This window comes from Spiroplasma endosymbiont of Cantharis nigra, from assembly GCF_964019925.1.
Lineage (GTDB): Bacteria > Bacillota_I > Bacilli_A > Mycoplasmatales > Mycoplasmataceae > Spiroplasma_A.
In genome coordinates, this window is sequence record NZ_OZ026470.1 from 576,716 (window position 1) to 692,058 (window position 115,343).

91 protein-coding genes, 1 tRNA gene and 1 pseudogene (1 of these 93 cut by a window edge) are annotated in these 115,343 nt (G+C 24.8%); 14 read left to right on the top strand and 79 right to left on the bottom strand.

The window, feature by feature from the left end:
* Positions 1 to 685: 685 nt before the first annotated feature.
* On the bottom strand, positions 686 to 1,522 hold the full coding sequence (locus tag AACL04_RS02455; protein WP_339031103.1) for a hypothetical protein: 837 nt from the start codon (positions 1,520 to 1,522) through the stop codon (positions 686 to 688).
* A gap of 802 nt (positions 1,523 to 2,324) precedes the next feature.
* Here AACL04_RS02455 and AACL04_RS02460 point away from each other — a divergent pair.
* Positions 2,325 to 2,474 (top strand): hypothetical protein, encoded by a 150-nt coding sequence (locus AACL04_RS02460; RefSeq protein ID WP_339031105.1) that lies wholly within the window; start codon positions 2,325 to 2,327, stop codon positions 2,472 to 2,474.
* On the top strand, positions 2,458 to 2,841 hold the full coding sequence (locus AACL04_RS02465; RefSeq protein WP_339031107.1) for a hypothetical protein: 384 nt from the start codon (positions 2,458 to 2,460) through the stop codon (positions 2,839 to 2,841). Before AACL04_RS02460 ends, AACL04_RS02465 begins: the two co-directional genes overlap by 17 nt.
* A 160-nt stretch (positions 2,842 to 3,001) precedes the next feature.
* Here AACL04_RS02465 and AACL04_RS02470 read toward each other — a convergent pair whose 3' ends face one another.
* Together AACL04_RS02470 and AACL04_RS02475 are read right to left on the bottom strand one after the other, a co-directional pair.
* Positions 3,002 to 4,855 carry an ATP-binding protein gene (locus tag AACL04_RS02470; RefSeq protein WP_339031109.1) on the bottom strand — a complete coding sequence of 618 codons (1,854 nt, stop codon included), beginning with the start codon at positions 4,853 to 4,855 and terminating at the stop codon, positions 3,002 to 3,004.
* Complete coding sequence (locus AACL04_RS02475) at positions 4,845 to 5,867, bottom strand: SIR2 family protein (protein WP_339031111.1); 1,023 nt, start codon at positions 5,865 to 5,867, stop codon at positions 4,845 to 4,847. The genes AACL04_RS02470 and AACL04_RS02475 overlap by 11 nt, the downstream gene beginning before the upstream one ends.
* Positions 5,868 to 6,045: 178 nt before the next feature.
* On the opposite strand from AACL04_RS02475, the pseudogene AACL04_RS05530 reads away from it, so the two are divergent.
* Positions 6,046 to 6,306 (top strand): annotated as a pseudogene (locus AACL04_RS05530) (ISNCY family transposase); the annotation flags it as partial.
* A gap of 768 nt (positions 6,307 to 7,074) precedes the next feature.
* Here the strand turns inward: AACL04_RS05530 and AACL04_RS02480 are convergent.
* Both AACL04_RS02480 and AACL04_RS02485 read right to left on the bottom strand, forming a co-directional pair.
* A complete protein-coding gene (locus tag AACL04_RS02480; protein ID WP_339031112.1) occupies positions 7,075 to 8,190 on the bottom strand; it encodes a hypothetical protein in 1,116 nt (371 codons plus the stop codon).
* A gap of 2 nt (positions 8,191 to 8,192) precedes the next feature.
* Positions 8,193 to 9,359: a hypothetical protein gene (locus AACL04_RS02485; RefSeq protein WP_339031113.1), complete on the bottom strand. Its 1,167-nt coding sequence runs from the start codon at positions 9,357 to 9,359 to the stop codon at positions 8,193 to 8,195.
* Positions 9,360 to 10,525: 1,166 nt separating this feature from the next.
* Here AACL04_RS02485 and AACL04_RS02490 point away from each other — a divergent pair.
* Positions 10,526 to 10,669: a hypothetical protein gene (locus tag AACL04_RS02490; protein WP_339031115.1), complete on the top strand. Its 144-nt coding sequence runs from the start codon at positions 10,526 to 10,528 to the stop codon at positions 10,667 to 10,669.
* Positions 10,670 to 10,697: 28 nt separating this feature from the next.
* Here the strand turns inward: AACL04_RS02490 and AACL04_RS02495 are convergent, their stop codons facing one another.
* The 6 genes from AACL04_RS02495 to AACL04_RS02520 all read right to left on the bottom strand — a co-directional run bounded on the left by AACL04_RS02495 (position 10,698) and on the right by AACL04_RS02520 (position 18,351).
* Complete coding sequence (locus tag AACL04_RS02495) at positions 10,698 to 10,925, bottom strand: hypothetical protein (protein ID WP_339031117.1); 228 nt, start codon at positions 10,923 to 10,925, stop codon at positions 10,698 to 10,700.
* A gap of 831 nt (positions 10,926 to 11,756) precedes the next feature.
* On the bottom strand, positions 11,757 to 14,558 hold the full coding sequence (locus AACL04_RS02500; RefSeq protein ID WP_339031119.1) for a glycosyl hydrolase family 18 protein: 2,802 nt from the start codon (positions 14,556 to 14,558) through the stop codon (positions 11,757 to 11,759).
* 385 nt (positions 14,559 to 14,943) lie between these two features.
* Positions 14,944 to 15,123 (bottom strand): hypothetical protein, encoded by a 180-nt coding sequence (locus AACL04_RS02505; RefSeq protein ID WP_339031120.1) that lies wholly within the window; start codon positions 15,121 to 15,123, stop codon positions 14,944 to 14,946.
* A 129-nt stretch (positions 15,124 to 15,252) separates the two neighbouring features.
* Positions 15,253 to 15,753 carry a lipoprotein gene (locus AACL04_RS02510; protein ID WP_339031121.1) on the bottom strand — a complete coding sequence of 167 codons (501 nt, stop codon included), beginning with the start codon at positions 15,751 to 15,753 and terminating at the stop codon, positions 15,253 to 15,255.
* Between the two features lie 165 nt (positions 15,754 to 15,918).
* Entirely contained in the window at positions 15,919 to 17,490 is a 1,572-nt protein-coding gene (locus AACL04_RS02515) for a hypothetical protein (protein WP_339031123.1), read from the bottom strand.
* A 150-nt stretch (positions 17,491 to 17,640) separates the two neighbouring features.
* Positions 17,641 to 18,351: a hypothetical protein gene (locus AACL04_RS02520; protein WP_339031125.1), complete on the bottom strand. Its 711-nt coding sequence runs from the start codon at positions 18,349 to 18,351 to the stop codon at positions 17,641 to 17,643.
* Positions 18,352 to 18,421: 70 nt separating this feature from the next.
* Between AACL04_RS02520 and AACL04_RS02525 the strand changes: the two genes are divergently transcribed.
* Entirely contained in the window at positions 18,422 to 19,117 is a 696-nt protein-coding gene (locus AACL04_RS02525; RefSeq protein WP_339031127.1) for a hypothetical protein, read from the top strand.
* A 19-nt stretch (positions 19,118 to 19,136) separates the two neighbouring features.
* On the opposite strand, the gene AACL04_RS02530 is transcribed toward AACL04_RS02525, so the two are convergent.
* The 18 genes from AACL04_RS02530 to AACL04_RS02615 form a co-directional block, all read right to left on the bottom strand.
* The gene (locus tag AACL04_RS02530; protein WP_339031129.1) at positions 19,137 to 20,936 is read right to left on the bottom strand and encodes a M3 family metallopeptidase; all 1,800 of its coding nucleotides are present in this window, start codon (positions 20,934 to 20,936) and stop codon (positions 19,137 to 19,139) included.
* Between the two features lie 231 nt (positions 20,937 to 21,167).
* The gene (locus tag AACL04_RS02535; RefSeq protein WP_339031131.1) at positions 21,168 to 22,907 is read right to left on the bottom strand and encodes a glycosyl hydrolase family 18 protein; all 1,740 of its coding nucleotides are present in this window, start codon (positions 22,905 to 22,907) and stop codon (positions 21,168 to 21,170) included.
* A gap of 191 nt (positions 22,908 to 23,098) precedes the next feature.
* Entirely contained in the window at positions 23,099 to 23,419 is a 321-nt protein-coding gene (locus tag AACL04_RS02540) for a hypothetical protein (protein WP_339031133.1), read from the bottom strand.
* Entirely contained in the window at positions 23,419 to 23,757 is a 339-nt protein-coding gene (locus tag AACL04_RS02545; protein ID WP_339031135.1) for a hypothetical protein, read from the bottom strand. Before AACL04_RS02545 ends, AACL04_RS02540 begins: the two co-directional genes overlap by 1 nt.
* A 291-nt stretch (positions 23,758 to 24,048) precedes the next feature.
* The gene (locus tag AACL04_RS02550) at positions 24,049 to 24,201 is read right to left on the bottom strand and encodes a hypothetical protein (protein WP_339031137.1); all 153 of its coding nucleotides are present in this window, start codon (positions 24,199 to 24,201) and stop codon (positions 24,049 to 24,051) included.
* A gap of 68 nt (positions 24,202 to 24,269) precedes the next feature.
* A complete protein-coding gene (locus AACL04_RS02555) occupies positions 24,270 to 24,407 on the bottom strand; it encodes a hypothetical protein (protein ID WP_339031139.1) in 138 nt (45 codons plus the stop codon).
* Positions 24,408 to 24,551: 144 nt separating this feature from the next.
* A complete protein-coding gene (locus AACL04_RS02560; RefSeq protein ID WP_339031141.1) occupies positions 24,552 to 25,439 on the bottom strand; it encodes a hypothetical protein in 888 nt (295 codons plus the stop codon).
* A 294-nt stretch (positions 25,440 to 25,733) separates the two neighbouring features.
* Entirely contained in the window at positions 25,734 to 26,612 is an 879-nt protein-coding gene (locus tag AACL04_RS02565) for an IS3 family transposase (protein WP_339031143.1), read from the bottom strand.
* A gap of 47 nt (positions 26,613 to 26,659) precedes the next feature.
* Positions 26,660 to 26,923, bottom strand: coding sequence for a hypothetical protein (locus AACL04_RS02570; protein WP_339031144.1), 264 nt, complete (start codon positions 26,921 to 26,923; stop codon positions 26,660 to 26,662).
* 179 nt (positions 26,924 to 27,102) lie between these two features.
* Complete coding sequence (locus tag AACL04_RS02575) at positions 27,103 to 27,354, bottom strand: hypothetical protein (protein WP_339031145.1); 252 nt, start codon at positions 27,352 to 27,354, stop codon at positions 27,103 to 27,105.
* A 203-nt stretch (positions 27,355 to 27,557) separates the two neighbouring features.
* Positions 27,558 to 28,181: a hypothetical protein gene (locus tag AACL04_RS02580; RefSeq protein WP_339031146.1), complete on the bottom strand. Its 624-nt coding sequence runs from the start codon at positions 28,179 to 28,181 to the stop codon at positions 27,558 to 27,560.
* A gap of 91 nt (positions 28,182 to 28,272) precedes the next feature.
* Entirely contained in the window at positions 28,273 to 29,034 is a 762-nt protein-coding gene (locus AACL04_RS02585; RefSeq protein ID WP_339031147.1) for a Pr6Pr family membrane protein, read from the bottom strand.
* An 86-nt stretch (positions 29,035 to 29,120) separates the two neighbouring features.
* The gene (aspS, locus tag AACL04_RS02590) at positions 29,121 to 30,839 is read right to left on the bottom strand and encodes an aspartate--tRNA ligase (protein WP_339031149.1); all 1,719 of its coding nucleotides are present in this window, start codon (positions 30,837 to 30,839) and stop codon (positions 29,121 to 29,123) included.
* Positions 30,840 to 30,844: 5 nt separating this feature from the next.
* Positions 30,845 to 32,080 (bottom strand): histidine--tRNA ligase, encoded by a 1,236-nt coding sequence (gene hisS, locus AACL04_RS02595; protein ID WP_339031151.1) that lies wholly within the window; start codon positions 32,078 to 32,080, stop codon positions 30,845 to 30,847.
* Between the two features lie 91 nt (positions 32,081 to 32,171).
* Entirely contained in the window at positions 32,172 to 34,466 is a 2,295-nt protein-coding gene (locus AACL04_RS02600; RefSeq protein ID WP_339031153.1) for a fructose-specific PTS transporter subunit EIIC, read from the bottom strand.
* Positions 34,467 to 34,475: 9 nt separating this feature from the next.
* A complete protein-coding gene (locus AACL04_RS02605) occupies positions 34,476 to 35,417 on the bottom strand; it encodes a 1-phosphofructokinase family hexose kinase (RefSeq protein WP_339031155.1) in 942 nt (313 codons plus the stop codon).
* 2 nt (positions 35,418 to 35,419) lie between these two features.
* Positions 35,420 to 36,124 carry a DeoR/GlpR family DNA-binding transcription regulator gene (locus AACL04_RS02610; RefSeq protein ID WP_339031157.1) on the bottom strand — a complete coding sequence of 235 codons (705 nt, stop codon included), beginning with the start codon at positions 36,122 to 36,124 and terminating at the stop codon, positions 35,420 to 35,422.
* Positions 36,125 to 36,216: 92 nt separating this feature from the next.
* Complete coding sequence (locus AACL04_RS02615; protein ID WP_339031159.1) at positions 36,217 to 37,032, bottom strand: hypothetical protein; 816 nt, start codon at positions 37,030 to 37,032, stop codon at positions 36,217 to 36,219.
* 166 nt (positions 37,033 to 37,198) lie between these two features.
* On the opposite strand from AACL04_RS02615, the gene AACL04_RS02620 reads away from it, so the two are divergent.
* Positions 37,199 to 37,546, top strand: coding sequence for a hypothetical protein (locus AACL04_RS02620; RefSeq protein ID WP_339029627.1), 348 nt, complete (start codon positions 37,199 to 37,201; stop codon positions 37,544 to 37,546).
* A 187-nt stretch (positions 37,547 to 37,733) separates the two neighbouring features.
* Positions 37,734 to 38,450: an IS3 family transposase gene (locus tag AACL04_RS02625; RefSeq protein ID WP_339031171.1), complete on the top strand. Its 717-nt coding sequence runs from the start codon at positions 37,734 to 37,736 to the stop codon at positions 38,448 to 38,450.
* Between the two features lie 219 nt (positions 38,451 to 38,669).
* On the opposite strand, the gene AACL04_RS02630 is transcribed toward AACL04_RS02625, so the two are convergent.
* The 16 genes from AACL04_RS02630 to rdgB form a co-directional block, all read right to left on the bottom strand.
* Positions 38,670 to 40,991 carry a RelA/SpoT family protein gene (locus AACL04_RS02630; protein WP_339031161.1) on the bottom strand — a complete coding sequence of 774 codons (2,322 nt, stop codon included), beginning with the start codon at positions 40,989 to 40,991 and terminating at the stop codon, positions 38,670 to 38,672.
* 131 nt (positions 40,992 to 41,122) lie between these two features.
* Positions 41,123 to 41,635, bottom strand: a complete 513-nt coding sequence (locus tag AACL04_RS02635; RefSeq protein ID WP_339031163.1) for an adenine phosphoribosyltransferase — start codon at positions 41,633 to 41,635, stop codon at positions 41,123 to 41,125.
* A gap of 13 nt (positions 41,636 to 41,648) precedes the next feature.
* A complete protein-coding gene (locus tag AACL04_RS02640; RefSeq protein ID WP_339031165.1) occupies positions 41,649 to 45,413 on the bottom strand; it encodes a protein translocase SecDF, variant type in 3,765 nt (1,254 codons plus the stop codon).
* Between the two features lie 8 nt (positions 45,414 to 45,421).
* Positions 45,422 to 45,850, bottom strand: a complete 429-nt coding sequence (locus AACL04_RS02645; protein WP_339029316.1) for a post-transcriptional regulator — start codon at positions 45,848 to 45,850, stop codon at positions 45,422 to 45,424.
* Positions 45,774 to 47,489: a YitT family ABC transporter gene (locus AACL04_RS02650; RefSeq protein WP_339029318.1), complete on the bottom strand. Its 1,716-nt coding sequence runs from the start codon at positions 47,487 to 47,489 to the stop codon at positions 45,774 to 45,776. The genes AACL04_RS02645 and AACL04_RS02650 overlap by 77 nt, the downstream gene beginning before the upstream one ends.
* 48 nt (positions 47,490 to 47,537) lie before the next feature.
* The gene (locus tag AACL04_RS02655) at positions 47,538 to 47,972 is read right to left on the bottom strand and encodes a hypothetical protein (RefSeq protein ID WP_339029320.1); all 435 of its coding nucleotides are present in this window, start codon (positions 47,970 to 47,972) and stop codon (positions 47,538 to 47,540) included.
* Positions 47,973 to 48,072: 100 nt separating this feature from the next.
* Complete coding sequence (fib, locus tag AACL04_RS02660; protein WP_339029321.1) at positions 48,073 to 49,608, bottom strand: cytoskeletal motor fibril protein Fib; 1,536 nt, start codon at positions 49,606 to 49,608, stop codon at positions 48,073 to 48,075.
* Between the two features lie 110 nt (positions 49,609 to 49,718).
* The gene (locus tag AACL04_RS02665; protein ID WP_339029323.1) at positions 49,719 to 51,722 is read right to left on the bottom strand and encodes a lipoprotein; all 2,004 of its coding nucleotides are present in this window, start codon (positions 51,720 to 51,722) and stop codon (positions 49,719 to 49,721) included.
* A 2-nt stretch (positions 51,723 to 51,724) separates the two neighbouring features.
* Entirely contained in the window at positions 51,725 to 53,029 is a 1,305-nt protein-coding gene (locus tag AACL04_RS02670) for an SGNH/GDSL hydrolase family protein (RefSeq protein ID WP_339029324.1), read from the bottom strand.
* A 23-nt stretch (positions 53,030 to 53,052) separates the two neighbouring features.
* On the bottom strand, positions 53,053 to 53,949 hold the full coding sequence (locus AACL04_RS02675) for a hypothetical protein (RefSeq protein WP_339029326.1): 897 nt from the start codon (positions 53,947 to 53,949) through the stop codon (positions 53,053 to 53,055).
* Positions 53,950 to 54,058: 109 nt separating this feature from the next.
* Positions 54,059 to 54,421 carry a PCC domain-containing protein gene (locus tag AACL04_RS02680; protein ID WP_339029328.1) on the bottom strand — a complete coding sequence of 121 codons (363 nt, stop codon included), beginning with the start codon at positions 54,419 to 54,421 and terminating at the stop codon, positions 54,059 to 54,061.
* 14 nt (positions 54,422 to 54,435) lie between these two features.
* Positions 54,436 to 56,103 (bottom strand): hypothetical protein, encoded by a 1,668-nt coding sequence (locus AACL04_RS02685; protein WP_339029330.1) that lies wholly within the window; start codon positions 56,101 to 56,103, stop codon positions 54,436 to 54,438.
* A gap of 18 nt (positions 56,104 to 56,121) precedes the next feature.
* A complete protein-coding gene (locus AACL04_RS02690; protein WP_339029332.1) occupies positions 56,122 to 57,687 on the bottom strand; it encodes an AAA family ATPase in 1,566 nt (521 codons plus the stop codon).
* Between the two features lie 63 nt (positions 57,688 to 57,750).
* On the bottom strand, positions 57,751 to 59,118 hold the full coding sequence (locus AACL04_RS02695; RefSeq protein ID WP_339029333.1) for a DEAD/DEAH box helicase: 1,368 nt from the start codon (positions 59,116 to 59,118) through the stop codon (positions 57,751 to 57,753).
* A gap of 39 nt (positions 59,119 to 59,157) precedes the next feature.
* Positions 59,158 to 59,676, bottom strand: a complete 519-nt coding sequence (locus tag AACL04_RS02700) for a tRNA (cytidine(34)-2'-O)-methyltransferase (protein WP_339029334.1) — start codon at positions 59,674 to 59,676, stop codon at positions 59,158 to 59,160.
* A 13-nt stretch (positions 59,677 to 59,689) separates the two neighbouring features.
* Positions 59,690 to 60,295 carry an RdgB/HAM1 family non-canonical purine NTP pyrophosphatase gene (rdgB, locus tag AACL04_RS02705; protein WP_339029335.1) on the bottom strand — a complete coding sequence of 202 codons (606 nt, stop codon included), beginning with the start codon at positions 60,293 to 60,295 and terminating at the stop codon, positions 59,690 to 59,692.
* Positions 60,296 to 60,359: 64 nt separating this feature from the next.
* Here rdgB and AACL04_RS02710 point away from each other — a divergent pair, with 64 nt between their 5' ends.
* Positions 60,360 to 61,151 (top strand): phosphotransferase family protein, encoded by a 792-nt coding sequence (locus AACL04_RS02710; RefSeq protein ID WP_339029336.1) that lies wholly within the window; start codon positions 60,360 to 60,362, stop codon positions 61,149 to 61,151.
* On the opposite strand, the gene AACL04_RS02715 is transcribed toward AACL04_RS02710, so the two are convergent.
* From AACL04_RS02715 to truB, 8 genes are all read right to left on the bottom strand, one after another.
* Positions 61,148 to 61,855 (bottom strand): DxFTY motif-containing membrane protein, encoded by a 708-nt coding sequence (locus AACL04_RS02715; protein ID WP_339029337.1) that lies wholly within the window; start codon positions 61,853 to 61,855, stop codon positions 61,148 to 61,150. The genes AACL04_RS02710 and AACL04_RS02715 overlap by 4 nt on opposite strands.
* Positions 61,856 to 61,927: 72 nt before the next feature.
* Positions 61,928 to 62,001 (bottom strand) — tRNA-Gly (locus tag AACL04_RS02720).
* 86 nt (positions 62,002 to 62,087) lie between these two features.
* Positions 62,088 to 62,840 (bottom strand): hypothetical protein, encoded by a 753-nt coding sequence (locus tag AACL04_RS02725; RefSeq protein ID WP_339029338.1) that lies wholly within the window; start codon positions 62,838 to 62,840, stop codon positions 62,088 to 62,090.
* Between the two features lie 35 nt (positions 62,841 to 62,875).
* Positions 62,876 to 63,796, bottom strand: coding sequence for a tRNA (adenosine(37)-N6)-dimethylallyltransferase MiaA (gene miaA / locus AACL04_RS02730; protein ID WP_339029340.1), 921 nt, complete (start codon positions 63,794 to 63,796; stop codon positions 62,876 to 62,878).
* Positions 63,797 to 63,991: 195 nt separating this feature from the next.
* On the bottom strand, positions 63,992 to 64,669 hold the full coding sequence (locus AACL04_RS02735; protein WP_339029342.1) for a hypothetical protein: 678 nt from the start codon (positions 64,667 to 64,669) through the stop codon (positions 63,992 to 63,994).
* 147 nt (positions 64,670 to 64,816) lie between these two features.
* The gene (gene rpsO, locus AACL04_RS02740) at positions 64,817 to 65,083 is read right to left on the bottom strand and encodes a 30S ribosomal protein S15 (RefSeq protein WP_339029344.1); all 267 of its coding nucleotides are present in this window, start codon (positions 65,081 to 65,083) and stop codon (positions 64,817 to 64,819) included.
* Between the two features lie 120 nt (positions 65,084 to 65,203).
* Complete coding sequence (locus AACL04_RS02745) at positions 65,204 to 65,941, bottom strand: hypothetical protein (RefSeq protein ID WP_339029346.1); 738 nt, start codon at positions 65,939 to 65,941, stop codon at positions 65,204 to 65,206.
* Positions 65,934 to 66,854 carry a tRNA pseudouridine(55) synthase TruB gene (gene truB / locus AACL04_RS02750; protein WP_339029348.1) on the bottom strand — a complete coding sequence of 307 codons (921 nt, stop codon included), beginning with the start codon at positions 66,852 to 66,854 and terminating at the stop codon, positions 65,934 to 65,936. The genes AACL04_RS02745 and truB overlap by 8 nt, the downstream gene beginning before the upstream one ends.
* Before the next feature lie 117 nt (positions 66,855 to 66,971).
* Between truB and AACL04_RS02755 the strand changes: the two genes are divergently transcribed.
* Positions 66,972 to 67,502 carry a hypothetical protein gene (locus AACL04_RS02755; RefSeq protein WP_339029349.1) on the top strand — a complete coding sequence of 177 codons (531 nt, stop codon included), beginning with the start codon at positions 66,972 to 66,974 and terminating at the stop codon, positions 67,500 to 67,502.
* A 113-nt stretch (positions 67,503 to 67,615) separates the two neighbouring features.
* On the opposite strand, the gene AACL04_RS02760 is transcribed toward AACL04_RS02755, so the two are convergent.
* The 5 genes from AACL04_RS02760 to AACL04_RS02780 form a co-directional block, all read right to left on the bottom strand.
* Positions 67,616 to 70,588, bottom strand: coding sequence for a lipoprotein (locus AACL04_RS02760; RefSeq protein WP_339029351.1), 2,973 nt, complete (start codon positions 70,586 to 70,588; stop codon positions 67,616 to 67,618).
* A 167-nt stretch (positions 70,589 to 70,755) separates the two neighbouring features.
* Positions 70,756 to 73,743 carry a lipoprotein gene (locus tag AACL04_RS02765; protein ID WP_339029353.1) on the bottom strand — a complete coding sequence of 996 codons (2,988 nt, stop codon included), beginning with the start codon at positions 73,741 to 73,743 and terminating at the stop codon, positions 70,756 to 70,758.
* Positions 73,744 to 73,863: 120 nt separating this feature from the next.
* On the bottom strand, positions 73,864 to 75,198 hold the full coding sequence (locus AACL04_RS02770; protein ID WP_339029355.1) for a hypothetical protein: 1,335 nt from the start codon (positions 75,196 to 75,198) through the stop codon (positions 73,864 to 73,866).
* 1 nt (position 75,199) lies between these two features.
* A complete protein-coding gene (locus tag AACL04_RS02775) occupies positions 75,200 to 76,381 on the bottom strand; it encodes a hypothetical protein (RefSeq protein ID WP_339029357.1) in 1,182 nt (393 codons plus the stop codon).
* 2 nt (positions 76,382 to 76,383) lie between these two features.
* Positions 76,384 to 77,100: an RsmE family RNA methyltransferase gene (locus AACL04_RS02780; RefSeq protein WP_339029359.1), complete on the bottom strand. Its 717-nt coding sequence runs from the start codon at positions 77,098 to 77,100 to the stop codon at positions 76,384 to 76,386.
* A gap of 97 nt (positions 77,101 to 77,197) precedes the next feature.
* On the opposite strand from AACL04_RS02780, the gene AACL04_RS02785 reads away from it, so the two are divergent.
* A complete protein-coding gene (locus tag AACL04_RS02785; RefSeq protein ID WP_339029361.1) occupies positions 77,198 to 77,872 on the top strand; it encodes a hypothetical protein in 675 nt (224 codons plus the stop codon).
* 33 nt (positions 77,873 to 77,905) lie between these two features.
* Here the strand turns inward: AACL04_RS02785 and rbfA are convergent, their stop codons facing one another.
* Genes rbfA through nusA form a run of 5 tightly spaced genes read right to left on the bottom strand, consistent with a single transcriptional unit; the run spans position 77,906 to position 82,062 of the window.
* Positions 77,906 to 78,250, bottom strand: coding sequence for a 30S ribosome-binding factor RbfA (rbfA, locus tag AACL04_RS02790; protein WP_339029362.1), 345 nt, complete (start codon positions 78,248 to 78,250; stop codon positions 77,906 to 77,908).
* A gap of 2 nt (positions 78,251 to 78,252) precedes the next feature.
* On the bottom strand, positions 78,253 to 80,118 hold the full coding sequence (gene infB / locus AACL04_RS02795) for a translation initiation factor IF-2 (RefSeq protein ID WP_339029364.1): 1,866 nt from the start codon (positions 80,116 to 80,118) through the stop codon (positions 78,253 to 78,255).
* Between the two features lie 16 nt (positions 80,119 to 80,134).
* Complete coding sequence (locus AACL04_RS02800; protein ID WP_339029366.1) at positions 80,135 to 80,443, bottom strand: 50S ribosomal protein L7; 309 nt, start codon at positions 80,441 to 80,443, stop codon at positions 80,135 to 80,137.
* A complete protein-coding gene (rnpM, locus tag AACL04_RS02805) occupies positions 80,434 to 80,703 on the bottom strand; it encodes an RNase P modulator RnpM (protein WP_339029367.1) in 270 nt (89 codons plus the stop codon). Before rnpM ends, AACL04_RS02800 begins: the two co-directional genes overlap by 10 nt.
* Before the next feature lie 9 nt (positions 80,704 to 80,712).
* Positions 80,713 to 82,062 carry a transcription termination factor NusA gene (gene nusA, locus AACL04_RS02810; RefSeq protein ID WP_339029368.1) on the bottom strand — a complete coding sequence of 450 codons (1,350 nt, stop codon included), beginning with the start codon at positions 82,060 to 82,062 and terminating at the stop codon, positions 80,713 to 80,715.
* A gap of 231 nt (positions 82,063 to 82,293) precedes the next feature.
* Here nusA and AACL04_RS02815 point away from each other — a divergent pair, with 231 nt between their 5' ends.
* Positions 82,294 to 82,848, top strand: coding sequence for a DNA-3-methyladenine glycosylase I (locus AACL04_RS02815; protein ID WP_339029370.1), 555 nt, complete (start codon positions 82,294 to 82,296; stop codon positions 82,846 to 82,848).
* A gap of 10 nt (positions 82,849 to 82,858) precedes the next feature.
* Here the strand turns inward: AACL04_RS02815 and AACL04_RS02820 are convergent, their stop codons facing one another.
* From AACL04_RS02820 to AACL04_RS02845, 6 genes are all read right to left on the bottom strand, one after another.
* Positions 82,859 to 85,576 carry a DEAD/DEAH box helicase family protein gene (locus tag AACL04_RS02820; RefSeq protein WP_339029372.1) on the bottom strand — a complete coding sequence of 906 codons (2,718 nt, stop codon included), beginning with the start codon at positions 85,574 to 85,576 and terminating at the stop codon, positions 82,859 to 82,861.
* Positions 85,577 to 85,692: 116 nt separating this feature from the next.
* Positions 85,693 to 86,619, bottom strand: coding sequence for an ABC transporter ATP-binding protein (locus AACL04_RS02825; protein WP_339029373.1), 927 nt, complete (start codon positions 86,617 to 86,619; stop codon positions 85,693 to 85,695).
* A gap of 9 nt (positions 86,620 to 86,628) precedes the next feature.
* Positions 86,629 to 88,074, bottom strand: coding sequence for a hypothetical protein (locus AACL04_RS02830; RefSeq protein WP_339029374.1), 1,446 nt, complete (start codon positions 88,072 to 88,074; stop codon positions 86,629 to 86,631).
* 324 nt (positions 88,075 to 88,398) lie between these two features.
* The gene (locus AACL04_RS02835) at positions 88,399 to 90,309 is read right to left on the bottom strand and encodes a lipoprotein (protein ID WP_339029375.1); all 1,911 of its coding nucleotides are present in this window, start codon (positions 90,307 to 90,309) and stop codon (positions 88,399 to 88,401) included.
* Between the two features lie 147 nt (positions 90,310 to 90,456).
* A complete protein-coding gene (locus AACL04_RS02840) occupies positions 90,457 to 91,437 on the bottom strand; it encodes an acyltransferase family protein (protein WP_339029376.1) in 981 nt (326 codons plus the stop codon).
* 65 nt (positions 91,438 to 91,502) lie between these two features.
* A complete protein-coding gene (locus AACL04_RS02845) occupies positions 91,503 to 92,078 on the bottom strand; it encodes a DJ-1 family glyoxalase III (RefSeq protein WP_339029378.1) in 576 nt (191 codons plus the stop codon).
* Positions 92,079 to 92,146: 68 nt separating this feature from the next.
* Here AACL04_RS02845 and AACL04_RS02850 point away from each other — a divergent pair, with 68 nt between their 5' ends.
* Positions 92,147 to 92,569: a hypothetical protein gene (locus AACL04_RS02850; protein WP_339029380.1), complete on the top strand. Its 423-nt coding sequence runs from the start codon at positions 92,147 to 92,149 to the stop codon at positions 92,567 to 92,569.
* A gap of 35 nt (positions 92,570 to 92,604) precedes the next feature.
* On the opposite strand, the gene AACL04_RS02855 is transcribed toward AACL04_RS02850, so the two are convergent.
* Complete coding sequence (locus AACL04_RS02855; protein WP_339029382.1) at positions 92,605 to 93,123, bottom strand: hypothetical protein; 519 nt, start codon at positions 93,121 to 93,123, stop codon at positions 92,605 to 92,607.
* Between the two features lie 71 nt (positions 93,124 to 93,194).
* A complete protein-coding gene (locus AACL04_RS02860) occupies positions 93,195 to 98,417 on the bottom strand; it encodes an ABC transporter permease (RefSeq protein WP_339029383.1) in 5,223 nt (1,740 codons plus the stop codon).
* Positions 98,418 to 98,519: 102 nt separating this feature from the next.
* Here AACL04_RS02860 and AACL04_RS02865 point away from each other — a divergent pair, with 102 nt between their 5' ends.
* Together AACL04_RS02865 and AACL04_RS02870 are read left to right on the top strand one after the other, a co-directional pair.
* The gene (locus AACL04_RS02865; RefSeq protein WP_339029385.1) at positions 98,520 to 100,976 is read left to right on the top strand and encodes a hypothetical protein; all 2,457 of its coding nucleotides are present in this window, start codon (positions 98,520 to 98,522) and stop codon (positions 100,974 to 100,976) included.
* Between the two features lie 88 nt (positions 100,977 to 101,064).
* A complete protein-coding gene (locus AACL04_RS02870) occupies positions 101,065 to 103,506 on the top strand; it encodes a hypothetical protein (protein WP_339029386.1) in 2,442 nt (813 codons plus the stop codon).
* A 31-nt stretch (positions 103,507 to 103,537) separates the two neighbouring features.
* On the opposite strand, the gene AACL04_RS02875 is transcribed toward AACL04_RS02870, so the two are convergent.
* From AACL04_RS02875 to AACL04_RS02910, 8 genes are all read right to left on the bottom strand, one after another.
* Positions 103,538 to 104,317 (bottom strand): hypothetical protein, encoded by a 780-nt coding sequence (locus AACL04_RS02875; protein ID WP_339029387.1) that lies wholly within the window; start codon positions 104,315 to 104,317, stop codon positions 103,538 to 103,540.
* Positions 104,318 to 104,342: 25 nt separating this feature from the next.
* Complete coding sequence (locus AACL04_RS02880; RefSeq protein WP_339029388.1) at positions 104,343 to 105,593, bottom strand: replication-associated recombination protein A; 1,251 nt, start codon at positions 105,591 to 105,593, stop codon at positions 104,343 to 104,345.
* 56 nt (positions 105,594 to 105,649) lie between these two features.
* The gene (locus tag AACL04_RS02885) at positions 105,650 to 107,515 is read right to left on the bottom strand and encodes an ABC transporter ATP-binding protein (protein WP_339029390.1); all 1,866 of its coding nucleotides are present in this window, start codon (positions 107,513 to 107,515) and stop codon (positions 105,650 to 105,652) included.
* An 82-nt stretch (positions 107,516 to 107,597) separates the two neighbouring features.
* The gene (gene lon, locus AACL04_RS02890; RefSeq protein ID WP_339029391.1) at positions 107,598 to 109,973 is read right to left on the bottom strand and encodes an endopeptidase La; all 2,376 of its coding nucleotides are present in this window, start codon (positions 109,971 to 109,973) and stop codon (positions 107,598 to 107,600) included.
* Positions 109,974 to 110,072: 99 nt separating this feature from the next.
* Positions 110,073 to 111,362: a trigger factor gene (gene tig / locus AACL04_RS02895; RefSeq protein WP_339029392.1), complete on the bottom strand. Its 1,290-nt coding sequence runs from the start codon at positions 111,360 to 111,362 to the stop codon at positions 110,073 to 110,075.
* 55 nt (positions 111,363 to 111,417) lie between these two features.
* The gene (locus AACL04_RS02900; protein WP_339029393.1) at positions 111,418 to 112,044 is read right to left on the bottom strand and encodes a hypothetical protein; all 627 of its coding nucleotides are present in this window, start codon (positions 112,042 to 112,044) and stop codon (positions 111,418 to 111,420) included.
* A gap of 113 nt (positions 112,045 to 112,157) precedes the next feature.
* Complete coding sequence (locus tag AACL04_RS02905) at positions 112,158 to 113,855, bottom strand: hypothetical protein (protein ID WP_339029395.1); 1,698 nt, start codon at positions 113,853 to 113,855, stop codon at positions 112,158 to 112,160.
* 239 nt (positions 113,856 to 114,094) lie between these two features.
* Positions 114,095 to 115,343, bottom strand: the 3' portion of a protein-coding gene (locus AACL04_RS02910; RefSeq protein ID WP_339029396.1) for a hypothetical protein. It continues 653 nt past the right edge of the window; only the last 1,249 of its 1,902 coding nucleotides appear in the window; its start codon lies beyond the right edge, outside the window — the gene reads right to left on this strand; its stop codon occupies positions 114,095 to 114,097.

A 115,343-nucleotide genomic window follows, 5' to 3' on the forward strand; every position in this document is an offset into this window, starting at 1 on the left:
CATTTTTACTATTCTATTTAAAAAAAAAAAAAAAAGCAAAGCAAATTACAACACTTAAAAATGTTTTATTAACTTTAAAACATTTTTAAGTGTTGTAATTATTTTAAGATATAAAAAATTTTCTCAACAAATAAAGGCTATATTAATGCAAAAACTGAGATAATTTTAATGACTTTACTATATTTTTAACTAATTAGTTTAAAAATATAGTAATTTAAAAGTCAATAATACTTAAATTTAGAATAATAACTAGAGTAAATAAATTATTTTGACTTATTCTGTTAGAAATAATTATACTAACTATTATCGCTTGTAATTTCAAATAATCTAGACTGTGTTTTAATTGAAGCCTGTACTCAATTCAAAATATATAAAAAAGTTTTATTTTAAATGCACTTACTGTTTTTTATATGAAATATTTATATCCTTCCCTTTCACTTAAAGATTATCTTTTATCTCTAAATTAAAATTCTCATTTTATCATCCATTTTTTTGTTGAACAATTTAGGTAATAACAAAAAAAATTTATAGTAGTTTAATATCTTTTTTTAAATACTTAGTCAAGTTAAGATAAATCTTTTAGTAAATTTACTAAAAAAAGAAATCGCTTCAAATCTTATTACTGACTTAAATATAATTAAATAAAAAAAATTTATCTTATAAAAAGATAAATTTAAAAGTAAAACTAGGCAAATTCAGACACTCAAGCATATATTACAAAAATAGCTCCAACTGCTGCAAATGCTGCTGGAACAGCTCATGATGAAGCTGTTACTGTAGTTTCTGTAATAATTAATACTGGATAAACAATTTCTTTAAATGCTGACGCAATAGTTCTAATATTAAGAGCTCATGCTACAGAACTAAGTAAATTTGGATCTAAATTATGTTTTTGTCTATAAAATCCAATTGATGCTGAAGCCACTCCAAGTGAAGCACTTGTAGCTGAGGCTGCAACTGCTCAAGGAATACTAATTCCAAATCACCAAGCTGCTGCTCAAAATCCTGCTGCAGCAATACCTGCTACAACTGCTAATGAAGATAAAGTATTTTGTGCTATTGCAAGATCTCTTGAGAATTTAGTTAATGAAGCTTTAGCTTCTTCCAGACTTTCAATATTTTTTGATTTTGAAAAATAATTAAAAGAATTGTAAGAAACATTATTTACTTTATCACTATTTCTTAAATTATTAATTTCAGAACCATATGTATTTTCATATTTTTTTGTCATTTCTGATAAACTAATATTAATTTCTTCAAGAGATAAGTTATTACTTTTTACATCATCATAATATTTTAAAGATTCCTCACGCGCCTTTAATATCATGTCCTTGTTTTCACTTGATTCATCCAATATTCCATCAAACATTGTTAATAAGCTTTCTTCCATTTTATTTCAATTAATTTCATTACCACTTATTTCAAGATTTGAATTATTTCTATATTGATTAGCTAAAACAACTGAATTTATTCCTGTTACTCCCAATGTTAAAGCTGATACCATACTAATTAATTTTTTCATTTTTTGTATCCTTTCTTATATTTAAAACAAAAATTTACTTATTCATATCCCTCTTTTCTATACTTGGAATTATTATAAAAAAAATTTACTTATTATTTTAAATAAATAATAAGTAAATAAGTGTTTATATAAATAAAATAAAAATTATAAATTTTATTAAAAGAGTAAAATTATTTACTAAAAGCCATAATTACTTAGTAATAAATACAGCAAAATAATAAAATAAGTTCTAAATATAAAATTGATTTTATACACTTTTATATTTATAAAATAAATTTATTTTTATAAGAATCTAATTGTGTCTTACATATAAAAACTTTTATCAAAGTTATTTAAATATTAAATGAAATATTTTTAAATAAATAAGTAGAAAGTCAAGCAAATGTAAGCAATAACCCATTCATTAATATTGTTGATATACAATAGAGAATAATATTTATATCTTTTAAAGCTGGTGTCTCTATAAATATTTTAATGTTTTCACCATTTTCCATAGTTTCATAAACTAAAAAACTAACTGGTTCTTTGTCAAAATCAGGAGGTAAAACATTAGAAATAAAAACTTGTAAACCAATGTAGTTAATAATTATTTTTTTAGAGCTTTACTTTCTGAAGCTGAGATTAGAGCAATTAATTCTAATAAACCTATTAAAATAAAGTAAGTTAAGATTAACGAACCTACAATATTAAATGCATAGTTCTTTCTATTAAAAGTAAGGCCACAATAAAAAATATAGATGCTAACATTAATAAAAAGAAATAAGTTTGTAATCCTCCTAAAATTATATTAGATAGAGCATCATTGGAAGCATGTCCAAATGAAGCAATAGAGATAAGAATTATAAATGCTGGTAAGTATAAAAATGTTGTGATTAACATTAAAGATAAATACTTAGCTAATACTATTTGTGCTTTAGAAATGGGTTGAGTTAACATTGGAATCAGTAACTAGAAAATTTGATCAAGATGAAGAAATTGTATTCTCTTATCGAAGTGAAATAATTATTAATAATGATCATAATATTAATTTTAAAGAAATTAAGCGAGTTATATATAAGGGCTTTACTCCAATTTACTTTAAGCCAAAGTTAAAAGTAATGGTTATGGAAACAAAAAATAAAAAATGTTATGCATTAATTGGAAATGACTTTTACAGTCTTATTCAAGTTAAGGATGAACATTTACATGGAAATATGAAACATTATCTAATAAGAAATTTGAAACTACTAAAATACCAAAAATTAATTATACTTGGAAAGCAACTAGCTGATATTTTTTTGATAGAAAAAGAAAAAATACAAGATATATTTATTAGATAAATCTTGTATTTCAGAACATAATCACTTATTATCTACATCTTTTTTATTTATTTCATTAATTATAAATTTCACTTATATTAAAAAATCTTTGCTTTTTCATTGTCCATCTCTTTAAGAATATTTTTTCGCTCACAATTTTTTATTAAATTTATTTTTATTTTTATTCTCATAAATCCGTTAATTTTACATCATCACTCATAGGTCTATTTTGATCTTCCTTTTTGACTTTTATAAAAATAGGAATTTGCATTGATTTTCCAGTAATAACAGCCTCACCTTGTCCTAAAATTGGAATCATTTTATAGGCATTTTTATCTAGTGTTGGCATCGTATTTTCTAATGACATTAAATCTTTTTCATTAACTAATCTATGAATAAAATAATTATGAACCTGAGATAAAATTGTAGGTGAAATATCATAAGGTCTTTGACTTGATAATGTCAAATAAAAACCAAATTTTCTTCCTTCTTTAATTATTTCTTCAAAAACTGAAAGACGATAATCTTGTCATTCATCATTTTTAGTTTTATTAACTGAACTTAAAATATTATGTGCCTCATCAATTATCAAATGCTTTGTTATATTAACTTTTTTGCCAGCCACTTCATTTTTTTGTTCATCATAAATCATTTTTGATAAAAGCATAGGAATTAACTTTTTTACTTCTTGATTTGTATCTACTAGAGAAATAATATTAAATGTTTTGTAAAAAGTTGATATATCATCAACTATTTCCACTACTTTCTCTAAACTTTCAAGTGATGAATTGATTCTATTAAATAAGGGATTTATATGTTCTAAATTAGTAGACTTTCAAGCAGATTTATATATTTTTTGAAAGCTTAAATAAAATTTTAATTTTTCTATAGGAGTTGCTTTATCTAAATAGCATTTCAATTTTTCACTAATTTCATTCAATTTTAGATAATTTTCATGATTTTGATCTAATTCTGTTTTATTGTTTATATATGATGGTTTTGTTTCTTCTCCATAATAGTAACCTTTAGAATAGGAGTTATATTTCAGTTTCTCTAAATTAGATAAAATTTCTAAATATTCATAATCTATGTAATTTTTACAAACTTCAATTCAAGATTCCTTTGCATCTGAAACTGCATCATCTCCTGTTACTAAAATTTTTTTTATTATACCTACAACAAGTTTAGAACATTTAGTGGGGTCACTCAACTCTTTTTTATTTCAAGTTGAAATTGCATTTTTCAGAAATGGCATTTGAGTTGCTGGTGTTGCTCCAAATAGAATAGATAAAATTTCAGAATCAAATAGATAATCCTTTTTTATATAAATTTTCTTTGCTTTTTTTAATTTTGTAGATAAGTTAAAAACTATTTTATTTTTATTTTTAATTCCAAATAAATTATTTGAGATATACTCTCCATTAAAATCAATTAAAAAAAACTTTGATTTTCTAGAAATATACTTTGGATAATATTTTGATTTAAATAATTCTAAATATAATTTATGAAGTGTATTTGATTTACCACTTCCTGTATTACCAAAAATACCTATATGTGAGGCAAAAAAACTGTTAATTGCAATATTTATAGGTTTACCTTCAATAATTGATTCTCCTATACAAATTGTAGATTCACCTTTTTCAATTTCATAAATAATATCAATTTCATCTTGAGTTGTGATTGTTATCTCATTCCCGATCATTGGAACATACTTACTTGTTACATGAAATTTTCCATTTTCAATAACGCCCTTTGTTTTTAAATAAATAATTCTATTTATTGAATTATTACGAAATCTATTATCAAACTCTTTATTTTTTAAAGTATTATAGTCATCTATTATTTCTTCACTAGAAATAGTTGTAATTATTTTAATATTGTTTTGATTTACAGTTAAAAAAGAACCAACTCTTGGGCCATTAAGTATTTCTCCATTTCAAATATATTTAACATCGTTGCTAAAATTATATACTCCAATTTTTGAAATATCACCATTAACTGAAATTATTACTCCTACTTTTTTATTATTTATCATAATTATCACTCTCTAAATTTATAATAGATAATACTTCTGCTAAATTTGCTAAAGTAAATAATTTTTGATTTGATGAATTGAATATATCCGATGAAGTAAATATTTTTAGATTCTTAGGTAAATTATTTTCTAGCATTTGAAGATTTAAAAGTATTTTTCTCTTATCATCTTTATTATAGCAAAAAATATAAATTTGAAGCTCCCTATTTTGAATTGCTCTTTTTAACATTTTTTTTATATGTTTATCTTGGAATGAAAAACCTAAAACAAAAAGAACTGATTGTGATTTATCAAGTTCATATTGAAATACTCTTAACATTTCATGAAAATGATTATTTAAAAATACTTCTTGACTTTCTAATTTGTTTGGTTTAACAACTACACCTTTAGAAAAATTATCAATAATATTTAATTTTATTTGAATTTCCTCTTCCTCTTTTATACATACTTTTTCTCAATTTATTGAACCGTGTGGTTTTATTAAATTTATAACTGGAATTTCATTAATATAATTATCGTTTAATCCTTTAAAACCAGTAACACGATTAAAATTACCACTATCTAATTTTCTTATAAAATAGCCATTTGCTCCATCATTGAAAATAAAATTAGAGTTATATAAATGATTGTCAATAACTTTTTCTATAAAAATATCATAATTTGTAGTAAAGATATTAACAGATCTTGGAGTTTCTCTTGAGTTTGAATTTTCCAATATTTTAATAATGTTTGAAATAAAATGGTTATAATTATTAAATGTTAATTCTACATTTTTTTCTAAAAAATTACATTTCATAATTTTATCACTAACTTCTTTGACATTTAATATAATTTCTTCAAAATTTTTTTCCTGATTAACTTCATTTTGATTTAGACATTGTATTGCTGGCATCGAAGCACCTGCTCCTAACAAAAAATTAATTCTTTTTGAAAATATTAAATCTTTTAAATTTTCAACTACCCCTTTATATTTACTCATATTTTCTAAATTATTTTTTTTAGACTTTGACATTCTTTTGCTCCTTATAATTTTTAAAATTTATATTTAAATTATAACAAAAAAACACCTTTAAGAATGTTTAAAATTCTGTATTTTTACAACTTGGATATTATGAACAACATTTAAATTTTTTTACTTTTTGTTAACTCTCTCTAGAGTATAAACTATTTAATATTTTGAGCACTTTAGTAAGGGCTATACTCCAATTTACTTTAAACCAAAATTAAAAGTAATGATTATGGAAACAATAAATAAAAAACATTATGCATTAATTGGAAATGACATTTACAATCTTATTCAAGTTTAATATGAACGCCTACATGGAAATGTTAAAACACTATCTAATAAAGAATTTGAAACTACTAAAGTACCCAAAATTGACTCTCCTTGGAAAGCAACTAACTGATATTTTTTTGATAGAAAAAGAAAAAATACAAGATCTATTTATTAGATAAATCTTGTATTTTGGGACATAATCGCTTATTATCTACAAAAAAAATATTTTGAACATTTAATATTTTATCAGGTTTCTTATTTTTTTGTAAATATAACATAGTTAAGTATTTACTATTTTTATTTGCCTCAATAATAGGTATTTGTGGAATAACTCCAAGTCAATATTCATAATTGAGTTGAATAAATTTTACAATTTTTAAAAGCTGTGTTTTTTTATCATTCTTTTCTAAATTAATATACGTGGTTTTAAATCTAATGTTGATACAACATTAATTGATAAACTAATACTAGAAGATTTAGTTAATAGTTTATTCATATTTATTTCCTTTCTTGTATAACTTTTCTATACATAAATATTTTAATTACATTAAAGAGAAAAAAATGAAATATTTTTGCAATTAGTTTAATTTTTTTTAAAACTATCCATTAATTATTGATATAAAATTTGTTTGATAGATTAAATTAGATAGTACTTTAAGAATTTGAATATTATTATCTTGACAAAATTTAATCAAAAGTATCTTGTTTATAATTTAGTAAATAATATTCTATAGTTATTTATAATTAACAATTCAATATCTTTTATACTTTTATTTTTTAAAGTTAATTATATTTTTTAACTAAAAATATTTATAATGGCCTTAAAGGTAATTTAAAAATAAAATTAAAAAAACACCATGTCTAATATGGTGTTTTAAGAATAATCACTTATAAATATTTACTATTCCCATGTGTCTCATCAATTACAGTTCAAATATATTTATTAAAAACTATAGAGATAAAAATCCTCAGCCACTTTCGTAAAGCTTCCAAAATAAAATTTATAACTAAATTCTGTAATTGTAGGATCTAATATTCCTAAAAAATCAGAATTCAGTTTTACATTAATATAAATTTCAAGCTCCGGACTTTCAGGTTTCCCAACAAGATTAATTAATTTATTTTTGTAGTCTTCAAATTGACCACAATAATGAAGTAGATCGACTTCATTATTTGCAGGTCTAGTTATCTCACAAAAACCTACTTTTGGATTTTTCTCATGAAAATTTTTAAAATTATATTTACTATCATAAGGTGTAATATCTATAAAATTATTACTCATCTTTTTATAAATAAAGCTATCCGTTTTTTTCATATCTCAGTATCAATTACCAAAAATGTCTTCCATTTTTGTAATAAAATTTAATTGACCTTGTAGAAAATAATTTTCAGGTTGTAGTCCCTCAAAATTAGGTATTGCATATTTATCATCACCTCTAAGAACATAATCTACTTTTGGTTGATTAATTAAATTATGATCTATTCAAAGCTTAAAAATAGTCTTTTTATCAATTCAATAATTTTTAATAGGATAAACAATCTCTTTGCTATAGGTAAATACATCACTTTCCTTAGAAGAAATTGTTACAGAAAAATTTCCTATTTGATAATCTCCTATTTTTAATTTATTCTCATCCAAACTGTAAATATTATCAGAAGAGCATTCATTTCCTTCAATTGTTAAACAATTATAATTTTTTTCTCTTTTGGCTACTTTCAAAATAATATCATCTTCTCTATATTTAATATTTCTTAAAGAAGCAAACTTATTTTTTTGAAAAAAATAATCAAATTTTTCAATTAAAAATTCTACTCCATCAAAATTTTGTAAGTGATTTTTAATAGCATAAAAATCTATTTTGGGATTAGTATCATCTCCACTTGATTCAATCAAATAATTTTCAAAATCCCTAATTGTGTCAATGTATACTTGTTTTACCACTTTTGAAGGAATAGCAATAAAATCAGGTTCTCTAATAAATTCTGGAGTACAGCTTATAGCAAAAGTGCTTGGAATAATTGTTGCTAACAATGAAGAATAAATAGTTAGTTTCTTCATAATTAACTGAATTTAATGTCTGATATTGACATACTTGCTTCTGCTCTTGCTCAATAAGCATTTCAAGCTGAAGCTCAAACCCAAGTGTTTACAGATAATCTTATTTCAAATTTAAAATCATTTAATCATTTAGTGGTCAATGTACCAAAAGCTTTTTCTTGATTTACATTTTTATAAGTTAAATCAAAAGCATTAATTGTTGTATTTTCATTAACATTAATTCTTTGATATTTTGGCTTAATATGATTAGTATCTTTGTATTGTTCATTTTTTGGATTTGGTTCATTTTTATTTACAGTATAATTGAATCTTCCCATTCCCTGAGTATAGTAATTTGTATTTAAACTATAATCCATATATTTATAAGAACTTAAAAATTTACTTTTACCTAAATCAATGTCTATTACTACTGCACTAGTTTTAAAATCAGATTGTTCTGAATTATATGCATCAGATCTAGCAGATTCTGTTGCAACATTTGCAATTCCTGAGAAAACATCTTCAAAAGTTATAATTACAGAGCCATTGTATTTTCCATATTTAGTTGCTCTAGCTACTGCATTTTTATAAGTTATTGTTTCAATAAAAAAGTCATTGCTCTCTAAGCCATAACCTTCATTCTTTGTTAAAACAATTGCTTCTAAAACTTGTTTATTTAATTTTTTAACTTCACCCATGTGAGTAATTTTAATTGCTTCACTTAGAATAGGTTTTACAACAGTATTTTCATTTATTAAAGAAATATCTTTAATGTTCAGTATTCCTTCAAATTGATTACTATCACCTAGATATAACATAGTTAAATCTCCCTTAGATTTACTTCCCTCAGTAGTAGGCAATTGTGGCATAACCACAAATCAGTCATCATAATTTTTTTGAACAGATGCTATAATTTCTAAAATCTCACTTTCCTTATCATTTATTTTTGAAAGTTGTGATAAAATATTTGCTACAACAAATTTTTCATCATCTAATTTATTTCTAATAGGGTATAAATTTACTTCCCCACTTTTTAAATTTAGTTCACTTAAATTAATAGTTGCATATTCTGAATTGAGTGAATTATTCTCATTATTTTCTAAAATATGTTGATTTGTTTCCAAAACTAATGTTGGAACAGCAGTGATTGATAAACTAATACTAGACAAAGTCGCTAATAGTTTATTCATATTTTCATCCTTTCGTGCATGATTTCTCATACGCTTATATATTAATTCTTTTTTTTAAATAAGTTTAAAAAATCAACATTAATTTCATAAAAAGTGGAACAATTCTCAATATTTTTTCATTTTTAAAAAGTAATTATTTAATATTTCAAAAACTTATAGTAATCTTCTGTTTTTATAAAAAAATTACTTATTAACAAAGTAATATAAAAAATTATTGTCTTTTATATATTTAATTTTTCCAAAATACATTTTAAAACTGTTCCTTATATTTTTAGGCTCCAATATATCTAAATATTTTTCATTTAAAGGTATATACAAAATTATTTCTAGTTCATTATTTTCTAAATTCATAATACTTAATTTATTTTTAATTCTCCCAAGTTAAGAGCAATAATTTAAATCTTTTTATTCTAAATTTTCATTAGAGTTTATTTCAAAAAAATTTATTTTTCGATTTACTTTGTAAAAAATTAAAAAGTCATATCTTTTAATTGGTCCAACAATTTATGCAAATTTATTACTAAAATAATTATACATAAACTTTTTTATTTTTTTCATCTCTCAAAATAAATTACCAAAATATCTTCAACGTTGGTAATGAAATTTATTTGTTCTTCTAAAGTAATTCCCTTTGGTTTCCTGTCTCAAAATTGGGAATTGTAAAGTAATCTTCACTTTTTAAAACCTTTTGAATTTTTTAATCATTGATTAGGTTATGATTTTCTCAAAAATTTGAAAAATTCTTTTTATTAGTTCAGTAATTTCTAACTGGAAAATTTAATTGTTTTTTGTAGGAAGTACTAATTCCTTTTAATGACTCTATTAAAATATCAAAACTTCTTAAATTATAATCTCCAATTTTTACAATATTATTATCTTCAATAAAAGTTGCTCCTATTCCACAAATAATTTTATCAATTGTTTTAAAATAAATATCTTGTTCAAGTTCTTTTATATTATCTGTTGGATACTTACTTTTATTTAAATATTTCCTTTTATTTAATTCATATAATGAGTTAAATTTATTAGTTAGAGTTGTAGTGATATTCCCTTTCCCTATCTCTATTACAAAATCATAAAAGTCCTTTTAGAATTTTTATTATTACCATAAATATCATATAAATATTTCTCAAATTCATGAATTGTTTTTTTCAGTAATTTTGTTAATGATTTCTAATGGAATTCTGTCAGAGTCCAATGCAGGTTTTGTTATAACTGATGGCCCACAACTTATTACTAAATTAGTAAGAATAATTGATGAGACTAAAGAAGAAAAAATTAAAGTCTTTTTCATAATTAATTTAGTTTAGTGTCTTCAAAGACATCTCACTTAATTTTTTAGTCTTTTTTTCTATAATTTCTTCAATCTCAAAAATTTGTATCTTTATTAATCATATAATAATATTTTTTATTTATATAATTGAAAAAAGTTACTTTATTATTATTATTATTTAAAAAATTATTTTTAATAGAATTAATATTAACACTTGTAAGGCTTGATACTTTAATAGTTTTTTCAATTATAGATTGATTTTTATTTTGTGACTTATTTCAAATATAATACATAATTATTTTAACTACTTGGAAATTTAGTTTATTGACAATTAATTTTAAGTAGACTAAATAAGATACAATACTATTATTGCTTTTATAAAAAAATTGACCTCTATTCCTTCTTAAAAATCGAATGGTTTTTATTGATAAAGTAATACTAGCAGCGTAGTTAATAGTTTATTTATGCTTTTTCCTTTCTCGTATAATTTTTATATACATATATATTTTAATTAGATTAAAAAGAAAAAATAAAAAAGTTGATGAAATATTAAGAAAAAATGAACTATTTCTAAGATTTATTTCATTTTTTTTAAAACATCTCAATTAATAACGAGTCTGCTTTAATTTTAAAAATCAGTTTCCACTATAAAAGACAATTAGATATTAATTATATTTTTAAACTCTATTAAAGAATTTCTATTGAAAGTAATTTAACTTTAAGCGTTTACAAAATTTCTAAATCATTAAAAATCTATTATTTCTAATCTCATTATATATATATTGAAATTTTAACTTCATTCTCCAAAAAGTAAAAAGTTTATTGTTAAGTTTCTAAAGAACCATATTTCAAAAAAACATATATTTTTCTTTATAATTTTGATTAGAGATTTTATTTTATAGATCTAATTTACTAATTATTTTTTAAAAATATCTGAAACTTAAAATTTATATTAATTTCAAATAAGTTAGTCTCTTAACTATTTTTATAAAATTATATAATTTTATATATTAATTCCATAATTTTAATTTTTAATTAAATTAGAGGAACTTTTAATATTTAAATAAAAAAAATCTTATTCAAAATATTGAATAAGATTTTAATTGATTATATTAAACTACAAACTATTTATTTCCTCAAGTTTCTTTAAATCAAGTTTCAAACATTCAATTTGAAACAGCATCATAGTTAATAGCTCATGTCATTAATCCACGAATATGAATATTGTCATTTTCTAGTAAAACATATGATTTATATATTGATTCTCTTGTTGCTGCACCTCTACCTGCAGGTTCATTAGTAGCAGCTCCTAAAACGAATTTATTTGTTGGAATTTTTTCATAAAAATCGTTTTGGGCACTATATTTTGTTGTTAAGTATTTTGTTACTAAGTAGTAGAATTCACCTCTATACTCAGTGTCATCATTTGAAATATATGAAGTATTAACTCCTAAATAGTTTTTTTCTTCTTCATCAACAAATGGTCCAAATGCTCAACCATTATAGTATTGAGGATTTATAAAGTCATATATACCATCAAGTCCTTTTAAGAAAGGAATATAACTTGCTTGATTACCACCTTCTGTATTGTATTTTAAGTATGGTAACTCTGGTGCCATTGTTAACATAAATTCTTTACCTTTTGAGTTTTGAATTTTTTTAGCTTCTTTTAAAGCTGAGATTGTAGTTTGTTGACTTTCTCTGTCTCCAAGTGCTCCACCTTCTCAATCAATATCGATTCCATCAAATCCATATTCATCCATATATTTAATAAATGTAGCAGTTAATTGATCAGTTTGATCTTGTCTAAATCTCATTTCTCCACCAGTAGCTCCACCCATTGATAAAATCACTTTTTTACCAGCGTTTTGTAAAGATTTAATTCCTCTTTGAATTCCCTCTTTACTTGTTGGACTGAATGCTTCAAAAGTAGGCATTGCATATGGTTCTCATGTATATAAGAATGAAATATCAATTACATTATATGCAGAGTTTAATAATTCATTACTATTTAATAAATCAACTGGATTATTATGTTGGCCTTCTCCACCTCATTCATATCAGTAACCTACTAAAAGTGCATCATTTGAAGGTTTTGGTTTCTCACCATTTTCTTCTAAACTAAAATTGATTACAACTTGTGAATCTTCATTATAAAATTCAGATTTTGCCTTTGTTTTAATTGTGGCTCCAGTTGTAGAAATATTTTTAACTTCAATTTCATCTTTTTTAACATTTTTATTTTTAGCATAAACTGCATCCAAGATTGTTGAGGTATTTGCGTCCTTAATTTCTCCTAAATTTGGTTCAGTTAAATCAACAGATAAATCTTTTTTATTTGAAGGTTTTTCTTTTTCAATAACTTTAAAGTTAACTTCAACAGAACCATTATAGATTTTGCTGCCACTAATAGAATTAATAGTTGCACTTGTTTCTGTTATGTTTTTAACTTCTAAATGTCCTAAATCTAAGTTTGTATTTTTTTGTGCTAAAGCACTTAAAATACTTACTTCTGTATTTTCATTAAGATCACCTAATTGAGTATTTTTAATAATATCATTTAATTCATCAGGTTGAGATATTGAAACTACTGTGTAAAAATTAATATCAACAGTTCCTTTATAACTATATGAATTTTCTTTTGCTTTAACTGTTGCTGAATAATTTGTAAATTCTTCAGTTATTCCTTTATTGCCAGTTTCTTTTATATTAGAAATTTCAACTTGATTTAAATCTAATCCTTTATTGGCACTGTCAATTAACTCTTTAATTTTTAATTCACTTAGATTTTCACCTTCACCTAAATGAATTGCTGTGCTTTTACTTTTTTCAAAGCTTGTTTTTGTAATAACTTGACTTAATTCTTTCTTTTCAACAGGTTTAGCATTTTCTGAAACACTGTATGAAAGTCATACTTCATCTTTATATTTAGATTTACCTTCTTCATTGGGGATTAAAATTGAGTTATACTCATTAGTATTTTTTAAAGTTAATTTTGAAGTATCTAAATTTGGATTGTTTATTTTAACAGCTTCCATAATTGTAGCTTCATTTATATCTGAAATATTACCCAATCAAGTTGTTTTAACTTCATTGTAAAGTGAAGATACTGATCCAGAACCTTCTGAATTTCCTTTTAAAGTAAAACTAATATAACATTCATCTTGGTATACTGTTGAACCAGATTTAGCAACAACTTGTGCTCCTCATTCAGTTACTGATGTAACTTCCAATTCATTAATATCAATTTCACTGTTTTTTGCTTTAACTTGATTTAATATATTTTTTTCAGTTTCTTGTTCATTAGAACCAGCTTGTATTTCTCCCAATCAGCTGTTTTTAACTGCTGAATAAAGTGCTACTGCTGATGAATCTCCACCATTAATTACATTATAAGAAACTGTTGATTGTCCTTTATAAAGAGTTGAATTACTCTTTGCTTCAATAGTTGCTCCTCATGGATTAATAGCTTTAACTTCTAATTCATTTGTGTTGATTAATGGATTAACTCCTTTTAACTCTTTTAAGATTTCTGCAGAATCATTGCTAGTGATTGTCCCTAATCATGTATTGCTAATAGATTCTCATAAATATTGAGAATCTGCTTTTCTATTTCCAAAATCAAATTTAACACGAGCTTCCCCATCGTAATCGGTTGCTCTGTTTTTTGCAACAAAAGTAGCATTTCCATTAAATAAATCAACATCTTTTAATGCCAATTTATCTGTATCTACTTTTGGATTATTTTGTTTAAGTGCACTCTTTAGAATACTTTCACTTACATTGCTTATTTTTCCTAAATCTTTGTTTTTAATGATTTTATCAATGTCCTTTGTATTATCTACTTTTAAATTACAACTAACAACAGCTGATGATGTTGAAGCAGTAAAAGCAATTGTAGATAAAATTGATAATAGTTTTTTCATTTTTATAGTCTCCCATGTTTTGTATTATATACAATTAAAAGACATTGTCAAAAATGAAAAACTTAGAATAAGATAAAAAAATACTTTAAAAGTTTACTTTTTAGTTAATTTGAACTAAAAAGTACATCTATATTGAAATATTTTTATAAAAAGAGGAAGAAAGCATTAATAATACAACTCATAATATGAAATAGTAAGTAATAAGGTAAGTAATTACCTTAAAATGTAAAAATATTTTTAAATATTAATTCTAAAAAGTAATTTGTAAAACTATTCAATTTCTTATGTTATATAGATGGATCTGCTTTAGCTGAGAAATTAGTATAAAAAAAGTTATTATCTTAAAAAATAATAACTTTCAAAATTAAATTAATATATTTCTATATTAATTTGCATATCCACCTTTTGGTCATACTAAGTATAATACTCCAGGTATAATTGCTAAAATTAATAATAAAATTAATGTAATCAATTTATGTTGTGGATGTAATAATCAGTAAATTATTCCAGGTATAATTGCCAATATTAATAATATTATTAATAATAATAGACTTTTATCTTTCATATGTTTTTCTCCTCAAATTAATTATAAATAATTTTACCTTAAAATTCCATAAAATATTGATTATTTTATAAATAAATTTGTATACTCTTTTATTAAAAATAACGTTGAATCATTCAATAAACTTAGCAACTATTCAAGTTCTAATGTTCCTTCTCTAGCTCATTCTTGAATTTTCTTCATAAATTTTTTTGTATCTTTTGTTAAATTATTATATCCTTGACTTTTATCCATAAATTGTTCAAAGTCATTAATACTTTCGCTTTTATAAGTTTTTCCCGAATTTTTTGATTCTAATTCATCACATTCAAATTCAAGCATTTTATAAGATTTATAAGCTTTAATAAAACTTTCATATACTACACTTCTTTGTCTTGATTCACTTTTTAATAGTATTTGATTATTTTGACTTTCACTACAATTTGAACATTCTGCAAGTTCTTGTTTAATTATTTCATCTACTTTTGCTTTTTCTTCAGTATAATAATCCAAACCATTTATAATATCTTCTTCTGATTCAGGTTGATCTGGTAATTCAAATTTAATTACCTTTTCTTTTTGACATGAAATAACCATATTAGACGTAGAAACAAATAAACTAGTTGCTGAAAATAGTGTCAATAATTTTTTCATATATTTTTTTTCCCCTTAAAACTTTGTATTTTATTGATATTATCCCAATCTGGATTTATCAATTTTAACCACTTATATGTTATATACTTAAAATTAAACAAAATCAAGATATTTCCTCTAAAACAACAAGATAAAAAAATCTACTTAGTAGATTTTTTTAAACAATTAAGATTTAATAGCACCTTTTTTAGCTGATTTTTTTCTTATCACAAGATAAGTTATTGTTAAAATAATTGCAGTCCCACTAACTGCTAAAATTATTACCCATATATTTCAATTATTACTCTTAGCAACATACTCTCCAAAAGTATCACCTGTATAAAGTGATTTATAGTCTAAGGTTTTTGAATGGTTTTGACTTCTATAATAATTTAATTTACTTCCAAATCCATCCAAAGCATGACCGATTTCGTGAACAACTACACTAAATTTATATGGACTACTTCAAAAACCTTGTTTGTACTGACTGTTAAATTCTTTAAATGTTAAACTAGGTCCAGTAATTACAATGTAAGAATATGCAGTGCTTACAAAAGCATTTTGGTTATTTACATAATAATTTGTACTTGTATAACCCATTGTTCCATCATTCATATCTGTTCCATCATCATTTTTTAAAGGAAAATTAGGGCTTAATATAAGCGCTACTAATATATTATTTACCCATATATCATTTTGTATAATGTTATAAAGCGAATTATAAGTTTTTAAAGTAATATCTCTTAACTTTTGAGTATTATTAGTTGTTCATTTTTCACTATCTGATCCCAAACTATTTGGAGTATTTTTTAAATATACCTCTTCAAGATTATCATACACATGTGATAATCAAACTCCACTATAACTATTTTTATCTTTTGTTGCTTCAGCTAATGTTTTATCTAAATTATCAAATGACTCATAGTGATTTGCATTAAAGTTATTAAATGAATCAATTGATTCTTGACTTGCCGGAGTGTATGAATCTTGCATTCATGAAGAAGCAACTGTTAATAAACTACTTTTTTGAATTTGATTAAGATAAATAGTATTTCCTGTTTGTACTCTAAGTTGAGAAATTATATAATTTAAAGTTTGCTGATTATTTGCTCAAATAATTGAATTATTTGAATATTGCAAGTTTAGAGCATTACTTGGTGCTGTAGGCAAAGTTGTATCATAATATACTTTATTTTCTAAGTTTTCAACTAGATCAATAAATTTTTGTGATATTGTTACTGAGTTATCATAAAGGCCATCAAATGTCCCTCCTATTTTAATAATTTCAGGAAGAATATTAATATAAAAATTATTTGTTACTTCTCAACTTTTGTTTTTTAAGTTATCTTCTGTATTTAATCATTTACTAAAGCTTTCTGCAAAAAACTCTGCATCACTTGAAGAACCATAAATACTTGGCATAACAGTAGATGCTAACATGTTTTGAATAAATAGTGACTCATAAATTTCACTTTGAACTCCGCTTATACTTAAAGTAGTTTGAATTTTTTGAATATCACTGTTTGAAATAGAAATACTATTTGCATAGTAATATTTTAAAAGACGTCCATAATACATATAATTGCTTTTTGGAGTTATTAAAGATTTATATGAAATTTCTTCATCTTGATTTACATATTTAATAGTTTTTGCAAAATTATTGTTTTCAATATTAGTTTTTACAAATTCAGATGTTGAAACTGTAAAAGAAAAAAATAATGATCATATTAATGTTCAAAACATTATAATTTTTTTCATTTTTTACTACCTCTTTATATTTTCATATATATTTTTTAGAACTTATTTCAAGATATAAATCAAGATTATTATATAGCAAAATAAATAAATAAAATTATATTTTAAAACTTTTAAGGTGTTAAAAGTACTATTTTAAAGATTCATTTTTGACTACTGTTTTATATTTCAATTATTTTCCTCTTTTATTTGTATAGCAAATACTGATAATATTGAGATATTTGTTAAGGTATTAAAAATCTTTCAATAATCCTGAGAGTTTTCTTCAAAAATATTATGAATGCTTTCACTGTTTAATGAATTATATTCAAACATATTTAAAATTATTTCTGAAGAACTTTCAATTGTTTCAAAACTATTTGAATTTTTTATAAGCTCTAAACCTTCTATAATTTTCTTATTAAAATTAAAATTTTCATTGATTAAACTATTGCAATAATTAACTATTATATTTTGAATTTCATTAATACATTCAAATAGGTTCATTACCTCTTTATTTTTTTTTACATTATTATAACTTTGAACTATTCACTTATCTAATAAATCTGCAATTTGCTTTATTGACTCTATATTCGGTCAATATTTATGACGATCAAAGACTTGTAATCTATTTAAAGAAATTAGTTCATTTCAAAAATCATAATAATAAAAGTTAATCATATCTTTGACTTCTTTAAATTGATCAAGATATTCAATATTTTTAAAATAATTAAATATCTTTTCAAATTCTTTAGTTAGCAAGTTATCTCTTTTAAGCTGGATTTTTTGATCTTCAAATAATATCGATATTATTTGCAAGGCTGGATTATAAAATTTAAATATTTTCTTAGAATTTTCGTGATTAAAATCATATTTACCTAACATAAATTATTCTCTTTTCTCTTTATACAATTAATATATAATAAAATTAATGAATTATAGAAGGTTTAATAAAATGATAAATAACTTTAAAGCATACAAATTAACATCAAAAGATAAAGAACATTTAAAAAATGTAAGTCCCTATTGAGAAAAAGACATTAAAAAAAGCATTAAAAAACTTATGAAATGAATATTGAGATTTAATAAAAATCCAAATGACTTTATCATTGAATATACGAATAACTACGAATTGTATGATGTTTTATTTCAGCAAATTGATAATTATTCAAATTTTTACAATCAGAAGTTTAAATTAATTAATAATAACTCTAAGCTATTATCTAAATTTCATAAATTAATCGTAGATTATGTTTTTATTTTAGGTTGAGTAAAATCAATTGAATTAATATGCACTTTCTTTGAAGATATTGCAAAAAAAGATATTGCAAAGAAATCACAGTATGCAATTGAATTGATAAATAATTGCCTAATTTCATATTTTGAAATTTATAAAAAAGAAGTTTTAAAAATAATAAAAAAAGATGAATATTTAGAATTAATTTTTGAAAGAATTTTTTCAAATAAAAGCACGATTACTAGAGTAGACATCGCTGCAAGAGATGTTATGAGTTATTCCAAAATGTTAAAGAAAAAAAATAAACTAAGTGAAGAAAAACTTATTAAAATAAATATACTTTCTATTGAATTAATTGTCTTTTCAAATTCAATAACCTATTTTTATACAAGATTTTTAAGTAATGTTTATTAAAAATAAACCAATAATAGGTTTATTTTTTATTTAGCAACTGTTCAAAATTCTCTACTAATTTTTCAACTTCCAATATTAAATCTTTATATGATTCTTCTTTTTTACAATCAAAATTATATTTTTTAAATAATTGAGTAGCTTTTAGACTTCCCCCATCTTTTAAGAAATTTATTATTTGAGAGGCATCATTGGTTCTTTTAAATTCTGAATATAGTTTAAAAGATACCGCTATTGATACAGCATATTTATAGATATAAAAAGGTTGTTCAAAAATATGGGATATAGCAATTCAACTATATTTATATACTTGATCATCATATCTATCAAAGATAGATTTTCCTAAAACTTTCTTATTTGCCTTTTTTAGTATTTCTGATATTTTATCTAGAGTAAGCACCTCACCCTTTTCGCTTGAATTATAGCACTGATATTCAAACTCTGCATCTGCAATAGCAGAAAAGAAATTAGAAAAAATAAATTCAATTCTATTTTGAATTAAAATTAATTTCTTACTTTCATTCTTTTCATTTTGAAATAAATAATCAAATAACAAATGTTCATTAAACGTTGATGCTACTTCAGCAATCATATTTGAAAATCCATTTAATGGTTTTGGTTGATTTTGTTTAGCAAATAAATTATGAACAGCATGACCCAGTTCATGTGTTAAGGTTGAAATTGATTCTATATCTTCTGTAAAATTTAAAGAAATTAAGGAATCATAAGTATTGCTTCCAACTGTAAAAGCACCAGTTGACTTATTTTCATCCTCATAATAATCAATTCTATTATCTGATAAGCAATAATCTAAGTTAGCAATATATTTTTCTCCAATTGGTTTTAAAGAATTTTTAATTATTTTTTGAGCTTCTTCAACACTATAATTTTTTCTTTCCAACTTAAATAGTTCCAAACTTGAATCAGTTCCATAAAATTTCTCTAAATTTAAGTATTTTTTAATTATTTCATAGTATCTATAATAAACACTAGAGTTTTTAGAAGTAAATTTTATTAAGTTTAAAAAATTTGTAATCGAGAAATCAGCTCTATCAAAAAAATTTTCTTTGAAACTTTTCATTCCAACAAGTTTTATTGATTCAATTTCTTCTTTTACAATAGATTCATATATTTTTGCATAAGTATGCTGTTTAAATTTTAACCCCTCTTTAAATTTTAAACTTGCTCTAATTCTTAATTGTTGGTCTTTAATAGGATCTGAATAAGTTAAAATATCTGAAATAAACTTTTGATTAATAATATATTCTTTGTTTTTATACACTAACTTTTTTTCTTCATTATCTTTAAATCTCATTGATTCATACATTTCATAAATAATTGAACTAGAGTTTGAAACCTTTGATAACAACTCTCTTTCTTTTTGAGGCATAAGATATTTTATGTTTTTAAAGAATTCCTTGTAACTTTCTGAATAATGAATAAGTTCAGAATCTTCTGATAGTCACTTTAAAATTTTTTCCTTTCCAATATTTTTTATTTCTTCATTAACTCATGAAAATTTACCATCAAATTGTTGCATTTTATTATTGAAAATTGAGTCTAATTTTAGCAATCTAGGGTTATTTTGTTCTATATATAGATGCTTTAAAAAGTGATTAATTTTAGAGACACTCTTATCAACTGAGATTGAATGCTTTAAAAAATTTATAAAATCGCTCTTATTTTTCAATTTATTTTTATACATTAATAACTCATTATTTTTTTCAACATATAAGTCCAAGTCTAATAAAAACTCTTTATCACTTTCATAAAGGGAAAGTAAATCTCATTTATATTTATCTTCTGCATCAATTCTCTTCATAATTTACCCAAAAAATTTATTTAAAAATTCTCTTTTCTATTATTTCAATCATTTATTATTAATAAGAAATTTACTATTTTTAAATTATTATTATTTAAAAATATTAATATTTCAAAATTTTATAAAGAACTATTTTTTATAAATAATTAATTTTCTTAACTAAATTCATTTTACATTAATTTTAATAACTTGTCATTTATAACTATATATAAAAAATAACATTGGACAATGTTATTTATTTTCTTTATTATGAGTTTCATTATATCATGATTCAAAACTTCACTTTTTAAACATAACTTGTTGACCATTACTTTCAATCATACCTTCATAAGCATCAAAATTTATTGCTCAAGTCATAAGACCTTTTGTATAAATACCATCTTCACTAAGAAGTTTGTATGATTTTTTAATTGATTCTTCAGTAGCAGCTCCTCTACCAGCTGGTTCATTTGTTGAAGCTCCCATTACAAATCTATCTGGATCAATTAAATAAAAATCATTTAATCTACTATATTTTGTTGTTAAATACTTAGTCATTAAATAATAAAATTCAGCTCTATATGTAACATCATCATTTGTTATAGATCCCAATGATAAGTTTAATCTTTGTTTTTCCTCTTCTTCTATAAAAGGACCAAATGCTCATCCATTGTAAAATTGTGGATTTATTCAATTATAATATTTATCTAATTGTTTTAAAAACGGAATATAACTACCTCCTGATGCCTCTGTATAATTTTTCAAGTAAGGCATTTCTGGAGCCATTGTTATTATAAATTCCGGATTGTTATCTTTAATTTCTTTTAAAGCATCAATTGTCACTTGTTGACTCTCTCTATCTGCTAGACAACTACCTTCTCAGTCAATATCAAGACCATCAAAACCATATTCATTAACTACATTTAAAATTGTTTCTTTTAATTCATCCTTTTGATCACTTCTAAATCTCATTTCACTTCCAGTAGCTCCACCCATTGAAATAAGCACCTTTTTGCCCCTAGATTGTAGTAACTTAATTCCTGCTTTCATATCTGCTGGATTTCATGGTTCAAAAACGGGCATAGTATAAGCTGTTGGTGAATATAAAAATGAGATATCAATTACATTGTAATTAGTATTAGCCATTTCCTCAAAACTTGGTTTTAGCTGAGCTGTTCCACCTCATTCATAATAATATCCAACTAAAACTTTATCAATAGTTTCAATTGGAGCTTCTTTTAGTTTAAAAATAACTTCAACATTTCCTTTATAAATTCCATCCCCATTTGATGAAACTAAAACTTTACTATCTGTAATATTAGAAAGTTTAATTGAATTTACTTTCAATTCAGAATTTAATTCATTCAATCTTGTAATAATTGTAATTTCTTGATTATTTGCAATCTCACCCAAATCAGTAACTTTAAGATGTTGATTTAAATCAATTTCTAGTGAAGGCTCAACTTTCAATGAAAATATGACTTCAACATTTCCTTTATAAATTCCATCCCCATTTGATAAAACCAAAGCTTTACTATCTGTAATATTAGAAAGTTTAATTGAATCTACTTTCAATTCAGAATTTAATTCCTTCAATCTTGTAATAATTGTAATTTCTTGATTATTTGCAACCCCACCCAAATCAGTAACTTTAAGATGTTGATTTAAATCAATTTCTAGTGAAGGATCAACTTTCAAGGAAAATATGACTTCAATACTCCCTTTATAAATTCCATCCCCATTTGATGAAACTAAAGCTTTACTATCTGTAATATTAGAAAGTTTAATTGAATCTACTTTCAATTCAGAATTTAATTCCTTCAATCTTGTAATAATTGTAATTTCTTGATTATTTGCAACCTCACCCAAATCAGTAACTTTAAGATGTTCTTTGATTTCTTTTTCTTGAATAAAAAGACCACATGAAATAACAGTAGTAGATCATGAAGAAGTTAAAGTTATTGAAGAAATTAAACATAGTAGTTTTTTCATATTAATTTACCGTCCATTTTCTATATCTTATCATATAAGAAATAATATAGTGCTAGCTAAATATTTAAAATTTTTTTATATAATTTTGTAAGCATATTTCTATATTGAAATCACATTAAATATCTAACTTACATATAGTTAATAATAAAAATTAGTTTTAAAATAATTATAAAAACAATGAAATTATTTTATTATTCTTGTAAATAAATATCTTTATATCACTTTGAAAAAGTTCATTTTTCTCATTTAATAATTAAAGAATCCTTTCCTTCTCCTTGTGGTATTGTTGCTATCTTTCCATCATATGCATCACTATTTATTGTTCAAGACATAAGACCTTTTGTATAAATACCATCTTTACTAACAAGTTTGTGTGATTTTTTAATAGATTCTTCAATAGCAGTTCCTCTACCAGCTGGCTCATTTGTTGATGCTCCAATTACAAATCTATCTAGATCAATTAATCAAAAGTCATTTAATCGACTATACTTTGTTACTAAGTATTTAGTCATTAAATAATAAAATTCAGCTCTATAAAAACATCATTATTTTTTATATATTCCATTAATAAATTCAATCTTTGCATTTCTTCAGGTTCTACATATGTACCAAATGCTCATCCATTATAAAACTGTGAATTTATCAAATCATAATAGTCATACAGTTGTCTTAAAAATGGAATATATCTACCTGTATTATCTTTATCTGATTTATTTGTTAAATAGGGCTTTTCTGCAGCCATAGTTATAATAAATTCAGAATTTTCATCTTTAATTTCTTTAAAAACATCAATAATTACTTTTTGACCTTCTCTGTTTGTAAGAGAACTACCTTCTCAGTCAATGTACAAACCATCAAAACCATATTCATTAACTACATTTAGAATTGTTTATTTTAATTCATTTTTTTGATTAGATCTAAATCTCATTTCACTTCCAGTAGTTCTGCCCATTGAAATAAGTACTTTTTTTACCTTTTGATTGCAGTACTTAATTCCTGCCTTCATATCTGATCGATTTCATGGTTGAAATACTGGTATAGTATAAGCTGTTGGTGAATATAAAAATTAGATATCAATTACATTGTAATTAGTATTAGCGATTTCATCAAAACTTGGTTTAACTTGAACTGGTCTTCACCATTAATAGTAATAACCAACAAAAAATTTATCAATAGTTCAATTGGAGCCTTTTAGTCTAAATCTTATTTCCTTATTTTCTTTGTAAATAACTTCATCAATTGATGAGATACTTGCACCTTTATTTCAAATACTTTCTATTTTAATTGCACTCATATCTAAGTTAGGATTTAACTGCTTCAACTTATTTTAAATTTTTATTTCTTGATTATCTTCAATTTTACTTAAGTTATATTGAATGATGACACTACAAAGTTTTTTTTATTATCTGGTTTTGGACCAATTAAATTACCTGAAACTACTGTAGTTAATCATGATGTTATTATGCTAATTGACAACAAGAAAAAAAATAATTTTTTCATATATTTTACCCCTTTTATTTAATTAATATCATAAATAACATTTAAAAGTATTAATTTAAATATAAAAAGAGTTAATTAGTAAAAAAATACTAATTAACTCAAGTTTAATTTATATATATGTAAATAATATAAAGAGTTTTTATACTATTTATGTACTAACATATTAAATGTTCCATTAGCATCATTTGATTCAAACGAAACATAGAAATACTTATCATTAACTAACTCATTATTTGAAATTACTGAACCTTTTTCAAATTTACTATTTTTATTAATTGCCTTATAAACATTTAATGATTTCACATCACCTATATTTAATTTTAATGTTGTATTAATATATTTAATTGTCTCACTATTTAAACTATTTCCTGAATAATTAAACATATTAACTATTTGACCTGCTAAATAGTCAATTCCCAAGTTTGGTAAACTAATGTTTGATTTATATTCATTGTCTGTATAATCCATAGATTCACTTATTGTATATTGTGTATCTAGTGTAACATTATATCCTGGTTTAATTTGAAAATCAGTTAAAGATTGTTCCACTTGATAACCATAAAGATTGCCATTTACTGTTTCTCCATCAGCGATAGCTTCAAAAGCAATTGCATATTTGTAATTTCCTCAATTATCTAATTTATCAACTGTAACATTCATGTTTAAGATTTCATACTCTTTAGCATTAATAACCCTTTCCAACTCATAACCTACTGGTCTTGAACCATCAAAACCAGTTCCTGGAAATCTTGTTGTACTACCTGTAATTGAAAAACTTGTAACATTATTATCTCTATTAAAATTTCTTTGATCTTCAACAGCTTTAATTAGTACTTCCTTGTAATCCTCTGTACCAACTATTATTTTTCCATCCTTGTCAAAATGTTTTTCATTCTTTACACTTAATCAAATCGTTCCAACTTCATCATTTGAAGTAATTTTATTATTAATATTTTGTTCCATTGTAGCAATTGGTGCTATAGCAGAACTAGAAACTGATAAAGTTCCTATAAGACTTAAAAGTTTTATCATATATACCTTTCATTCTTAAACCCACCCTACCTACCAAAAAAGTAATGTTTTAAATTTTATTTTTAATATAGAAATCTATTACAATTTTTATTAGTTAAATTCTATTAACTTAACTAAATCGTAGCATAGAACTTTTAAATTAATTTATTAATAGAAATGTCTAAACTCTTTTTAAATTTTTAGATAAAAGGATTTTTTTGATTAAATTAAAAAATATTTTATTAAAGAAAAAAATTAGTATTAAGAGACTGAACCCTAAATAGTAAGTACAATAAAAAATATACTTAAATTATTTTATATTAGGCTAGCATGAGCTAACTTTTTCTTTTTACTTAATAATATTATAGTTGAATCAATTTGCTTAATTGCCTCTAATTTTAATAAGTTTCCTTTATCTTTAATATATCATTCATTTCATTTAACTATATCTAAAATATACTCCTCAAAGCTTTTATAGATATTATTATGAATTGTTCCCTTTTTAAGAAGTGAGTGAAAACTTTCAATTACTTGATTATCTGCGCAAGTTTTTTTGGCTCCCATTGATATAATTATATTGTGTTTACTACATCTTTTGAATCAAGCTAGTGATGTGTATTGACTTCCATGATCTGAGTGAATTATAATTCCACTCAGATCTTTTTTTATTTTCTTGATTTTATTTAATGCATCTTCTAAATTATTTAAAACTAATTTTACTGTCATTCTTTTACCAATCTTGTAATCGATGATCTGACGTGTAGCTCCATCAATAATGGTAGACTGATAATAAGTTTGACCTTTGAAGGTTAAGTAAGTGATATCTGTATATAAAACTTTTAAGGGGATTTTTACATCAAAATATTTACGTTTGATTAAATCAGAATAGTCATGAGTTGATTGTTTAATTTTTACTTTATTTGCTATTCTTTTTCTTACTTTTTTTTGATAAATTGACATAATAAAGTTTTCTTTCATTAATCTTAGAACTTTTTTATGATTGATTTTAGATATGCCCAATTTATCATAGAGCTTATTTAAATGTTCTGTCAATTTACGATATCCAAATTGTGATCTATGCAACTTAAATATAATTTTAATATTATTTAAATGCATTTGATTTACCATTGAATCTTCTATTTTATTCTTATATTTATCTCAATAAGAACGCTTAATATCAAAAACTTCTAACATTAAACAAAGCTTATATTCATTTAACATTCTTTTAATAAAAATTACTTTTATTTTCTTTGTTGCATGTAGAAGTCAAGGAACTTTTTTAGTATCTGATATTTCTCCTTATAATTTTCACTCTTTGTTCTTCCACGTTTTAATTGCTCTAAAGAGCCTTTATGATTTCTTTTATATCTTCAAGTTTTTATTGTCCCTATAGGGATATTAAATTGTTCAGCTGTGATAAATATTGAATATTTATCACTATATTCAACAACTATTTTTCTAAATTCGTTTGAGTATTTAATAAACTCTTGTCCTTTTTTTGCCATAAAAAAATGAACCACCTCTTAGTATAAATTGTACAATCGTTTTTTTATTGTACTTACTATTTGGGGTTCATTTTCTAAGTACTGAATTTACAAATAAAAAAACCTTCTAATAGAAAGTTTTAATTAAAATTATTTATTTATTAAAAGGTCTAATTTTTCATTAATTTCTTTTAATAATTCTAAAAGAGGTTTTTCAAAGTTTTCAATTCTTCCTGAATTTCCAACTTGTCCACCAAATCCACCATTAGGTCTTCCGCCACGGTCTCCACCGCGACTACCACCAAATCCACCTGATCTTCCGCCACGGTCTCCACCGCGACCACCACCAAATCCACCTGATCTTCCGCCACGGTCTCCACCACGTCCACGGTCTCCACCACGATCACGGTCTCCGCCACGATCACGGTCTCCATCTTGATTTTTAGGTCCATCGCTTGATGATCTTCTAAAGTTATCTTTGTTATCAAATCCCATAAGTTCATTACCTTTCTATTTAATTCTTTTAAAGGCAATAATAATACGCTATCAAAAGATGTGTAATTTAACACTCCTATTATTATATAGGAATAATCATTCAATCTTAATTTATTTAAATTAAGATGTCATAAACTTAGCTTTTAAGTAGTTAAATTGATTAATTAGTGACTGTTTTAGTGGAATCACTTTTAATTACACTATTTAAAAGTTTTAAAATACTAATATTAAATAAAATAGCAGATAAAGTAATAATTAAAGCAACAATTGTTACTCCAAGAAACAATGCTAAATCAATATTTGCTGAAAGATAACTTGGCACTTCTTCAATTAAAATATGACTATTTAAGCTTTTTTCAATCAAAATAAACTGTGAGAGTAGTATTGCTTTAATGATTACAATAGCAATAAGCATTATAGTAGTTAAAAATACATATATACTATTTAAATTTTTAAATTTCAAAAACGGCTTTTTAATTGAGTTATTTGCAAAAAATATTAATGTAAAGATAATAAGAATCGTTGTTAAAGATATAGATAGTATTTTTAATAATTCTAAATTTGTGTTAAAAATATCATCTATTGAAGCAGTCTGATAAGTTCCTATCAAATACTTTCCAAAACTATTATAAATAACGACTCCATTCTTATTTTTATCTTCAAAAGTAAAACTAATAATAAATTTGGAAAATAAAGCAAGAAAAGAAAAAATAAATGCAATAATTGTAGTGATTAAATTATAAGTATAATACCCCCTAATATTTTTATATTTTCTTTTAATCATTTCAAATATTCTCTTTTCTTTGCAAATATATTTTAGATTTTAACATATTGTTAATAAGTTTAAAAAAAAGAAAAACTATTTAAAAGTAGTTTTAGCTAATATCATTTATTTTTTTATAATATTGCTTATCCATCACTTTGTTATTAATAAAATTATATAAGAAACTAAATCCTACCAATAATCCTATTATTCCAAAAAATGCAATGAAAAATCATCCAATACCAGGAATCCCAGCTGGTCCAACATGATGAATATCTAAAAAGAAATATGGATATAATAAGTTTACATTTTCTGTAAAATAGTAATCTCCTGAGTTAAATCTAAGTTCTCCACGTAACATTGCATAAATACAATAAATTAAAACCATAGTAAATTGAATTCAAAATTTTTTAATAAAGAATTCCTTAAAATTAACTTTTTCTTTATTGCTCATAAATAAATTTACGTATAAAATAAAAGCCACTGGAATAATTGCATGATCGACTAATGTTACAAAAATACTAAAAGGATGTGATGGAAAACCCTCAACTGGAATTAAAATTCCATTGTAAACAATTAAAGTAACAGTTATCATTGTTGCTAATGAATTAGCTGTTGTATAACTTAACATTTTTGTTTTACCTTCTTTTTTATGATTTATTGCTGCATATAAAAATCAAAATTGAACTAGAACATTTGAAAGTAAAGTAAATGTTGTAAAGTAATCTATTGTATATATTTCATAATTACCTTGATAAACACCATTAACTTCACCTGCTGTTGCTATATTTCAAATATAATATGAAAATATAGTAAAGAAAGATAAAAGCCCAAAAAAATATTTATAAACTAATTGAAATTTTAATGATTTCATAATTTTCTCCTTTTCTTTTTTTTAATATAATAGAATTATATCTCAATCATTATAAAATTAATTTATTAAAAAAATAATCCTTTAGATTATTTTATTTTAATATGAAGTTGATCTAACTGTGACGAAGCAACTTTATCTGGAGCATTTGTCATATTGTCTATTCCTGATGAATTTTTTGGAAAAGCAATTACTTCTCTTATATTTTCAGAACCTGTCAATATCATACAAATTCTATCCAATCCTAAAGCACAACCTGCATGATAAGGAGCTCCATATTTATAAGCATTAAGGAATCAACCAAAATTTGTTTCAATTTCGTCTTTTTTAAGTCCAATTGCGTCAAACATTCTTTGTTGGATTTTAGGATCAGTAATTCTTTGACTTCCCCCACCAATTTCAAAACCATTTAATACTATATCATATGCTTTTGCTAATGCATTTGCTTTATCAATATCAAAGTTATCTAAACTTATATCTGCTGGCATTGTAAATGGATGATGAGATGCTACAAATCTATTTTCTTCCTCAGAAAATTCAAATAAAGGAAAGTCAATTATTCAAGCTAATTTCATTACTTCTTGATCTAATAAATTTAGTATTTTTGCAACTTTATTTCTAATTGCTCCCATTGCCTGACTTGCTTTAAAATATTCATCTATAACAAATAGAACTGTTGACTGATTTTTTATTGAAAATAGTTTTATTAACTCTTTTTTTTCAAAATCTGATAATTTCGAACCTATTGATCCTGTTCATTCTTTTAAATCATATTTTGCAAATGCTAATATATCAACACTATTTTGTTTAGCAACTTCTGTTAATTCTTCCAAATCTTTTTTACTTAACATAGAGTCAATACAAATTGATCTAATACTTTTATTTTCAATATTAGAGAATAATGGTATTTCACTTTTTTTAAAAATTTCATTTAGTGTTTTGATTTCAAAACCAAATCTTAAATCTGGTTTATCATTACCATATTTATCCATAGATTCTTTTCATGTAATTTTTTGAATTGGTTCTTTAATTTCAAGACCTTTAATTTCAAAAATAATTTTCTTAATTAAATTTTCAATTGAATTCATAACATCTTGATCATCTGCAAAAGACATTTCCATATCAAGTTGGGTAAATTCAGGTTGACGATCTATTCTTAAATCCTCATCTCTAAAACACTTCACAATTTGAAAATATCTATCTAAGCCTGAAATCATAAATAATTGCTTATAAAGTTGAGGTGATTGAGGTAAGGCGTAAAATTTACCTGCATTCAATCTTGAAGGAACTAAAAAATCTCTTGCACCTTCTGGAGTTGATTTACCAAAAATTGGAGTTTCAATTTCAATAAAATTATTGTCCAGAAAATAATTTCTAATAGTTTGATTCATTTTACTTCTAGTAATTAAATTTCTTTGCATTATTTCTCGTCTTAAGTCTAAATAACGATAAGTTAATCTTGTATCTTCTTGAGATTCAATATTATCTTTAATTTCAAAAGGAGTTAATTCAGATCTATTAATTACAGTTAATTTTTCAACCTTAATTTCAATTTCTCCAGTTTTAATTTCAGAGTTTTTTGACTTTCTTTCAATAACTATTCCTTCAACTTCTAAAACATATTCAGATTTAATATTTTCTAAATTTTTTGATTCGTCAATAACAAGTTGAGTTACTCCATATCTATCTCTAAGATCAATAAAATTCATTGCTCCCAATTTTCTGATTTTTTTAACTCATCCTTGCAAAATCACTTTTTGTTTGACATTCTTAATTGTAAGTTCTCCACATGTGTGTGTGCGTTTCATTTTTTTTATTCTCCAACAATTGCATCTACTATTTTATCAAATGCAACTTTTTTCTCTTCTTTTGTTAATTGATTTTTTATAATAACATTATTTTCCTTCAGTTCATTGTCACCTACTATTATAATATTTTTGGAGTTTAGTTTTTCAGATTGTTTAAAAGCTGATTTCATACTTCTATTCATAAAATCAAAGTCAACTTTTAAACCTGATTTTCTTAACATTAGCAGTAATATATTTGAAAATTGCTTTGCTTTTTCACTTAAAGCAATAATATAGGCATCCAAAGTATTAGGAGTTGAAATGTAAATTTTTTCTTCTTCTAAAGCAATTAGTAATCTTTCCATGCCAATACCAAAACCAGATGCTGGTAAATCAACATTTCCTAACTTTTTAACAAGTTCGTCATATCTACCCCCACCCAATAATGTTGAACCCTTTTTATCTTTAATTTCATAGACAAAACCAGTATAATAGTCCAATCCTCTTACTAGTTTTTTATCAATTATTGGTTTTATTCCAATATTGTTTAAATTATCAACCAAAGTTTTAAAGTAATTTTTGTCTTCTTCATTTAGATAATCTTTCATATCAATTACATCATCAAATTTATTAGCATCTATTTTACAATCTAAAACTCTTAATGGATTAACTTGAATTCTTTTCTTACAATCATCACAAAGTGATTTGGGCTCTAAGTATTTCTTTAAATCACTGATATAGTCTTTTCTTTGTTGACCGTTTACTAAGTAATTTAAGTGAATTGTATAATTTTCAATTCCAATTGTATTTAGAATTATTGAAGATAAACAAATAATTTCACTGTCAATTTCAGGTGTTTTAGGTCCAAAAACTTCAACTCCAAATTGATTAAACTGACGATTTCTTCCAGCTTGAGGTCTTTCATATCTAAACATTGAACCAAAATAGAACAATTTTAATGGTAAATTTTCATTTATATACATCTTATTTTCTAAAATAGCTCTAACAGTTGGTGCTGTGCCCTCTGGTCTTAAAGTCAATTCTCTATTTTTTCGATCTGTAAATATAAACATTTCCTTAGAAACAATATCTGTTTCTTCACCAACACCCTTTTTAAACAATTCTAAACTTTCAAAAATTGGTGTTCTTATTTCATTATAGTTAAATGAATCAACAATATTTCTTATTATCATTTCCAAAGCAAAGTATTCTCTTACTTTTAAATCAATTAAATCTTCTGTTCCTCTGGGTTTTTGAATCATATTTTCACCTCTAACCTTTATATTTTACACTTTTTTTAAAAAGAGCAAAATAAAAACCCAAAAAATGGGTTTTTATTTAAAATTTTATTAATTATTTATTTACTTTTCTTGCTTCTCGTTGTTTATGTTTTTCTTCAACAAGAGCTTGATAAGCTTTTTGTTTAGTTGCCAATTCGTTTTCAAATTCACTGTAATTATCTAATTTTTTATTTAAAATTGATAATCTTTCTTCTTTGTTGTTAATTTTTACATTATTTTTAACATTTTCAATTTTTTCTAAAATAGACTCTTTTACTCCATTAGTTGCATCAAGAGTTAATTTACCATTTTTAATATCAGCTGTTCTTCATAAACCTAAAAGTATTGCTGACAATAAACTAGCCCCTAATACAATCAGAACAGCTGCTCCTGCTCCTAAAGCAATTGAACCACCATTCATTGAACCATCTTCTAAATAACTTGAACTTAGTAATGGGAATACGAATACCCCACCATGTGATGCAAGTAATTTAATTTTTAATGCTCCAACTAATCCACCAATTAATGCTCCACCAGCCATTGCACTTACAGCAACTCTTTTTGGATCTTTAACCATAAATGGAATTGCACCTTCTGAAACGAAACATGCACCCATTAATCAGTTAGCTTTTGCAGCATCTCTATCTTTTGCTGTTCAAGCTCTTGGGAAAATAATTGTTGACATTGCTACCATTAAAGGAGGTAACATCCCTGCTAACATTGCTGATGCCATAATAATTGTTTGATCATTAAAGGCATTTCCAGCTGCATTGATATCTGTAACTAATTTACCACCAACTGCTAAATTACCTAAAGAATAAGCAATTTTATTAATTGGTCCACCCATATCAACACACATCATAAATCCAATTAAAATTGATACTAATCATAATAAGTTTAATTGTGCTAATTCTGAAATACCAAGGCTTATACCACCCATTACGAATCCTAAAGGAATATTAATAACAAACATTGTTAGTGCTATTGATAACAATGACAAGACAGGAATAAAGACAATATCTCTAGCTCCTTGTAATCCTTTTGGGAATGATACCATTGCTTTTGATCAACCAACAACTAGTAAAGCTGCAAGATAACCACCAACAATTGCTCCAATAAATCCAGACTCAGTTCCTTGTAAATTAGATGGAATTAATCTTGATCAAAGACCATTTCACCCATTAGTAATTGAGTTACCGTCCGCATCGTATGCATAACCAAATCCCAAAATATTTGTAGATAATAATCCTGCGACCATTCCAGGCATTAATCCCTGAGATCCGACAATTGAAAACGCAATAAATGCTCCCAATATTGGTACCATCATAGACATTGATATTTTTCCAATTGCTGCAAATCAACCAGCTGCTGGATTAATTGTTCCAAAATCTCCACCAGCATTTCCATTTCCTGCAGCAAAGTCTATTAGGAAAGCAATTCCTAATATAATTCCCCCTGCAACAACAAATGGTAACATTCTTGAAATTCCACCAAGTAAATTCCCTTTAATATCAAGGAACTTTCTCATTGTAAATTCACTTACTTCTGATGAATCAGATGCAGCTTTAACTTCAGTTAATCCCTCACCTTTTTTATATTTTTCAATTAATTGATCACCTTTAAAGATAGCTTCTTTAGTATTTGTATCAATAACTTTTTTACCATTCAATCTTGAAAGTCCTTCAAGAGCTTTATCATGAGCTAAAATTATAACTTTAGCATTATCTATATCTTCTTGTGTTAACTTGTTCTCAATTCCTCTACGTCCTTGAGTTTCAATTTTAACTGTTAAACCCTTTTGTTTTGCATATTCTTCAAGTTTTTCTTGAGCCATATATGTATGTGCAATTCCTGTTGGACATGCTGTAATACCTATAACATCATAACTACCTGATTTTTCAACTTTTTCAACTTTTTGTTCTTGTTTAGTTAACGCATTTTCTAAATCTTTAATTGATTTAGCACTTCTTAATTTTTTTTGTACTTCTGCTTTCATTAAGAAACCAGATAGATCTGCAAGAGCAGTTAAATGCTCATTTCCATCTTTTCCATTTGTCATAATCATAAATACTAAATCAACTGGTTGATCGTCAAGTGACTGTCAATCAACTTTATTTTTCAATTTTACAAAAGCAATTGCTGATTTTTGAACTGTGGGATTTAAAACGTGAGGAATACCAATTCCATCTCCAACCCCAGTTGATCCTTCAGATTCTCTTTTGTAAACAGCTGCTTTAAAATCTTCAATAGATTTAATGTATTTTTCTTTTTCTAAACTTTTAGAAAGAAAATCAATAACTTCATCTTTTGATTTTAAATCAACATTAAAGAAACTTATTTGTTTACCGAATAAATCTTTTAATTCCATGTGAACCTCCTATTTTATTTTTTGAACATCAATTTTTGAAACTAATTTTTCTATTTCTTCTTTTGAAGCAAGTCATTCATTAAAAGCAGTTGCAGCTCCACTAGCTGCTGCGTATTGAAGTGTATTTTCAATACTTAGATTTTTATATTTTCCAAAAACAAATCCAGCTAACATGCTATCTCCTGCACCAACTGAGTTTACAAGTTTTCCTTTTGCAATTCCAACTTTGTAAATATCATTATTTGAATCAAAATATAAACTTCCTTTTGAGCCCATACTTAGCAATACATTTTGAGCTCCTAGTTTTTTTAATTTCTTGATTAATTCCTTTGTTTCTTCGAAACTTATATCTTCGTTAAATTTTATTCCTAATGTCGAACAAATTTCTTCAAGATTAGGTTTAATTAAGAAAGGTTTTTCTTTTAAAACATTTTTTAAAAGTTCATTTGTAGCATCACAAATTAGAATAGCTTTTTTTTGATTTGCAATTTTTCCAATTTGTTTATAGATATCTTTATCAATACCTACTGCAACACTTCCTGTTAGCATAACAATATCTTCTTTTTGAAGATTAGATGTTAAATAATCAATTAAATTTTTTAGAACACTTTTTTTAGTATTAAATCCCATTCCATTTAATTCTGTTTCTTGTTTTGATTCTAAGTGTTTAATTTTATAATTAACTCTAGTTGATCCTTCATTAAGAAAAAAATTGTTATTTAAATTTATTTCTTGAAATTTATTTAAAAAAATTTCTTTATTGTTCTCTCCCATAATCCCAATTGCTTGAATATCTGCTTGCAAATTTTTTAAAATAATTCCAGCGTTTATTCCCTTACCGCCAATAACTTTATACTCATCAGTATAATAATTAGTTATACCTAATTCTACTTTTTTATTGGCTAAAACAATATGATCAATTGCAGGATTTAACGTTAATGTATATATCATTTTTATACCTCTTCATTAATAAGTGCTATTTGAGATTTATCACTAAATTTTACAAGTGATTTAGATTTATTTTTTGATGTATCTGCTAAACCAAATGAAAATTGTGAATTTTTAATAGCTATTTTTTTAACTTCTGCTTCGTCTTCATCTGTTGTAAAAAAATTAAATTCATTGTCTATGGCATTAATACCTATGAAAGCCAAATCAAAATTATATTTTGATAATGCAGTTATTGTTTCAACACCACATATTGCTCTTGTAGATATTTTTAATTTTCCTGGTAATAAATTAATATCTTTAATACCATTTTTTGCTAAAATCTGAGCATTGATAATTGAATTAGTATAAATCTTGTTATTTAATTCTGGTTTTAATATCTCTGCTAGAAAAAAAGTTGTTGAGCCTGCATCTAAAAAGATGGTCTCAAATGGTTTAATACAAGCTAATGCTTTAATTGCTATATTTTTTTTTGCATCAACATTAGTAAGCAATTTTTCATCTAAAAATGCTTCCAATATTGATTTTTCTCTAATGGTCTTTGCTCCTCCATGAACTCTTTTTAATTTAGATTCATTGTGAAGATCTGTTAGATCTCGTCTTAGAGTGGTGAAAGGAATATTTAAGTGTTTTGATATTTTTTCATTTGAACAATAATCTTGTTCATTTACAAAATCTAAAATCAATTTTAGTCTTTCTTCTCTGATCATTCTTTCACCTCCATAATATAATATTCCAAAAAAGATAAAAAACAACCAAAAACAACCAAAAATTTAAAATAAAAAAAATATGGAATACCATACTATTTTCTCTTTTTCTTATTATTTTCAATTGACAACCCTCTAGTTTTTGCCATTGCTAAGTTTATATCAGAATATTTTGCTTCTTGAGCTATTCCTTCATCTCAAATTGGATTAATAACTTCTCTTGCTTCACTTTCAGCTCTAGCTTCTTGAGCAATAATGTCAGGATTTGCACCTTGTTCAATTTTCATAGCTTGTTCAATAGTTAAATATGGATCTTCAGGTCTAACACCTTTTTCAACTAAAGAAGATATTTGCATTCTTATTTGTGAACTTGAGACTTTTTTATCTTTAAAATCAACTTGTCATTGTACTGGTGATACCTTTTCAAATTTGTAAGGTTCTTTAATAATTGCATATAACATATTTACAAATTTTTCAAAGCCATCTTCTCCCTTTCAAAAATTTGTTTCTTCTTCAACTATTAAATTACCATTTTTTAAGTCAAATTTTGAAAAGTGCATTTCAAATATTTTATTTGATCAATCACCTTCTGGAATTAAATAAAAATTAGTAAATAGTGAACAATTAAAAATGTGGTTATCAAATTCATAAATTGAGAAATTAAATCTATCAACGCTTGTTGTATCAATTGATACACTAAAATTAGTGACATCAGATACTTTACTTAATCAGTGTAAAACAGATTGTGTATATTTTAGAACAAATTTTAATTTTTGACTTGAGAAGATCATTGTTTTTCATCTTGTAAAATTAAAGTCAAATTCAGATTCTTTTCTATTTGAAGCAATATTAAAGTCTAGGTTTGCTTTAACAAATTCTTCAATTGGTAAATAAATCATTTCCTTTTTCATATAAACCTCGTTTTATTAATCAAATTATACCATATAAGCCTAACACTAACAATAATTAATCAGTGGTTCTATAAAAAATAACAATGTTTTATTGTTATGAATATAATTCTCTAAGTATACATAATGTTAAAAAAAACATAGAATGTATACAAGGAGAATTTTTTATATGTCAAATGTTACAGGTAATAAATCAAATATTTTAAGTATCAAACAAAAGCAAGAGTTAGTAAATAGACACTATAATGAAAATAGAACTTTTAGAGAGCTTTCAATTGAATATGGTGTATCTTATTCAACAGCAAGAAACCTTTGCATAAATTATAAAATATATGGAGCTGAATGTTTAATTTCAAAAACAGGAAAGCACAACAAGCATTCTAGTGTTAGACCAAATTCTTTAGACCCAAAAGATAAGGAACTAGCAATTCTTAAAAAGAAAATTAAATGATTAGAAATGGAAAATGAAGTTATAAAAAAGTTCAATGAAATGATGGAAAATCAAAAGAAAAAATAAATTATATTTATAAAATCATAGAAGAATTTAAATACAAATATCGTATTTCGGATTTATGTAAGCTTTTAAAAATTACTAGATCAAGTTACTATAGGTGAGTTAGCAATGGTAAAAAAGGATTATATTATAAAAATAGACATTAATATTGCAAAAAAAATAAAGTTTCACTTTTTTTAAATATAAAGGTATTTATGGTAGTCCAAGAATAACAATATGTTTAAAAAATAAGGGAATAAAGATTAGTCAAAATAAAGTAGCAAGAATAATGAGAATATATAAGATGTATTCAGTAATTAGAGTTAAAAAGATGATTAGAAAACCTAAGGAAAAGAAAAGTATTACTCATGGACCCAATATTGTTAATAGAAAATGAGAAATTTATGAGAAGAATGAATGCTGAGTGACTGACATTACTTATTTACCATTAAATAATAAATTTGCTTATCTTAGTATTTTAAAGGATGTTAAGACAGGATTTATAGTTGGTTATAAATTGTCTAAAATAAATGATATAAAAATTTATAGAGATACTCTTATTAATTCAACAAAATATAGAAATGACATAAGTAAATCGCTTATAATTCACTCTGATAATGGTTCTCAATATACATCATTTTTTGCAAAAAACTATTCAAAAAAGAATAATATAATTATTTCTTTATCAAGACCTGGAAATTCAATAGATAATGCAATGTGTGAAACATTTTTTTCTTCATTAAAAGAGGAATGAAAAAAAGAGTTAAAAGTAAACTCTTTTGAAAAATTGGAAAGCTCTATTAGTAAATATATTCACTTCTATAATTATGAAAGAATACGAGTTAAAACTTCTAACCCTCCATCTTATGAATACTTTAATAATTGAAACAAAATAAAAGTAATTGCATTAAATGCAATTACTTTATAAAAAAACATTTTGTATACTTGACAAAGTATATTCATGTGGTAAATTTAGCACCATTTTTATTATATATCAATATAGTAAAAATAATAGTTTAAGCCTACTTTGTATTTTGTTATTAGTATAAAACATTAAAAGCACTTCTAGAAGTGCTTTTAATTAATATTTCTTAATAATGTTAATTTTTATTTAAACTTTTATAAGACATTTTACAATAAAATATAATTATGCCATTGGATTTTCTGATGAAGTTGCTCTTGTAACTCCAATCACTCCAGGTATTTCTGAAAGTGATTTTAATATCACATTTAACTGATCAGCATTATTGACACTTATAATCATACTTCCCTTACCTGAATAATCTTCTTCTTGAGAAATAACTTTAACCTCATTTAGATTTACTCTTTGAGCATTAAAAACGTTAATTATATCCAATAAGATTCCTGGTCGATCATAGGTTGTCATTCTTATTTTAGCATTATAGTTTCTATCTTCAGTTTTTGCTTCAATTCACTCTGTTTCTAATAAGTTTTTTACTCTTTTAATATTGGTAATATTTAAACAATCACTGCGATGAACTTGAATTCCTTTTGTTTTTGACATAAAACTAGTAACTGGTTCAACAGGAACTGGATAACAACATTGTGCAAGAGTACAATTAACTTTTTCAATTCCATTAATTCTTAAGTCATCTCTTCCCTTAGCTGACTTATATTTTCTAGTTTTCATATCATTGATTACTTCAATATCTTTTAGTTCTTGTTTTGATACATATACAATTTCAACTGCTTCTGGAATAGTAAAGTCACCATTACCAACTGATAATAAAAACTCATCAATATTTTTATAATCTAAAACATTTAATTTTTTTTGAATTTCATCAATTGATTTTACTTGTCATTTTAAGTTGTGAGCAATTATATATCTATCAACTTCACGTTTAACATTTCTAATAATTTTTTGATTCGTAATTTGTTCTTTTGCTTGTTCTTTTACTTTTTCAGTATTTAAATAATCTTCAATAGCTCTTCGCGCTGTTGAAGTACGTACAAAACGCAATCATTTTTCATGAGGATTTGTTTCTTTTGAAGTTTGTATTTCAACCATTTCTCCTGAGTTTAATGTTGAGTTATAAGGTGAAAATACCCCATTAATTTTAGCTCCAATAGTTTTATTCCCAACTTCAGTATGAATTTTATATGCAAAATCCAAAACAGTTGATCCAAATGGTAAATTAACAACATTTCCATCAGGAGTTAAAATATAAATCATTGGTGCTAAATAATCTGATTTAAAAGCTTCTTCAACTACTTCTCCACTTAAATCAATTTTTTGTGATTCTTCATCGTAATCTAACTCTGCAGCTTCTGATGCTAATTTTTCTAAGTCCATTAATCTTGTAAACATATCTACTTTTAAATCAATTTCCTTTTGTTTCTCAGCAATATCAATATTTTTTTCACCCTCTTTATATTTTCAGTGGGCAGCTGCTCCGTTTTCAGCAATATCGTCCATTTCATATGTTCTTATTTGTGCTTCAAAAATAACTCCATCTTTACTTGCTAATGTTGAATGCAATGATTGATATAAATTGTTTTTTGGTGTTGCAATATAGTCTTTAAATCTTCCTGATAAAGGTGTAAATAGTTGATGTAATCAACCAAGAATTCTATAACAATCATCTTGTTTTTCAGTAATAATTCTTACAGCCAAAATATCGTGAATATCACTAAATGACTTACCAAATTGAGTTAATTTTCTATAAATTGAATAAATTGTTTTTGATCGACCAAAAATTGTAACATTTGAGATACCACCAGCTTTTAATTTTTTATTAACTTCAGAAATAATTTCAGTAATTATTTCCTTTCTTGTACTTTTGTCTTCTTCTAAAAGACTTTTAACCCTTTTAAATTCTTTTGGGTTTAAATACTCAAATGAGTAATCTTCTAAAAGATTTTTAGCATTTTTCATACCAATTCTATGAGCAATTGTTGAGTAAATTTCTAATGTTTCTTTAGCAATTACTTTTTGCTTTTCAGGTTTCATATGTTGAAGAGTTAATAAATTATGCATACGGTCAGCAATTTTTACAATAATAACTCTAATATCTCTAATCATTGATAAGAATAGTTTTCTTAAATAATTAGCTTTCATTTGCTCACGATTTTCTTTTGTAAAGTAACTTACTTTTGTTACAGCTTCAACAATATCTGCAACTTCAACACCATATAATTCTTCAATTTCTGAGAAAGTAACAGGGGTATCTTCAATTACATCATGTAAAAGACCAGCAATAATAGTTTTTGGTCCCATTCTTCATTGAGCTAAATAATATGCAGTTGAAAGTGGATGTATTATGAAAGGATCTCCACTTTTTCTTTTTTGATTTTTATGTTTTTCTTCAGCATAATAGTATGCCCTTTTAACTTCATCAATTAATTTTTTATTTTTAATATATTTTTTCATTTCTGAAACAAGAACTTCGACATCACGACATTCAATAAAATTAAATTCTTGTTCACTCATTGAGGCTCTTGACTGCATAAAATTCCCCTTGTCTTTCATAATTTATTATTAACTATATTATATATAAATTAAACTAATAATAGTAAGTTGGCTATGATTTTTTTACATTTAAAAAAAGACAAAATATTATAATATTTTGTCTTTTTATACTAATAAGTTACTAAACTTTTTGAATCAAATTCTTTAAATAAATCTGGTTCATGTAAGAATGATAAATCAGCTACAAATACTATTCCTCCAACTTTTGCTTTTTCTTGATTAACAAGCTCCACAATCGCTTTCATAGTACCACCAGTTGCTAAGACATCATCTACAATAATTACATTATCGTTTTCTTTTAAGTCTCCCACATGCATTTGAATATGACCTTTACCATATTCTAAAACATATTCAACATCTTTTACTTTTCTTGGTAATTTTCCAGGTTTTCTTACTAAAACAAATCTACAGTTTGCTGCATATGCAACTGCTGATGCAAATAAGAAACCCCTAGCTTCTGGAGCAACAATAACAGTTGCTTTTTTTGCTTTGACATACTCAACCATTTTATCAATTACATATTTAAAAGCATCTTTATCATTTAATAACGGAGTAATATCTTTAAAGGTTACTCCCTCTATTGGGAAATTATGAACATCTAAAATATATTTCTTTATATCCATATTTATTTACCTCTTAATCATTTATTCCTTCTATGATTTGTTCTTCTTTTGAAACATATAAACCATTTATGAAACGTTTTCTTGCTAATTGATTTCTTATTCTTATTTGTTCAAATACTACCCACAATGGTAATGAAATAAACAATACAAATACACTTGAAACAAAAATCCCAATTATCATTGAAGCTCCAAATGATCAAATACTTGACATTGATGAAGCTAAGATGATTCCAAGAACTGTATATAAAACAATTAATAATAAAGATCTTACTAACCCAAATCTAAATGTTTTTACTAAAACTTCTGATAAATAGTTATTTTGTTTTGCAACTCTATTTATTTTAATTTTATTAGCTTTTTTAACTTTTCTAAACTCTATTTTTTTAGCATGCTTAATTTCTTTAAATTCTAATTTTAATTTTTTCTTCTCTTCTTTTGGTAAATTATTAGTTCTAATATTTAGTCTCATTTCATTTTTAAGATTAAATAACTCATCATTCATTTTTTTCTTAACTGACTTTGTATCATAAATAATTTCAATTTCTTGTTTAAAGAAGTTTATTAATGATTTTTCATCTTTTGATGCAATTAGAGTTCTTGCTTTACCAAAGATAATGAATAAAGAAATAATTGTAAAGAATATTGAACCTACTATTGCAATGATTGCAACATTTCCTAAAGGAATTTGCAATGCTGTAATTGCTGCAACTGCAACTAGTGGTGCCAAAACTATTGATATAATCATTGCTATATAATATGTTCATTTAAATCTAATAAGTATATAAATAACTAATGCTGCAATAATTATTAAAATAGAGATTGCTATTTCTTTAATTGATCAGAACATTGTAGCAGGTTTAATAGATTTTGTTATAAATCCATTGTTTGAAGTTGAATTTATATTTTTATCCACACCTAAATTATTAAACATTTTTTTAATAATTGCTGATTGTTTTAAATCTTGTGTAAATACTGTCAATGTTATTCAATTTTGATTTTCTTCAGTTATTGAAGAAGAATCATTAAATATGAATTTATCTCCATAAGAAACTGAATAATTTTTACTTTTATATGACTTCTTATCTGATAAATTTTGAGCTAAGTAATTAACATAAAAACTATCATCGAGTACAAAGTTTAAGAATTCACTAACTGTTTTTGTTTCATCTAATTTAACAGCTTCTTCATTGTATTGATTATTAGATTTAAAACTTTCATGTTTTTCAACTAACTCTTCTTTAAATTCATAGATTTCTTTTAACTTTTGTTCATTACCATAACTTGTATCTTCAAAACTCTCTTCTCTTATTTGAGAATAAAGTGTTGAAGTATTATCTCCTCATAAAGTATAGTCTGTTCTTCCACCAAATGTATCATCAAAACGTAGACCAAATAAGAAACCAAGACCTAGTGATAATGCAAGTAGAATTACTCCAAATAATGAAACAAACTTAGTTCCATTTTTAATATTTCTTTCAACTGTCTTTATTTTTAGTTTTTCATTAGTAGAAGTAATAATTTGTCCTTCTTCTTCAATAATATTTTGAGTATTATCATCTCTAACAAATATTAATTCATTTACTTTAAAATTAAGTGACTGAATTTTTTTAGCATCTTTTTCAGGATTTAAACTATTAATTTTTTGTGTTATTAAATCAATTTTTTTATTTAGTTTTTCCTTAGCTAATTCTTGCTTCTTATTATTTTTTTCTATATCTTTTAAATTAATTTCACTTAATTTATCGTTTAAAGATTCAAGATCACTTTCAAGTTTTGTAATTGCTTCTTTGTCAATTTCAGGTTTTGAGTTTAGTTTAATAATTTTATTTTCTATTTTTCTTATTTTATAATTAATAAAGAATTTACCTTGAGATGCAAAGTCTGTATTTAAAGCGAATAAATATGATTTATTTGCAATTAATTGAGAATTAATTATTAATTTGAATAGAATTACACCTACCAATATTGTAAATAATACTGTAAAGAATGACCCCATTGCTAACATTATTGCCATTGAAATAATTGCATTAGATGAGATTCAGAACATACACATTGATGGAATTAACAAAGCAACAACTAAATCTAATGCTATTCCAACATTTTCTTTAATAGAAATATTAAAACTAGTTTTTAATCCCCTTTGTTTTAGATAGTAACTCTCCTTCATATTTTCAAATAGAGAAGAGAAGATCTCAATATTTAGCCCAAGTAAAATAAACGAACAAATAATTGTTTCTGGTCCAACTGCCAGATTGAATCATGATAATGACAATAAAGTCATTCCTATAATTGCTAATGTAATTATCATTGAGAAAAGACCAAGTAGTCTATAAAAGAATCCCATATAAACAATTAAACATAAAGCAATAATTAATATAAATACTAATGATGAAATTAACATTACTTGTGTTACTTTTCCATCAATAGTTGCAACAGAGTTAACTGTAAAAACAAATCCTTTACCAGAGGCGTTAAATAAAGAAGCACCAATTCTAGCCTTTGCTTCTGAATCAACTTTAGTTATTAAATTGTTTCCATCAATATATCCTTTAGAAGCTTGCCCTTTTGATTCAGTAACATTTCCATTAAATAAGAAATAATTAGTTACTAAGTTATTAGCAAAAGTTTCATTAAAAAGGATTTGATTTGAAATAACAAAATTTAAAAGTACTGGATTTATTAAAGAAAATATTTCATTAACTTTATATTTTTCTGTTAATGTATTCGAAGAATCTCATAATTTTACATTCTTTGAATATCTTCCACCTGTTTCAAAATCTTTTGTTACAGCATTTGAATCATAAACATATTTTGAAGTTTCTGATAAATAGTTAAATGAATCTACAACCTCTAAGAATGAACTTGCATCTTTTAAAGATTCATTTGAACCATTTCTTCTACTCATCAATGATCCTCTATAAGTTGTACTAATTCCTGAAGATGTCTTTTCAGTTCATTGACCATAAAATAGGTCATATAAAACTTCTTTTACTTTTGTAGGAGTACTACTTGCATCATAGAAAGTTCTTAAAGGTTCAACAATAACTTTAAAGAATTCTTCAATTCTATCTTTTTTCTCACCTTTAATTAAATTGTAATAGTTTCTTATATCATTATAAAAACCATCAGCATCTAAAAGGATAAATAAAGGTAAAGTTCCTGCTTCACGAGTTTGTCCTTCAGCTCCTTCTTCTGTTTTAAATAATGCTTTAAAATTATCACCATTTAATGAATATGAAATTGCTGGGTTTTTTGAATTTGATTCATTAATGAAAGTTGAATTTGCTCCAGTAAAATATTCATTAATTCCTTTTCTTTCAAGTTTATTACTTTCATTTGTAATTTGTAAATCATTAAATTTACCTTCTGTTGAATCTAATAAAACAATTCCACCATTTTTTTGGATTTGATTTTTAAAAATTGTTTCATTTTGATATGCATCTACTGGAGATAAAACTTTTAAAAAGTTTTTACCAGCCTTTTCAATTATTATTTGATTATTTCCCATTGGATTTAAACGTTCATTTAGAGCTTTAGCCCCTTCTGTTGAATCACCATTTGGTTGACCATTTATTGATTCTTTTTCATTTAAATTACCAACTGAAACAAGAGCTGAGTAATAACCTTTAAAGTCTGAACCCAACTTAATATTTTCTGAGAATTTTAAATTAGAGAAAACTATCCCTAATACCAAAGAAGAAATAATTATTAATATAGCAAAAATCTTTAAAATTGGCTTTTTAGGCTTATTGCTTATATTTTTTTCCTTGTTATTCAAGTTAACCACTATCTTTCTAAAATAATTTTTAAATCCATTTCAATTGAATTATTTTCATCTAAAATTGCACTAACATTTAGATATTCAAATATTTTGTTAATTTTAATGTTCATAATAAAGAACGATAAATCATTTAAATCAACTATTTTATTATTCTTAAATACTACATCCTTTAAATAGCAGTATAAGTCTTTCAAAGTAATTCTACTAAATTCTTTCCTTATTTCTGTTAATTTTAGATCTAACATTTCATAAATAATTTTTTTAAGATTTTCCTCTTCCATTAAATCACCACTATAATCATAATTATAAACAAAAAAACTAATAAATTTAATAAATTTACTAGTTTCTTTAAAAAAATTAATCTTTTTTATCCTTATTTTCTTGTTTTTTAGGATTTGGTTTCCTTCTTTGACTCTTTTTGTGTAATTTTTCATGTTCTTTTTGAGCTCTTACAATTGCAATTTGTCTAATTTTTTCTAATTCAAGTTCATTCTTTTCAATTTTGGTTCTTATAATATCTCTGTCATCATTTTTTTTAATTTCATAGTTAAATAAGCCCCGTACACTTTTTGTTATAATTGCATTAATTTTAACTTGAGGATCAATCATAAAGATTTCTCTTTCAATTTTATCTCAATCCATAACTGACATTGCTACCATAATAACACTTCTATGAAGATAATTTCCATTAATTCTATTAATACTATCTCAATTTAAAATATCATTTTGGAATCCATTTTCCAATAACATTTTGTTAATTTTCTTTGGATTATTTGTTGTTATCATATATGTTCTTACTGTATATTTTGGATAGAAAATATTAGTTGACATTCCTGCAAAAATTACAAGTGAAAAAGAAGCAAATAGTGATGGTCCAAAAATAAATAAAAATTTAATATGTCATACTAATCCCTGATTTATATTTACTAAATCATCACCATAACCTTTTTTACAAACAAATTGAACTAAAAATTCATATTGATCCTTTGTAAGTGAAGCTGAGCCGTCAAATAAATTCATTGCAGATTCTATTGAAGTGTAATCATTAGAATAAATGATATTACTAAATCAGGCTTCAAATACTGGATCTCATTGTAAATTATTATTATCACCCACTAATGCACCATTTTCAATTGCAAAATCTCACATTGATTTTAATAGATTATTATCTTGATAATAACTACCACTTTGAAGAATGCTAATTTTTATATCAGAATTAATAAGAGACATAGGAATAATAATGGTATTCAAAATAATAACAATTGCTAAAATAATAAAATTAACTTTTCTATTTAGTGAACCAACTGGCTTGTTTGTTTTATTAGATAAAAAAACAGTTAAAAAATCCAAGCCTCCAGTCGAAGAACCAATTTTATATACAATTGAATATGAAAACCCTAGTAAAAAACCACCCAATGCAGCAAAAATAAATAATCAAATACCAGTATTTCATGAACCTGGCATTGAGCCAATTAATTGATAATTTACAAGTAAATTAAATTCTCTTGGATTAATAAATGGAATATTTTGAATAATCTGGTCAAAACCAATTTGCATAATTATAAAAATAAATGTTGTAAATGTAAATCTTTTTCCCAATTTAATGTATCCAAAAATAAAAAGAGGAATATTTATAGCAAAATAATAAATAAAGTAAAATGATGACTGTAATTGTACTTGATCTTGACTTGGAAAAGTTAAAGTTGCAAAAAAACGTGCAATTGCTCCTGCTCCTGCGGGGAAAAGACCTGCTCTTCCTGTTGGAGTAATAAAGTAATCAAAAGTAATAGTTATTAACAAGGCAGCCAATATAATTTTAAAGAAATCTCTAATAAATTTAGTTCTAAAATATTCTTGAACAAGTAGTTTTTGTTCTCTTTTAGACATAATTTTGCTTTCGAGGTTACTTAAAAGTTCACCATCAATATTTCCTCCTCTATTTAATTCTTTTGCTAACTTATTAATTGATTTTTTCTCTTCACTTGATTGGAATTTAACAACTTCTTCTTGCATAATTTCTTGAGTTGCTTCTTGAATATCTTCAATTATTTCGTTTAAATTATTCTTCTCCATTATTTTCCCTCCCAAGTCTTATAAAATTTTTTATTTAAAAAATAAATATTATTTTCTTTTTTTTGCTTTATTTATTATACTTGATAAACCAAGTGATTCTTTCTTTTTCTTTTGCCTCTCCAATATTAATTGACGTAATACATCTGAATCATACGCTGATTTTCCTTCTTTTTTTGCCTTTTCAATAATAAATTCTTCTTCTTCAACACTATTATTAATTCATTTTGATTTGCTAAATATATTATTCATTTGTCTTGCGTTTTTAATTATTGAATCTAAATTTTTTGCTTCACTAGTTTCTAAAGGCTTTATTTTTTTAATAATAGTTTTATTATCTATATCATTAGCAATATTTGGTATTTGGTATTTATTTGGCATTGGTTTATCATCAAACTTTATTAAAGATAAATCTAGTAAATTTTCTAAAATTTGGCTTACACTATCATTATCTTCAAAAAATGCTTTCTTTTTTTTATATGCCATTAAATTCACCACTTGCCCTTACTAAAATAGTATATACTAAAATTCTTTATATTAAAAAATAAAAAAATCACTTTAAAAGTGATTTTTTTATTTTTTGTTACTATGAGTTTTTTAAACGAACTGTAACTTTGAATGATCCAACTTTCAATGGGTCGTAATCATTTCTTGTAATATCAACAACTGTATAAGTTTTTTGATCTTTACTTGAGTATCCACCAAATACAACAGCTTGATTAGCTTTTGATTTAGTTTTAATAATAACTGGAAGTTTTGCAACTCCTTCTGCAGGAACTTTACAGTATACTATTATTTTTTCAAATGGAGATTCAACTTCTGCCAATTGTTCATTTAAGTATTTTGTAAATTCGTTTGCTACTAATTGAGATCCTTGTTTTGGAGCTTCAACAAATTCATGAGTAACATTATGAGTAATGTAGAATGAAATTGGAGCATCTACTGCAACTAGTAAATGTTTTTTCAATACTGTAGCACCATCATATGTATATGCTGATTTATCTTGTGAACGATCAGCAATTGCTTTTGAAACCGCTCTTGCAACATCTTCAATTGAAACAATTTTAGTTGATTTAAGATCATATTTAGCTGATTTATTTCATAACAATTCATCATCATTTACATGAATATTTGTTAAGAACATCATTTTACGTAATCATTTTTTAGGAGCATTTTTTCATTCATCTTCTCCTAAAATAATTTTACTTGGTCCTTCATCTTCTAATTTACTTTTTAAAACTTCAACAATATCAACAGCTTCAGGTTTAGCTGCTTTTTTATCAACTAACATCAATGATGGTCCTAAACCAGAAATAATTGATGTAACATCACTTTTGAAAAGTGATACTCATTCATCATGAGATAATTCAAATAATTCATGAATTACTTCTAATTCATCATTTGTACTTTTTGTAAAGTCAATAATGTATTTTGATGATAATAAGTTAAATAATCTTGCCAATAAGTATTTTAAAGTATTAGCTGTTTCATAAATTTTAAACTTATGTAATGGGTCATTATCTCATGGTGATAATGCATTATTATACATAATTTTCATTGCAACAAAGTTAACACTTGATTTTTTAGCTATTTGAGCTAATGCTCCAGCTTCTGAATCAATTACATCAATTGTTTGACCATATTTGTCAACCATTTCTTTAAATTGTTTTGAGTTATAAATTAACATATCAGCAGTACCAATAATACCATCTGAAACACCTAATTTAAAGTTTTTAACTTGTGTTACAAATTCTGTATTAAAAGTATATGCTTCTGGTTCATGTACGATTTGTCCATATTTAATATCTTTGAATACTGTTAAATCAGCATCTCTATAAATAAATTTTGTAGCCATAACTGTATCTGTTGTATCAAATTTATCATTTGTTGATAAAGCTAAGTCGATATTTAAAACTGTTTCCAAAGTTGGATATTCTTCCATTAAATAAGTAATTGCCATTGCAGCATTTGCTTTTCCATAACCGATTGTTGCGATTACAAAAAACTTCCCTCTGTATTTAAGATGTTGAATAACCATATTTCTTCATCAATATTTTTTTACAGTTTTAATACCATCACGATCTTTAACTGTAAAGTAAGCTGTTGAAATAATACCTATCATTTCTAGTCTCCTCTTTTATTTTTCTCTATACCTTTATTTTTATGTATTTATAAACAAATAAAGATTAATTTAATTATACTAAAAAGTTCCTAAAAACACTACTTTTTTTATTAAAAAATTGAACTAATTTGAAATTTGTTACTTTTTAACATTTTAAGTTTAATAATATATTTTTTATTTTCAACTTCAACCTGATATGAATAATTTTTTAAATCAGTAATACTTACATTTTTTTGATTCAAAATATCATCATTTATTTTTTTATTATATTTAGATTGTTCTTGTCTAAATTCTTCTCATAAACTATCACTTTGTTCATTTTCTTCATTTGTTATTCATGATGTTAGTTTTTTAATACCTTGTAGATTTGCAAATAATGTCTGTAAATTAGTTTGAAATTTATAAAGGTTAACATCGCTTTTTTCATCATTTTTTAAGTCTAATAATTTTCTTAAATTTATTAATAATTCAGAAATATTGGTAAAATCAATTTTAAATTCACCTTTAAAATCCTCATTATTAGTTATATTTCAAAAAACTTCTTTATATGTTAATTTTCTCCCTAAAAATGTTAAATTAGTATTTTCTATAATATTTTTAATATTAATATCTTTTTCATTTTCTTCATTATTCAATACTAATAAAATTTTGTTAATAAATTTTCCACTATAAAGTTCATTTCATAATGAATTTTTGTAAATTTCATCAATTTTTTTCAAACTTTTTAGCCTTTCTTTTAAAATCTCATCTTTGATAATGGGGCTAACTAATGAACTATTCATAATATCAATAATTCCTTTAAAGTTTGAACCAGATACCAATGAATTGATTAACTCAATACATACACTTGCTAAGTTTATTCTATCAATTTTAAGTCATTTTAAAAGTTTTGCAATTATTGGTGATAATCCTTCAGTTATATAAAAAGTTGGAAATATCGCATTCATTGAAGCTTGTAGCAAGGGATTTATTCCTTTTAGTTGAATTTTTTCATCTGCAATTACTCCCATATTTGGGATTCCTAACCTATTTGTTTTTAGTTTAGGATTTTCATAACTTTGAAATAATAAAGCCAATATTAATTTTAAACCGTCACCATTTTTATATGTACTTTCTAAAAATTCAAAAAAGCTTAAAAAGTTTATTTCATTTTTAGTAGCATCAACTTTTGCATTTCTAAATAGTTCAATTTGTTTGAAATAGTTCTTATTTCCATTAGATTCACTTTCCGTATAAATTGTTCCTACTCCATTTACAATATATACAATTAGAGTTCTTACAAATCTAACTATTTCAGAAATTGCAAGTAGATCAATTATTAAATCAAAACTAATTGATTTTTCATTATTAAAAATTGATTTAAGATTAATTGTTAATTTAGTTATTGAGTTCAGAAATAATTGCCCCTCAACTTCATCTTTTGTTGGAATTTCTAGTTGATTTTTATTTCCAATAAGATAATCAATTGAGTTTGAAAAACCAATAATTGCTGAGTTTAAAGACTCTTGATTTGTAAAATCAGCATATGGCTCATTTGAAAAGGCATTTGAAAAGGCATCACTATTTTCCTTTGAAAGAATTTTGTCTAAATAACTAACTAAATAGTTATTACTTAAATTTACAATAAATGACGGAATTATTGTAAATAATTTAAATAGCAAAGCAATAATTTTACCATTACCTAATAATTCCAATAAATTAGGAATTGTTACAAGAATTGTTTCAAGAGTTGCGCTATTTTGAGGTTTAATATTACCTTCAAAATTTATTGTTTCAGCAACTTTTAAATCATCCTTAAAAAGATTTTTATCAAAATAATATCTATATAGTTCATCAAATCTTGAGTAAGAATTTAAATCATCTCTAGTATAATTATCATTTCCATATATATTTGATATATCTTTTATTCTTTTATTCTTTAATATACCATCCATTTGATAATCAAAATTATAGTTTTTTGTATCAGTTAAATAAATTGATTTACCAATTTGCTCAACTGCAGTTTGTAATGAAATATCATCTATTATTTTTTTATTTTTAGTACAAGAAACTACTAAAATAGCTGGTGAAACCACTAATAAAGAAGATCCAAAAATAGCTAATAATTTTTTCATAATTATTTAAACTCCTTTAAAACAATCTCTTTTATCATTTCTGAAACATATTCATGAACCAGTCTAGTTGGGTGAACAACATCAGTGAAAAAATATGAAGTCATTATTTTATCTCTTTTTTTAAAGTCATTCCCCCATAGATTTTGGTCTAAGGGTTGTCCTATAACCTTAACATCCAATTTAGTTTTGCTAAAAGTATTATTAATTTTAATTGTTTCAATATAATTTTTGAAGTTGACTTTTGAAAGTTCGTTAAAATTAAAAGTTTCTTTACCATTTATTTGTATTATATTTTTTTCGGCAAATGCTGCTCAAGTATTATATTCACTTTCAATTTCATTGCTAATAGTTTCGCCATATCCTTTTATAATATTTGGAAAATCATTTTCTCCTTCATATAGTGAAGTGTAAAATAAATTTCCAGAATAATAGCTATTAACTTCATTAACTAATTTATTGATTTTAATTTCATATTCTTTTCCAAGATCAATAATATCTTGTTTTTCTTCTCTATTGATATATCTAGGGATATTATCCATAATTGGAGGTCCCATAAATAAAATGTTTTTTACACCATTATTTAAAAGTGTAAATAATGTTGCTTTAATACTTTTAATAGATTCATTCATATATTCTATTACAGCTTTGTCATTTTGACTATCTTGACTTTGAATTAAAGAAAACATATCGTTACCTCCAATTTCAAAAAAGACTAAATCATTTGCTCCAATTTTTTGTTGTTTAACTAAAGTTCTGGCTTGTTCTTCTGTACTAAAGTCATTAATAATAATTCCATTTACAAATTCTGATGATTTTCCAGCTGTTGCACCACCAACTGAGTAATTTTTACCATAACCTTCTTTTGGATTACTTAATTTTGAGAATTTATTGCTAGGTTTCATTGCTCCAAAATTTAATTTTTCAGATAATAGATAACCTGCAGTCTTTCCATTACTAAAAGCACTATTATAAACACCTTCTTCTTCAAAGCCATATGCTCCTCCAAGTGTTAAATTGAAATCAACATATTGATCCAATGATGTATTTACTACAAATTTATCTTTAACATAAGTTGTTAAACCATTAACATCACTCAATGAGTCCCCTACTATAAAATAGTTGGTAAAACCAAAATGATCTTTTGGATTTGAACTTGTATCAATAGTTTTACTTTTATCAATATCCAAACCAATTTTTAAAGGACTTGTCTTAATAGTACTTGGTTGCTTTGGCATACAAGAAACTGTTGAAGTTACTGTTGAAATTGAAAACATAAATACAGTTAATAATGATAATAATTTTTTCATATTATTTTCCTTCCTTTATTTTTTTATCTTTCTCATTTCTTTTTTAAAATTATAAACATACCTATTCCACCAGGAATAACTAAAATATTTAAAAATATTAATACAGCACTAAATCTTAAAAAAATTAAAGTTGCTGTAAAATTTGGGAACTTCAAGTCATCTACTGTCACATATCTTATATTTTGATTTTTACTTAAAGTTTTATCTACAAAAGGATTTGTTAATTTAAGTGCAAAATTAATAGAATCAATTTGAGTATTTAAAAATCATACCTTGTTATTTACAAGTTTTGTTCCAATAGAATGTTTAATTTTTATACCATTTAATCCTGGTCCACTATATCGCATTTGTTCATCATAATCTTCTTGATTAAGAATTGTTTGTTGTTTCAAAGACATTTCATATGTATTTTTTGAAAAAATTTCTTTTAAACCACCACTTTTAAATATTCATTGAATTCCGGTGTTGACAAAGCCAAAAGATTGAAATTCTTCAGCTACACTCTTATCAAATTCAATAAAATTTAATCCAATATCATATAAATCAATTTGCTCTTTATTTTCTACTTTTTTTGCTCAATATTTTTCATACCATTCATCAGAGTAGTTTGAATATTTTAAGTAGAACATTTGTTTTTCTTGTGAATCTTCAAAATTTATTGTTGATAATGCATCTGCTTTAAATGAAGATTTTATAACGTGTTCCATCATTTCTTGATATAAAGGATGATTTGGGTCAAAAACAAATTTATTTTTAGGCATTATTCTCTTGATTTGCTTTTCGACACTATTAATAAAAGTTAATGATTCAATACCCATTCCTGGGACTGTCATAATAATGGTTAATATTGGAAAGCAAGTTGTTAAAGATAAAATTAATATTAATAATATCTTGTTGGATTTATTTTTAATATTTTTCATGCTTTTCTCCTTCCACTTACTTAAAGTATTATTTAGATTTTATATTATTTTTTTAGATAAACTAAAAACATTTTATAAAAAAGGGCAAAAATAAGAAATAAAACAGATTTTACTCTGTTTTATATATTTCTAAAATTATATTGAATGAATTTGCTACAACGCCACTAATTAATCTTCCTTGATGTCTTTCAAATTTATCATCAACAGAGCTAACCATTATTGTTGATTCACGATTATCAATCATACCATTTAAATTTGTAACAGTAATAAGTCCCTCTTTTAATAATTTTGATAAGAAAAATGGATCAATTTGAGAAAGTACACCATACTCTAATCTTTTTAAATAACCATATCCAGTAATTTTGGCATCAATAAGTTTATATTCTCTTATTATATTTTGAATTTGTTGGTCAATATCTTCCCCATTCTCCAAAAAAATAACTAATAAATTTGATTTTTCTTTTACTAACATTATTATTTCCTTCCCTATTGATTAACTTGTTGTTTCTTATTTTCTAATTCTTTTAATTTTTGTTTTTGTTTTGTAAGTTTTTTTGCCTTTGGATCATCTAAGTGTTTTTCTCTGAAACGCTTTTTATCTCTAATTGTATTTAAATTATTAATTTGCTCGCTACGATATGCAACTTCTTCATCTTTTAATTCTCTTAAATCTCTTAAAGTTTCATTTAATGACTTAACAATTTGATTTGTGGCAAACGGATCATTTGGATCATAATACATAATATTATCAAATATTTCTTGTGTTTCAACATTTGGCATTGTTCCTACTATTAGAGAGTGAAATCTATTATAGTTTTCCTTTAAATCTGCAATTTTTGCTCTTGTTGAATTTGGAAGAGTTTCCATCATAAAATCTGAAATAAATAATAAGTCAGCTCTTTTAAAATCTTCTGAATGCATTTTTTCTATAATTTTTTCAAAGGCTGGTTTAGCGTTAGTTTTACCATAAAAAGATTTGGCTAAAAATTCTAACATTTTTTGAATATTTACATTTTTACCATTAATGGTAAATTCTTCAACATGTTGATTTGCAAAGTTTACAAAAACTAAATCTCTATATTCTTTTAAAGCAACTTTAGATATGGCAATTGATAATGCTTTTGCAATATATTCACCAGCACCCTCCATAGAACTTGAAGTATCAATACAAATTATAAATTTTCCTTGTTCTAATGGTATTGGCGCTTCATATTCTACTTCTTCAATTTCATGTTCAATGACTCTTTCATTTGATTCAAATAAAAAAGTTTGAAGTTGTGATTCTACAAATTTCTTATAAAATATAATTTCTAAATCCTCATCAAATAGACTTGCAAATTCCATTGGAAGTAATCTTTCAAGATCTTTTGAAACAGTTAATCCTACAATTTCTTCTGGATTATATGGTAATTTAACTTCTGTTGGATATGTAACAACTTGCTCTGTTATATTTATTTCCATTAAATCATCTTCACCATTTAATCGCCCTAACATCTCAGCTATCATTAAAATTGAAGGATCTTTATATAAGAAGTCCGCAAATCTAGCTATTGATTCAATGTTTTGATTTCTTAGTTCATCTTCAATATTGGCTACTTTTCCAAAAACATCATACATTGTTTTATAAATTTTTGCATATTTTCCATAATTTTTTATTATTGAATATATTTCAACTAAATAGTTATATCTTAAGTCCTCTACAGCTTTCATTCTATAGTCAACAATTCTCTTTGTTAACATAAAAGTTCAAGTCTTAAAAAATTCAGTTAATCAATCTCTACCTTTTAACTCTAAATATCCATTATCAATTTTTCAACTCATTGTATCAATATACGTTGAAAAAGGAGAATCAAACTCGACTAATTTATTTTGAATTAGTCTTAAGTTCTGAGCAAAACTTACTTCATCATAATATTCAGAAATATAATTATAATAGATTATTTCTTTTCTGATTGGTTCAGGAAGTTTTATTTGTCTTATTGTAGACAAATTTGAAGCTGAATAAAAATTATTAATTTTATCATCTAATTGTTCAGCTGCATATTCATGATTTTTTTTAAATGTTAAAAATTCACTATTATGAATATCTTTTCGTCTAAGTTTTTCAATCTCTTTTTTGATTTCACTTACTGGTTTTTCTAAGTCAAATTTCATAATAGTTTCCTTCTTTACTTAAATTTCTAATTTAAAGTCTAAATCATCAATTGGATTTTTTATATTATCATTTTTTTCGTTTAGTTTAACTTGTTTTTCTAATTCAGCTTCTTGTTCTAATTGTTTTTTAGTCTTTGCATCAAATGCTTGTGCAATTTTTTCATCATAAATTTCTTCAAAGAAAATGCAATTCATATTCATATATTTTTTATACTCTTTAAACATTTTTGCTGACAATGCTTTATATTTAGTTTCAAGTTCAACAATATTATCAGCTAAATTATTCATTTGTTGATTAAATTCATTTGGACTTTCATTTTGTAATAAGTATTTTTTGTTTTCATTTACAAAAAGAATTTGATCTGCTTTATAAGCTTTAACCAATGTTTTTTGACTTCCTGAATATTTATTTAAATTTACTCCAAAATGTAAATCAATTTCAAATGATTCATTTGTTAAATTTCTTATTTTATTTCAATCAGCTGCAGATATGAAACAAATTTTATAACTATCTCCACCATCTGTAAAATTAATAAAATAGTATGTTCCATTAATTGCGCCTTTAAATGGATCAGTATACGGTGTTAATCTTAAAAATTGTGCTTCAACTTGACCAATTTGTGAGTTTACTAAATCAATTTGATTCATTAAATTTTTCTTTTCATTTCTTCATTCTAAACCAAATTGTTCCAAAAATGTATTAAAGAAAATTTCAGAATATTGCTTTTCTTGTTCTTCGTTATCTCAAATACAGTATGGAATTACAAATAAATCAGCAATATCAGTTTCTGATCTTCCATTATAAAAAGCACTTGTTTTCATTAAACCTGATATTTTTTTTCAACGTCTATCAGAAATATAAGCTTCTCCATTTGTTTCTTTTAATATTTTTTTTCTAAAATAGTGAATAAAGTCTAAAGTTTTTCTACTGATTTTTACTTGTTTTGATTGTTTTTTTCAAATTTCTAATTCTTGAATTGTAAGTTGAAGTTTTGGATCTACATCAACATCAAGTGATGATTCACCATCTAAAAGTTGTTCAAAATTATCATCACTTTTTAAACCTTCAGCTATAAATCTAATAATAAAACGGTCAAATAAAGCTTCCAATCCTTCACCTTCTGCAGGTAACTCATTTGAAGCTGAAATTAATAGTTTTAATGGAACTTTTATATCTGTTCCACCATTTCTAAAAAGCTTTTCATTAATAATTGTCAATAATGTATTTTGAATACTTGGTCCAGCTTTTCAAATTTCATCTAAAAAACCAACATTTGAAGCAGGTAGATAATTTTCAACAACTCTAACATATTTACCTTCTTTTAGTAATCTTAAGTCAATTGGTCCATAGATTTCTTCTGGAGTTGAAAACTTACTCATCAAGTATTCAAAATTAGTACCACCCTTAATTGCAAATTTTAATCTACGTGAGATTAATGACTTGGCAATACCTGGTTTACCTAAAAGGAAAATTGACTCTTCCGCTAAAAGAGCTAACATTGCTAATCTAAATATTGTTTCTTTTTCATAAACTTGAAATGAAATTGCTGTTATTAATTTTTTAATTCTTTCTGTAATATCCATAAAATTTCCCTCTAATATTTATTATTATAAAACATTAAGCCTCTTTTTAAAAGAGTTGTTGGCTTAATTCTCAAATAATTCTTCTCTACGTTTTTTGTACTTATCTTTTTTAATTTTTGCTATTGACTCTTTAATATGCTTTCTTCTAATATCTTTTTTAAGTTTATCTACTTCAGCTTTTCTACGTTTTTTATATCCCGGTTTTACTTTTTGACCCTTATATTTATCAATAATTTTTTTAGTTTCAACATTTACTGGCAAATTTGCATTAAATTCTTTTTTCTTTTTGACAGTATTAATTTCAATTAATTGATTATTTGCCAATTTAAAGTTAGAAAATGAAATACCTTTTGACTTTAGTTCATCAATTTGGTGCTGATTTGTAGAGTTAAATAAAACATAACTTTGGCCGGAATATTGATTTCTTCCAGTTCTACCACTTCTGTGAATATAATAATCTAAGTCTTTTGGCAGGTCAACTGAAATAATATGACTTACTCCATCAATGTCAATTCCTCTTGCCGCTACATCTGAAGCTACAATTCATTTAAAATCCCCATTTTGAATTCTTTTTTGCATATTTGTTCTTTGTCTTGAGTCTAAATCTCCATGTAACTCACCTACATTTTTAATGCCAAATTCATTTAGTCAAGAAATAATCTCTTTTATTTGATCTTTTTTATTTAAGAAAATCATACAAACATAAGGGTTAATTTCACTTACAATTGTTCTAAGAACTTCCTTATTTTCCTTATTTTTTGTTCAAACAAGAACATGCTCAATATTTTTATTAGTTGGATTTGAATCCTTATTTTCTATAAAAATGGAATTTGATAAATATTTTTGTAAAAAAGGTCTTAATCCATTATTAATTGTTGCAGAAAATAAAGAGATGTTTACATCCTTATTAATTTTTGAAAGCATAAAGTCTACTTCTTCAATAAAACCAAGATCAAAAATCATATCACATTCATCAATTACTACATATTTTGCAGTAGTAATAAATAAATTACCTTCTTCATACATTTTTTTTAGTCTTGTTGGTGTTCCAATTACAACAGTTGGTTGTTTTGTTTTAACATTTTGAATTGATTTTTCAATATCATCTCCACCAACAAATAATCCAACTGTTCCCTTATCATTTAACTTCAAAATATCTTTAGTATTTTCATAAATTTGTCTAGCAAGTTCTCTTGTTGGAGTTACTATTAAAAATTGAATTTTATTTTTTTCATCATATGCAATATTATTTAATATAGGCAATAAAAAAGAATGCGTTTTTCCAGTTCCTGTGTGCGACTGAGCAATAACTGATCTATGTTTCTTTATAAGTGGAATAACTTTCTCTTGAATTTTAGTTGGATAGACAAATCCAATTTCTTCTAAAGCATCATTAATAAATTTTTTAAAACCAAAATCTGAAAATTTCATATTATTTCACCTATTTCATACAACATATATTATATATTATTAATCTATATCTAGATAGTCCTCTCCCTTTTCAACTTCAACTTTTGACAGATCTAAATAATCTCATTGTCTTAAAACTTCATAAGTGGCAATTCCCACAGAGTTGGCAATATTAAGACTTCTTCCTGAACTTACCATAGGAATTCTAAAACATTTGTCAATGTTATCTTTTAAAATTTTTTTTGGAATACCTGTTGATTCTTTTCCAAACATAATAAACACCTCATCATTAATTTGGCTAAATTCAAAATCAGTAATTGGTTTTTTACCATATCGAGTCATGCAAAATATATTAGCATTTGGATTGCAATTTATGAAGTCATTTCAATCATCATATCTTACATATTCACAACCTTCAAAATTATTAGCACTACTTCTTGCAAAATTTCTTTTATCGAAAATAAAACCAAATGGTTCAATTAAATGTAGTTTTGAGTTTGTAAGTGCGCAAGTTCTCATTATAGCTCCAACATTATCAGCAATTTCTGGTTGAAACAATACTATATTAATTTTTCTCATTTTTTTGCCCTCCTTAAAAATAGTTATTCTTTTTTAAAAATTCTTTTAGTAAAGTTATTGAACGGTTACGATGTGATATAGAGTTTTTTTCTTCTTTGGTCATTTGGGCAAAAGTTTTATCAAAATTATCTGGTTTGAAAATTCTGTCATATGCAAAACCATTTTCTCCAATTTGACTGTCAACAATAACTCCTTTTACTATTCCCGTAAATACTTGCTGAACACCCTTATTCTTGTCAATTAGGGCAATTGAAGATGTAAAAAATGCTTTTCTTTCTTCGCTTTTCATTAAATTTTCTCGCTTTAACTTTTCCAATAATAAATCATTTATTTTCATCCATTCTGTTTCTGGTTTAGCTCATCTTGCTGAATAAATTCCAGGAAAGTCATCTAAACATTTAATACTCAGTCCTGAATCATCTGCAACAACTACTCCCTCAACTATCTGCGATAATGTCTTAGCTTTAAATAAAGCATTTTTCTCAAATGTTGGTTCATCTTCGGGTATATCAATTAAATCAGGAAGATCTTTTAACGATTTAATTTCCATTTCAGGAATCATTTCTTTAATCTCTTTAATTTTATTAGAATTTTGTGAAGCAAATCATAAAACGTTCATATAAATAACTCCTTTTAATTTCTAATTAATATTATAATAATAATAGCAATAAGGAGTAAAATAAATGAAATTTAATGGTTATACAAACAAAGTAACCCTAGAAAATGATATTTTGAAAAAAGAGTCAATACCTTTTCATGATATTTATCTAGATAAAAAAAATGAATATAATTTTTTGCAACAATTAATTAAAACTGAGCAAGATGTATTATTAACTCCGTTAAAGTTCTATTGAAAAGATAATAAATTATTTTCAGAATATAAATTTTTAAGTAATTATCAAACCCTTAAAAATATTAAAATAACTAAGGAAATAATTAATAATGTAACTAATTTAATAAAAAAACTTCATAAGCTTAACTCAAAAGAATTTAAAATAAATAAATTTAATTATCAAAAATTTTTAAAAATTTTTAAAAATAACATTGATAATCCATTAACTAATTTTGAACCTTATTTGAAGGAAATAAATAACTATATTGATAAATTTGATAAGTTAAAATTGGTTTTAAGTCATAATGACTTAGTGCCTGGAAATATTTTAATAAATAAAAATGAGATGATTTTAATTGATTACGACTATATTTCCTTAAATAACAAGTTCTTTGATATAGCAAGTTTTATCAGTGAAACTTTAAATGATGATGAAGAACTAATTAACTACTTTATAAAGAAATGTATTGAAGAAAAATTAGTAAATATTAATGAAATTGAAACTTTAAATTTAATGATTAAATACCAAGACCTTTTATGAACATTATGATCGAATTTTATGTTTGAAAAAGAGAAACAAAATATTTTTAAAGATATTTTTGATCATAAATTAGAAAGATTAAAAAACAGAAAGATATACTAATCTTTCTGTTTTTTTTGTCTTTGCTTTTCTTCTTTTTGATCCAATTTATCTATTATTTTTTTCATTTTAAGATTTCTTTTTAACTCTTGTTCTTGTAGTTCTTTTGTTATTTTTTCATCTAATTCTATTTTAAAATTCTTTAATTCTTCTATCTTATTTTGTTTTTTAATTAAATAACTTTGATATCTTTGAGCTCTTAATAATTTATTACTCGGTATAATCTCGCCATTTTTATAAGCCTCTAGCGCTCTTTCATAATCCTCTATTTTTTTGTTTTCCTTATTTCTAAATAAAACACTTATAAAAACAAAAAATGGAGTTGCTATTATAACAAAGGCAACTATAGCAATAAATCTAACAAATATTCAAATACCTGAAGTATTCATAAAACTACCAAATAAAATTAATATAATTAAGATCAAAGTAATTAAGGAACTAAAAGTAAACATATCGGCTTCATGAAATTTAAACTTATAAAATAAATATGTTATCAAAAAACTGTATAAAAAGTACACAGTACAAATTAGTGAAACATAACCTACATTTGGATATGGCAATTTACTTGTAAGAGAAAAATTAAAGTCAAATCCAACACAAAATCAAATAGTTAAACCAGGAATTATTGATTCTATAATTAAAAAAAGTAAACTCTTAAAAAATGGAGTTCTTGATTCATTAAAGTTTTTAATTTGATTATTTAACATTAGAACTTCTCCTTTAATACTTATTATAAATACAAAATAAAAAAATCCCTTAAGGGATTTGAATTTTCATAATGGAGCGGGTGAAGGGAATCGAACCCTCACAGTCAGCTTGGAAGGCTGAAGTTCTACCATTAAACTACACCCGCGTATAATCACATTAATAAATATATATAATTACTACGCAGATGTCAATACTTTTAAAATATTTTTTATACTTTAAGATTTTATATTTTTAACTTATTTTTTCACTTAATGAAAAGAACAATGAAATTAATGCATAACATCTATACTTATAAAAGAAATTATTATCTTGAAAGTTAATTAACATATGTTTTTGTTCTTTAATCTCAGGTAGCTCTGATATATTACTTGGAGTAGTTATAATAAAAATTTCATTTTTGGCTTTTATTAAATACTCTAAAGCAATTACTGTAGTATCAGTATCTCTCCCAGTTAAAAGAATAACAACTAATTCATTATGAAACTCTAAGTGTTTCCCAACTTCTAAATTTATAGAGATGTCAATTATTTTGGTTTGAATTCCAACATTGGTTAAAACATCCTCTAAAAATTTAGCTGAATACATCGATTGATATGATGGACATATTCATACTTTCCTTCTTTCATTTATTTTACTAGCTAAGTCATATAAGAAACCATCATTTTCAGTAACTCAGTTGTTTATGACAGCTCTCATTCCTGTCATATCAGCTTCATTAGGTTGATCTGCTCTTATTTTATTTTGCATAACATTTTCATATTCTACTTTTAATCTAATTGATAATTCTTTATATCCTTCACAATAGCAAGCCTTTGCAAATTGTGTAGCCGTAGCTAAAGAAACAAAACACATTTTGCTAATTTCACTTTGACTTTTAAAGATTCCAACAGATCAATCTGCTAGAATTTGTTTTCCAATTAATTTAAAAGTAGTATTTTTATTGTCCTTAATTAAGTTCTCTACTCTTTCGTAAACAGACAACATTATTAAGTCTCCTAACTTGTTATTCAATTTTTAAGTTAAAGATTTGATCTGATATATTCAATAATTTCATTAGATATGTCTTCAAAATTTTTATAATCATGTTCAAATCATTTAACGTTATTTAATTGATTTTTGAATCAAGTTAACTGCCTTCTTGCATAATGCCTATTATTTTGTTGCATCAGTTCGATACATTTTTCATAATCTATTTCTTTTTCAAAATATTTTATGATTTCTGGACCTCCAATACATTTTAAAGATTGGGCTTTTTTGTCAAAATTATTAGCCTTATAAGCCAATTGTATTTCTTCAAACAAACCCTTTTCTATTAAGCTAAGTACCCTATTGTTTATTTTACTATATAATTCCTCTCTTTTGGCAGATATTCCAATAATTAATAAATTATTATAAAGATACTTTTTATTGTCCTTTGTTAGTTTAGTTTTTGTTATTCCTGTTAGTTGAATAAGTTCCAAAGCTCTAATTAATCTATATCTATTATTCATATGAATTTTTTTGGCCTCTAAACTATCTTTTAAATTTAAAACTTCTCAAATCTCTTGATTTGATTTTGTATCATATTTTTTTGCATAATTATCAATATGATCATCACTGCTAAAGTTATAATCCATTAAAACCGAATTAATATAAAGTCCTGTTCCACCAATAAGTATAGGAGTTTTTTCATTCTCCAATACTTTTGCAATTTTTTCTCTTGCATGCTTTTGAAATTCTGCTACTGAGTAGCTTTCATTAACTTCTTTTATAGAAAGTAAATGATGTTTAATCCCTTGCATTTCTTGAGTTGTTATTTTATTTGTTGCTATATCTGTTCCTTTAAAAATTTGAGTAGAGTCTGCATTAATACATTCTCCATTAAATTCCTTTGCAATTTTAATTGATAGGTCTGTTTTCCCACTTGCTGTTGGTCCAACTATAACTATTATTTTATTCATAATTATTACTACCTTTCAAAAATTGACAAAAAAAAATATTCCCACCCGCTATCAAATGCATGAGAAAGGAAATACTTATTTATTGAGCGGTCTTTAATATCTCACGCAAACATAAAGAATAACAAATATTCTTGGCGTCCCTAAGGACATAATAATTATATAATAAAAAAACCTTACATAAATAAGGTTTTTTTATTATTTTTTTGTTACTGCTGATCTAATTTTAATGTTTACTTTTCTTGGTTCAACTATTGAAGGTTGGAATAAAACAGTTTTTCTTGTTTTTCCTAGTTGATTACCAGCAATTTTTACTTCTTTTTTCTGATTAAAAAGACCTGAAATATCTCTTCCACCAGTAACTACAGCTACTCAATTTTCGTCTAATTTACGTTTAACTTTTGCATTTAATCAATGTAAAGCAACAACGTTATTTACATCATCTCTTTCACCATCTTGATCAATTAAACAATAAACTCAACCGAATTCTGATGCTTGTCCATATTCGCTAACTTTAATAATTGCTCCAGCTATATCTTGTCTATAAATAGATGAATTTGTTGCTGAAACTGGATCTGATTTCTCTCAAATAAATTTTTGTTGTCCATCAGTTAATTTGATGTCTTTATTTATAATTTTCTCTGGTTTTGGATCTGAAACTTTTTTTCTTGTTTGAATATGTTCAGGTCTCATTTTATTTGAAGCAGCTCTTTTAACAGCTGTTGTTTTAGGTTTTTTTGCAGTTGTGCTTTTTGCAATTAATGATTTAGTAGTTGATTTTTTAGCAGTTGTTGATTTTTTTACTGCTACTTTTTTAGCACTTGTTGCTTTTTTAGCACTTGTACTTTTTCCTGTTGTTGATTTTGCAGTTGCCATATAGTAACACCGTCTTTCTAATAAAAATACTAAATTTTGATAATAAAAATTATATTTTTATTATCAAAATATGATTTAATTATACATTATTTTTTAAAACTATTCTACTCAAATAATAATAGATAAAAAAATAATATAATTACTACACTATTTTCTTATTTTTAATTTTTCAATAATTGTCTTATATCTTTCAACATCTTTTTTAAACAAAAAGTTTAACAAATGTCTTCTTTGAGCTACTTTTTTTAATAAACTTCTTCTTGAAGTAATATCTTTTTTATGTATATTCAAGTGCTCTGTTAAATTTTGAATATCTTGAGTTAAAATAGCAATTTGAACTTCAGCTCTACCTGTATCATTTGCATTAACTCCGAATTCTTTAACAATATTTTCAATTTGTGTTTTAGAAACCATGTCTATAACCCCCTATTAATCCTTGATTGAAAATTGTTTTATCATAGAAAAGATTTAGGGTAAATCAAATCAAAGACAAAACATCAATACTTAAAAAGTATATCAAAAATAAAGCCTTTTTTATACTTTTTTTAAAAATTCAATATCTAATAATTCCTTTTTGCATTTTAATTTAATAATATTGTTTTCTAATTCTATTTGCAGAGTTTTGCCCTCAATTAGAACCAAATATTTTCCATTTGCTATGTTTATATTATAGTCTTCCATCAAAAAACTATTTTCCCTATTTCTTTTAAATCTAGCTGAAAAGTTACCATCAATTATTTTATTAACCTCACTAATTTCTCCTTTTGCCAAATTACTCTTTAAAAGTGAAGTTGAAATATTTAGAATTCTTTTAAAAACTATAATATTTTCAACTCCAAAAAAATCCTGCAAATGAGAAATATTTCCCTGACCTTTATAAGCAAATCTAAAATCATCGCCTATAACTATTTTTTTAACATTTAGTTTCTCTTTTAAAAATAAACAAAATTCATTAGGATTTAATTTGATAGTTTCATTATTAACTTCTATCTCAAATATATAATCAGGTTTATAATTCTTTTCAATATTTTCATACTTATTATTTTTTGACTGTAAAGTGTTTTTTATTCCTTTTAAAAAATCTGAAACTTTTTCTGAAAAAGTGATTATAGATCAAACAAAATTTTTTTCTTTTGCAATTCTTTTTGCTTCAGAAAAAATTGCTTTATGCATTTTGTGAATACCATCAAAAAAACCAATACAAATAACATTTCCTTTTTGCTCCAAGTTGAAATTTTCATTATTTTTAAGAAAGGTTTGATATTTAATCATAATAACCATTTCTTTCAGCTTCAGTTAATTGATCCAATGGAACCTCATCTCATAATCCTCTTTGACATTTATAAAGATCATGTGCAATGTGCTTATAAATTGCAATTACCTCTTTTAAATCATTAATAATAAAAATTATTGGGTAGTTAATGCCACTTAAACTAATTGCCTTACCTTGTTTAATATCTCTAATTCTATGATACTCAATTAATGTATGTTCATTTTTCATTAAAGCATCATACATTGACATTAAATCTTTTTGCTCTATTTGCTCAATTGTCTTGGCCTCACTTAAATTTAAACCTCCAGAAGATGTTCGTTCTAATTGAGAAACCGTAGCAATTGTTTGTAAATCTTTTGCAAAATCAGTAACTAAACTTCTAATATATGTGCCTTTACTACATCTAACATTTAATTTAATTGTTCCCAATTTTTGATTAAATTCTATTAATTCACAACTTTTAATAGTAACCTTTTTTGGTTTAATTTCAACTTCTTGTTGTTTTCTTGCATATTCATATAGTTTTTTACCATCAACTTTAACTGCTGAATATATTGGTGGATACTGGTCATAAATATAGCCATTATATTTATTAACCACTTCTTTTACTAGTGATTTTGAAATTTTTTTATAGCCCTCTTCTTGTACTACTTTTCCTGTAATATCTTGTGAATCAGTATGTATAAACAGTTTCATGGTTACAATATAACTTTTATCACTACTTAAAATATAGTTTGATATTTTTGTTGCTTGATTGATTAAAATTACCATCAATCCTGTTGCTAGAGGGTCCAAAGTTCCAGCGTGACCAATTTTTTTAATATTAAATTTTCGCTTAATATTTTGAATTAAATCATTTGAAGTAATTCCTTCTGGTTTACGTACTAAAAGTACTCCTGATTTGCCATCCATTTTATTTCCTCCAAAACATTTCCTATATTTATTATTACACATAACCCATTATTGCTATAAAAATTATTTCTAAAAATATGTTATAATATACTAAGTTAAAGAATTTAGGTGATTATTATGCGTAGAAAATCAGATTTTTATAAAAATATTGAAAATGAATTTAAGATTATTTCTGAAAAGGAACATTTGAATAGTTCAGGTAACCCTGTAAGTAATCTCAATACAAAAATGTTTTATTTATTAAAGCATCACTTTAATTCATTTGAAGAATTCGATCAAGCAATAATAGAAGAAATTTCAAATACACTACAATCACTTGAAGAAGTAATTGTAAAAAAAGCGCTTTCTTTTCAAAGACTAGCAAAAGAGGTATTCAGTGAAAATATTAATCCACAAAAATGAGTGGATTTTGCTCAAAAAGAAGCACAAGCTTTAAGTTATGAAATGTATGATGAAAGTGAAATTAAATATTTAAGACATTTTCATATTGTTTGACTTACATGAGTTTATTGTGATGAAGAATTAAAAAAACTAAGAATTAAAGCAAGTAGAGATGTTTATAATAATATTGGTCAAGTTGAAAAAGATTATATCAGAAAACGTGCACAAATGTTAAAAGACCATAATGGTGGAACTGACAAGTGATAATTTATAAGTAATAAAAAAGTTGTATTTATTTAATACAACTTTTTTATTACTTATAACTTAAAAAACCCTTTTGAAAAAAGGGATATTTAAGTTATCTTTTAAAGAAAATATGACTATCCTTTAATTTTTCTATACTCAGGTTTTGGATTTTTTAATGAACTTGTTCAATCCCCTGCAAAGGCTCTAGCAAAGTCATATTCTTCTAAATAAGCTAAACCATGAGTTAATAAACTTTTATTTATTGGTTTATTCGTATGCACATCTAAACCTCTATCATCATTCATTGATCACATTCCAATATATCCTAAACCAACATTATGGCTTCAATTATACAATTCTTTTGCATCTTCTTCAGTAAAAACACCTCAAACTGTATCATTAACACCAATCATTGGTGTTGCACCAATTAATTTATAAAGACCATCATTACCAATTGAAACTTTTCCATAATTACTTTCAATTGAAGTTGCTAAGTTATTTTTTGTAGCATTTACTGCTTGTCTTGCTAAATCAAAGTTAGTTAATCCATCTTTAATTGCCTGTACATAAATTGGATCACCATAATCCATTAACATTAAGTTAACAACTGGTAAATCTTTTTCACTTAATCCAGCTTTTTTAAATTCCTCAACAAATATATTCATTACACGATAACCAACAGAAGTTAAACCAGTTGGCAATACTGGTAAAGTTAATGAGAAATCTCAATCCTTATCTTCTTTTTTCATTTCAGCAATTGTTGCTGCCAATAATCTATTATCATCATCTAATTCTTGAGCATGTCCCTCAATATCAAAGTCAATTGCTTTTGGCATTTTAACGTTTTTACCTTTTTTATAAGCTAATTTTACCAATGATTCTTGATATCCAATTAAAGTTTCTTTAAGGTCATTTTTTGCTTTTTGAGAATTATTAGGATTTAATTTATTTGCTAAAGTTCAAGGATTTTTTTCTGTAAATCCTCCTGTAGTTGCTCCACCATAAGCTACTTTAATATTTTCAAATTTATTTTGTTCTGCCATAGGTTTTAAAATCTTTTCTCAGAATTGACTGCTTTCTCATCATTCATAACCTTCAGTACCTGTTTCACTACCTGCAATTGACAAGTCTAATTTATCTCCATGATTATTAACTTGTTGTACAAATGCTAGTGTTAAGTGATCCATTCCATTAACACTGGAAATAATATTTTTCATATTATTTCCTTCATATAACCCAGCATCTAAATAAGGTGAGAAATATGTTGATTTATTTGCTTTTGCTTTTTTAGTAATTGAAGATTTTCTATTTGGATTTGCTTCACTTCATTTTGTATAAAGACTCTTACCTTGTCCAGTTGGAGGCATAATTACTTCTCCACCACCAGTTCCTGCTCCAGGTCCAGGGTTTGTTCCCCCTCCACCTTCTCATGAAGGTCCTTCTCAATTACCAGGGTTTTCTAAATTGTCTAATGCTTTATTTGCTTGAATATCATTTTTATAATCAATAGCCTTTAATTGACTAATAACTTCATCTTTATCTGTAATTTCCTTTGGAATATCATTTTCTAATAAAGTTCCATTTAATGCTTCTGCATATGTAAATTGTTTGAAACCTGAACCAGATCTAATGTTTTGATCTAATGCATTTTGGTCAGCTTGAGCTGCACCTGTTAATCCATTATCTTGAAAATGACTTGGTACATCTCTTGAGATATAGAACATTCCTAAACCACCAAATCCCTCTTTAACAGCTCAAGTTCTTAATTGGACTGCATCTTTTGGAGTAAAGTTATAAGCAGCAGCTTCAGCTCTTCTTCCAATTCAAGGAGTGATTTTAATTCTTTTTTTCATGTAACTTAGATATTTTATATCATCATTTGCCACTTCATTTATTTTCGCTCAGTTTTTAGCTGTTTGTTCAGCTCCATCTTGAATTTGTTTTAATTCTCAATCATCATTAGTATTAACATCATTGGGTACAGTCAAATAACCTGTAACTAAATTTAATCTAAAATTAATACCCAAATATTTTGTAAAGTTATACAAAGGATAAATTTCATCACCTAATAAATTTAAATTATTAAGTCCCTCTTGACCAAATCCCTCAGCTAATGCAACTCCATATTCTGTTGACATTACAAGTGATAATTGGAAATCATAAGTTGGATCACTTTCAATTAATATTTTTAAAGCACTGGCTAGTAATTTTTGAGAATCAGCATAATCTCCTCTAGCTGATAAATATGGTGCTGCAAAATAGAAATCAAATTTTTTAGTGCTATATTTATCCCCAACTGCTTTAATAACTTCTGCTAATTCTTCAGGAGTCTTATTATTTTGTCATGCAGTATGTCATAAAGAATTGGCAAAAGGTCCAAATGAAATTCTTACATTTTCTGGATTTAAATGTCCGCCATTTTCGTGACTTGTTATTTTAGTTTTAGAACTTTTTTTTGTTCAATCTCTATATCTATCATTAAATCATTTAGCATATTCAGTTTCTTCACCTTCTTTAGCTAAAATACCTTGTCCATCACCTTTTGCAGGCCCAGCATTTCACATTGGAACTAAATCACCAGTATCTGCTGCATTTTGCATAAATCCTAATGTTACTTCTGAATTTTGTGTAATAACATTTTCTTTACCAGCTATTTCACCTAAGTCATTATAAATGATATTTTTTCCATTTAAACTTTTTTCTGCTTCATCTCTTGTACCTTGACTTTTTCCTTTATCTTTCATCAAGTATTCTGCTGTATCTTCAACAATTCCCATATCTGCATAAGGTGAAAATACAAACTCACCATCATTAACTGCTAATTTTTCAACACCTGCTAAAGAAGATCTTTCTCCTTCTTTAATAACTCCATAATTTGAACTATTTTTATTTGTATTTTTTGTTAATAAGTCTTTTGATATTTGCTTTTTAACACTATTTTCTTTTATACTATTAATTTCACTATTTATGTTTCCATTACCTTTTCATTGTTCACCTGTTTGAAATGTTTTGTCTTTTGCATCAATTACTTTTCCACAAGCTACAACTGAACCACCAGCAGATACAACTAAACTTGTACTTGCTAATAAATTTAATAATTTTTTCATATTTTACCCTTATCTATTTAGTATAAATTATTACTAATATTTTTATTATATCTAAAAAACATTTATTTTTAAAAAATGATTTTATATTTTAAAAATATTTTTATAGAAATAATTGGCATTATAAATTGAAAAAAAACTCTTTTAAAAGAGTTTTTTTGAATTCTAAACTAGAATTTATACTTATTTCTAGCTATTTTATGTTCTGGTTTTGGATTTTTTATTGAACTTGTTCAATCCCCTGCAAATGCTCTAGCAAAGTCATATTCTTCTAAATAAGCTAAACCATGAGTTAATAAACTTTTATTTATTGGTTTATTAGTATGCACATCTAAACCTCTATCATCATTCATTGATCACATTCCAATATATCCTAAACCAACATTATGGCTTCAATTATACAATTCTTTTGCATCTTCTTCAGTAAATACACCTCAAACTGTATCATTAACACCAATCATTGGAGTTGCACCAATTAATTTATAAAGACCATCATTACCAATTGAAACTTTTCCATAATTACTTTCAATTGAAGTTGCTAAGTTATTTTTTGTAGCATTTACTGCTTGTTTTGCTAAATCAAAGTTAGTTAATCCATCTTTGATTGCTTGTACATAAATTGGATCACCATAATCCATTAACATTAAGTTAACAACTGGTAAATCTTTTTCATTTAATCCAGCCTTTTTAAATTCCTCAACAAATATATTCATTACACGATAACCAACAGAAGTTAAACCAGTTGGCAATACTGGTAAAGTTAATGAGAAGTCTCAATCCTTATCTTCTTTTTTCATTTCAGCAATTGTTGCTGCCAATAATCTATTATCATCATCTAATTCTTGAGCATGTCCTTCAATATCAAAGTCAATTGCTTTTGGCATTTTAACATCTTTATAACCATTTTTATTAGCTAATTTAACTAATGAATCTTGATACTCAATTAAAGATTTTTTAAGTTCTTCTTTTGCTGTTGGTGTATTTTTACCAAATAATGTATTTGCTAAAGTTCAAGGATTTTTATCTGTAAATCCTCCTGTAGTTGCTCCACCATAAGCTACTTTAATATTTTCAAATTTATTTTGTTTTGCCATTGGCTCTAGAATTTTACCTCAGAATTGACTGTTTTCTCATCATTCAAAGCCTTCAGTACCTGTTTCACTACCTGCAATTGATAAATCTAAGTAATCACCATGATTATTAACTTGTTGTACAAATGCTAATGTTAAGTGATCAAATCCATTAACACTAGAAGTAATATTTTGCATATTATTTCCTTCATATAACCCAGCATCTAAATATGGAGAAAAATAAGTAAAACTGTTAGATTTTGTTTTTTTAGTAATTGAAGAAGTTCTATTTGGATTAGCATCACTTCATTTTGTATAAAGACTTTTTCCAGGTCCAGTTGGAGGAGAAATAACTTCTCCACCATTTCCTCCACCTGTTCCAGGTCCAGGGTTTGTTCCCCCTCCACCTTCTCATGAAGGTCCTTCTCAACTACCACCAATTTCTAAATTATCTAAAGATGTATTTGCTAGAATATCTTCATGATAATCAATTCCACCAATAGTTTTGATTCCATCTTTATCTTTTGCTTCAATTAAAGGTACTGTTTCACCTGAAATTGTTCCATTTAAAGCTTTTGCATATGTAAATTGTTCAAATCCTGAACCTGATCTAATATTTTGATCTAATGCATTTCTGTCAGCTTGTGCAGGACCTGTTGACCCATTGTCTACAAATTCACTTGGTACATCTCTTGAAATATAAAACATTCCTAAACCACCAAAGTTTTGTTCTTTTGCTCAAACTCTTAAATCTGCTGCATTTTTAGGTGTAAAGTTATATGCTGCTGCTTCAGCTCTTCTTCCAATTCAAGGAGTTATTTTTATTCTTTTATTTACAAAATTTATATCTTTTGATACACCATTTATAATTTTATTTAATTTATTTCAATTTTGTGCTGATTGTAAAGCTCCACTTTTAACAGTTTCTAGTTCTCAATCACTGTCAGTGTTAACATCATTTGGTACAGTTAAGTAACCTGTAACTAAATTTAATCTAAAGTTCATTCCTAAATATTTTGTAAAATTATATAGTGGATATATCTCATCACCTATTAAATTTAAGTTTACTTGACCATGTTCTCCAAAACCAGGAGCTAATGCAACTCCATCTTTTGTTGACATTACAAGTGATAATTGAAAATCATAAGTTGAATCACTTTCAATTAATATTTTTAATGCACTTGCTAGTAATTTTTGTGAATCAGCATAATCTCCTCTAGCTGATAAATATGGTGCTGCAAAATAGAAATCAAATTTTTTAGTATTGTATCTATCTCCAACAGCTTTAATAACTTGTGCTAACTCTTCTGGTGTCTTATTATTTTGTCACGCTGTGTGTCATAATGAATTTGCAAAAGGTCCAAATGAAATCCTTACATTTTCTGGATTTAATTGTCCACCTTTTCCTTTTATTTTTTCATTACCTTTTATATCTTGTCCAGTTCAATTTCTGTATCTATCATTAAATCATTGAGCATATTCAGTTTCTTTTCCTTCTTCTGCTAAAATACCTTTTCCATCACCTTTTGAAGGTCCAGCATTTCACATTGGAACTAATTCTCCTGTATCTGCTGCATTTTGCATAAATCCTAATGTTACTTCTGACTCATTAGTTATAACTGTTGAATCTTCAGCAATTTGTCCTAAGTCATTATAAACAACATTGTTTATTAAACCCTTTTCTGCAGCATCTCTAGTTGCCTGACTTTTTCCTTTTTCTTTCATTAAGTACTCTGCTGTATCTTCAACAATTCCCATATCTGCATAAGGTGAAAATACAAACTCACCATCATTAACTGTTAAAATATCTTTATTTGCTAAAGAAGATCTATCATTTTCTCCAATAGTAGCATAAGTTGAACTTTTACTACTTGTATTTTTTGTCAACAAATCTTTAGATATTTGTTTTTTAATGTTATTTTCCTTTAATTTAGAAACTTCTTGCTTAATAGCACCATTGCCTTTTCACTTTGCACCAGTTTCATAATCAACATCATCTTTATCTAATATACTTGTACAAGCCACAACAGAAGATCCTGCTGAAACTGCTAAAGTTACAGTCGCTAATAAATTTAATAATTTTTTCATAGATTGTCCATCCTTTTTATATGATTAATTTAATTATATAAAATAACGAGGTCATAACTAGGAACATTTAAGATATAAAAATATTTTAGTAAAAATGTGAAATCTAAAAGGATTTTAGAGCTAATTATCGTTTTTTATTGTTCATTGTTCTTCATCTATCTTATTAATAGACTCAATTATTAAAGAAACTAACTGTTCTATTTGATAATTTGAATAAAAAGGATATTTTCTATCAAAATAAGGTTGAAGATATTTTAATTTCGTATTATATTTTGTAAGTCATTGATTGGCAATATCATTAAGTTCTGACATTGCTTCTCTTTGTTTTGTAGATTTAATTTCACTTTTTAAGTCTGAGTTTAAATGACCATATAATTCATTTGATTTTAATGTTAATCACTTTTGAAACATAGCGTAATTTGATACACCGCTTTGAATAACGGGAGAAACTATATATCTATGTCTATAATTTTTAAATTTCTCTCATGAGGTATTTGAAACTCGATTTTCATTCGATAAATTGTTTTGAATATATGTCTTATGTTCTATCAAATCAGTATCAAATATCTTAACAGATGCTAAATAATCAACAGGTAATTTAAAATAAGAGTTAGTATTTACTGAATATCGAGAAATACCTTCAAAAATATCTTCATTTTTAAAATTAAATTGATTAAAGTAATAAGTATTTATTGAGTCTAATTTTATAAAAATAAAGTTAGTTAAATCAAAAAAACTAATGTTTCTTTTTATTCATTTTCTTAGATTTTCGGTTTTCATAAATTGATCGATATTCATTTCTAACTCTCTTTTTATATATCGTTCATAAATAAATGACTCTAATGATCTTGAAACATATTCATTAAATCATCTTAATAGATAGTAATCAGCATCATATGAATAATTAAACTCATTTTTCATTGTATAGTTTATAAGTCTTTTTAAATTAACTAATAACCCTGAACTTAATTTATTAACTTCTTTAAAGTCCTTTGTCAGTTTTAAAACTATATCATTTTCTTTTATCCCATTACGGTTTACCCAATATATAGACTCATTTTTTACTATGTTGGCAATTACAGAAACAATTCTAAAATTTATTTTTACATTTTTATAATTAAAAACTAGATTTATATAATTTTTATCTGTATGGATTTCAGGAATAACTTTATATGTCTTTGAAACTCTTAATATTGTTTCACTTAAATCTGATATTTTAATTAAGGAAGCACTTATATATTTAACTGCACAAAGTTCAAGATTAATTACATTATTTATTTTCATATATGAATGATAAGCAAAATCACCAACTTTTTTTAAATGAATTTTTTCATTTAAAAAAAGTTGTCTTAATTCATTAAAATAAGAGTTTATCTTAGTAGTAACTGCTTGCTCTTCTAGGGTTAATATTTTTACTGTTTTATTAAATTTTCATATATCTTTATTTAATTTCATATTAATCTCTTTCTATTTCAAAAGTAAAGTACTGTAAAAAAATTAAAAATAGACCATTCTCCTTATTTGTTGGATAAATTGTTCTTGAATGAATTTGTAAATCTAAATTATCATATTTCTGACTTTCCTTTTTTATGGAAATAGTTGTGGAACCTTTAGTATTTTTTAAATAAGTAACAGAGTCATATCAAAAGAAAAAATTACCACTAATATTCCTTTCCTTATTTTGTAAAAATTTATTAATATATTCAAAGTATTTTTCTAGAAAACCTTGAAGGCTTGGATATGTCATATGAAAAACTCAACTTAGACTTTTTAATTTAAACGAATTATAAATTTTTGCAATTTTTTTGCTTCTTTTATAAAAAATATACTTTGATTCCAAAACATTATCTACCTCTTTTTTACTTGAAAAATTATAATCAAAAGCAAAATCTAATCACCTTTGTAAGTAAATGTTTTTAGTTAAATCATATTGTATTTCAGACATAATACTTATTTTTAAAAATAAGCGCTCTTGTTTAGTTAATGAACTTCTAAATTTTATTCTTACATAATAAAAAAGAATTTGTAATTTTTTTACTAATAGCTTATTTAGTGTACGAAAACTTTTTACATATTCTAATGTAAATGATCTATTATACATTGTTTTGTTACAAATTATGGGTAAGAAATTATTATGTCTAAGTGATGTTCTAATAATTATTGAAAAGCCAATTTTCCCCTCTTTATAAAAAGCAATTTTAATTGCGTCAGCAAAAGTAACTATTTTTTTAGGATTATTACATCTATATTTTTTTTCAATTCAACTAACTTTAATATCATTTGCTACTTTGTAAAAGTCAGTAACAAGTTCAAATATTTCTTTATTAATTTCACAAACTCAGCAATCATCAAAATGTTCTCTTGTTTCAATTTCTTTTTCATACATTTTATACATACTTCTATTTACATATTTTATTGCTAGTAAATCAATATTAAGTTCTTTATCAAAATCATAAAGTTCTCCCGTTGCAAAACTACCATGAGTCTTTAATTGAACAATATCTTTTAATTTTCTTTTCAAATAATAAATGTTTTTATCAATAAACTTCTTAAATTTATTATCAATATAAATTTTTTTTAGTTGTCTATTAATTTGTTCAATATCAGCTGTTACTAATTTACTTGAAATTTTATCCATAATTATCACCCACTTTTTTCATAGTTTAAACAACTTAATACAAATAGAGACGCTGTTTCAGCTCTCATTATATTTTCTCCCAAACCAATACTTTTATAACCTATTTTATTTAATTGCTTTACTTCTTGCGGTTCAATTCCACCCTCGGGTCCAATAATTATATTAATAGTTTTAAATTTCTTAATAATTTCCTTTTTGATAAACTCATTTGTTTCTTCTTCTCAACAAACTAAATTAATATCTGCCTTATAGTTTTCCAAATCTTTCAAATTTCTAACAATTGAATTTATTGTTGGAATATCAACTCTTTTTGATTGCTTTGCAGCGCTTTCACAAATTGTATATCAGCGAGTTAATTTCTTTTTCTCATTTTTAGTATCAATTTTTACAACATTTCTTTTAAATTCAACGGGAATAATATTATCAACACCAAGCTCTGTAGCTTTTTGTAAAATAAAATCTCATTTTTGTTCTCTAATAATGCCCAAAATTAAATTTACCTTATAGTTTTTTTTAGTTAGTTTTTCTTTCGAAATTATTCTAGCTCTGCAAAATTTTTCGCTTATTTGAAAAATTTTACACAAATACTTCTCATTTTGATAAACACAAAATATTTGTTCTTCTTCTTTTAATCTAACAACATTTTTTATATGATGAAGATCCTCATTAACTATTTCAAAATAATCACCTATAATTTTATCTAAAAAGAAACTATGCATAATAACTCCAATTCTTTATATATTATAATATAATATTTCTTGAGGTGAATATTATTTGAATTCTATAAAATTGTTTGTTTAAAAGGAGAATTTGACAATGAAGATGACTGATAATAATAGTCAAGATCAAGAATTGATTCAAACCATGGAACCAATTGATATTGACTATGAATTCAGCAAACTAAATAAGTCAAACAAACATGCGAGATTTAAGAGTGAGACTCTAAAAATAACTCTTGTCAGTTTGTTACTAAGTATGTCCACAGCTGTTAGTTTAATAAATGTAATTATTCCATTATATATTACTGGAATAAATTTAGGTTTTGTCCTAAAATACTTTGTTATTGCTATAAGCTTCCAAGTGGTAGGCATATACTGGGGTATGATAATAGGTTTGTTAGATGGTCTACTGCAATTTCTAATCTGAGGTTATAGTCCTTTATTTAGGCTAGCATCTGGAATTGGATTAGCAATTTGAGTAGCACTATTTTGATTAATATACGATAAAGTATTTCGAGTTTATAGTAAGAATGCCTCTTTTAATAGAAGCGTATCGCTAATATTCTCAGGAATGTTAGTATTTATTTTTGGGCCATTAAGCTCAGCATTTTTGAATTATTTAATATCATATATTGAATATGGTGAAATATATGGTATATTTAAATTTTTTCACTCATGGTTAAGTTTTATGGTATTTGATCTATTTGCAATTATTTTATTCACACTCACTACTAATAGAATTCAAATATTAACTAAAAAATTGCTATATTAAATAGAAAAAACCTGCATTTTATGCAGGTTTTTTCTATTTAATATCTTTTAGTATTTTTTCAATTTTATTAGCGTTTTCTAAAGTTTTATCAAATTCAAATGTTAATTCTGGCACACTTCTCATTTCAACTTTACTTGCAAGAATCATTCTTATTTCCTTTAAATTCTCTTCAATTTCAGTCTTTACTTCATCTTTATTTGAATTAACATCCATTGATGAATAAAAAATCTTTGCGTGACTCATGTCATTTGACAATCTCACTTCATGAATTGTAAGTGAATTTAAGTATTCACTATCTGGAAATTCTCTTTGTAAAATTAAGTTTAATTCTCTAAGAATAGTTGATTGATTTCTTTCAATTTTTATATCATTTGCCATAATTATTTCACCTCTTCTACCTTGTATGCTTCTATAATATCATTTTCCTTCAAATCATTAAAGTTTTTAATTGTAATACCACATTCTTGTCCTTCTTTAGCTTCTTTTATATCTTCTTTTTTATTTTTTAAAGAAGATATTTCTCCACTATAAACAACTATTCCATCTCTTAAAATATGAACTTTTGAAGAACGTGGTACAACTCCACTCATAATTCTACATCCTGCTATTGTTCCAACTTGTGAGTGTCTAAATAATTGTCTTACTTGTGCCTCTCCCAGAGATTTTTCCTCAAAAACAGGATCTAACATACCTGTGGCAGCTTCTGCTATTTCTTCAATTAATTTATAGATAATATTGTGTAATCTTATTTCTACACTATCTTCTTCTGCTTTTTGTCTAACTTGTGATGTTGGTCTTACATTAAAACCATAAATTAGAGCATCAGATGCTAAAGCCAAAGTAACATCACTTGCTGATATTGCTCCTACTGTTGCACGAATTACATTAATTTTTACTCCTTCAATACTAATTTTTAGCATTGAATTTCGAACAGCTTCAACTGTACCTTGAGTATCAGCTTTTAAAATTACATTAATTGATTTTAATTCACCAGATTCAATTTTATTTTTAATTGAATCTAAAGTGAATGTTTGACTTTTTTGTCTTGCTTCATTTTGTTGTTTTTCAAACTGAGCTTTTGCAATATCTCTTGCCATTTTTTCTTCAGTAACAACAATAAACTTATCTCCTGCTTTAGGAACTTCGTTTAAACCAATAATAACTGCTGGTTGACCTGGAGATACTTCAACAAGTTTAGCCTTATTTTCATTTTCTAAATCTTTAATAGTTCCAAATGTTCCTCCAGCAATAATAATATCTCTAATTTTTAAAGTACCATCTTGTACTAAAATTGTTGCAACAGGACCCCTATTTTTATCTAATTTAGCTTCAATAACAGTTCCTCTTGCAAATTTATTAGCATTCGCCTTTAAATCCCTTAATTCAGAAATTAATAAAATAGTCTCTAATAATGTATCAAGACCTACTTTTCCTTTTGCAGAACCTTCAATAAATGGAATATCTCCACCATATTCTTCTGCTACAATTCCATAATTCATTAATTCCATTTTAACTTTATTTGGATCTGCACCTTGTTTATCAATTTTATTTACAAAAACAATAATTGGAACACTAGCTGCTTTTGCATGGTCAATCGCCTCTTCAGTTTGAGGCATTACACCATCATCTGCTGCAACTACCAAAATTACTATATCTGTAACTTCACTTCCTCTTGCTCGCATCTCTGTAAAAGCCTCATGCCCAGGAGTATCAATAAAGGTAATTTTATTTGACTTTATTGTTGTTTGATAAGCACCAATATGTTGAGTAATTCCCCCAAACTCTCCATCTGTAACATTTGCATTTCTAATTGAATCTAATAATGTTGTTTTACCATGGTCAACATGACCCATAATTGTTACTATTGGAGGTTTTGCTGTTAAGTCCTTTGGATCGTCTTTTTCATTAAACGTTTCAAATATATTTTCCTTAGTAACACTAGTCTCTTTTTTAAAATCATAGCCAAATTCAATACATAATTCACCCATTTGTTCTTCTGAGAGAATTTGGTTTTGAGTTACCATTGAACCATTAGTAAAAAACCACTTTACAATTTCTGCTGGTCCTTTATTTAGTTTTTTTGCAAAATCTGCAATTGATAACGGTTCTGTATAAACAAAAATACCATCAATTAAACCAGTTTCAGTTGTTTGTTTTAGTTGATTTTTTATATTTGCACTATGTGCCTTAGATTTATTCTTAGACTGTTGACTCTTATTATTTTCTTGTTTTATATTTTTTGCCATAACTACTTCTCCTTTCTTATTCAATGTTTTTTAAAATTAACTTTACAAAATTATCATCATTAATTCCAATACTTTTAATATTTTTTCTTCCAATAGCCTTGCTTAATTGTTCGGAATCAAATAAATTATTAATAATTTTAATATTATAAAATTTTGCCTTATCATTGATTTTTTTTAATTGACTTTTTCCCATGTCAGAAGTTGTTAGTACAATTTTTACTTTTGTTAGTTTAATTTGATCAAAAAGTTTTTCTCCATAAACTAATTTGCCTGCAGATGAAATCATTCCTAAAGAACCTAATAATTTATCTATATTTAGTCCCAATTTAATTTTACCTCTTCTAAAAGTTTTTCATAGAATTCATTTCCCAAACTAGTCTTTAAATTTCTTTCTAAAGCTTTAGTTTTTTTTACTTTTTCAAGTGCTTCTATAGTTGGTCTTATATAAGCTCCTCTTCCATTAGCCTTCTTTGTATTATCAATAAAAACTTCTCCAGTTTTATTTTTAACAATTCTAATTAATTCAACTTTTGGATACATTTTATTAGATGCAGCATCTTTTCTAAGACTTATATCTTTTGACATTTTTTAAAACTATTTTTCATAGTATGAATCATAACTGTCATCAACATTATCAATACTTTCTTCAAATTCAAAAGTATTATCTTCTTCACTTAGACTTTCAAATGCTGCAATTGATGCTTGAATTTCATCAATTGATTTATCTTCTTCAATAAATGCAATCTCTTCTGCTTGTTCTTGTTTTTTGATAAAGTTTTTATCTTTATTAAAGTTACCTGCAGTTTTTTCTCTTCTTTTGTTAACTTTATTTAGGAAATCTGGATTGCTTAATTCTGCTTCATCAATATTTCCATTTCACTTAATTTCAATTTCTTTTTCCTTGGCATTTTCCAATGAAAAAATATTAATTTTCATATTTACAAGATTTGCAACTAATCTGGCTGCCATCCCTTTTTTACCAATTGCTAATGATAATTGTTCATTTGGAACAACTATAAAACATTCATTATTTTCTTCATTAATATCAATACTAATTACTTTAACAGGTGCTAATGAATTCATTACAAATGTCTTTTTATCTTCATTTCATAAAACTACATCAATTTTTTCACCATTTAATTCCTTAGTAATATTTTTAATTCTACTTCCTGATGCACCAACACAACTTCCAATTGGATCTACACCCTCTTCGTGTGAAAATACAGCTATTTTAGCTCTATGCCCTGGTTCTCTTGCAACTGATTTAACTTCAACTATTCCCTCAGAAATTTCTGGAACTTCAGTTTCCATTAATCTTGTTAAAAATTCTGGATGAATTCTTGAAGCTTGAATTTGTGAATGTTTGTTATCTCTTGAAACTTCTTCAATATAGAAACAAATTCTATCATCAATATCAAAATCTTCTCCTGGAATAATTTTTTTATTTCAAATTGGAATGATTGAACCGTTAATATCCACTAAATAACTATTCTCTGTGATATCTTTAACAAATCCACCAACAATTTCATGATTTTTTGATAAAAACTCTTGATAAATTTTATTTTTCTCACCTTCACGAATTTTTTGCTTAATAATTTGTCCTACTTGCATTACAGCTATTTTTGAGAAATCCTCTTGAAATTCTACTGGTTCATATACATTGTCACCAATTGAAACATTTTCTCCATAAAGCTCTTTAGCTGCATTTAAGCCAATTTCTAATCATTCATCTTCTATTTTTTGAACAACAGTTAAAATTTTAAATACCTTAACTTGACCAGTATTTTGATCAATATCTACTCTTACTGTTGCTTCAGGATCAAATGATTTTTCATATGCTTTTTGAAAACCTTCTTTAATACCCTCCAAAACAATATTTTTGTCTATTTTTTTATCTTGTACGATTTCAAAAATCGCATCTAATAGTTTTGCACCATCTGTCATGGCTTTTAATCCTCCTATAAATTTTGTCAATTATGTTTTAACAAATATAAAAGAAGACTTGCGTCTTCTTTTACTTTAAATATGACACTTTAATTATAACTAAATTATCTAAAAATTTGTATTTTTTTATTAATTTAAGTAAAAAAATTAAATTAAAGCTTATTTTTAAATAATGCATAGACCTTTTATATATAATTTGATTGTATTTAAATAAAAAAAGGAAATAAGGCAATGAAAAAAAGATGTCAATGAGCTAATAAAAATATACTAAATCAGCAATATCACGATAATGAATGAGCTAAACCAATTTATGAAGATAAATTGCTCTTTGAAATGCTTATTTTAGAAATAAATCAAGCTGGACTAAGTTGAGATATTATTTTGAAAAAGAGAGAGAATTTTAGAGAAGCGTTTGATAATTGAGATTATCATAAAATTGCTCTTTATGATGAAAAAAAGAGGGAAGAATTAATACTAAATCAAGGAATTGTTAGAAATAGGTTAAAAATAAAGGCTGCTATAAATAATGCAAAAGCTTTTATTAAGATTCAAGAAAATTATGAAAGCTTTAGTAATTTCATTTGGTCTTTTACAAATAATAAAATAATCAACAACTCAATTGAAGATGAAGAAATTACCCCTTCCTTTTCTGAATTATCAATAAAAATAGGTATTGAATTAAAGAAAAAAGGTTTTTCATTTTTAGGAAAGACAACTGTATATTCCTTTCTTCAGGCAATTGGAATTGTTAATGACCACTATAATTATTGTTCATTTAAAAATTAGAGAATAAAGATTAATTTACATCAAATTCTGCTGTTAGATATTTTTCATTTAACATTTTATTATAAATTCCTATGCCTACAAATTTATATAATTTTAAAAACATATTTTTCTGTTCATAATTTTGTTTATCATGAAGAAATAAGAATTTCTTAATAGAATCATTACTAAAATCCTTAATTATCTTATGTTCTATTGACATAGTCTCAGGAATAGATCAATAAAATTTATTTGTTGTTTTATTATATTTGGTTAATTTACCATAACTAGTTGAGTCTTCATCAGCTAAAATAAGTTGTTTTGAATTATCAAAAGTTAAGTAACCAGCTTGAAAAGTTAGCACTTTCATCTCATCTCTATAATGTAAAAAATTAGTTCTTCCTAAAACTGATAAGCATTGTTTTACAGTATAAGTAGAATTAACTGATAATAACTTATCAAAATTTCCTTTATAGTTCAAAATTTCATGTTTTAATTTATATTTTAAAATTAAAATTAGTTCTTCTACTATTAATTTATTATTTATAATAAATTCTTCTACAAGATCGTCTATTTCCAAATAATTAGGATATAAAGATAAAAACTTTTCCATACTTGTTATCTCGTATAAAAAGGATGTCATAAGTAAATTATCGAAGTCTAGATCTATATTCTTTTTATTAATTTTTCCCTCTAAACGATTTAAGAAATAACTTATTATTTGATGATTATCTAAAAAAATAAATTGCTTTAGTATATTTTTATTTCTGTTTGTATTATTCTCTTTATCTTTAAATTTTGATATTTCCTTTGCTGTTTTTAAAAATAGATCATCTAAAGCATTATAAAAATTTTGTAAAGAGAATTCATAGTTGTTAATTATTTTTTCTAAAGAATTATTACCATATTTTTTATAATATTTTATAACTTTACTTTTTATAATATTTTTATTTCCATATCATTTTTTTAAACTTTGCAAAATTATATTCTCAGTATGTTTTTCTAATGTTATTGTTGAATTATAAGGCAGTCCCTTTTTAATTACATTAAAATTTGTTCCAATTATTTGAGAACTAAATAGGTTTCTTATTCCTAAAGTAAGATCATATTTATTATCTATATTTGATATTAAATCATATACTTCTAATTTATTTTTTAATTCAGTCTTTCTAAGACCTCTACCCAATTGCTGCAAATAAACAGTTTTTGAATTTGTTGGTCTTAATAATATTATTGTATTAATTTCTGGTATATCTATACCCTCATTAAAAATATTTACTACACATAAATAGTTTATTCTACCAGTTTTAAATTCATACAATATTCTTTTTCTATCTTTATTATTTTCAGCTGTTAATGATTCTGCTTTTAAATTTTTTGCTTTTAAAAAATTAGAAATAATATTAGCATGTTCTATTGTGATACAAAAAATTAAAGCTGTTGGTCTGGCATATATACCCAAGTACTTCTCAATAGTCTTATATAATAATTCATTTCTAGATTGTGTATTAATTTTTTTAAATATTTCTCTATCTGAATTTATATCAACTCCATTTAAGTCAGTAGAAGTATCATCAATACAATAATAATCAAAAGGACATAATAATTTTTGATTAATAGCATCTCATAGCCTCAATTCAGAAGCAAATTCATTATTAAAATATTTTTTTATATCTTTTCCATCTTCTCTTTCAGGTGTTGCAGTTAAACCAATAATTTGTTTAGGTTGAAAAAAATTAAAAGTTTTTTCAAAAGAATTTGCTGCAATATGATGGGCCTCATCAAAAATTAATATGTCAAACTGGCTTTTTGAAAAATTATTTATTTTATTTGAAAGAGATTGGATAGTTGCAAAAAGATGTAAAGGTTTCTCACTAATTATTTGACCATCATATAAAACCTCTCCAAAATTAGGATTATTCAAAACTTCTCTATAGGTATTTAAAGCTTGATCAATAATTTCTCTTTGATGTGCTAAAAACAAAATACTTAGATTTTTATTTGAGGTCTCTCATTGTCTTTTAAAGTCAAAAGCCGAAACTAAAGTTTTTCCAGTTCCAGTTGCCATTACAATAAGATGTCTATTTTTTCCTTGAAATCTTCTATATGAAAGCTTATCTATAATATCTTTTTGAAATTTATATAAATTTCTTTTTTTATAAATAAATGAGTTATCTAATTCTAAAATATTTTTTTGCTCCTGATTCTCCTTAATTTTTTGAATTAGTAAATCTCTTTCATAATCATCTGAAAAATCAACCAAATTATCATCTCATAGTAAATTAAATTCATCTATCATTTTTTGAACTAAATCATTATTTTCTTTTGAAGCAAATTTAATATTTCATTCCCTTCCACTAATCATTCCTTTATAAGTTAAATTAGAAGAACCTACTATTGCACTATTATAATTTGTTTTTCTTTTAAAGATCGCTGCTTTAATATGTATTCTTTCACTATGTCCCTCTAAATTGTCTTCTATCCTTATTTGAATATTGTCATAACTTTCAATTAATTTTTTTAGTTCTTGCAAATTATTGAATTGAGATAAATCATCAAACGTTGTAGAAATTATTTTTATTAAAATTTTATTTTTTTGACAATAATTAAATGTTAATGAAATCTTATTTAAAATAGATTTTGATATAAAGGGATAAATTAAATATACTTCATCTGATGTTAAAATTTCATTTTGTATCTCAGTTAAAAGCTCCTGTTCATCTTTATTTGTAAAAAATTTATCTTCTTTCATAATTTTTATTTGCTCCTATATTTTGAATTAATAAAAAAAGATAACAAAATGTTATCTTTTTTTATTAATAAACAAGTAAATTATATAACTATAATTTATATTTTATTATAAAACAATTATTTAATTAGTTCGTTATTTTCAAGAGCTTTATGAATGGATTCCATATTTATTGGTAATTTTATAAGGTTATTTAATGGTAAATTATTTTTAATTAAATATAAAAATAAATAATTTATCTGTCTATAATTCTCAACAGCTATAACCAAGGAGTTTTCATAGTTATCATATTTAAAGGATTTAATATTTTCTTGTAATAAAAATTCTCTAAATTTTTCAACATCAAATAACTCCTTAATAAATAGTTTGTACTTGGAATAGATATTTAATGCCTCTTTTGTACCTTCAAATATTTTTTTACCATTTTCTAAAATAATATAATCATCAATGATATCTGAAATCTCATCAATATTATGAACAGTAATAATTATTGTTTTACCTTGATTCTTAAAATCTATTAATAAATTTTTAATTTTATTTCTTCAATATGAATCTAGATTTGCTCCTGGTTCATCCATAATAATTATTTCTGTATCTTTAATAAAACATAAAATCAAATTCAAACGATTTTTCATCCCTCAAGAAAATTTACTTATAATTTTATTTCTTGTTTCTCATAAATCAAAGAATTTTAGTCAATACTCAATTTTCGTCTCTCTATCTCTTTTATTTATTCCAAGAATTATACACATGGTTCTTAAAAAGAAGACAGCATTAACACTATATAATGAAAAATCTGTTTGAGTATAAAAACTAATTAGCTTATTAATTTTATAATGAGATATTTTTTTTCTTGATACCCCATTGATATAAATATTCCCTTTAAAATTTCTTATAGATCCAATTATGGAGTTAATTAAAACACTTTTACCACTCCCACTAGAACCAAGAATTGCTGTTATTTTTTGGGAATTAATATCCATATTAAGTTCACCGATCTGATGAGTTTTAAATTTTTTTACAAAACCTTTAATGCTTATTTCCATATTTATTTCCTAACTTAAATCGAATTTGCTATATCTATAACAAATCATTACAAAAAATCCAATAGATAATAGAGATTGAATAGCCAAATATATTCATGGCTTTGTATAATTGTTATAAGAATTCTTATCTATAATATTAAATTCATTTAGTTTAAAAGTATAATTGCTATAATTTAGAAACATATTTTTTTGATTATTTAAATCAATTTTTGATTTTGAACTATTTTTAAATCAAAAATCCTGATAGGAAAATCCTGATAACTCTGTATAATTATTTCAAATGCCATTAAATAAGTTTAAATTATTATATAAATCAAATTTACTTCTTGCAGAATAATAGTTATTTCATCCATCATTTTGAACATCAACTGAATATTTAGAAGCAACAATATACTTACTAGTATAATTTATAAAATACTCTTCCAACATCCTTGATGCTAGCATTAGAGGAAAAAATAAATCATTTCTTATGAATGAGTTTTCAATTGCTCCAGCTTTTAAAGTTAATCCGCTTTGTAAAGATACTGATGAATTTAAATTATATTTATAAATATTTGTTAAGTAATTTTTTTTAAATACAGCGCTTATAGTTTTATTATCTTTATAAATTTTACTTTTGGATTCATCAATAAAAACAAATTCCTCAAAGTAATCACTTGTAAATTGCTGAAAATTTGGTAGATAGCTTTGAATACTATGTAGAAAATCACTTAAATCTTTTAAAATTAAGCTTAATTTCTTATCACTCTTTTCAGTATCTTTTATTAATTCCATTAATTTATCTTTTGAAATGAATATATTTTTTAAATATATTTCTGTATCAATTGAATCATCTGTTTTAAAGTCTTTCAGATCAGTCATGTTTGAACCAACAGGTAAATTTTTTATCTTTAAATTTTTTCCAGTAATTAATGTTTCTTCTTTTTTGATAATATTTAACTTACTTCAAAAGTCATTTATTCTTTTATTTATTGAATCTTCCAAATTAAATTCTTCTCTAGTAAATTCATTTTCTTTAACCATAAATTCATTTAGAGCATATGCTAAATATGGATATTTTATTTGATAGTTTAATACATATTTTTGTAAGTCAAATGAGTCATATAAGTCATTTACTTTATAAATCTGTCCATTATTATAATTGAACTTTATTGTACCTTGGCTTTCTTTTGCTTCTATAAATTGACGAGGAATGTTTGAAAGAAAAGTAATAGATATTAATAATGTACAAATAATTGTCGTAAACTGAATATTTGAAAATAATAAAAGCAGTAAGATAAAAGCCATTAGAAAAAATGAAGATACAAATGAATAGAGAAAAAAAGCTAAATTTAGTTTTACGATTAAATTAAAATTCTCTGTTAATAGGTATCCAAATAGAGAAATTAATAAAGTAGAAATGATTATATTAAATAGAACCACAATATTTATTAAAATATATTGACTTATCAGCATTTTAACTCTTGAGACTTGATTTGCCAAAACTAAATATAAGAGTTTATTTTCTATAGAGTTAACAAAATAAAATTGCATGGACCTCAAAACTAAAAGAAAGATAAATAATGATATATAAATTAAAATATAAAAATTAAAAAATATAACTATTTGCTCTCCTGTTGTTAAAAAAAATAAACTAAGAGAAAAGAAAAATGGAAAAAACAATAATAATAAATTTAAAACTATAAATGATTTTTCATGAAATATAATTTTAAAATTAAATATTAATAATTTATTAAAGGATATACTATTTTGTATTTTCATAATTTTTAAGTAAAAAAATTAAATTTTACTTCTTTCAATTATTATTGAGTTATCTGCAATATTTTTTCCATATTCTTCAAATACAAAAACAATATTTAGGAAATTAAATTTTAAAAGGATTCCGGTTTTTCTTGAAAAATAACCTGCATATCTTTTAACTTGTTTATATCCATTTTCTGTTTTCTGAACATCTGAATAAATTCCAAAATAGGTTGTCTCTGGACTTGTATCTGATACACTTCCATTAGGATAATAATTTGTAAAGTATAAATTAAAAATTCCTTGATGACCATTTTCTAATAATTTATCTCTAAAATCAATTTGATTATCATTTAATAAGGATAGACTTTTATTAACTCAGTCAACAAAACTTCCATTACTCTCTTTTTGTAAATTATCTCAAATATTTGCTTCAATTTCTTCATCTCTAACTTTACCACTAAAAGCAAATGGTGTTTGAAATTGACTACTTCCATTTAGTATTGTTGATTCTCTTGTATCGAAAACATTTTGAAATGATTTTATACCTTCAATAGTATTAAAGTAAATTGCATTTCCAAATGATGTATCCTTAATTAAATTTTCACCATTTAAATTTTTATTTTCAGCATTATCAATTGCTAAAGAGTATTTTATAGCCACACTATTTATTGGTAACTTATAGTTTGAGTTAATTACTAAAGATAATCCTTCAAGAGTAACTTTACCATTTACTAATGAGTTTGTATTTTTATTAGCTCCGTTATAGTTACTTTCTGTTAAAAAAGTTTGAAATAAAGCTTCATAGTTTTGATACATGGTTTTTATATTTTTATTTAATAAACTAAAAACATCTTTATTGACATTTTTTGTACCATAATCTTTAAAATTTACTTCATTTCCACTTTCCTCTATATTTATTAAAATTGATTGATTTGCATCTTTATAATCTTGGCCATCCTTTTCATTTAGGAAGGCATTGTAATTATTTGCTTCTACTTTTGAATAAATTGAATTTTTAGAAATAGTTGGCTTATTATTAGATGAAAACTCTAATCCAATATTTATTTCACTCAAATATTTATTTTTAATAAAATTTATAAATTCATCTCTAAAATCAGTTGAAGTATAAATATTATCTATTATTGATGATCTTTTTTTACTATTAAAAAAATCAAATAATTTATAGCTAGTTCTTTTATCCAAATTTAATAAACTATTTTGATAATCTAATCAAGAGAATTTACTTTCACTACTTAGGAAATCATTTTCAATATTTTTTTGAATTTTATCAATATTTTTTAATAAAACCTCATCATTTGTATAAGTAAAGACTAATGGAATTGTTGTATCAAAACTTTGGTTATTACCATCATTATTTTTAAATTGAATTGTAATTTTTAAATTAATTATTGTTGAAGATAAAAAGTAATTTGGATTTGACTCTTCATTTTCCTGTCAGTCTTTATTTGTATATTTAATATCAATAGAATTTTTATCAAAGTCCAATGAATCAACTACTTCATTATTTCAAATGATGACATTAAACTTATCTGAAGAGCTTGCTAATTCATTTAATTTATTTCTTAGTTCAACTGTTCTTAAAATATTATTGAAGTCAGTTACAATATCATCTTTTAAATTTTCAGTTAAGTCTTCTTTAACATTTAAACCATCTGGATTAGTATTTGTTCCATATTTTTCAATATTTTTTCTATTAAAAAAGTTATATACTCCATTATCATCAATTAATCCTAGTAATTTATTTTTTTTAGAATTAATAAATGAATCCATAATCTCGCTTGATTGTTTTTTAAATTGTTCAATCAATTCCGAAACATCATTATTTTCTTCAATTGGAGGCTGTTTTTTATTTCCACAGGCAATAACTGAAGTTGTTGCAGAGGAAGCAATCCCTAAACCTGCTAATATAGTTAATAATTTTTTCATTTTTCTCCTTCACAAAAATGTTTGAAAAAAAATTAAATAAGTACTAAGCTCTTTGTTCTTAAAATCAATATTATCTAAAAAAAAAAAAAAAAGCAAGGGCATTACTTGCTAAATAGCATAAAAAATAATTTTCTATTATTAACTTATTTAATGAATTTTATATTTATCTCAAATTTTGAAAATGAGACTTGTTGTATATTTTGAAAATTTTTCAGAAGAATAACAAATAGGAACTGAAATAAGTGTTGTGCCAATTAAAATTATTAAGGCGTATACTATATTTCTTATAAGAGCTGGACTAAAATTTAAGAAGTTATTATTAAATAATTTCTCCATAAATATTATTTGAATAAGATAATGAAATAAATAAACATATAATGATAATTTTCCTAGATAATCAATAAATTTATTACTATACGATGGAATAGATAGGAAAATTAAAAATAATGGAATAGACATAAGAAATGTAATAATATTTGAGGTACTCATTGAAATTTTATAATTTATTACATTCATATTGTAATACATAATAGGAATGTAAATTAGAAGAAATAAGAACATTGGAATAAGAAATTTTTTAATACCCTCTAAATTATAATATCTCTTAATTCAGGCTCCAATTAAATAAAAAGTAATCATATAAAATAAATTAAACATTGTAAATACTTGTCCAAATCTATATAGAGAAGTTGTTGCAGAAGAAAAGATAAATAATAAGCATATTGATATAAATAAAAAAGTTGATGTGGTTTTGTTTACAAAGTCATTTAGATATTTAATAAATGGTTGTAATAATAGAAAACATCAAATATACCATCAATCTCTACCACCAAGAAATAAATTATTTACATGATCAAGTATATTTGTAAAATTATTAATTGAAAGACAAACTATTGTATTTATTATTAAACAACACATTACAATCATAAAAAGTTTTAAAAAGTTATAATTTTTACTATCCACTTTAAAATATCCAGTAATAAGTATGAAAACGCTCATAGAAGCTCCAATAATTGGTTCTAAAAAAATAATATTTTGATATCCGAAAGCAGTTCAATCATGATACAAAATAATTAAAAAAGCCATTAAATATTTAACCAATTGTAGATTACTATTATTTCTTCTCATAAATTCCTTTAAAATTTTATTTCACAATTTATTATATATTAAAAAAGCACATAAATGTGCTCTATCTAATAATTAAATACTAACGTCTTATGTAACTCCAACATTTTTTCAGTTGAGGTAAAGTGATCAACTATTTGTAATGCAAATTGTAAAGCCCCACCAATTGAACTTCCGGTAATAAAGTTTTTATCAGCAATTGCAGATATATGAGGTTTTTTAATTGCTTTTTCTAAATTAGAGGTGCATCCAGGATAATGTGTAACTTCAATACCATCAACTAATCCTAATTTACCTAATATCTCTGGAGCAGCACAAATAGCTGCAATAACTTTATTTGCCTTTGCATGTTTTTCAAGTGCTTTCATTAAAATTTCACTTTCCTTTAAATGATCAACACCAACTCTTCCACCAGGTAAAATTAAACAATCATATTCAGAGAAATTAATATTATTAATTAATTTATCTGCCATAATTTCAATATTTCAAGCTCCTTTTACTTGTTTTGAATCATTAATTGATACTATATCAACAACAGGAAAACTTTTAGGAAATAATTTTTCTGCTCTTCTTAAAACATCTACTGTTGCAACAACTTCTGTATCTTCAAAACCATTAGCAACAAAAATAGCTACTTTTGCCATTTTTTATTCCTCTTTTCTTTTAATATTATACTACTAATTTTTATATATAATATTTATAGGTGATTTCTATGGGAACTATTAAAAATTTAATACTAGTAACAAAAATATTCAAAAAAGATAAAAATAAAGATTTATTTAAAGAAAATAGTTCTTCAAAACTAATCCACAATCAAGAACTATTAGAAATAAATATAAGAACTATTAGAAATATTTCTAAAAAATTTAGTTCATTAATTTTTAAAGATAAATTTTCTCCAGAAAATGGTTTTAGACTAATTTATTCAAAAGGATTTAATTCTTTTGGTTTTAAAGAAAATATAGACTTAGTAATTTGTGATGTTAAAAACAAGGTTATTGAAACTTATTCAAATTTTGGTCCTAACAAAATGACAAAATATTACGATAAGGCAGCATCAATATATGTTTTAGCAAATAATATGAATCAATATCTTAATATCAAACAAAACGATTTATTAAAAATTTTAAAATAAAATTGACTACCTAAGTAGTCAATTTTATTTTTTAATTATATTTTATTATTATCTTCCAAAGATTCTTGTTCAACTTTTGACCAAAAATCTACTGCTAACATTTTGTCAACAAATTTAGTAGAAACATGCAATCCATTAAAATAAAAGTGATTCTTATTATGATTTAAACAAATATGAATAATTGTTAAAGCTAAAAATCTATGATTTTCTTCAATTAACTCTTTTGAGGTTTTTTGATTAAATTCAAAATAGTCATAATTTTGAATCAATAATTCTTTCATTGTCTCAACTCCAGGATTAATTCATGAAGTCAATAAGTATTCTTTTAACTTATCAATTTTTATTTTTCCTTCGTTACCTTTTGAGAATCAAAAATTAATTATTTTTTTTTCAAAAATCAATGCAAATTTTTTTATCCCTTCATCTAAAGTAGGATAAAAGTATTGAATTGATTCTAATTCACCTTCGAGTTCCAAATGAATTAAAAGTCAAGGTTCTTTGAATTTAACTATACCCAATTGATTAGAACTTAATTGATAAACTTTTTCACTCATAATTTTAACTCCTTAGTTTATAAAATTATATCATAATTATGAATTTTTCTTTAAGGTCATTAGTTTTCAATTTAATTCATAAGAACTGATGGAGATTTTTTTCTAATATTTTTAGTTGTTATAGTAATTGATATAAAGAAAGAACCAAAAACAAGAATAATTGCCAATATTGGACTTCATCAAGTTAAACCAAAAGGAATTGAGCCAAGTTGCTTACTAATCACATTAAATAATATTGTTATTATTGTGAAATTGGTAAATACTCCTAATGCATAAAATAATGCAGAAAGTATAGTAACACTACCAAATGTATATTTAATAATTTTTCAATTTGAATATCCCAATGACTTCATAACAATCATAAATTTTTTATATTGATTTACGTATAAATCGTTAATCAAAGTAATTGTTAGAATTATTATTATTATTAATAAACAAATTGCAACAGTAGCTACGCTTAAAACTATAGAAGATAACTGTTTTATAAGAGCTTTTTGTTGACCCAATAAAACTGTTGAATTCATTTCCAATGTGGTAGAACCATAATTATTACCATTCATAGTGTCTTGTCCTGCTTTATAATCTCTTGAAAAAGATGCTTGACTTGTAATGAAATATGGTTCTTCTGCATTTGATAATATTCCGCTATATCACATGCTCGGTCTAATACTTTTTTCAAAGTCATTATTACCATAGATTAGATCATTAATATTATTTTCAGCTTTTTTATTGAAATCAATGGGATTCATATAATCATAAGTATTTATATTAACACCATCAACACTATAAGAGCCAGCAGGTTTTGAATAATCTTCATATTTTAAATTAAATGGAATATATTTTGAAATACCATATCCACTCAGCATGTTTACAATACTTTGATCTGCAATTACTATTGGTTTTCCATAAACTCCAATTGATCCAATTTTTTTAAATTTTATTTTTTGAATATTTTTATTATTTGATATTCAATTCATTTCAACATTTCCTAAGGTTATTGGTCCATCATTTTCTCTTAAAGTTCTTGCAAAAAGATTTTCATATCCTTTTGTCATATATTCAACAGGAGTACCTGATAAATTATCATGTTCACGTTCAAAATTTCCTGATGCATCATAATAAAGAGAATATGGTTTAAATGCAAAATACTCACTATTATTTGTTAAATTTGGATTAATTTTTTCTCAAGCTCTTTTAGTTTCCTCTGGGACAAACTTTGAAGCATCATCTTTTCATCATTGACTACTATCTCGATTTCCACTTTGCTTTAATTTCATAAAATTCTCTTTATATATTGATGGAATAAACATTGTTATATTATCAAAGGAATAGTATGGTCTTATTTCAAATTCCAACTTTTCTCCTTCAAGAGATGGAGTTGAACTTAAATTGAAAAATCCATAAGCGTTGTCTTTAAGTTTCATTTCTTTGGATTTGAATAAGTCAAAACCAGTTTGATCAAAAATTGGAGCATATGTAAATTTACTTGCAGATAGACTTTCCATTTCAATAAAGGATTTAATATTACCACTACTAGATAAGTTTTTATATTTTAACCAATCTCCATCGTCATACATTCATGCTTCATTAGGAATATTTAAAGAATTTTCTCTTAAAACAAGTCTGTTCTTTTCAATCTTTGGACTATCAAGATTTTCTCAATTTTTATTTAATTCAAAATCTGTTTGTTCATTTGCAATAACAGGAATAGTTAAATTATTTCCATCATAAAATTTACTAATTTCTTTTAACTTGCTTGGTTCAATTGTTTCTCCTTTTATTAATTGTTGTAAAATTTGAGCTTGATAATCACTAATAAATAAATTTTCTCTATCACTCATAGTCATTTTATAAGCATTTTGTGTTGATTGTAGTCCAGTAATATCTAATATTATATTATTTTTTGTACCAACATTTAGCCTTGTATAAACATTATCGACTCCTGGAATGTATTTATTAATCTGTCAACCAAATGCAAAATTATTAAGTCTATTTTCTGATCTAGTTACATATTGTTTTATATATGAAGGAGTTTGTGCAATTATAATATTTACAATTTGTTCTTTTCAATCTCCATCTGTCATTGATGAACCATCAATAAAGTTTAATAATAATTGTGGAAGTCCATCTGTTAATAAACCAGATAAATCTCTAATTTTTTGTAATCTATCTTCAAATTTTACAAAATCCTGAGAATTAGAATGAATTGTCCACTCCAAAATTTTTTGAATATCTGAAATTGAAATTCCTTTACCAACAAGTTGATTAATATTATTACCCAATAAACTCGCAATAATTGCAATTAAAGAGTTTTGTTCTCTTAAATCATCTTGTTTAGAAGAAACTCCATTAATAAAATTATAAATTCAATTTACCTTTAATTGATTATTTTCTTCCTGAGATAATAAAATTTGAGGTATTGCCGAACTATCTGGAGGTGGAGAAAAGTCTGATACAGTTTTAGATATTTTTGTAATTCCATTCCCAAAAATATTATTGCTTTCAAATAAAGCCTTTTCATAATAATCAACTTCTCTTGTTGGAGATAAAGAAGTTTTCGCTAAAGGAGCATTCCCTATTAGTTCCCTATTTTCAAAATAATTAGAATAATAAACATTTTTATAATAACTTCCTACAACATTTTGAACTAAACCTGGAATTGTTAGACCAAATGATACTAAAAAACCAGCAAAGAATATAGTTGTTGCTGAAAGAATCGTCTTAGAAAAGCCAGAAGTTGCTAATTCTATACTAAATCTAGTAGAAAACGATCTATTTTTAAACATTTTATTATTAATTTTATCAACTCACTTAATTCTTTTAACTTTTTCCATCTTATGCATAATTTCTAAAGTTGGTTTTTTAACCAAGAAAAATGCTGTAAAAAATGAAATCAAGCATAATATTAATCCAAAAATTAAAATAGATATTGTTAAGGCTAATGGACTAAAAATAATTAGATTTGATTTTCCTGATGAAAATTGTAAGAATACTTTTGCCACAAATTCTTGAATAAATGACCCTAAAAGTCAAGCAATTGGGACCACAAAAATAGTTACAATGATTCCATAAGAAACGTACGAAGATGAAATTTCAAAATTACCAGCACCCATAGCTTTTAAAATAGCAATTTCTCCAGAGTTTAGTTCAACTGTTTTTTTAACAGCTACAACAGTTGCAACTATTGTAATTATAAAAACTAAAATTGAAAAAACGTAAGAAAATATTTTAAAGCTTAAAATAAGCATTGGAGCAATAACTCAGTTTAAATTAAGATTACTTGAATCAAATGTAGAATATGAATTAATAAGTGAATCATTTTTTAATTTATCATTGCTTCCAATTATGAAGTTGTATGAGTCATATATTTCAATGATATTATTAAATGAGTATGCTCTATATTTTTCAAGATTTTTATCAATCTCTGATTTATTATTTTTATTTTCAACTGTTAACATTGAATAAATAGATTTTGTTGCAAGTTTTTCTAATTGAGTAGATATTATTTTATTAAAATTATCTTTTGTTGCAAAGATTATTGCATTTTTTTTATTATTTGGAAGTGGATTTTGAGTATTTGCCATTGGAAAATAACTTAAAGGATCAACAGCGAAACCTGAAATAACAAAATTACTTTCACCTAGTACTATATTATCTCCTAATCGATACTTATTTGCTGTTGCAAATTGAGGATTAATTAAGATTTCATTTTTAGTTCTTGGTAGATTTCCTTCATATAAAGTAAGTTTATCTTTTCAATGATTATTAATATCAATAATTCTGTAGTTAACTTCTGATATTACATCTGTAAATTCCATCTCAGCTCTCGCCTCATATTTAAAATCCATAGCTTTAGCTAGGATTTCGTTTTTAAGATAAAATGCTTTTGGAGCACTTATTCCCTCATAATTATATTCCTTATTATAATTATCAAATTCTTCAAAATCCCTATTATAACCAATTAATTGTTCAATACTATTACTATCATAATGTCTCAAATATTTACTGCTAAAACTACTATCATAATTGTAAATTTTGCCACTATCACTTCTTTTAAGAACGATTTGGTTTAAACTACCTCTCATTCCATTTTTAAATATTTCTTCTTTTGATTTTGCATATCTATCTAGATCAATATTTTCTGAACTTAAATCAATATTATTTTTTCATGGTTTCTTTGAATCTTCATCAACAATAAACTTATCATTTGGACCTATTTCTTCTTCATTTCAATCACTTGGTAAATTAGGATTAAAACCAAATATTCATCTAAAAATTGATACTGCAAATTTTCTATTCTGAGTTTTATTTTCTTCTTCTGCTTTTTCTAACAAAAAATTAAAACCTATTTCATTGTTTTCATTCAATTTATTAAATTCCATAATTAAACTTTCTCTTTCCTTTGAAGAAGAGTTTTCTATTGCTTTATTAATTCAATATATTGGATATTCAGTAGTTGAATTAATCAATTGCCTAATAAAAGTTTCTAATGAAAAATATAAATATCTATTATAGATATCAAAATCACTATTATCTTGCAAGTTTGCTTCAAAATTTTTATATGTTATTATTTCTTTATTTTTTAATTCATAAAATAAGGTACTTTTAATGTAACTTGGAGTGTTTTCACTAAATAAATCTTGTAAATAATTCTTTTTTAGTAGTTCAATTGTTGGTAAGTAAAAGTTTGAAATTGTATTATTTTTATTTGAAACAGCTTTCGTTAAATAAGAATGTGAGCTTGCACTTGAATTAAAATTAATGCTTAAACTTGGTTCTCATTTTATTTCATCTCTAATTGGGTCATAAGTATATTGAAAGATACTAGACCAATAATCCTTATCAGATAGCATTTCTAAAAATTTTTCTTGAATAACTTGATCTTTAAAAGTTCTATTTAAAAAAGTCTCATCATAACCTTCATTTGAAAAATTGCTAAAATGAGAAATATTATAATTCAAATCAATTGCTCTATTACTTCTTTGACTAGTTAAGTCTTTTGAATCTTTAACATATAAAAATTGATTATTAAGAATGTCCATAGGAGCAATAATATTTGAACCTTTTTCCTGTGCTCCATTTACTCCTACTACTTGTTGATTAACAAAATCAAATGGATCCATTTTTGACATTGTTTTTCTATAATCTTCACTAATTCTTTTAGTTGTAGAAAAGGAAACACTTAAAATAAAGGTAGCTAAAAAACTTAAAATAACAATTACAACAAATTGTATTTTAAATTTCATGACACCTTTTATACCCTGTTTTAAATATAAAAATAATGTTTTTTTCATTTTAATCTTTCCCGACTTTACTAGTTTATTTTTTAAATATTATATTATTTCAAAAATATTTTATCATATAATAAAAATATAATTTAATTATCGGGGGATAAAATGAAAAAAATAATATCAATATTTGCAGCAACAAGCATGATGGTTTCTACATTGAGTGTTACTTCCTGCAGCATGATCAATTCAAAAAAGGTATCAATTATAAATAAAATAGATAATTTGACACAAATCTCTTCAACTTTATTAAGAGGTTCAATGATACAAAATGCTAGTCAAGAAGTAAATAAAGGATTTGCTTATGATTCAAATTATTTAAATAATCTTGTATATAACTCAAAAGTAAACTCTTTAATGCCACTTTTTAATACAGGGCAAGAAACAACATTGAATAATCTTAGAGATCTTTATTTTGATAATCAGGATTTAAATAGAAATGCAATTAATGGATTACATCAAGACTTTTTAAATGATAAAGTTAAAGCTCCAATAAGTTCAATTCAAAATATCTCAAGTATTCTTATATTTGTAATAACTACTCTACAATCAAATGGAGGAATTCACCCAAGTATTTCTGGATTAATTCAGGGAGCTATACCTCAACTTAATTTAAGCGATGACTTAGTTAATTCATTAGATAGCAAAAACATTCAGCCTATTGCAAAGTTGATTCAAAATATTAATGAACCTTTATCAAAAACAATAGGTTTTTTGCAAGAATCAAATGTTATTTATGGTATTTTGAAGAATTTTTTTAACTCTGAGTTTCAAAATTCCTTAAAAGAAAAAAATATAGATGAAATTTTTAAATGAATTATAAATTTTTTAAATGAAGTAGATTTATCAGGAGGTACTAAGGTACTTGATAATTTAATTAATTCATTGTTATTACAAGATAAAAAAGCTGAGGAATTAAATGGACAAATGATTATAAATGCCTCTTTAAATAAGGTTAATAATATTTTTGCTAGGATATTAAATCAAGATGATAAAATTATTGACAATGATAATATATATGCTTTAAATAAAAGTTTTGATAAGAACTTAGGAAAAATAATTGGAGAATTTTTAAAAAAAATAGAAAAGGATAATCTAAATTTAAATATTGAAACAATATTCAAATTAGTTTTTGAGAAAACCGAAAACATTACAGATATCTTATTTATAATTTCTGCTCTACTTAAGTATATTTCATCAATAGATTTTTCAAGTTTTATTCCTATATCAAATGACTATTTATTTGATAGTAAAAAATTAAATAATGATTATTTAATTGAATTAAATAATTTAAGTTTAAAAGAAAATCCTTATAGTACTGAATTGCTTTTAAAAAATCTTAGCACAATTACAAGTATTGAAAATAATTTTGATGGTAAACAAATGCAAAAATTATTTTACCTGCTTTTAAATTCTGGAGAAAAAGTAACAAACATTGATCAAAATGTTGGATTAATAAGTTTAATATCAAAACTGAGTTCTCCAATATTAGGACAAAATAAAAAAAATAACTACTCATCTCTTCTTTATGGAATTGGCTATGGGCTTGCAATTTGAAAAGAATGATCTTTTGGAGGGGTTGGACCTGACCAAGTTGGAAATGTACTTAGATGAGTAATTGGAGATGGTCTTGGATTTAATTCTAATTTTAGTGGTCTAAACAAAGTTATTGAAATATTAAATAACTTGGGCATTACAATAGATTTAAAAGTTAGTGAAAATACAACTACTCAACTAAATCATCTCTTTAGCGCTATTTGAGATGAAGATTCTACTTTAATAAAAGACTTAACTGGGGAAAAAATTAGTTTATACTCTATTTTTAAAAATGAGATTGTAAGTGGTTTTACAATTTCAAAACTTATTGATTTAATCTATAATAATATATCTAAAGTAGATCCAAATAATATAATTACAAAAGAAAAAAATATTGATAAAAAAGCAGAGAAATTATCTATTGGTCTTGATATTATTAGTAAAGAAATCGTGAATGAAAAATATCAACTTTGATATCAAAGCAATAATAGTGAAAAGCAATTCATTCAAAATAGTCAAACTGGAGATTATAATGCCCTACAAGCTTTAATTTTATCTTCGACTAGAAATGGTTTATACTTAAAAATTAATGAAGACCCAATAATAGTAAATCAAAAAGTTAAAGGTTCTAAAGCTTCAATGTATGCATTGGGAACGGATTTTGATTTAAATGGTAATCAAGTATTTACTAATTTTAGAAGTTCTTCTATTATGGAAGGTTTAGAGTATATTTTTGATGATAAAATAACTAACTATATTTTAGAAGATATAGTAAAAGCATTTAATGAAATAAATATAATTGATAGTGGAGTTTCAAATAATATTTATAAAAAACTAATTGCAAGCAAAAATTTCAGAACAAAAATTTTAAGTTATGTTAATATAGATAAAGGCAATTTGGAGCAATCAATAACTTATCAAACTATTTATATTGAACCCTTTACTAATAAAAATTTTAATTATGAAATTAATCTGATTCTTAAACCAAATCAACTTTCTTGAAAAATAAATAATATAAAAAGAGTTTAAATTACTATTTTGTTTATAAAAAGTTTCTTTATATAAAGAAACTTTTTTAATATATAATTACTATAATTAGAGGGAGTAGTCGGGGAAAATGAAAAAAATTATTTCACTTTTAGGAATAGTTTCAATAACAGCATCAACAGCAAGTGTGACAAGTTGTAGTACAATAAATAATAAAAAGAAATCAATTACTAATAAAGTAAATAATTTAACTCAAATATCATCAACTCTTTTGAGAGGTGTAATGGTACAAAATGCTAGTCAAAAAACAAATTATGGACTTGCATATGATGCAAATTATTTACTAGATTTAATAAACTCAAGTAGAGCAAAAGAACTTATGCCAGGTTTTAATACAAGTTTTCAAACAGATATGAGTTCATTAAATAGCAGCTATTTTAATCAAAGTTTGACAAGAGAAGAGATAAATAAAATAGCTAAGGTTAATGGCTCTAATGATAACAGCCCTTTTCTTACAGATAATGTAAAATCTCCTGTTGGAGCTGCTGATTCGCTTGGAAGTCTTTTAACAATTTTTATAGGAATTATAAAGTCTAATGGAGGAATTCATCCAAATTCTTCAGGACTAATACAATCTTTTTTGCCTCAATTAAATCTTAGTGAAGATAATGTTGATAAATTTAGTAGCGAAAAAATGGCATCAATTTCAAATACTTTAGATCAATGAGCAGATATAATTGCCATAATAATAAAAATAGCTGTTAGCGCAAAATTACCATATACTTTAATTTCGAATTTATTAAATGTTAATTTTTTAACAGCTTTAAGAGAAAATGACTGAAAGTTCATTAAAGAATCAATTATCAAAACTTTTTTAAATATAGACTTTTTATCAATATTAGACCTATTAGTAAATAGTATTTTAAGAGTAGATAATATTGAAAATCTAACAAATAAAAAAATAATGAACGCTACTATAAAAAGATCAAATAATATATTTGCAAAACTTTCAGGCCAAAAAGATAAAGTTATAAAAAATACAGATGAATTATATCAAGATATTGATTTTGATTTTGAAAATAAATTTGGTGATGTCTTTGCAGGATTTTTAAATAATTTAAATAACTTAGACACATCAAATATTTTATCTATTATTTTTGATGCCCTATTTGTTATTTCAGCTATTTTGCAAAGAATTACAAGTATTGATTTCTCACAAGATACTCCACAAAGTCATGATGATCTTTATTCATATAAAGGAGAAGTTGGAAGAAGAGAAAAAAAGAATTTAAAATTCTTAAAGGAACTTGCTAATACTGAATTTGAAAATAGTCAATTTGGTACTAAAACACTAATCAAAAACCTTTCTATTGCATTAAATGCAAAAGATAATGATGGTTTAAATTTTGCAAAACTATTAGGATTATTATTTCAAAGTGGAAGTAGTAAAACTTTAGAAATATCAAAACCAGGAATTCTTGGTTGAGTGCCATCTTTAATAACAAAATTAGCGACTTTATCAGGAGATTATAAAGGTGCTGAGGGTTTTTCACCACTACTTTATGCAATTGGTAATGGTTTTGCACAATGAAAAAATATTAAAATTAATGTAATTGGAGAAATTGGACCTAATCAAATAGGTAATTTTGTAAAAGCTATTATTGATACTTTTATTGAAAACAGAAGTATTAATGGTTTAGACTCTCTATTTGATTTTTTAAAAACTTTTGGTGTTAATATTTCACTTAGATTTAACCAAGATGAAATAATGAAAAAATCTTGAAAAACTTTATGAAGCTCTGAATCAACTTTTTTGAAAACTATCATTGGAGGAGAAAAAAATATATCATTGCAAACCATACTAAGTTCTCAAATATATGAAGGAAAAACTATTTCTGAAATATTAGATTTTATTTATTATTCAATTAACTCAACAAATCCAAATTATAGAAAAATAAAATATTTAAAAGAATCATCAACAGGACTAACTGATGGAATTAGAGATATTTCTTCAGCATTGGTTGAGGATAAATATTCTATTTTTTATGGTCAAGATACTCCATATAAAGAAGGTATTAATAAATATACAGCTCTTCAAACATTAATGATAACAAATAATAAAAATGGATTATATATAAATTTTGATGAGAAAAAAAATAAAAATGTTAAAGGTATAAGATCTGCTATGTTTGCTCTTGGAAATGATTATGATGAAGATGGTAGACAAAAGAATACATTTAGAGAAAAAACGATATTAAGTGGTTTGGAAAAAATATTAGATGACTCTGATATCAATGATCTCTTAGATCAAATACTACTTGGTTTTAAGGATGTTAATAAAATAAAAAGTGATCTTACAACATATTATTATAAGCCTTTAATTCATAATAATAATTTTAAGACAAAAATTTTAAGTTATAAAGGAATTGATGAACAAGACACTGATGCTATTATAAAATATAGAACCTTATATAAAATGCCTTATTCAAAGGCTACATTTACCTATGAAATAGAACTATTATTATTGAATGGCTCTGACGAATGAAAAATTAGCTCAATTGAAAGAAAATAAAAACTCGTTTAATATACGAGTTTTTTAAATATTACATTATAAATATAATTGCTATAATAGTTCCTAAAGTTAAAATTGGTAACAAAAATCATAGCAATCATGTTTTTGATTTTCATTTCACTCCATAACCCTTTTTTTTATCCTTTTTAGGTTTTTCTTTTTTAGGAGGAACTATTTTAATCTCTACATTTTTATCTTTTGCTTCTGGAGGAGCTTTTCTTCATTGTTCAAATTCTTTAATTGGTTTTATTTCTTCATGTTTCTTCTCAAATTTATGAGGTTTTTTTTCTTTTGCTTTCTTTAAATCCTCATCAATGAACTGCTCTTTTTCATTTTCTGCAAGTAAAGGTTCATCAGAATCTGGAAGCATTTCAATATCACCATTTGTTCTTCCACTTAAAGTATCTACAAAGTGCTGTGCTACATCTCTATTTGTAGTTCCAAATGTAATACCATTTCCAAAACTATCATTTTGAAGTGAGACATAATGTAAGCCTCGATCATTTTTTGAAAATTGCAGTTGAATTTTTTGCAATGAATATGAGTCAAATGGTAAATATCTTATTTGTGTACTTGAATCATCATCACCAATTTCTAGCGTAAAAGTTCTTTTAGATGTGATAAAAACAATTCCAATCATATTTTCTTCATATCTTTTAAAACTAGCTCAAAGTGCTGATAAAACTATTTCATCTTCATCAATATAGGTTTCACTGTGTTGTCAAACTTTCTCCAAGATATTTTTGTATGTAGGCAATCAAATATAACCTTGTTGAGCTAATTCTTCTTTTATTTTGGCACTAGTTTTCATTTTTAAATTACCTACTCTCTATCTATTATTTTATCTTATTTCCTTTTGTAAATTTTATGTATATTTCCATTAATTTCTTTTCATAACTGCTATGAGGTTTAAAAGTAAAATAGTTTATATCTTTAATTTCATCTGGTAAATACTGTTGATCAACTCAATCGTTTTCATAATTATGAGCATATTTATAACCAATCCCATGTCCTAATTTATGAGCATTTCGATAATGATTATCTCTAAGATATGGTGGGATTGGAGGTGCTAAACCATTATTAACATCATCTATTGCCTTTTCTAAAGCTAAATAAGACGAGTTTGATTTCTCACTTAAAGACATTTCAATAATAGCTAAACCCAAAATAATTCTTCCTTCTGGCATTCCTATTTGTCTAAAAGTTTGGCATGCTTGATAAACTCTTATGGGAATTGTTGGATTGGCTAGTCCTATGTCCTCATAAGCCATAATAATCATTCTTCTCATTAAAACTTCAAAGTCACCTATTTTCATTAATCTTGCTCAATAGTGTAATGCAGCATCAACATCACTTCCTCTAATTGATTTTTGTAATGCTGATTTTAGATCATGATATTCATCGCCTTCCCCTGTTCCCTTAGTAACAGCTTGCTCAAATATTGCTTCAATAATTTCATTATTAATTTTAATGTTTGGATATAATTCGAGCATTAATTCTATTGAATTGATAGCAACCCTTAAATCTCCATTGGAAAGTTCACAAAGTTTTACAAAGGCGTCTTTTTCAATATCTAGATTAATTTTATTATTTTTTAATACTCTTTTTATACCCTCTTTCATTTCTTCAATAGTAATTTCTTTTAACTTTAAAATTGTACACCTACTTCTAATAGCAGGATTAATTACAAAATAAGGATTTTCAGTTGTAGTCAAAAAAACTACAACTTTTTTTGACTCTATAAATTCTAATAAATAATCTTGAATATTTCTATTCATTCTATGAATCTCATCAACAATTAATATTAATTGTTCATCATGATTTGATGATTCAATTAACTTTTGCAATTTCTCTTTTTTATCATTTGAGGCATTAAAAAAATCATATTTTGCATTAAGATCATTTGCAATAGAAATAGCCATAGATGTCTTACCAACTCCTGGAGGACCATAAAAAATTAAATTAGTAAGAAATTTTTTTTCAACAAGTTTTGAAATTAAACCATACTTATTATTAATTAAATGTGACTGACCAATAATATTTTTTAAAGTATCTGGTCTTAATAAGAAACTTAAAGGTTTGTTCATTTTTTTTAACTCCTAATTGAATAATAGCATAAAAAAACTAACCTTTTGGCTAGTTTTTAAGACTTACCTGCATCATGCAAATCTTTAAATTTTCCTGGAATTTTGATTAATTCTTTATAAGTTCCTTGTTGAACAATTCCCTTACCAGGAGCTAATACAAATATTTTATCAACATCTTTTATAGTGCTCAATCTATGTGCAATTATTACTGATGTTTTTTCTTTCATCAGTTCATTTAATTGAACTTGAATTTCTTTTTCAACAATATTATCTAACGCACTTGTTGCCTCATCTAAAATTAATAATTCAGGATTTCTAAGTAAAATTCTTGCAATTACAAGTCTTTGTTTTTGACCACCACTTAGTAATAAACCACGTTCTCCTAAAATAGTTTGATAACCATAAGGTCAACTATTAATAATTTGATCAATTTGAGCTTTTTTACAAGCTTCATGTACTTCCTCTTCAGTGGCATTGAAATGACCATATCTAACATTATCATAAACATCACCAAAAATTATTGATGGCTCTTGTTCAACATAACCAACATGACTTAAATAACTTTTTAAATTAAAGTCTTTTAAATTCTTATCATTAACTAAAATACAACCTTCAGTTGGATCATAAAATCTTAACAATAATTTTGAAATTGTAGATTTACCACTTCCAGTTTCACCTACAAACGCATAAGATTTTCCCTTTTCTAAAGTAATATCTAAATTTGGAACAATGTTAACTTCTGGTTTCTCAGGATAATTAAATTTAACTTTTCTAAATTCAATTTTTGAAATATTTTCATCAAATAAAATCCCTGATTTATCTTTATCATCAAGAATTGGCTCTTTTTCAATAACTTCATATATTTGTGCAGAAGATGCCGATGCTCTTGATAGACCCGGAATAATTGCAGCTATTTGTCATAAAGGACGAGTTAAACCAACCATAGCTGAAATAAATGATGGTAGAGTAGTTGTCAACATCTTATTATCATTAAAAAATTCTATTGCAATAGTTATCATAATTAAATTAATTAGAACATCTGAAGCAATTAAAATTGCTAATAAAGTACCATCTATTTTTGAAATTGGTCTAAAGGCCTTAATATAAGGCTTATGAAGTTCTTCTAATCTTGATTCTTCATATCTTCTTGTTCCTGTTGCTTTTACTAATTTAATTGCTCCAATTCGATCAATTACATCACCATTGACATCAGAAATTACATCTCTAACTTTTTTAACCTTTTTTTGATATTGAAGTGAAAACATTATTACAATAAATGTTAATGAGTAAACACAAATACTTGCAACTAAAGCAAGTTGTCAATGAATTGCAAACATCATAGCTGTTCCCATTACAATAACTAATGGTGCTTGAATTACTCAAGCAATCATTCCTGAAATTTCGTTTCCAATAACATTAGTATCTCCCACTAATTTTGTCATTAATTTTCCAATTTTTTTATCAGAATAATAACTAATGTCTTGCTCTAATAATCTTTTTATTGTTAAATTTCTTAATTCTACTTCTATATTTACTGCAAGCATAATTGAACATGAGTTCCTAATATATGTACAAAAATATAGCAAAATTAAATCTGTAGCAGTTATAGCCATTCATGCTTTTCAAGATAAATTTCAATACTGTCCATTTTGGGCTTGTGCTGCACTAAGAACATTTCTTAAAAATAAAGTATTTAAACTTACTAAAAAAGCACTAAAAGTTACAACAAAAACTACACTTAAAAACAATGCCTTATATTTTCATCCATAAATTAAAACTATTCACGAAAATTTAAGTTTATTTTTTTCTTTAACTAATTTATAAACCTTATCATCTGGAATATATTTTTTAGATTCTTCTCTATTATTCGCAACAATCACATCTCCAATAGGATTATTTGTTGCATTATATGAATTATCCATATAAATTTTCCCCTCTATTTTATATTGTTGATATATTATCATAAAAATATAAAAACAACTATTAGAAAGTTGTTTTTATATATTAATGAGTTTTTTTGCCTTCTTCTTTCGATGAAGTTGCAATTGGTAATTCTCTAACAAGATCATTTAATTTAATACCGAATACATTTTCATAAACTTCTGAGTATTTTTGAACAGGAACTACTTCCAATTCTTTTCTTACCTCTTCAGGAATATCTTCGATATCTTTAGTATTTTTAAAAGGAATTAATATTTTTTTCAAACCACTTCTATGAGCAGAAATTGATTTTTCTCTTAATCCACCAATTGGGAATACTAATCCTCTTAATGTAATTTCACCTGTCATACCTATTTCTTTTGGCACAGGTTTATTTGTTAATGCTGAAACAATTGCTGTAGTAATTGTTACACCAGCACTTGGTCCATCTTTTGGAACAGCTCCTTCAGGAACATGGATATGAATATCATTTTCATTGAATACTTCTTTAGGAATACCAAATGCTTTATAATTTGATTTAACAAAGTCATAAGCTATAGTTGCTGATTCTTTCATAACATCTCCAAGTTTACCAGTAAGAATTAATCCCCCTTTACCAGGAAAGTGGTTGACTTCAATTGGTAAAATATCTCCTCCAAATTGAGTATAAGCAAGTCCTGTAACAACTCCGACTTGAGCCTCATTTTCTTTTTCAGTATGCTCAAAAATTCTTTTTTTAAGTAATTCATTAACTACTTTAGGAGTAACTGTTAATGTTTCAATTTCTTTTTTTAACATTTTTACAACAAATTTTCTAGTGATTGAAGCAATTCATCTTTCTAATTGTCTTACACCAGCTTCTCTAGTATAGTGTTTGATAATTTCATTGATTGCTTCTTTTTTAAAGATTACTTGTTCTTTAGTAACAGCATGATCATCTAAAACTTTAGGAATTAAATACTCTTCTGCAATTTTCATTTTTTCAATTTCAGTATAACTTGATAATTCAATAATTTCCATTCTATCATATAAAGCTTCTGGAATATTTTCAGGATAATTTGCAGTTGCAATAAATACAACATCGCTTAAATCATATTCTTCTTCTAAATAATGATCTGAAAATTTTGAGTTTTGTTCTGGATCTAATACTTCTAACATTGCTGAAGCTGGATCTCCTCTATAGTCACTTGCCATTTTATCAATTTCATCAAGTAAGAAAACTGGGTTTTTAACTGCAGCTTTCTTCATTCCCTGAATTACTCTACCTGGCATTGCTCCTATATAAGTTTTTCTATGACCTCTAATTTCTGATTCATCTTTAACACCACCAAGAGCCATTTTCACAAATTCTCTTCCCATTGATTCAGCAATAGATTTTGCTAAACTTGTTTTACCAACTCCTGGAGGACCTACTAATGTAATTATTTGCCCTTTCACTTTGTTAGTATTTTGTTTGACAGCTAAATACTCAATAATTCTTTCTTTAACTTTTTCTAATCCATAGTGATGCTTATCTAAAATTTTTTTTGCAAAAGTTAGATTTGTTTTTTCCTCAGTTTTTTGTCATCATGGTGTTTGCATCATTCAATCAATATATGTTCTTGTAATATTTGCTTCTGAAGAAGACGCAGGCATTCCCTCACATTTATCAATTTCTGATAAAATTCTTTTTTTTATGTTTTCTGGGAAAGGTTCTGATTCAAGGCGTTTTTTATATTTAGCCAAATCATCTCCTTCTCCATCAATATCCCCTAATTCTTCTTTAATAGCTTTTAATTTTTCTCTTAAATAAAATTCTCTTTGTTGTTCATCAACTCTTGATTTAATTTTTTTACTAATTGATGATTCAATATCTGCTGATTGACGTTTTTCATCTAAAAAGTCATTAATTATTTCAATTCTTTTAACAGGATCTAATTCTTCAAGCATTGCTTGTTTCTTTTCAATTGGCATAAATGGCATCAAATTAGCAGCACTATCTACAATAAAATTAGGGTCAACATTTGCAGCAGAAGTTTTAATAATATCGCCAACTTCTGATGGGAATTCATCTTGTGAACTTATCATTGCCTTAATATATTTTGTTATCTTATCTAATGCTTCTTTATTTGAGCTCTTTAAGCTATCTTTTACTTTATAATTTGCAATATAAAACTCTTTCAACTCAATATCACTAATTTCTATACGTGATATTGATTTTATATTTACAGTTAATGTACCATCTTTTCATTCTTTTTTAATTTTTACTTCAGCCAATACACCAAATGTGAATAAATCATTTAATTTTGGATCATCTTCTAATGGTTTTTTTTGTGAAACCATTAGAATTTTTCCCTCATATTTGTCAACAGCTTCTTTAACTGCAAGTGTTGTTTTATCTCTACCAATTTCCAAAACTTGTTCAAAAGTTGGGTAAATATAACTGCCACGAGTAATTAACATTGGTAATTTTTTATTCATAATATTCCTCCTTAGGTACAAAAATATAATATCATAATTTTTAGCACTTGCAAGAGTTAAGTGCTAAAAAAAGAAAAAAATACAAGAAATTTTGTATTTTTAACCGTTATTTGTATATAAGAAATCAACGATTTTTTCTTTAATTATTTCTTCTTTTATCTGTGCTTCTGGTAAGAAAGAATTCTTAATAAAGTCAATTTCTACACCAAATGTTTTAGCTAAAGTTTCATACTTTTGTTTCATTTCTTCTTTTAATACTTCAAATTTTTCAGTATTTCTAACTTGATCTGTTATTAAATAACTTTCAATACGTTTTTTTGCATCTCCAAATAATTCGTTTCTGATATCGCTATCAGTTAACCCAGTTTGTTTTTTATAATCTTTGATTGTTATTTTTTGACTTTGAACCTTTGCTTCAAATTCTTTGTATAAGGTTTCAATTTCTTTATTAATAGCTGATTTTGGAATTTCAATTGTTGAATTCAATCTAATTAAATCTATTACTTTGTTTACAAAAATATTTTTTGATTGTAATGTTTTTTGATCTAAAATTTGAGTTTTTAAACTACTTTCTAACTCTTTAAAAGTAGTAATTCCCGGTAGATTTAAATCCTTTACTAATTCATCATCTTTTGCAGGTAAAATTCTCTCTTTAATTTCTTTTACATCTAATTTAAACTCAGCTTTTTTCCCTTTTAATTCCTCAGTATAGTCTATGGGGAATACTACATTAATTGAAGATTCTCCTAGTCCTTTACCAATCATTGCATCTTCAAAACCAGGAATCATTTGGCCACTTCCAATAATTAATTTGAAATCTAGTCCTTTTCCACCTTTGAAAGATTTACCATCAATAAATCCTTCAAAATCAAATGACACTGAATCGCCCTTAGCAATTTTAGCACCTTTTTCTTTTAGTTTTTCCATTACAAATCTTTCTCTATATTGATCAATTGCTTTATCCAATTCCTCTTTTGTAACTTTTAACTCTTCTTTCAATAACTCTTTATCTTTTAGTCCTTTGTAAGTTCCAATTTTTATTTCTGGTTTTAAATCAAAAATAAAGTGTAACTCACATTCTTTTTCACTAATTTTAACAGGCGTTGGTACTGGTGAAGTAAATGGTTCAATATCAGACTTTTGATTTCTTGCAAAAGTCCAAGCTTTATCCATAATTGATTGAACTGCTGCATTTAAATATTTAACTGGTGTTAAATATTGTTCAATTTTTTCTTTTGGCGCTTTACCTTTTCTAAAACCTGGTATTTCAATGTTAGCTGCTGCTTTTGATTTACCTTTTTTTACTGCTTCTTCTCATTCTTTACCTTCAATTGTAACTATCCAAATTCCTTGTCCTTTTTGTGCAATTTTTTTTGTACTAAATTTCATATAAATTTCTCCTCTTTTATACATAACTTTTTTTATTATAACAAATAATTGACTATTATAAAGTAATTTTAATCTCTAACTTATTTTCTAAATTAATTAAATTTGAGTCAAAAATATACATTTTTTCTTTTAAAGTTTCATACTCTAGAGAATTCTCAATTGATGGTTCAAAACAAACAAATATTTCAACAATTATAGGCAATAATTTAACTATTTCATTAATATTTACATTTAATTTTAAGTAAATATTTTTAGAATTTAAATATTCACTTACATCTATTAAAATATTAGAAAATTCAATATATGATTCAAGTTTAGTAATAAAATAACTTAATTTAGACATATTATTTTTCTGCATTAATTTTGCAATATATTCTGGATCATATTTTAAATCAAGATATTTTATATAATTGGCCTTATTTAGCTTATTTAAACAATTTTCTACTTTTGAAAGTTTCTTAAAACTACTTTCAATATCTTTTTTTATAACACTAGGGATGGCCTTAATTTTTATTGTCTCTTTTCAAAAATTTATAAAAGTTTCATGAATACTTAATTGTTTATCTCTTTCTTCCCAAAACTTAAATAAACAGCACAAACAATTAATGATTTCATTGCAATTACATTCAATTATTGAACAACTGCAATTATCTATTTTATTTTTACAATCACAACATTTCATAATTTTCTCTCCCATCAGTAATTTAAATTAATATATTGCAACTAAATTATTTTTTTATTTGGAAGATAAATACTAGATTAAAATATTTATTATTTAATCTATTTATATTGCTATTATTTATTTTTCTTAGTTTTTTTTGGTGGATTTTTTTTCTGAATTGGTTCACTTGTAAATATATATCTTATTTTTTCTCAAAGTCCTGCTTCAAGTTTTAATCTTTTTTTAAGTATTGATTTTTGTTTTTCTGGGTGAATATTTAATCAAACAGAGATATTTGAAGTGTTTAATTTCTTTTTTAAATCATATCAAAAACTAAAGAACTTGCTTTTTGGGTCTATCGTTTCAGACATTGAGAACTCATATCCAAGAATAGTAAAAGTTTTTTGAGCTTCAATTGAAGAATCAATATATACCTTTTTATTATGTTCACTAATTTTAGATACTTTTTTCTCTTCTTGACTCTGTCTATATTTTTGTGCATCTTCTCTTGATCTACCATATAATTGCATTCAAAGTTTTTCTTTTTCTGCTTGCTCTCTAAAGTAATCTCTCTCTTTTACAGATCTAGTCTCAATAACTCTTTCAACAGAAACCATTTCTTCTTCCCTAGCTGCTTTCTCTTCTTCTAAACGTTTCTGTTCTTCTTTAATACGTTTTTCTTCAGCAATTTGTCTTTGCTCAGCCAAGCGCTTTTTCTCAGCTAGTTTATTTTCTTCACTTATTTTTGCTTCTCTTTCAGCTTTCTCTGCTTTAAGTTTAGCTGCTTTCTCTTGTCTTAGTTTCTTCTCAATAGCTTTTTGTTTTTCTAATTCTTTTATTTTTTCTTCAGCAATTCTCTGTTCTTCAGCTATTCTTTTTTCTGCAACAATTCTTTGCTCTTCAGCTAGTTTTTTTTGTTCAGCTGCTCTTTTTTCCTCTTCTAATCTTTGTTTTTCCGCTCTCTGTTGCTCAGCTATTCTTTTCTCTTCTCGCAATTTAGCTGCTTTCTCTTGTCTTAATTTCTTCTCAATAGCTTTTTGTTTTTCTAATTCTTTTCTTTTTTCTTCAGCAATTCTTTGTTCTTCAGCTATTCTTTTTTCTTCTCTTAATCTAGCTGCTTTTTCCTCTTTTAATTTTTTATCAAGAATTTTTTGTTCTTCTAATTCTCTTTTTCTTTCTTCTGCAAGTCTTTTCTCTTCAAGTATTCTTTTTTCTTCTTTTAATTTAGCTGCTAGTTCCTCAGTTCTTTTTCTTTCTAAGGCCATTTTTTCTTCTAATTCTCTTTTTTGTTGCTCAATTAATCTTTGTTGTTCTTTTAATTTTGCATCTCTAAGTTTAGTTTCTTGTTCTTCTCTTTGTTTTGCTTCCAATAATAATTTTTCAATTGAATTTCTATTAATAGAATTTAGTTTAGGAACATCATTTTCCTTAGCTTTTTTTCTTGGATCTGCTTGAATAGAACTATTAACTAATTTTTGACTAGTTGCTGCTTTAGAGTCATTTAATTGGAATTTAAAATTTTTTTTATCAAGTTCCTTATCTTTAAAAATAGTTTTTTTTAAACTTTGATAAACAGCTTCATTAGCTGCTTGGTTTCTGTTGCTTAAATAAGCAGGTAAATTTGAATTCTCAATTTCCATTAAATAATTAATATAGTCAATTAATTGAATACGAAAATTTATATCATATGCTTCGTATTCTTGAGCAAATAATACTATTGTTTTACTATTAAGTCTCTTTTCAATTAAATTTTTAACTCTAGCTCTAACTTTTCCAGATAGTAATGAAAAATCACTTTCTGTTCTTACTCTACTTTTGTTCTTAACTGCCATTGTTATTTATTACCTCTTTTTCTTTTTTTAATTGTTTGAAACAATTAAAAATAAATATCAAATTGATTACTATAGTTTGTTTAAAACAATTTAAGCAAACTTTTACTAGTTAAAAATATTTTACTATAAATATCATATTTTATTTACAAAATAAAGTATATTATTCAATTTAAAAGAGTTTTTTAAATATCATTAAAAAATAAAAAAAAGACATTTTTATCATAAAAACTGTCTTTTTATTATTTAATATTTTTTATAAATTTTCTACTAATTTTTTCAACTCTATCCTTACGTTTTTGTTCTTCTAATTGTTGAATAGTTTCTGCTTTTTGTTGAATTGCTTTGTAATTTGGAACTATTTCTTTAGCAACTTTTAATGACTCATCAAACATTTCATTATCATTAACTTTTGTAAAGTATGCTTTCATTTTTAATTCAGTACCTTTTATTAATTCTTGTTCTTGTCTAATTTGTGCGTCAATAGTTGCTATTTCAGCTCTATATTTAGCATCTCTTTCATAACGTCTCTCACGTTCAAGTCTTAAAACTGAAGCAACACGTTTTTCTTCAGTTCTTTTTAATTGACGTTCTTTCATTAATTCAATTAATTTTTGTCTTTCATGTAATCTTCTTAATCTCTCTGCTTTTTCGATTGTTTTTAAGTTTACATCCTCACGTCTTTTAAGTCTTCTTAATTCACGTGATTCGGCCAATCTTCTTGCACGAGTAACAATATAACTGTTAGCTCTTTCGATTTTCATCATATTAACTCTATGACGACGATCATTTCTTAATTGTCTCAAATACTCAACTTTATGAGTCATTTCATCAAGTGCTAAACTTTCTCTTTCATTTGAAGCAATTAAATCATGAATCATTGGTCTTTTTGCAGCATCATAATTTATTGGATAGTATCCTACTGGTCTTTCTTCATGATAAGGTTTTGATTGCTCTTTTTTTTCAGTTCTTTCATTGTTTGTGATTAATAAGTTAGTTTTTTCAGGATTTAAATTAATTTCAAATCCTTCTTTTGAAAGGATATTTCTTTTTTCTGGAATTATCATTTCATCTTTCATACTATATTCAATTTTACCCATTTTATCTGTAACATAAATATTAGTATTGATGTCAAATTCTTCAGTTAAGTGTTTTTGGAAAAATTCTGTTCCTAATTCTAAAGCTGCAAGATTTTCATCTTCTTTTACTAAGTTACTTTCTTGTACTTCAATATTGTTTGTTTTATTAAAATCTTCTCTAGACATATTTTCTCTTGCAATATATCCAATACTTTCTGAATTATTTTCTTGAGATTCACTTTCAGAAATTTTAGTTTCTTTTGTTAACTCTTGATCTGCAACATTGACATTTTCCTCTTTAATTAAATTATTTGAAACATTTCCATCATTAATAAAATCTAACAAATTAGGATCTGGAATTGCAGATGAAGTCATCAATTCAGTTTCTTCGTCTATTCTAATAACTGATTTA